Origin of the sequence: Pseudomonas sp. JS425, assembly GCF_018223845.1 — a bacterium.
Taxonomy (GTDB): Bacteria; Pseudomonadota; Gammaproteobacteria; order Pseudomonadales; family Pseudomonadaceae; genus Aquipseudomonas; species Aquipseudomonas asiatica.
Genome location: NZ_CP073661.1, coordinates 820,924 through 935,642 on the forward strand (window position 1 = coordinate 820,924; position 114,719 = coordinate 935,642).

The 114,719-nt window shown below is 61.6% G+C and carries 101 protein-coding genes, 1 tRNA gene and 2 pseudogenes (1 of these 104 running past the window's edge); 53 read left to right on the top strand and 51 right to left on the bottom strand.

The window, feature by feature from the left end; all coding sequences use genetic code 11:
• From KDB76_RS03725 to KDB76_RS03740, 4 genes are all read right to left on the bottom strand, one after another.
• Positions 1-1,245, bottom strand: the 5' portion of a protein-coding gene (locus KDB76_RS03725; protein ID WP_080708128.1) for an MFS transporter. The gene continues 30 nt to the left of window position 1, outside the view; only the first 1,245 of its 1,275 coding nucleotides appear in the window; the start codon lies at positions 1,243-1,245; the stop codon falls past the left edge of the window.
• 12 nt (positions 1,246-1,257) lie between these two features.
• Complete coding sequence (locus tag KDB76_RS03730) at positions 1,258-1,941, bottom strand: hypothetical protein (protein WP_038408658.1); 684 nt, start codon at positions 1,939-1,941, stop codon at positions 1,258-1,260.
• Between the two features lie 167 nt (positions 1,942-2,108).
• Positions 2,109-3,458 carry a sigma-54 dependent transcriptional regulator gene (locus KDB76_RS03735; protein WP_038408660.1) on the bottom strand — a complete coding sequence of 450 codons (1,350 nt, stop codon included), beginning with the start codon at positions 3,456-3,458 and terminating at the stop codon, positions 2,109-2,111.
• Complete coding sequence (locus KDB76_RS03740; protein WP_230491489.1) at positions 3,443-4,741, bottom strand: ATP-binding protein; 1,299 nt, start codon at positions 4,739-4,741, stop codon at positions 3,443-3,445. Before KDB76_RS03740 ends, KDB76_RS03735 begins: the two co-directional genes overlap by 16 nt.
• Positions 4,742-5,402: 661 nt before the next feature.
• Here KDB76_RS03740 and KDB76_RS03745 point away from each other — a divergent pair.
• Positions 5,403-6,332 (top strand): malate dehydrogenase, encoded by a 930-nt coding sequence (locus tag KDB76_RS03745; RefSeq protein WP_023663598.1) that lies wholly within the window; start codon positions 5,403-5,405, stop codon positions 6,330-6,332.
• 156 nt (positions 6,333-6,488) lie between these two features.
• Here KDB76_RS03745 and KDB76_RS03750 read toward each other — a convergent pair whose 3' ends face one another.
• Both KDB76_RS03750 and KDB76_RS03755 read right to left on the bottom strand, forming a co-directional pair.
• Entirely contained in the window at positions 6,489-7,310 is an 822-nt protein-coding gene (locus KDB76_RS03750; RefSeq protein WP_013970798.1) for an amino acid ABC transporter permease, read from the bottom strand.
• Positions 7,307-8,128, bottom strand: coding sequence for an ABC transporter substrate-binding protein (locus KDB76_RS03755; protein WP_038408661.1), 822 nt, complete (start codon positions 8,126-8,128; stop codon positions 7,307-7,309). The genes KDB76_RS03750 and KDB76_RS03755 overlap by 4 nt, the downstream gene beginning before the upstream one ends.
• A gap of 118 nt (positions 8,129-8,246) precedes the next feature.
• Here KDB76_RS03755 and KDB76_RS03760 point away from each other — a divergent pair, with 118 nt between their 5' ends.
• From KDB76_RS03760 to KDB76_RS03800, 9 genes are all read left to right on the top strand, one after another.
• Complete coding sequence (locus KDB76_RS03760) at positions 8,247-9,131, top strand: homocysteine S-methyltransferase family protein (protein ID WP_200873969.1); 885 nt, start codon at positions 8,247-8,249, stop codon at positions 9,129-9,131.
• A gap of 169 nt (positions 9,132-9,300) precedes the next feature.
• A complete protein-coding gene (locus KDB76_RS03765; protein ID WP_038408664.1) occupies positions 9,301-10,572 on the top strand; it encodes a cystathionine gamma-synthase family protein in 1,272 nt (423 codons plus the stop codon).
• A gap of 200 nt (positions 10,573-10,772) precedes the next feature.
• Positions 10,773-12,164: an amino acid permease gene (locus KDB76_RS03770; RefSeq protein WP_003256305.1), complete on the top strand. Its 1,392-nt coding sequence runs from the start codon at positions 10,773-10,775 to the stop codon at positions 12,162-12,164.
• A 37-nt stretch (positions 12,165-12,201) separates the two neighbouring features.
• The gene (locus KDB76_RS03775) at positions 12,202-13,086 is read left to right on the top strand and encodes a LysR substrate-binding domain-containing protein (RefSeq protein ID WP_013970803.1); all 885 of its coding nucleotides are present in this window, start codon (positions 12,202-12,204) and stop codon (positions 13,084-13,086) included.
• A 23-nt stretch (positions 13,087-13,109) separates the two neighbouring features.
• Positions 13,110-14,498, top strand: coding sequence for a threonine synthase (locus KDB76_RS03780; RefSeq protein WP_013970804.1), 1,389 nt, complete (start codon positions 13,110-13,112; stop codon positions 14,496-14,498).
• Complete coding sequence (locus tag KDB76_RS03785; protein WP_013970805.1) at positions 14,495-14,932, top strand: Lrp/AsnC family transcriptional regulator; 438 nt, start codon at positions 14,495-14,497, stop codon at positions 14,930-14,932. The genes KDB76_RS03780 and KDB76_RS03785 overlap by 4 nt, the downstream gene beginning before the upstream one ends.
• Before the next feature lie 209 nt (positions 14,933-15,141).
• Positions 15,142-16,185: a homoserine dehydrogenase gene (locus KDB76_RS03790; RefSeq protein WP_013970806.1), complete on the top strand. Its 1,044-nt coding sequence runs from the start codon at positions 15,142-15,144 to the stop codon at positions 16,183-16,185.
• A gap of 12 nt (positions 16,186-16,197) precedes the next feature.
• On the top strand, positions 16,198-17,616 hold the full coding sequence (locus KDB76_RS03795) for an aldehyde dehydrogenase family protein (RefSeq protein WP_013970807.1): 1,419 nt from the start codon (positions 16,198-16,200) through the stop codon (positions 17,614-17,616).
• 44 nt (positions 17,617-17,660) lie between these two features.
• Entirely contained in the window at positions 17,661-17,984 is a 324-nt protein-coding gene (locus KDB76_RS03800; protein WP_049866930.1) for a RidA family protein, read from the top strand.
• Between the two features lie 23 nt (positions 17,985-18,007).
• Here KDB76_RS03800 and KDB76_RS03805 read toward each other — a convergent pair whose 3' ends face one another.
• From KDB76_RS03805 to KDB76_RS03815, 3 genes are all read right to left on the bottom strand, one after another.
• Positions 18,008-18,961, bottom strand: a complete 954-nt coding sequence (locus KDB76_RS03805; protein WP_023663594.1) for an arsenic resistance protein — start codon at positions 18,959-18,961, stop codon at positions 18,008-18,010.
• Between the two features lie 194 nt (positions 18,962-19,155).
• The gene (glyA, locus tag KDB76_RS03810; protein ID WP_003256308.1) at positions 19,156-20,409 is read right to left on the bottom strand and encodes a serine hydroxymethyltransferase; all 1,254 of its coding nucleotides are present in this window, start codon (positions 20,407-20,409) and stop codon (positions 19,156-19,158) included.
• Between the two features lie 196 nt (positions 20,410-20,605).
• Positions 20,606-24,436, bottom strand: coding sequence for a bifunctional diguanylate cyclase/phosphodiesterase (locus tag KDB76_RS03815; protein ID WP_038408666.1), 3,831 nt, complete (start codon positions 24,434-24,436; stop codon positions 20,606-20,608).
• A 248-nt stretch (positions 24,437-24,684) separates the two neighbouring features.
• Between KDB76_RS03815 and KDB76_RS03820 the strand changes: the two genes are divergently transcribed.
• From KDB76_RS03820 to KDB76_RS03830, 3 genes are all read left to right on the top strand, one after another.
• The gene (locus KDB76_RS03820; RefSeq protein WP_024086234.1) at positions 24,685-25,086 is read left to right on the top strand and encodes a hypothetical protein; all 402 of its coding nucleotides are present in this window, start codon (positions 24,685-24,687) and stop codon (positions 25,084-25,086) included.
• A gap of 1,042 nt (positions 25,087-26,128) precedes the next feature.
• A complete protein-coding gene (locus KDB76_RS03825) occupies positions 26,129-27,112 on the top strand; it encodes an ATP-binding protein (protein WP_051096024.1) in 984 nt (327 codons plus the stop codon).
• A gap of 23 nt (positions 27,113-27,135) precedes the next feature.
• Positions 27,136-29,550, top strand: a complete 2,415-nt coding sequence (locus KDB76_RS03830) for a S8 family peptidase (RefSeq protein WP_212632225.1) — start codon at positions 27,136-27,138, stop codon at positions 29,548-29,550.
• 611 nt (positions 29,551-30,161) lie between these two features.
• Here KDB76_RS03830 and KDB76_RS03835 read toward each other — a convergent pair.
• Positions 30,162-30,761 (bottom strand): DUF6088 family protein, encoded by a 600-nt coding sequence (locus KDB76_RS03835; RefSeq protein ID WP_082056539.1) that lies wholly within the window; start codon positions 30,759-30,761, stop codon positions 30,162-30,164.
• A 643-nt stretch (positions 30,762-31,404) separates the two neighbouring features.
• On the bottom strand, positions 31,405-31,692 hold the full coding sequence (locus KDB76_RS03845) for a helix-turn-helix transcriptional regulator (RefSeq protein ID WP_046784614.1): 288 nt from the start codon (positions 31,690-31,692) through the stop codon (positions 31,405-31,407).
• Between the two features lie 85 nt (positions 31,693-31,777).
• Between KDB76_RS03845 and KDB76_RS03850 the strand changes: the two genes are divergently transcribed.
• Positions 31,778-32,230 (top strand): hypothetical protein, encoded by a 453-nt coding sequence (locus KDB76_RS03850; protein WP_046784613.1) that lies wholly within the window; start codon positions 31,778-31,780, stop codon positions 32,228-32,230.
• A 339-nt stretch (positions 32,231-32,569) separates the two neighbouring features.
• Here the strand turns inward: KDB76_RS03850 and KDB76_RS03855 are convergent.
• Positions 32,570-33,292, bottom strand: a pseudogene (locus KDB76_RS03855) (pirin family protein).
• A gap of 384 nt (positions 33,293-33,676) precedes the next feature.
• Here KDB76_RS03855 and KDB76_RS03860 point away from each other — a divergent pair.
• A complete protein-coding gene (locus KDB76_RS03860; protein ID WP_075043700.1) occupies positions 33,677-34,753 on the top strand; it encodes an ArsO family NAD(P)H-dependent flavin-containing monooxygenase in 1,077 nt (358 codons plus the stop codon).
• A 23-nt stretch (positions 34,754-34,776) separates the two neighbouring features.
• Here the strand turns inward: KDB76_RS03860 and arsJ are convergent, their stop codons facing one another.
• Genes arsJ through KDB76_RS03900 form a run of 8 tightly spaced genes read right to left on the bottom strand, consistent with a single transcriptional unit; the run spans position 34,777 to position 40,640 of the window.
• Positions 34,777-36,009, bottom strand: a complete 1,233-nt coding sequence (gene arsJ, locus KDB76_RS03865; protein ID WP_075043701.1) for an organoarsenical effux MFS transporter ArsJ — start codon at positions 36,007-36,009, stop codon at positions 34,777-34,779.
• Between the two features lie 9 nt (positions 36,010-36,018).
• Entirely contained in the window at positions 36,019-37,023 is a 1,005-nt protein-coding gene (locus KDB76_RS03870) for an ArsJ-associated glyceraldehyde-3-phosphate dehydrogenase (protein WP_075043702.1), read from the bottom strand.
• A gap of 32 nt (positions 37,024-37,055) precedes the next feature.
• Positions 37,056-37,559 carry a cyclin-dependent kinase inhibitor 3 family protein gene (locus KDB76_RS03875; RefSeq protein ID WP_075043703.1) on the bottom strand — a complete coding sequence of 168 codons (504 nt, stop codon included), beginning with the start codon at positions 37,557-37,559 and terminating at the stop codon, positions 37,056-37,058.
• Between the two features lie 12 nt (positions 37,560-37,571).
• The gene (gene arsH / locus KDB76_RS03880) at positions 37,572-38,288 is read right to left on the bottom strand and encodes an arsenical resistance protein ArsH (protein ID WP_051096016.1); all 717 of its coding nucleotides are present in this window, start codon (positions 38,286-38,288) and stop codon (positions 37,572-37,574) included.
• Positions 38,289-38,291: 3 nt separating this feature from the next.
• On the bottom strand, positions 38,292-39,353 hold the full coding sequence (arsB, locus tag KDB76_RS03885) for an ACR3 family arsenite efflux transporter (protein ID WP_075043704.1): 1,062 nt from the start codon (positions 39,351-39,353) through the stop codon (positions 38,292-38,294).
• Positions 39,354-39,371: 18 nt separating this feature from the next.
• Positions 39,372-39,842, bottom strand: a complete 471-nt coding sequence (locus tag KDB76_RS03890) for an arsenate reductase ArsC (protein ID WP_075043705.1) — start codon at positions 39,840-39,842, stop codon at positions 39,372-39,374.
• Between the two features lie 19 nt (positions 39,843-39,861).
• Entirely contained in the window at positions 39,862-40,218 is a 357-nt protein-coding gene (locus tag KDB76_RS03895) for a metalloregulator ArsR/SmtB family transcription factor (protein ID WP_051096013.1), read from the bottom strand.
• Between the two features lie 8 nt (positions 40,219-40,226).
• Positions 40,227-40,640 (bottom strand): arsenate reductase ArsC, encoded by a 414-nt coding sequence (locus KDB76_RS03900; RefSeq protein WP_075043706.1) that lies wholly within the window; start codon positions 40,638-40,640, stop codon positions 40,227-40,229.
• A gap of 115 nt (positions 40,641-40,755) precedes the next feature.
• Here KDB76_RS03900 and KDB76_RS03905 point away from each other — a divergent pair, with 115 nt between their 5' ends.
• Positions 40,756-41,094, top strand: a complete 339-nt coding sequence (locus KDB76_RS03905; RefSeq protein WP_075043707.1) for a metalloregulator ArsR/SmtB family transcription factor — start codon at positions 40,756-40,758, stop codon at positions 41,092-41,094.
• Between the two features lie 42 nt (positions 41,095-41,136).
• On the top strand, positions 41,137-42,228 hold the full coding sequence (locus KDB76_RS03910; RefSeq protein ID WP_075043708.1) for an NAD(P)-binding domain-containing protein: 1,092 nt from the start codon (positions 41,137-41,139) through the stop codon (positions 42,226-42,228).
• A 38-nt stretch (positions 42,229-42,266) separates the two neighbouring features.
• Here the strand turns inward: KDB76_RS03910 and KDB76_RS03915 are convergent, their stop codons facing one another.
• The 3 genes from KDB76_RS03915 to KDB76_RS03925 form a co-directional block, all read right to left on the bottom strand.
• The gene (locus KDB76_RS03915) at positions 42,267-43,631 is read right to left on the bottom strand and encodes an NAD(P)-binding domain-containing protein (RefSeq protein WP_075043709.1); all 1,365 of its coding nucleotides are present in this window, start codon (positions 43,629-43,631) and stop codon (positions 42,267-42,269) included.
• Positions 43,628-44,143 (bottom strand): arsinothricin resistance N-acetyltransferase ArsN1 family A, encoded by a 516-nt coding sequence (locus tag KDB76_RS03920; RefSeq protein WP_051096008.1) that lies wholly within the window; start codon positions 44,141-44,143, stop codon positions 43,628-43,630. The genes KDB76_RS03915 and KDB76_RS03920 overlap by 4 nt, the downstream gene beginning before the upstream one ends.
• A gap of 64 nt (positions 44,144-44,207) precedes the next feature.
• Positions 44,208-44,702: a MarR family transcriptional regulator gene (locus KDB76_RS03925; RefSeq protein ID WP_075043710.1), complete on the bottom strand. Its 495-nt coding sequence runs from the start codon at positions 44,700-44,702 to the stop codon at positions 44,208-44,210.
• A gap of 185 nt (positions 44,703-44,887) precedes the next feature.
• On the opposite strand from KDB76_RS03925, the gene KDB76_RS03930 reads away from it, so the two are divergent.
• From KDB76_RS03930 to istB, 4 genes are all read left to right on the top strand, one after another.
• Complete coding sequence (locus KDB76_RS03930) at positions 44,888-45,991, top strand: MFS transporter (protein ID WP_349254016.1); 1,104 nt, start codon at positions 44,888-44,890, stop codon at positions 45,989-45,991.
• Between the two features lie 52 nt (positions 45,992-46,043).
• Positions 46,044-47,051: an IS5 family transposase gene (locus KDB76_RS03935; protein ID WP_212632227.1), complete on the top strand. Its 1,008-nt coding sequence runs from the start codon at positions 46,044-46,046 to the stop codon at positions 47,049-47,051.
• Between the two features lie 502 nt (positions 47,052-47,553).
• Positions 47,554-49,068: an IS21 family transposase gene (gene istA, locus KDB76_RS03940; RefSeq protein WP_038408847.1), complete on the top strand. Its 1,515-nt coding sequence runs from the start codon at positions 47,554-47,556 to the stop codon at positions 49,066-49,068.
• Positions 49,069-49,085: 17 nt separating this feature from the next.
• Positions 49,086-49,841: an IS21-like element helper ATPase IstB gene (gene istB / locus KDB76_RS03945; RefSeq protein ID WP_038408850.1), complete on the top strand. Its 756-nt coding sequence runs from the start codon at positions 49,086-49,088 to the stop codon at positions 49,839-49,841.
• Positions 49,842-50,285: 444 nt separating this feature from the next.
• Here istB and KDB76_RS03950 read toward each other — a convergent pair whose 3' ends face one another.
• The 5 genes from KDB76_RS03950 to KDB76_RS03970 form a co-directional block, all read right to left on the bottom strand.
• Positions 50,286-51,314, bottom strand: a complete 1,029-nt coding sequence (locus KDB76_RS03950) for a DUF4238 domain-containing protein (RefSeq protein ID WP_051096006.1) — start codon at positions 51,312-51,314, stop codon at positions 50,286-50,288.
• A 450-nt stretch (positions 51,315-51,764) separates the two neighbouring features.
• On the bottom strand, positions 51,765-52,163 hold the full coding sequence (locus KDB76_RS03955; protein WP_051096005.1) for a hypothetical protein: 399 nt from the start codon (positions 52,161-52,163) through the stop codon (positions 51,765-51,767).
• Between the two features lie 2 nt (positions 52,164-52,165).
• Positions 52,166-54,403, bottom strand: a complete 2,238-nt coding sequence (locus KDB76_RS03960) for a hypothetical protein (RefSeq protein ID WP_075043711.1) — start codon at positions 54,401-54,403, stop codon at positions 52,166-52,168.
• A complete protein-coding gene (locus KDB76_RS03965; protein ID WP_051096003.1) occupies positions 54,400-55,986 on the bottom strand; it encodes a tyrosine-type recombinase/integrase in 1,587 nt (528 codons plus the stop codon). The genes KDB76_RS03960 and KDB76_RS03965 overlap by 4 nt, the downstream gene beginning before the upstream one ends.
• A complete protein-coding gene (locus KDB76_RS03970) occupies positions 55,983-57,248 on the bottom strand; it encodes a site-specific integrase (protein ID WP_075043712.1) in 1,266 nt (421 codons plus the stop codon). Before KDB76_RS03970 ends, KDB76_RS03965 begins: the two co-directional genes overlap by 4 nt.
• 147 nt (positions 57,249-57,395) lie before the next feature.
• Here KDB76_RS03970 and ettA point away from each other — a divergent pair, with 147 nt between their 5' ends.
• Together ettA and gdhA are read left to right on the top strand one after the other, a co-directional pair.
• A complete protein-coding gene (gene ettA, locus KDB76_RS03975; RefSeq protein WP_212632228.1) occupies positions 57,396-59,090 on the top strand; it encodes an energy-dependent translational throttle protein EttA in 1,695 nt (564 codons plus the stop codon).
• Positions 59,091-59,405: 315 nt separating this feature from the next.
• On the top strand, positions 59,406-60,746 hold the full coding sequence (gene gdhA / locus KDB76_RS03980) for an NADP-specific glutamate dehydrogenase (protein WP_015268894.1): 1,341 nt from the start codon (positions 59,406-59,408) through the stop codon (positions 60,744-60,746).
• A gap of 122 nt (positions 60,747-60,868) precedes the next feature.
• On the opposite strand, the gene KDB76_RS03985 is transcribed toward gdhA, so the two are convergent.
• The 4 genes from KDB76_RS03985 to KDB76_RS04000 form a co-directional block, all read right to left on the bottom strand.
• Positions 60,869-61,366 carry a GreA/GreB family elongation factor gene (locus KDB76_RS03985; protein ID WP_038408667.1) on the bottom strand — a complete coding sequence of 166 codons (498 nt, stop codon included), beginning with the start codon at positions 61,364-61,366 and terminating at the stop codon, positions 60,869-60,871.
• A 67-nt stretch (positions 61,367-61,433) separates the two neighbouring features.
• Entirely contained in the window at positions 61,434-61,790 is a 357-nt protein-coding gene (locus tag KDB76_RS03990; RefSeq protein WP_013970815.1) for a hypothetical protein, read from the bottom strand.
• A 240-nt stretch (positions 61,791-62,030) separates the two neighbouring features.
• Positions 62,031-63,884: a DUF4105 domain-containing protein gene (locus tag KDB76_RS03995; protein WP_038408669.1), complete on the bottom strand. Its 1,854-nt coding sequence runs from the start codon at positions 63,882-63,884 to the stop codon at positions 62,031-62,033.
• Positions 63,885-63,958: 74 nt separating this feature from the next.
• On the bottom strand, positions 63,959-64,447 hold the full coding sequence (locus KDB76_RS04000; RefSeq protein ID WP_003256313.1) for a DUF3015 domain-containing protein: 489 nt from the start codon (positions 64,445-64,447) through the stop codon (positions 63,959-63,961).
• A 253-nt stretch (positions 64,448-64,700) separates the two neighbouring features.
• Between KDB76_RS04000 and KDB76_RS04005 the strand changes: the two genes are divergently transcribed.
• The 5 genes from KDB76_RS04005 to KDB76_RS04025 all read left to right on the top strand — a co-directional run bounded on the left by KDB76_RS04005 (position 64,701) and on the right by KDB76_RS04025 (position 69,487).
• Positions 64,701-67,139 (top strand): ATP-binding protein, encoded by a 2,439-nt coding sequence (locus KDB76_RS04005; protein WP_013970817.1) that lies wholly within the window; start codon positions 64,701-64,703, stop codon positions 67,137-67,139.
• Between the two features lie 161 nt (positions 67,140-67,300).
• A complete protein-coding gene (locus KDB76_RS04010; protein WP_038408670.1) occupies positions 67,301-67,639 on the top strand; it encodes a hypothetical protein in 339 nt (112 codons plus the stop codon).
• Between the two features lie 192 nt (positions 67,640-67,831).
• On the top strand, positions 67,832-68,320 hold the full coding sequence (locus KDB76_RS04015; RefSeq protein ID WP_003247486.1) for a TIGR00645 family protein: 489 nt from the start codon (positions 67,832-67,834) through the stop codon (positions 68,318-68,320).
• 158 nt (positions 68,321-68,478) lie between these two features.
• A complete protein-coding gene (locus tag KDB76_RS04020) occupies positions 68,479-68,784 on the top strand; it encodes a DUF6482 family protein (protein ID WP_013970818.1) in 306 nt (101 codons plus the stop codon).
• An 85-nt stretch (positions 68,785-68,869) separates the two neighbouring features.
• Positions 68,870-69,487 carry an FKBP-type peptidyl-prolyl cis-trans isomerase gene (locus KDB76_RS04025; protein ID WP_003256315.1) on the top strand — a complete coding sequence of 206 codons (618 nt, stop codon included), beginning with the start codon at positions 68,870-68,872 and terminating at the stop codon, positions 69,485-69,487.
• 127 nt (positions 69,488-69,614) lie between these two features.
• On the opposite strand, the gene KDB76_RS04030 is transcribed toward KDB76_RS04025, so the two are convergent.
• The 3 genes from KDB76_RS04030 to KDB76_RS04040 all read right to left on the bottom strand — a co-directional run bounded on the left by KDB76_RS04030 (position 69,615) and on the right by KDB76_RS04040 (position 71,421).
• Positions 69,615-69,860: a hypothetical protein gene (locus tag KDB76_RS04030; protein ID WP_003256316.1), complete on the bottom strand. Its 246-nt coding sequence runs from the start codon at positions 69,858-69,860 to the stop codon at positions 69,615-69,617.
• A gap of 84 nt (positions 69,861-69,944) precedes the next feature.
• A complete protein-coding gene (locus tag KDB76_RS04035; RefSeq protein WP_009686103.1) occupies positions 69,945-70,286 on the bottom strand; it encodes a zinc ribbon domain-containing protein YjdM in 342 nt (113 codons plus the stop codon).
• Positions 70,287-70,452: 166 nt separating this feature from the next.
• Positions 70,453-71,421 carry a polyprenyl synthetase family protein gene (locus KDB76_RS04040; RefSeq protein ID WP_003256318.1) on the bottom strand — a complete coding sequence of 323 codons (969 nt, stop codon included), beginning with the start codon at positions 71,419-71,421 and terminating at the stop codon, positions 70,453-70,455.
• A gap of 244 nt (positions 71,422-71,665) precedes the next feature.
• Between KDB76_RS04040 and rplU the strand changes: the two genes are divergently transcribed.
• The 5 genes from rplU (at position 71,666) to KDB76_RS04065 (ending at position 75,354) form a co-directional block, all read left to right on the top strand.
• A complete protein-coding gene (gene rplU, locus KDB76_RS04045; protein WP_003247466.1) occupies positions 71,666-71,980 on the top strand; it encodes a 50S ribosomal protein L21 in 315 nt (104 codons plus the stop codon).
• A gap of 38 nt (positions 71,981-72,018) precedes the next feature.
• Complete coding sequence (gene rpmA, locus KDB76_RS04050) at positions 72,019-72,276, top strand: 50S ribosomal protein L27 (RefSeq protein WP_003247464.1); 258 nt, start codon at positions 72,019-72,021, stop codon at positions 72,274-72,276.
• A 189-nt stretch (positions 72,277-72,465) separates the two neighbouring features.
• Entirely contained in the window at positions 72,466-73,692 is a 1,227-nt protein-coding gene (gene cgtA, locus KDB76_RS04055) for an Obg family GTPase CgtA (protein WP_038408672.1), read from the top strand.
• Between the two features lie 85 nt (positions 73,693-73,777).
• The gene (gene proB, locus KDB76_RS04060; protein WP_015268899.1) at positions 73,778-74,896 is read left to right on the top strand and encodes a glutamate 5-kinase; all 1,119 of its coding nucleotides are present in this window, start codon (positions 73,778-73,780) and stop codon (positions 74,894-74,896) included.
• A 5-nt stretch (positions 74,897-74,901) separates the two neighbouring features.
• On the top strand, positions 74,902-75,354 hold the full coding sequence (locus KDB76_RS04065; protein WP_161795752.1) for a CreA family protein: 453 nt from the start codon (positions 74,902-74,904) through the stop codon (positions 75,352-75,354).
• A gap of 139 nt (positions 75,355-75,493) precedes the next feature.
• Here KDB76_RS04065 and mksF read toward each other — a convergent pair whose 3' ends face one another.
• Genes mksF through mksB form a run of 3 tightly spaced genes read right to left on the bottom strand, consistent with a single transcriptional unit; the run spans position 75,494 to position 80,311 of the window.
• On the bottom strand, positions 75,494-78,328 hold the full coding sequence (gene mksF / locus KDB76_RS04070) for an Mks condensin complex protein MksF (RefSeq protein WP_015268901.1): 2,835 nt from the start codon (positions 78,326-78,328) through the stop codon (positions 75,494-75,496).
• The gene (gene mksE, locus KDB76_RS04075; protein WP_013970824.1) at positions 78,325-79,032 is read right to left on the bottom strand and encodes an Mks condensin complex protein MksE; all 708 of its coding nucleotides are present in this window, start codon (positions 79,030-79,032) and stop codon (positions 78,325-78,327) included. The genes mksF and mksE overlap by 4 nt, the downstream gene beginning before the upstream one ends.
• Positions 79,022-80,311, bottom strand: coding sequence for an Mks condensin complex protein MksB (gene mksB, locus KDB76_RS04080; RefSeq protein ID WP_024086237.1), 1,290 nt, complete (start codon positions 80,309-80,311; stop codon positions 79,022-79,024). Before mksB ends, mksE begins: the two co-directional genes overlap by 11 nt.
• A gap of 285 nt (positions 80,312-80,596) precedes the next feature.
• Here mksB and KDB76_RS04085 point away from each other — a divergent pair, with 285 nt between their 5' ends.
• Together KDB76_RS04085 and rimI are read left to right on the top strand one after the other, a co-directional pair.
• Entirely contained in the window at positions 80,597-81,382 is a 786-nt protein-coding gene (locus tag KDB76_RS04085) for a hypothetical protein (protein WP_038408674.1), read from the top strand.
• Positions 81,379-81,834 carry a ribosomal protein S18-alanine N-acetyltransferase gene (gene rimI, locus KDB76_RS04090; RefSeq protein ID WP_013970827.1) on the top strand — a complete coding sequence of 152 codons (456 nt, stop codon included), beginning with the start codon at positions 81,379-81,381 and terminating at the stop codon, positions 81,832-81,834. The genes KDB76_RS04085 and rimI overlap by 4 nt, the downstream gene beginning before the upstream one ends.
• Before the next feature lie 16 nt (positions 81,835-81,850).
• On the opposite strand, the gene KDB76_RS04095 is transcribed toward rimI, so the two are convergent.
• Positions 81,851-83,008, bottom strand: coding sequence for a hypothetical protein (locus KDB76_RS04095; protein ID WP_013970828.1), 1,158 nt, complete (start codon positions 83,006-83,008; stop codon positions 81,851-81,853).
• A 67-nt stretch (positions 83,009-83,075) separates the two neighbouring features.
• Between KDB76_RS04095 and KDB76_RS04100 the strand changes: the two genes are divergently transcribed.
• A complete protein-coding gene (locus tag KDB76_RS04100; protein ID WP_038408675.1) occupies positions 83,076-83,657 on the top strand; it encodes a D-Ala-D-Ala carboxypeptidase family metallohydrolase in 582 nt (193 codons plus the stop codon).
• Here the strand turns inward: KDB76_RS04100 and KDB76_RS04105 are convergent.
• A complete protein-coding gene (locus tag KDB76_RS04105; RefSeq protein ID WP_038408677.1) occupies positions 83,597-84,514 on the bottom strand; it encodes a LysR substrate-binding domain-containing protein in 918 nt (305 codons plus the stop codon). The genes KDB76_RS04100 and KDB76_RS04105 overlap by 61 nt on opposite strands.
• Positions 84,515-84,741: 227 nt before the next feature.
• Here KDB76_RS04105 and KDB76_RS04110 point away from each other — a divergent pair, with 227 nt between their 5' ends.
• The gene (locus KDB76_RS04110; RefSeq protein ID WP_024086240.1) at positions 84,742-85,356 is read left to right on the top strand and encodes a LysE family transporter; all 615 of its coding nucleotides are present in this window, start codon (positions 84,742-84,744) and stop codon (positions 85,354-85,356) included.
• A gap of 100 nt (positions 85,357-85,456) precedes the next feature.
• Here KDB76_RS04110 and KDB76_RS04115 read toward each other — a convergent pair.
• Positions 85,457-85,533, bottom strand: a tRNA-Met gene (locus KDB76_RS04115).
• A 100-nt stretch (positions 85,534-85,633) separates the two neighbouring features.
• Positions 85,634-86,206, bottom strand: a pseudogene (locus KDB76_RS04120) (FecR domain-containing protein); the annotation flags it as partial.
• A gap of 182 nt (positions 86,207-86,388) precedes the next feature.
• Here KDB76_RS04120 and KDB76_RS04125 point away from each other — a divergent pair.
• The 6 genes from KDB76_RS04125 (at position 86,389) to KDB76_RS04150 (ending at position 93,560) form a co-directional block, all read left to right on the top strand.
• Positions 86,389-87,603, top strand: coding sequence for an MFS transporter (locus KDB76_RS04125; RefSeq protein ID WP_023661338.1), 1,215 nt, complete (start codon positions 86,389-86,391; stop codon positions 87,601-87,603).
• A gap of 187 nt (positions 87,604-87,790) precedes the next feature.
• Positions 87,791-87,928, top strand: coding sequence for a hypothetical protein (locus KDB76_RS04130; protein WP_164842885.1), 138 nt, complete (start codon positions 87,791-87,793; stop codon positions 87,926-87,928).
• A gap of 83 nt (positions 87,929-88,011) precedes the next feature.
• Positions 88,012-89,190 carry an MFS transporter gene (locus KDB76_RS04135; RefSeq protein WP_038408679.1) on the top strand — a complete coding sequence of 393 codons (1,179 nt, stop codon included), beginning with the start codon at positions 88,012-88,014 and terminating at the stop codon, positions 89,188-89,190.
• 74 nt (positions 89,191-89,264) lie between these two features.
• On the top strand, positions 89,265-89,891 hold the full coding sequence (locus KDB76_RS04140) for a DNA-3-methyladenine glycosylase (RefSeq protein ID WP_013970834.1): 627 nt from the start codon (positions 89,265-89,267) through the stop codon (positions 89,889-89,891).
• Positions 89,892-90,039: 148 nt separating this feature from the next.
• The gene (gene ada / locus KDB76_RS04145; RefSeq protein WP_038408681.1) at positions 90,040-91,092 is read left to right on the top strand and encodes a bifunctional DNA-binding transcriptional regulator/O6-methylguanine-DNA methyltransferase Ada; all 1,053 of its coding nucleotides are present in this window, start codon (positions 90,040-90,042) and stop codon (positions 91,090-91,092) included.
• 56 nt (positions 91,093-91,148) lie between these two features.
• A complete protein-coding gene (locus tag KDB76_RS04150; RefSeq protein WP_024086244.1) occupies positions 91,149-93,560 on the top strand; it encodes a DUF3772 domain-containing protein in 2,412 nt (803 codons plus the stop codon).
• 114 nt (positions 93,561-93,674) lie between these two features.
• On the opposite strand, the gene KDB76_RS04155 is transcribed toward KDB76_RS04150, so the two are convergent.
• Together KDB76_RS04155 and KDB76_RS04160 are read right to left on the bottom strand one after the other, a co-directional pair.
• Positions 93,675-94,892 carry a DUF3422 domain-containing protein gene (locus KDB76_RS04155; protein WP_013970837.1) on the bottom strand — a complete coding sequence of 406 codons (1,218 nt, stop codon included), beginning with the start codon at positions 94,890-94,892 and terminating at the stop codon, positions 93,675-93,677.
• A 223-nt stretch (positions 94,893-95,115) separates the two neighbouring features.
• Positions 95,116-95,361, bottom strand: coding sequence for a hypothetical protein (locus tag KDB76_RS04160; RefSeq protein WP_024086246.1), 246 nt, complete (start codon positions 95,359-95,361; stop codon positions 95,116-95,118).
• A 567-nt stretch (positions 95,362-95,928) separates the two neighbouring features.
• Here KDB76_RS04160 and KDB76_RS04165 point away from each other — a divergent pair.
• A complete protein-coding gene (locus KDB76_RS04165) occupies positions 95,929-96,876 on the top strand; it encodes an IS110 family transposase (protein WP_038408539.1) in 948 nt (315 codons plus the stop codon).
• 84 nt (positions 96,877-96,960) lie between these two features.
• On the opposite strand, the gene KDB76_RS04170 is transcribed toward KDB76_RS04165, so the two are convergent.
• The 3 genes from KDB76_RS04170 to KDB76_RS04180 form a co-directional block, all read right to left on the bottom strand.
• Positions 96,961-98,391, bottom strand: coding sequence for an aldehyde dehydrogenase family protein (locus KDB76_RS04170; RefSeq protein WP_013970839.1), 1,431 nt, complete (start codon positions 98,389-98,391; stop codon positions 96,961-96,963).
• Between the two features lie 13 nt (positions 98,392-98,404).
• Complete coding sequence (locus KDB76_RS04175; protein WP_038408683.1) at positions 98,405-99,904, bottom strand: cytosine permease; 1,500 nt, start codon at positions 99,902-99,904, stop codon at positions 98,405-98,407.
• Between the two features lie 92 nt (positions 99,905-99,996).
• Positions 99,997-100,386, bottom strand: a complete 390-nt coding sequence (locus KDB76_RS04180; protein WP_013970841.1) for a nuclear transport factor 2 family protein — start codon at positions 100,384-100,386, stop codon at positions 99,997-99,999.
• A gap of 431 nt (positions 100,387-100,817) precedes the next feature.
• Here KDB76_RS04180 and KDB76_RS04185 point away from each other — a divergent pair, with 431 nt between their 5' ends.
• Entirely contained in the window at positions 100,818-101,837 is a 1,020-nt protein-coding gene (locus tag KDB76_RS04185; RefSeq protein ID WP_024086247.1) for a transporter, read from the top strand.
• A 15-nt stretch (positions 101,838-101,852) separates the two neighbouring features.
• Here KDB76_RS04185 and ehuA read toward each other — a convergent pair whose 3' ends face one another.
• From ehuA to ehuB, 4 genes are all read right to left on the bottom strand, one after another.
• On the bottom strand, positions 101,853-102,647 hold the full coding sequence (gene ehuA, locus KDB76_RS04190; protein ID WP_164842880.1) for an ectoine/hydroxyectoine ABC transporter ATP-binding protein EhuA: 795 nt from the start codon (positions 102,645-102,647) through the stop codon (positions 101,853-101,855).
• 59 nt (positions 102,648-102,706) lie between these two features.
• The gene (ehuD, locus tag KDB76_RS04195) at positions 102,707-103,363 is read right to left on the bottom strand and encodes an ectoine/hydroxyectoine ABC transporter permease subunit EhuD (RefSeq protein WP_003256382.1); all 657 of its coding nucleotides are present in this window, start codon (positions 103,361-103,363) and stop codon (positions 102,707-102,709) included.
• On the bottom strand, positions 103,360-104,019 hold the full coding sequence (gene ehuC / locus KDB76_RS04200) for an ectoine/hydroxyectoine ABC transporter permease subunit EhuC (RefSeq protein ID WP_013970844.1): 660 nt from the start codon (positions 104,017-104,019) through the stop codon (positions 103,360-103,362). The genes ehuD and ehuC overlap by 4 nt, the downstream gene beginning before the upstream one ends.
• A 62-nt stretch (positions 104,020-104,081) precedes the next feature.
• Positions 104,082-104,936 carry an ectoine/hydroxyectoine ABC transporter substrate-binding protein EhuB gene (ehuB, locus tag KDB76_RS04205; RefSeq protein WP_013970845.1) on the bottom strand — a complete coding sequence of 285 codons (855 nt, stop codon included), beginning with the start codon at positions 104,934-104,936 and terminating at the stop codon, positions 104,082-104,084.
• 239 nt (positions 104,937-105,175) lie between these two features.
• Between ehuB and KDB76_RS04210 the strand changes: the two genes are divergently transcribed.
• The 8 genes from KDB76_RS04210 to ycaC all read left to right on the top strand — a co-directional run bounded on the left by KDB76_RS04210 (position 105,176) and on the right by ycaC (position 114,676).
• Positions 105,176-106,570 (top strand): PLP-dependent aminotransferase family protein, encoded by a 1,395-nt coding sequence (locus tag KDB76_RS04210; RefSeq protein ID WP_031324447.1) that lies wholly within the window; start codon positions 105,176-105,178, stop codon positions 106,568-106,570.
• A gap of 214 nt (positions 106,571-106,784) precedes the next feature.
• On the top strand, positions 106,785-107,756 hold the full coding sequence (gene eutB / locus KDB76_RS04215; protein WP_013970847.1) for a hydroxyectoine utilization dehydratase EutB: 972 nt from the start codon (positions 106,785-106,787) through the stop codon (positions 107,754-107,756).
• 30 nt (positions 107,757-107,786) lie between these two features.
• A complete protein-coding gene (gene eutC / locus KDB76_RS04220) occupies positions 107,787-108,779 on the top strand; it encodes an ectoine utilization protein EutC (RefSeq protein ID WP_013970848.1) in 993 nt (330 codons plus the stop codon).
• Between the two features lie 36 nt (positions 108,780-108,815).
• Positions 108,816-110,006 (top strand): ectoine hydrolase DoeA, encoded by a 1,191-nt coding sequence (doeA, locus tag KDB76_RS04225; RefSeq protein ID WP_013970849.1) that lies wholly within the window; start codon positions 108,816-108,818, stop codon positions 110,004-110,006.
• Positions 110,007-110,009: 3 nt separating this feature from the next.
• The gene (gene doeB / locus KDB76_RS04230; protein WP_013970850.1) at positions 110,010-111,029 is read left to right on the top strand and encodes a N(2)-acetyl-L-2,4-diaminobutanoate deacetylase DoeB; all 1,020 of its coding nucleotides are present in this window, start codon (positions 110,010-110,012) and stop codon (positions 111,027-111,029) included.
• Between the two features lie 36 nt (positions 111,030-111,065).
• Complete coding sequence (locus tag KDB76_RS04235; RefSeq protein WP_013970851.1) at positions 111,066-112,532, top strand: NAD-dependent succinate-semialdehyde dehydrogenase; 1,467 nt, start codon at positions 111,066-111,068, stop codon at positions 112,530-112,532.
• A 12-nt stretch (positions 112,533-112,544) separates the two neighbouring features.
• Positions 112,545-113,930, top strand: a complete 1,386-nt coding sequence (locus KDB76_RS04240; protein ID WP_024086251.1) for an aspartate aminotransferase family protein — start codon at positions 112,545-112,547, stop codon at positions 113,928-113,930.
• 125 nt (positions 113,931-114,055) lie between these two features.
• Positions 114,056-114,676 (top strand): isochorismate family cysteine hydrolase YcaC, encoded by a 621-nt coding sequence (gene ycaC / locus KDB76_RS04245; protein WP_013970853.1) that lies wholly within the window; start codon positions 114,056-114,058, stop codon positions 114,674-114,676.
• Positions 114,677-114,719: the final 43 nt, after the last annotated feature.

The window sequence follows — 114,719 nt, forward strand, 5'->3', positions numbered from 1 at the left end:
TGGCAATTGCCGGCTTGGGTGTTCCTTCCTAAGGCCTGTCTGATAGGTGAGTAGCCCGATTGCAGCCACGATACCTAGAACGACGAAGGCTGTGCCATAGCCGAAATGTTGCGCGATCCAGCCGGCAAGTGCGTGGCTCATGGCCGCGCCTATTCCCTGTATCGTCATCACTGCACCAAGCCCTGCATTGATGTGCCCAGTGCCGCGCAGGATGGAAGCGACAAGCCCTGGCAAGGCGACACCCAGCAGGCCTGCCCCGATTCCATCAAGGGCCTGTACCGGAATCAGGGCCCAAGGGGACTCCCAGCAACCGGCGATCAGCCCGCGCAAGGGCAAGGCCAGGAGGGCGGCAAGGATCAGTGCCCGATACCCGTGCCGAGAGGCATGCCGCCCGGCCCAAAGCGCCACGGGAATCATGACCAGCTGCGCCACGATGACGGTGGATGCCGTGAACACGCTGGGGTCGGCCAGCCCACGCGTGACAACCGACTGTGCCAGCAAGGGCAGCATCGCGGCATTGCCAAGGTGGAACAGCAGCATGGTGATCGCGAGCAGGCCCAGCTCGCGCGAGTGCGTCAAAACCCGCACCATGGAAGGCGAGGGGCTGCTACCTTGCGCAGGCTGGTTGCCAGTGAGGTCACCACCGCGGGCACGCTCATGATCGATGTCATGTGGATCGATCTTGCGCAAGCAGGCAAGGGCCGCGCACGCCATCAGGGCCATCAGGACGAATACGGCTGACAGCCCCCAGCGGTAGCCTGCCAGCCCGGCCAAGGCAGCCGCTACCACGTTGCCGGCATGGTTCCAGGCTTCGTTGATGCCTAGCTGCCGAGACAAGTCTTTTTGATCAACGATGCCCAAGGTGATGCCCATGATGCCGGCGCCCATCAACGCACCCACAACACCCGTCACCACTTGAGAGGCGACGGCGACGCCGAACGTTGGCGCCGTCCATAGCGCTGCCGTGGCGAGAATGAGTGCAATGGCGCCGCTTGCCAGAAGCAGTCGCTTGTGGCGCGAGGCGTCGATCCACGCGCCCATCAGCGTGGTCGCCAACATGCCTGCGATGCCGCCGGCGGCCATCACGTAGCCGATGTCATCGGCTCGCCAGCCATGGCTGGCCAGAAACACACCGAGGAAGGGGCCCAGGCCGTCACGGACATCGGCCAGGAAGAAGTTGAGGCCGGACAGCCAGCGCCGTGAGCTGGCATGCGCCGGAGTTATGTAAGGCGTTGCCGGGTGCATAGCGGCATTCCCTTATGGCGCGCGGTCATAGAGCGGCTGCAGGGTGGATAACGTGGTGCCCATGCTGACCGCTTCCAAAGCGGTGCCAAACGCATTGCGCGTGCCCAGCCCGGATGCCGCGAACGGTGCGCCCGTCTGCACGGAAATACGCAGGCTCTCTGACGGGAAACGTACGATGCTGCCATCGCTCAGGATGACGCCGTTGGCCTCGCCCCGTGGGCCAGTGAGCACGGTCTCCACCTGGCCTTCCACCTGTTGGGGCTGCAAACGCTGGGCGCGCAGGTGTGGCGGCAGGGCTCGGCCTTCGCCAACCGGTGGCGGCTGGTCGTACACGGTGCGCCCGCTGTCGGCGTGGATGATGGCGTCGGCTTTGACCGTGCCTCGCGTTTCCACCCGCCCGATGATGCGGACGGCGTCCCCCACTTTGACCGTGGCTGTGAGCGCATCGGCCATATGCGGTGGAAACTTTGCAATGGTCCCGTCGCTCAGGCGCAGCCCGTCGACCTCACCATAGGGATTGATGAGCATCCGTTGCACCTGGCCTTCCACCACGTACTGGCTCACCAGGCCAGGTGTTTCCACACCCTGATGCGGTGTTGGAGGCAGATGGGCGGCGGCGGGCGGCATGGCATGCGCGCTGAGGCTACCCAGGCCAATTGCCAGTGCAAGAGATGTGGCTATGAAATACCTGGACATTGGAGAAGCTCTTTTGGGTTGGGAACACCCAACCTGTAGCGCAAACACCATGCCAGATAAAATTATCAATTAAATCAAACAGTTATGATTGATAGGAGTGATGTGCCGTCCGATTCCGTGACGCTAAGGTGTCACGGAATCGGACACCTCCTTTGCGTGCGAAGGGGTTAGTCCAGATCGAACTCGGCCAGCTTGCGGTAGAGCTGCTGGCGAGACAGGCCAAGGCGCCGCGCCGCCTCTGCGCGGTTGCCCGCCGTCGCAGCCAGGGCGCGCACGATCATTTCGCGCTCCAGCTGGGCAACGGCCTGTGCCATTGGGCCTTCCCAGTCAATGTCCAGGCCCGGGGTGGGCGCCGCCGCCGTCTGCAACCCGATGTGTTCGGCCTCGATGACCGGGCCGTGGCTGAGAATGGCCGCGCGCTCCATGGCATTGCGCAGTTCGCGCACGTTGCCCGGCCAGGAATGGGCCAGCAGCAGCCGGGCTGCCGCCGCGCTCAACCGCTTGGGCGAGTCGCCGCCCAGCAGGCGTAGAAAGTGTTCGGCCAGCAGCAGCACGTCGCCCAGGCGCTCACGCAGCGGCGGCAGCCACAGGGGTACTACCTGCAGGCGGTACCACAGGTCTTCCCGGAAGCGCCCTTCCTTGACTGCGCTGGGCAGGTCTCGGTGGGTGGCCACGATGATGCGCACGTTCACCGGCTGGGCACGATTGGCGCCCACGGGGGTGATTTCGCGTTCCTGCAGCACCCGCAGGATCTTCGCCTGCGTGGCCAGCGGCATATCGCCTATTTCGTCGAGGAACAGGGTGCCGCCATCGGCCTCGCGAAAGCGCCCGGTGCGTTCAGTGATGGCACCGGTGAACGCGCCTTTGACATGACCGAACAGCTCGCTTTCCATCAGTTCGGCCGGGATCGCCGCGCAGTTGACGGCGACGAAGGGGCCGGTGGCTCGCCCGCTGTTGCGATGCAAGGCACGCGCGACCAGTTCCTTGCCTGTGCCCGTCTCGCCCAGGATCAACGCAGTGGCATCGGAGTTCGCGGCCAGCCCGATACGCTTGAAGACCTGGCGCATGGCCTCGCTGCTGCTGACCAGTTCGGTGCCATCCACGGGCTCTTTTGCGGCAGGTGATGCCCCGGCCGCCTGGGGGTTGTCTGGGGTGTTGGCTGCCCGTCGCAGGGCCCGTTCGAGCGTCTCGATCAGGGCGGCCCTGGTCACGGGCTTGGTCAGGTGGTCGAACGCGCCCAGGCTCATCGCCTCGATGGTGTTGCCGCCACTCGCATAGGCGGTGAGCATGATGCAAGGCACCGGCGAGATGCGCGCCGCGCGGCGCAGGAACACCAGGCCATCCTCGCCCGGCAGCCGTAGATCGACGATGGCCGCATCCACGTCCTCGGTGCGCAGCCTGTGCAGGCCTGCATCGGTGGTTTCAGCCTGCAGCACCGCATACCCCAGGTCTTGCAGCATTTCTGCAAGGCTGTCGCGGAATGCGGCGTCATCGTCGACGATCAGGATTCGGGCCACGGTAGCTCCATCTCTATGCGCGTTCCTTTGGCCGACTCGGCGAGACCGACCCGCCCGCCGTGACCCTGCACGATCTCGCGCACCAGCGCCAGCCCCAGGCCGGTACCTCCAGCGCGGTTGGTGGAGAACGGTTCGAACAGTGTATCGCGCAGGTCATGCGGAATGCCGGAACCATCGTCCGCCACCCACAACAGCAATGTGCCGCGGTGCGTGCGATGTGCACCGAGCTCGATTTCACCGCGTTCTTCCGTGTGCGCCAGCGCATTGAGCAGCAGGTTGTCAAAGACCCGCGCCATTTGTGTCGGGTCGAACAGCGCAACTTGCTTCGCGCTAGCGGTCAGCTCCGGTTCAACGGCCAGTGTTATTCGTACGCCTTTCTTTTGCGCTGCTTCGGCGTGGGCATTACGCCGCTCCTCCAGCCATTCCTGCAGGTCAACTGCCTGGCGCTCGGCGCGGAAAGGTTGGGTCAATGCCAACAGGCTCGACACCAGCGTCTCCAGCCGTGCCGTTTGCGAAAGTACAGCCTCCAGGGCACCAACCACACGTGCTTCGCGCCGGTCAGCCGGGGCAGCCATCGCGTTTTCCACCTTCATGCGCATCGTGCCCAAAGGGTTGCGGATCTCGTGTGCAAGCCCGGCGGAAACGCGCCCCAGCGTGGCCAGGCGCTCGGACTGGGCCAGTTGCTTTCGCAAATGCGCCGACTGGCGCTGCCAACGCGAAATCATCCAGCCCAGCCATGCCCCGGAGACAACGACCAGCGCCAGCAGCAGGCTTACCGCGAGTATCAAGGTATTGACTGTTTCTGTGGCCAACAGCGGAACGCGCATCAGGGTCCAGGCGATCAGCTGCCGGTCATAGGCCTGAACGGGGCAGGCGGCGAAAGCCACGGCTTCGCGTAAGCCCGGTCGCACATCCGCCACCAGGCCTGCAGAATCCTGCGCACGCTGGGCCGTGGAGGCAATGCGCTGCAACTCAGCGCTCGGCGGGTCGCGTTTGATTCCCGTGCCGTCGTAGGTTGGGAAGGCGTAGGCCACCACACCCGCATCCGCTCGCCAGAAGCCGCCCTCCATGCCCGGCTGATCGCGCAGTGCCAAATCCAGCACTGCCTGTGCGGCAGCGGGGGGCATGAGATCGGGGTGGTCTTGTGCAGGCGGGAGCTGCTGGCGAACCCGTGCCGCACCCGCCTGGAGCGCCTGGCAACTGGTCGAGGTGAGTTGGCGCGCCTGCGCAATCTGAGGGCCGGCGCCTTGGCGGCTGATTATCAGCAGCAGCCATCCCAGCACAAGCGCAACTGCGGCAATGGAAAGCCACAGAATCAGCAGATCACGGCGAACGGAGGGTTGCAGTGACAGGTCAGGTTTCCTTTGATGTGGGGCAGCGCTGGTCAGTCGGTGGGCGTTCTGCTGGCAACCTTGCCAGATGGAAAATCGCCGTGCAAGGACAGGGTCGGTTGAATTGGCAGTGACTCTGTGGGCGCTTGGCGGTGAACCAGTACTTTGTGGCCATTGGCGATGCGCGGCAGGTGAGCTTGTCCAGTACCTTCGAGTTCTAGGCCAGCCTGCACCGGCCTCTTCGCGGCTAAAGCCGCTCCCACAGGTACTGCGCTGCACTCGAAGGTGGCGCGGTCCTTGTGGGAGCGGCTTTAGCCGCGAATACCGGCGCAGCCGGTGCCAGGCAACGCGTTGGATTCTTCGCGGTTAAAGCCGCTCCCACAGGTACTGCACTGCACTCGAAGGTGGCGCGGTCCTTGTGGGAGCGGCTTTAGCCGCGAATACCGCGCAGCCGGTGCCAGGCAACGCGTTGGATTCTTCGCGGTTAAAGCCGCTCCCACGGGGTACGCGTACCGCTTCCATTTGCCTTTGTGTGGTCTTTTCGCCTCAGCAGGCGATACTTCTCTGTATTGCAGGCGTGTTCCTGGTGGCGCGCGCCGCTGGGAGGTGTCGTGTGAACAAACTGACAATCGTGGGTGCCGGCATGGTCGGCGAGGCGGCAGCGCAGATCATCGCTCGGGAAGAGTTGTGCCGTGAGCTGGTGTTGATGGATGTGCAGGGCGAGATGGCGCAAGGCAAAGCGCTGGATGTGTGGCAGGCGGCAGTCGAGTCGGGTTCCGATACCCGGGTTCACGGCGGGGCCAAGGCTGAAATGCTGGACGGCTCTGAACTGGTGGTCATCACCGCAGGCGTGCCGCGCAAGCCGGGGCAGTCACGTCAGGATGTACTGAGTATCAACCTGCCAATCCTCGACGGCATCATGGCCGACATCAAGCTGCATGCACCAACTGCGACGGTGCTGGTGGTGTCGAACCCGGTCGATGTGCTCACCTATCGCGCCTGGAGCCTCAGCGGGCTGGGGCGCACCAAGGTGTTCGGCCAGGCGGGGGTGCTGGATACCGCACGCATGAAGTGTTTCATCGCCGAGCAGACCGGGTTCTCTGCCCGGGATATCACGGCGCTGGTCCTGGGCGGGCATGGCGACAGCATGGTGCCGCTGATGCGCTACTGCCAGATCGGTTCGGTGCCGTTGTCGCACTTCCTGTCCAGTGAGCAGATCGAGCAGATCGTCGAGCGCACCCGCAAGGGTGGTGGCGAGATCCTGGGGCTGAAGAAGCTGGGCAGCGCCTGCGATGCGCCGGGCGTGGCGATTGCGCAGATGGTCGATGCGATCGCCAACGGGCGAAACCGCATCTTGCCGGCGGTGGCGATCCTGGAAGGCGAGTACGGGCGCACGGATATTGCCATGGGTGTGCCCTGCGTACTGGCAGAGGAGGGGCTGGCGCGGGTGATCGAGTTGCCGCTGGATGCGCAGGAGCAGGCGATGTTTGACCAATCGGCTGATCAGGTGGCGCGGGATATTGCTGAAATGAAGGCGCTGTAACGCTGTGGGAGTGGCTTTAGCCGCGAAGAATCCAACGCGGTGCATGGCACCGGCTGCGCTGGTGTTCGCGGCTAAAGCCGCTCCCACAGTGTCCCTGCTAATTCAATGAGTTTACGTGCAATTCAATAAGGGGGGGCTGCCAACCCAGCCTGGCCCCTAGCGCTGGTAAGCCTTGCCAAAATGCCGCTCCAGCCGCGCCTGCACCAGCTCGAGCAGGATCGACAGCACCCAGTAAATCACCGCCGCCGTGGTCAGCATCTCCAGGTATCGATAGCTCGACCGCCCGTACGACTGCGCCAGGAACATCACCTCCCATACCCCCATCACCGATATCAGCGATGAATCCTTCAGCATCGAGATGAACTGGTTGGCCGTAGGCGGAATGATCACCCGCATGGCCTGGGGCAGGACGATATGCCAGAAGATCTGCGGCGTGCGCATGCCCAGCGCCAGTGCCGCTTCACGTTGCCCGCGCGCGACGCCGAGGATGCCAGCGCGGAAGATTTCGCTCAGGTAGGCCCCGTAGTTCAGCGACAAGGCGATGATGCCGGCGCTGATGGCGCCCGGTACCAGGCCCAGCTGTGGCAGCCCCAGGTAGATCAGCAGAATCTGGATCAGCAGGGGTGTGCCGCGGAAGAACGAGGTGTAGAAGCTGGCGATACCCACCAGCACCGCGCTGTTCGACAACCGCGCCAGCGCGGCGGCGAAGCCGAACAGCACCGACACCACCATCGAGCACAGGCAAAGGAACAGGGTCAGTGCCGCGCCTTGCAGAAAGCCGTTGGGCCCCAGCTTGAACCCGGCGAGGTTCGGAAACTTCTCCAGGATGATCGAGAACTTCAGATCGAAACTGAGGAAAAACGCAACGAACAGGCCAAACAGCGCCAGCCAGGTCAGCAGCAGCCGGGTGCGAAAACCGAACAGGCCGGCACCCGTGGGCTTGACCACGGGCTTGGGGGAGGAGGGGAAGGTGCTCATTTGCTGATATCGGCGCCAATCCATTTCTGCGACAGCTTGGCCAGGGTGCCGTCAGCCTTCAACTCGGCAAACACCTGGCGCACCTTGGCATCCCACTCGGGGTCGCCTTTCTCGATGGCCACCGACTTCGGCTCTTCATACAGCGGGGCACCTGCCAGCTTGAAGCGCTTGTCCTGGTCCAGACGCGGCTGCGCGGTCACCAGGTTGGTGAGGATGGCGTCCAGGCGTACGCCGGCACCCAGGCCAAGGTCCTGGAAGGCGACGTTGTCGGTGTCGTAGGGCGCGATCTGCACGAAATCGAAGGGGTATTCGATCTTCTTGTCTTCGTCGCCTTCGATCACCAGGTTCTTGTTCAGGTAGCTCTCGTAGCTCGATGCACTGGTCAGGCCTACCTTGCGGCCTTCCAGGTCCTTGGCGCCATGGATGCGCTCATCCTTGGCGTTGACCACGATCACCGCAGGCGATGCGTAGTACTCCACCGGGAAGTCGAACACTTCGGCGCGGGCCTTGCTCGGGGTCATCGAGCAGATGCAGATGTCGTAGCGGCCGCTCCAGCGGCCTGCGGCGATCACGTCCCACGAAGGGGTTTCCAGGCGCAGCTTGACGCCGAGCTTGTCCGCCACGGCCTTGGCCACATCCACGTCGAAACCGTCCAGCTGGTTCTGGTCATTGAGGAAGGAAAACGGTGGGTAGCTTTCCATCAAAACGTTGACCAGTTCCTTGCGCGATTCAACCCGCTCCAGCGTGGCACCGGCAAAGGCCTGGGAAGCAGTTGCGAGCAGCACGAGGCCCGCACCGAGCACAGTAGAAAATCGCATGGACATACCTGAAATGTTGGCCAATTATAGGAAGCGGTATTTAATAGTTATAAATGTCACCTACATAATGAATTTTATTCATAAGCACCTTTAGAGTAGTTATATGAAACAGCGAGCGATGGTAATTCTCGACGGTGGCATGGGCCGTGAGCTGCAGCGCAGTGGGGCGCCGTTTCGTCAGCCCGAGTGGTCGGCGCTGGCGCTGAGCGAGGCGCCGGAAGCGGTGGTTGGTGTGCACGCAGCGTTCATCGCTGCCGGTGCCCAGGTCATTACCAGCAACAGCTATGCGGTGGTGCCGTTCCACATCGGCGAAGAGCGTTTTGCAGAGGAAGGGCGACAACTGGCCAATATCGCAGGCCAGCTGGCGCGGCATGCCGCCGATACCGCAGCACACCCGGTCAAGGTGGCGGGCTCGCTGCCGCCGCTGTTCGGCTCCTATCGCCCGGACCTGTTCCAGCCCGAGCGCGTCGAGGAGGTGCTGGCCCCGTTGCTGCAGGGCCTGGCCCCGCATGTTGACTTGTGGCTGGCCGAAACCCAGAGCTCGGTTGCCGAGGTGCGAGCCATTCACAGCCAATTGCCGGCAGACGGCAGGCCGTTCTGGGTGTCGTTCACCCTGCAGGACGAAGAGGTCGACGAGGTGCCACGCCTGCGCTCCGGCGAGCCAGTGGCCGATGCCATCGAAGCCGTGGTCGGCCTGGGCGCGGCGGCCGTGCTGTTCAACTGCAGCCAGCCCGAGGTCATTGGCGCTGCACTGGATGTAGCGCGCTCGGTAATCGAGCGACACAACGCCGACATCGCCATCGGCGCCTATGCCAACGCCTTCCCGCCACAGCCGAAGGAAGCCACCGCCAACGACGGCCTGGATGAGCTGCGCGAAGACCTTGACCCGCCGGGTTACCTGGCATGGGCCAACGATTGGCGTGAACGGGGTGCCAGCATGATCGGTGGCTGCTGTGGCATTGGCCCGGAGCATATCGCCGAGCTGAAACGCAACCTGGCGTAAAGCCTTGAAGGGGCAGGGCGGCTTCCGCACCCGCTCGGCCCCAGCCATTAAAAAAAACGTTACTCAGACCCGGATTCCATCGTTTTTCAGTCCCCCCGCCATGCCCCTATAGTCCGCTGAAAGCCGATGCCGAATCGGTGTACACAACTCAGCGGTGCGGGAACCGGATATGAACAAGAACGAGAAATTCGAGGGCAATGCAGCGGCCGGTATCGGTACGCGTGTGGTGTGGAGCGGGGAGCAGGTTCAGCATCCGTACAACGCTACCCAGACCCCGATCGTGGTCAGTGCCGCCTACGGCTACAACGACATCGATGCCTGGTACGACGTGGCGCAGGGCAAGCTGCCCGGCTACATCTACAGCCGCATGAGCAACCCGACAGTCGCTACCCTGGAAGCCAAGCTCTGCGAGCTGGAACAGTCCGAGTCGGCGGTGGCATTCAGCAGCGGCATGGCTGCCATCAGTGCCGTGCTGCATACCTTCCTCTCAAGCGGCAAGCGTGTGGTATCGACCCGCGACAGTTACGGCGGTACCAACAAGATCTTCGAAGAGTTCCTGCCGCGCATGGGCGTGCAGGTCTGCCTGTGTGACACCCTCGACACCGAAGCGCTGGAGCGCGAGATCGCCGCGGGTTGCGACCTGCTGTATCTGGAAACCCCTACCAACCCCACCCTCAAGGTACTGGACATCCAGCGCCTGAGCGCTGCCGCCCGGAAGGCTGGCGCCGTGGTGGTGGCCGACAACACCTTCGCCACCCCGCTGAACCAGAACCCGCTGGCCTTGGGCGTGGATGTGGTGGTGCACAGTGCCACCAAATTCCTGTCCGGGCACGGTGATGTACTGGGCGGGGTGGTGTGCGGTGCCGAGTCGTTGATGGCCCAGGTGCGCCACTACCGCGAGATCAACGGTGCGGCGCTGGACCCGTTTTCCGCCTACCTGATCATCCGCGGTATCAAGACCCTGGCCCTGCGCCTGCGTCAGCAACAGGCCAGTGCCCAGGCCCTGGCGCATTACCTGACTACTGAACCGCTGGTCGAAGCGGTCAACTACCCGGGGTTGCCCCAGCATCCGGGCCATGCGATCGCCAAGGCGCAGATGCGTGGCTTCGGCGCCATTGTCAGCTTCGTGCTCAAAGGTGGCATGCCCACCGTAGCGCGGCTGCTGCCGCGCCTGAAGTACGCCCATCGGGCGGGCAACCTGGGCGCGGTAGAAACCATCTACGGCCCGGCGCGTACCACCAGCCATGTGGAAAACACCCTCGAAGAACGGCTGGCCCTGGGCATTTCCGAAGGACTGGTGCGCATTTCGGTGGGCATCGAGGACACCGAGGACCTGCTGGCAGACCTGGCACAGGCCTGTGCATCGGTGCGCCAGGAGTTGGCCGCAGCAAAGGAATTGCACGGTGACGAAGACACCTGCCTGGCCGAAGTACAGGCCTGAGGCAAGCGTGTAGCACCCGCTCCTTGCGGTGGGTGCCACTTCATGAAGTCGAACAAAAACAATATGCAAGGCAATTCGCTTCGCTCTGCCAAGACGAGGTCGTTGCAACGTCCTTGCCCGCCAACTTTCATGAGTAAACCACAATGTCCCTGCAGACAACGACAACGAGAAATGCTTCGGCGCATAGCTTCAAGCAGGATATGCAAACCCGCCATATCGTCATGCTGGCGCTGGGCGGTGTCATCGGTACCGGCCTGTTCCTGACGTCGGGCTACACCGTCAACCAGGCGGGCCCGCTGGGGGCGGTCATCGCCTATATCCTCGGCGCGATCATGGTCTACCTGGTGATGATGTGCCTGGGCGAACTGGCGGTACACATGCCGGAAGTCGGCTCGTTCAGCAGTTACGCCACGCGCTACCTCGGGCCGGGTACAGGCTACATGGTGGCCTGGATGTACTGGCTGACCTGGACCGTGGCCATCGGCTCGGAATTCACCGCCGCCGGTATCCTGATGGTGCGCTGGTTCCCCGATACGCCGGTGTGGATATGGAGTGCGCTGTTCGGGTTTGCGGTGTTCATCAGCAATATCATTTCGGTGCGGTCGTTTGCCGAAACCGAATTCTGGTTGTCACTGATCAAGGTGCTGGCGGTGATTGCCTTCCTGGTGGTGGGCGGCGGCGCGATCCTGGGCGTTTTCGAAATTACCCAGGCGCACAGTGTCGGGCTGGGCAACTTCACCCGCGAGGGGCTGTTCCCTACGGGCTTCTGGTCGATCGCCATGACCCTGCTGGCGGTGGCCTTCGCGTTCTCGGGTACCGAGTTGATCGGCATCGCCGCCGGCGAAACCCGCGACCCGGAAAAGAACGTACCCAAGGCCATCCGTACCACGGTCCTGCGCCTGGCACTGTTCTTCGTCGGTACCATCTTCGTGCTGGCAACCTTGTTGCCACGTGAACAGGCAGGGTTGGTTGAAAGCCCGTTCGTGATGGTGTTTGCCATGATCGGTATCCCCTATGCCGCAGACATCATGAACTTCGTCATCATCACTGCGTTGCTGTCGGCAGCCAATTCCGGGCTCTATGCTGCGGCGCGCATGCTGTGGACCCTCAGCGACCAAGGCAACATGCCCCGCCGGTACGCGGCGCTGTCGCGTCGTGGCACGCCGTTCAATGCCATCGTCCTGAGCATGGCCGGTGGCATGGCATCGCTGCTGAGCAGTGTGTTTGCCCCCGACACCATCTACCTGGCGCTGGTGTCCATTTCCGGGTTGGCGGTGGTGGTGGTGTGGATCAGCATCGCGGCCAGCCAGATGGCATTCCGTCGCCATTACATCGCCAATGGCGGCAAGCTCGAAGACCTCAAGTTCCGCGTGCGCGGCTACCCGTTCGTGCCGCTGGCGGCCATCTTCTGCTGCGTGCTGGCCTGCGTCGGCATTGCCTTCGACCCGGCCCAGCGCGTGGCCCTGTACTTTGGTCTTCCATTTATCGCCTGGTGTTACCTGGCCTACTGGCTGACCCGCAAGTACCGCGACCGTCGCCCGCTGCAACCGGAAGCCTTGGCAACAGGTTCCGAGGCCGCCAGAGCAGGGTGATACTAGGGCACCGGAACGTTGCCACGAGAAACCGCCGATGACCCAGAAAACCCTGCCCCCCTTGAACTGGCTCAGAGCCTTCGAAGTGTCGGCGCGTTACCTGAACTTCACCCATGCAGCCGAGGAACTGCACCTCACCCAAGGGGCCGTGAGCCAGCAGATCCGCCACCTGGAGAGCCAGTTGGGGGTGGCGCTGTTCAAGCGCCTGCCCCGGGGGCTGGGGTTGACCGAAGAAGGCCAGTCCTACCTGCCGGTGGTGCAGGATGCGATAAGCCGCCTGGCGGTAGGCACCAATGAAATTTTCGGGCAACGCCAGCGTCGGCCCCTGAAAGTGCGCGGCAGCCTGTCGTTCCTGCATTTCTGGCTGGCGCCCCGCCTGGCCGATTTTCGCCGTTCGCACCCACAGGTGGACATCCGCTACATCAGCAACCTGTGGGTCAAGGAACTGGATGCAGAGGATGACCTGGAAATCCGCTGGGGCAGCGGCCAGTGGGCTGGCGTGGAGGCGCAGCGCCTGACCCGCGACCTGCTGGTGCCAGTCTGCTCGCCTGCGCTGATTGCCGGCTCCCCGCTACGCGAGCCGCGCGACCTGGCCCGCGTCCCTTTGCTGCACGTGCTGGGTTACGAGGAGGGGTGGGGTTATTGGCTGGAGCGGGTAGGCGCCGATCAGGTCGATTCTTCCAGCGGCCTGCAGTTCGACACTTTGGTGGCGACCTTGCGCATGGCGGAACTGGGGCTTGGGGTGGCACTGGCGCGCTCGTCGCTGGTCGAGGACTTGCTGCAGGAGGGGCGGCTGGTGGCGCCTTTTGCGCAGCGCATCGAGGCGAGCGAGTCGTTTTACCTGGTACGTGGCCTGGGTGAGGCGTTGTCCACGGATGCCCAAGCGTTCAGCCACTGGTTGGTGGCGATGGCCCACCGTTAATCAAATATTTACCTGGAGCACCGATGCAGTACACATCCACGCGCGGCAACGAGACACGGGTTGATTTCCGCACGGCGCTGCTTTCCGGGCTGGCCGACGATGGCGGGCTGTACGTGCCGACTGCGGTGCCGACGTTCAGTCAGCAGGATATTGCCAGTTGGTCGTGGTTGCCGTTCGACGAACTGGCCTGGCGGGTAATGGCGCCGTTTGTCGGCGACACGCTCGATGAGCCGACCCTGAGAGCGCTGGTAAGCGACAGCTACCGCGGCTTCAAGCACCGTGGCATCGCACCGTTGCAGCAGATTGGCCATAACGAATGGATCCTGCAGCTGTTTCACGGGCCTACCCGTTCCTCCAAGGATTTCGCCGCGCAGTTGCAGGCGCGGCTCATCCGCCATTTCCTGGGCCCCGATTGCGAACGGGTCATGCTGGTCGGTGCCAGCAACGGCGATACGGCGGTGGCCGCTATCGAAGCCTTGCGGCATTGCCCTACGGCACGCTTGCTGGCGCTTTACCCCAGTGCCGGGACACCGGCCGACCGGGCGGCGGTGATGCGCAGTGCCGCTTCCGAAAGCGTGAGCTGCGTGGCCGTGGACGGCAGCTTCGATGACTGCCAGTCACTGGTGTCGACGCTGCTGCGTGCATGGCCGTGCCCCGGGCTGATTCCCGTGAGCTTCAACTCGACCAACTGGGTCGGCGTGCTGGCGCAGATCGTGTTCTATTTCCACGCGGCGCTTCAGCTGGGTGGTGGGATTCGGCCGGTGGGTTTCAGCATCCCCACGGCCAGTTTTGCCGAGATCTACGCGGGGTTCATTGCCCAGAAAATGGGCCTGCCAATCAACCAGATCATTGTTTCCACCAACCGCAACGATGCCTTGCACCGGTTCATCCACTGCAATCGCTACAGCCGTGGTTCCACCAGCCAGACCTTGTCGCCGGTCATGGACTTTTCGCTGTTCTCCAACCTGGAACGTTTCGTCTGGGAGCTGTATGACCGCGATGGTGGGGCGACCCGGGCACTGATGGAGCATTTCGAGGATTGTGGCGAGTTGAGCATCGGCAACCGCCAGTGGCTGCACGCGCGCATGCTGTTCGACTCCTACGCCGTGGATGACGCGCTGATTCGCGAAGAAATCGTCACGCTGTTCCAGGAAACCGGCTGCGCAGTAGACCCACACGCTGCCACCGGGGCATTCGCCGGGCGCCTGCACCGGCGCAACATTGGTGCGCCGATCGTCACGCTGGGGCAGTTTGCCCCGGAAAAGTCTGCCGGGTTGCTGGCGGAGCTTGGGGCCTGGCATGGCGAGGTGCCGGCCTGTGGTGTTGGCAGCGCGGGCAGTGGGCCGCTGCTGGCGCCAGAGGACCTGGCGGGGGTTCATGAGATATTGGCCCGGTTGCAGGCAGGACGATGAAGCGCATCCTCGACCCCCTGGACGAGCGAATTCTCGCCGAACTCACCGCCAATGCACGCATTGCCCATGCCGAACTGGGGCTCAAGGTGAACCTGTCGCGTAATGCGGTACGCCAGCGCATCGAGCGCCTGGAGCGTGACGGGGCCATCCAGGGCTATACCCTGCGTATCGGTGAGGGGCGACGACCGACCTCGCTGATCAACGCGGTCATCTTCGTCTACCGCTACGACCGCATGCGCGGAGAGGCTGTGCTCGATGCGTTGCGCCAGATCCCCGAGGTGATCCAGTGTGAAGTGCTCAGCGGCGAATTCGACCTGCTGCTGCGCGTCGAGGCTTCCAGCCCGGAACGGGTGCACCATGTATGGAAGGAGATTGCCGCCATGCCAGGGGTCGAGAACACCGTGACATCGTTCGTCCTGGCCTCGGTGATCTGAGACGCGCGTTTGCCTTTTGGCAACCATTGCTACAACAACGCCGCCCGGGTTTGCGCCCTGGCGGCGTTTTGCATTCCGGCGGCGCTCAGGCGTGCATCGGCTACTGGTCAGATTGGCCAGTAAATACAGCGGATTGCCATATTCAACTGGCATTGCACGGCTCTTACGCTTGTCCCCATCGACCAACCGTCTGGAAAGGACAGCGAACCATGACCGAATACAAAATTGCACTTGTTGGCTTTGGCGGTGTGAACCGTGCCCTGGCCCAACTGATCGCCGAACGCAATGCGCGCTGGCAGCAAGAGCTGGGCTTTGGCCTGAAGATCGTTGGCGTCACCGACCTGTTCCTGGGGTCGGCAATCGACCGCAACGGCCTGGATGCGGCCACGCTGGCTGCTCTGCCTGCTCAGAAGGGGGCGCTGGCGCAGATCCCGCAAGGTTCGGCTGAAGCGTTCAACGAATCGGTGATCAAGCAGTCTGGCGCCGACATCATCGCCGAGGCCACATTCACCAACCCCAAGGACGGTGAACCGGCGGCAACCTTCTGCCGTTGGGCGCTGGAAGCTGGCAAGCACGTGGTCACTACCAACAAGGGGCCGATCGCATTGCATGCTGCGGCGCTGAAGGCCCTGGCCAAGGCCAATGGTGTGTCGTTCGAGTACGAAGGCGCGGTCATGAGTGGTACGCCGGTGCTGCGCATGGCGCGCCAGACGTTGGCCGGCGCAGGCCTGGTGGGGTTCGAGGGCATCCTCAACGGCACCTCCAACTATGTGCTGACGCGTATGGAAGAGGGGCTCGGTTTTGCCGATGCAGTGGCCCAGGCGCAAGCACTTGGCTATGCCGAGGCGGACCCGAGCGCCGATGTGGAGGGGTATGACGTACGCCTGAAAGTGGTGATCCTTGCCAACGAGCTGCTCGGCGCTTGCTTGCAGGTGAGTGATGTGACCTGCAGCGGGATCAGCAGCCTCGATAGCGCTGCTATCCAGCAAGCGCAGGCGGCGGGCCAGCGCTGGAAACTGATCGGCAGTGCCAGCCGTGAAACCGATGGTTCGGTGCGTGCCAGCGTCGAAGCGCGCCTGTTGCCCGGCAACCACCCTCTGGCGGGTATTTCCGGTGCCACCAATGCGGTTGCGTTCAACACCGAATTGCTGGGCGCTGTAACCGTGTCCGGCCCGGGTGCGGGGCGTGTCGAAACGGCATTCGCCCTGTTGTCGGATATCGTCGCCATCCACACTGCTGGCCGCTCGGCCTGAGGAGCAACCTTCATGAGCCTGACTTCCGTGTCCCGGGTAGCCGTCCAGCAACCCGCCTTGATCGATGTCTACAGCCCGTTCGACGGTAACCTGGTCGGCAGCGTCGCCAACCTTGCTGCCGATGCCGTGCCAGGTCTGCTCGTGCGTGCTCGGCAGGGCGTGCACGAAAGTGCTGCGCTGCCTCGGCACCGTCGCGCGAGCATCCTGGAGCAGGCGGCCCGGCTGATAGAGCGCGATGCAGCCGATTTTGCCGGCCTGATTGTCGACGAAGCGGGCAAGACCCTGCGTCAGGCCGAGAAGGAGGTGAAACGCTGCATCAACACGCTCAAGCTGTCTGCCGAGGAAGCGCGGCGCAATGCCGGCGAGGTGGTGCCGTTCGATGCCTACGAAGGCTCCGAATCGCGTCAGGGCTGGTTCACACGCGAGCCGCTGGGGCTGATCCTGGCCATCACGCCGTACAACGACCCGCTCAACCTGGTGGCGCACAAGTTGGGGCCAGCGATTGCCGGGGGCAATGCGGTCATTCTCAAACCCTCGGAGCTGGCCCCGCTTTCTGCCTTGAAGCTGGTGCAGTACCTGGTCGACGCGGGGCTGCCAGAGGCCGTCGTCACCGTGGCCACTGGCGGTGCCGAACTGGGCAAGGCCCTGGTGGCTGTGCGTGAAGTGCGGATGATTTCCTTCACAGGCGGCTTCGCCACGGGCGAACAGATTGCCCGGGGGGCGGGCCTGAAAAAACTGGCCATGGACCTGGGTGGCAACGCCCCGGTGCTGGTACTGAAGGACTGCGACCTCGAGGCCACTGTCGAGTCTTGTGTGTCAGGCGCATTCTGGGCGGCCGGGCAGAACTGCATCGGCACCCAGCGCATCCTGGTGGACGCTTCGATCTATGAGGCGTTCCGCCAGCGCTTCGTTGCCTTGACCCAGGCGATGGTGGTGGGTGATCCTGGCCTGCGCGAAACCGACATGGGGCCGATGATCACCGAAGGCTCGGCCCGGCAGATTGAAGAGCGCGTGAACCAGGCCCTTCAAGGCGGCGCTCGCCTGCTCTGTGGCCACAAGCGCCAGGGGGCGACCTATTCGCCGACGGTGCTGGAGGGTGTTGACCACGCCAGCCGGCTGTGGCGTGAAGAGGTATTCGCACCGGTGGTGATGCTGGCGCCTTTCGAGGATATCGAGCAGGCGATTGCATTGGCCAACGCCCCGGAGTACAGCTTGCACGCCGGTGTGTTTACCCGCGATCTGTCCTTGGCATTGAGCCTGGCGCGGCGTATCGAGGCGGGTGGCGTGATGATCAACGACTCGTCCGACTACCGCTTCGATGCCATGCCATTCGGTGGCTCCAAATATGGGAGCCTTGGGCGCGAGGGGGTGCGGTTCGCCTACGAGGACATGACCCAGCCCAAAGTCGTCTGCCTCAACCAGATGGGCTAATAGGAGGAATCTTGATGATCGAACGGTATGGACAAGGCGAACGGATGTCGCTGGCGGTGAGCTACAGGGGCCTGTTCGAAACGGCTGGCGTGGTCGCGGACGACCTGCAGCAGGATGTGCAGGGGCAGTTGCGCCAGGCGTTGAGTACGATCGATGGGCTGATGGCTGAGGCCAACGTCGGCAAGGAACATTTGACCCGGGTTCAGTTATGGATTGCCGACTACAGCCACTTCGACCTGGTCAATGAGGTGTACGACGCCTGGTTGCAGGGTTGTCCGAAACCAGTACGGGCTTGCGTAGGCGCAGACTTGGGAGAGGGTTACCTGGTCGAGGTACAGGTGTTTGCCGTGTGCCCTGAGCGCTCCTGACCCAAAGCGTCTGACGCCCCGGGTCAGCGCACAAACCGGGGTATCGCCTTTACGTAGACCAGTTCGCCTAGCAGTTCCACCAATGTCTGCGTAATCACAGCTGCCGCCGCCAAACCGCGCATGTCTTCCGGCAACGCCAGCGCCAGCGGCAGCACTACCAGCGAATTGCGCGTGGCGGCGCTGAAGGTTACCGAGCGTGCCTCGGTCACCGGCAAGCGCAGCAAGCGCGCCGCAACGAACCCGAGCACTGGCGCCAGCAGCATGAAGCCGATGTACACCGGAATCACCGGCAGCAAGCGGTCGAAATCACGCAGCACCACGGCAATCTGCGAGGCGATCACTACCACCAGCACCAAGGCCATGGCCGGTACCGGCATCCACGCCCAGGCATCGTTCCAGGCCGAGACCGTGCGCGAGCGACGGGCGCCGGCGCTGGTGAGTACGGCGAGGACCATCGGCAGCACGATCAGTAGCACGAAGGCTTCCACGAACGGGGTGATGGAAATGGCCACGCTGCTGTTGTCACCCAGCATCAGGGCCAGGTAGAGCGGCAGCATTGCCAGTTGTACCAACAGCAGCACAGGGGTGGCGGCCAGGGTCAGGCGGGAGTCGCCTTTGCCGATGTGGGTGAAAACCACCACGTAATCGATGCACGGTGTCAGCAACACCAGCAGCGCGCCGATGAGGATCGCCGGGCGCTCGACCAGCCCGCGGGTGATGGCCCATCCCAGTAGCGGCACGAGGACGAAGTTGGCCAGCAGCAGGGCGGAAGTGAAACGGCGGTTGCCCAGACCCTGGCGCAAGTCGAGGAAGGGGATCTGCAGGAACATCGCGTACATCAGCACGGCGATGGCGGGGGTGACCAGCGCCTCCAGGAGCTGTGCAGTGTCGCTGGTCAGCAGGCCGAACGTGACGGCGGCGAGCACGGCGACGAAATAGATCGGGACCTGGTGGGTTTCAAGTTGCTCTCTGGTCAAGGTAGGGCCTGTGCTTGAAGGGAGGAACGCAATCATAGCCTGTGGGAGCGGGCGTGCCCGCGAATACCGGCGCAGGCCGGTGCCATCCACCGAGTCGTCTTCTTCGCGGGCACGCCCGCTTCCACAGGATTCGCCACCTGAAAACGAAAAAGCCCGGCACTAGGCCGGGCTTTTTCCTGTCAGGCAATCGCCAATCAGTTGCCGTAAACCGGCAGCTTCTTGCAGATGGCCTTGACCTTCTCACGCACGGCGTCGATCACCGCTTCGTTGTTCAGGTCAGCCAGGATGTCGCAGATCCAGCCAGCCAGCTCGCGGCACTCGGCTTCCTTGAAACCACGGGTGGTAACGGCTGGGGTGCCGAAACGCAGGCCCGAGGTGACGAACGGGGAACGTGGGTCGTTCGGTACCGAGTTCTTGTTGACGGTGATGAAGGCTTTGCCCAGGGCGGCGTCAGCATCCTTGCCGGAGATTTCCTGCTTGATCAGCGACAGCAGGAACAGGTGGTTCTGGGTGCCACCGGAAACCACGTCGAAACCACGCTCGATGAACACGCTGGCCATGGCCTGGGCGTTCTTCACGACCTGCTGCTGGTAAGCCTTGAACTCAGGCTGCAGGGCTTCCTTGAAGCAGATGGCCTTGGCAGCAATGACGTGCTCCAGCGGGCCACCCTGGGCGCCAGGGAAGACGGCGGAGTTCAGCTTCTTCTCGATCTCTTCGTTCTTGCGAGCGAGGATCAGGCCGCCGCGCGGGCCGCGCAGGGTCTTGTGGGTGGTGGTGGTGACCACGTCGGCGAACGGAACTGGGTTCGGGTACACGCCAGCGGCAACCAGGCCGGCAACGTGGGCCATGTCGACGAACAGGTAGGCACCGACCTTGTCGGCGATGGCGCGGAAGCGGGCGAAGTCCAGAACCTGCGAGTAGGCCGAGAAGCCGGCAACGATCATCTTCGGCTTGTGCTCGACAGCCAGGCGCTCGACTTCGTCATAGTCGATCAGGCCGTTGCTGTCGATGCCGTACTGGATGGCGTTGTACAGCTTGCCCGAGGAGCTTACCGAAGCACCGTGGGTCAGGTGGCCACCGTGGGCCAGGCTCATGCCCAGGATGGTGTCACCGGCCGACAGCAGGGCCAGGTAGACGGCGGCGTTGGCCTGGGAGCCGGCGTGCGGCTGGACGTTGGCGTAGTCGGCGCCGAACAGTTCCTTGGCACGGTCGATGGCCAGCTGCTCGACGACGTCGACGTACTCGCAACCACCGTAGTAGCGCTTGCCTGGGTAGCCTTCGGCGTACTTGTTGGTCAGGACCGAGCCCTGGGCCTCCATGACTGCCGGGCTGGTGTAGTTTTCCGAAGCGATCAGCTCGATATGCTCTTCCTGGCGCAGAGCTTCTTGCTGCATGGCTTCGAAGAGCTCGGCGTCGTACTTGGCAATGGTCAAATCACGGCTGAACATGGCGGTCCTCAAGGATCGGGGTGAATTGGGGGGGCATTCTAACCGATTGATCCGCGGCTGGCATATGAAGTGGCATCAAGTCGCGGACCAATGGGCTTCACGTTGCATCCCGCGCCGTTTCTGGGCTGGGCGGGAACTGGAGTTGACTCGCAGGTCCGTTTTTTGGGGCGCTGTGCGCCCCATCGCCGGCAACTGCTCAATGGAACATGAAGAGCTTCTCGTTGGCGAACTGCGCCTCGAACTGATGCGCCGGCATCGGCCGCCCGAACAGGTAGCCCTGCACCTCGTCGCAACCATGCTCGCGCAGGAACTCCAGCTGCTCGTGGGTCTCCACCCCTTCGGCGATCACCGCCAGGTTGAGGCTGTGGGCCATGGCGATGATCGCTCGGGCAATCTGCGCATCCTGCTCGCCTTCAGGCAGGCCGTCGACGAAGGTGCGGTCGATCTTCAACACATCGATCGGGAACTGCTTGAGGTAGTTCAGCGACGAGTAACCGGTGCCGAAGTCGTCCACCGCGATGCTCAGGCCGAGGTTTTTCAGGCTGGCGAGAATCTGCATGGCTTCGTTCACTTCGCGCATCAGGATGCTTTCGGTCAGCTCCAGCTCCAGGCACGCCGGTGGCAGGCCGGTTTCTTCCAGAATGGTGGCGATGCGCGTGCCCAGCTGGCCGTCGGAGAACTGCCGCGCCGAGATGTTCACCGACACCTTGGGCACGCGCACCTTGGCCTTGTGCCAGGCCTTGAGCTGGCGGCTGGCCTCGCGCAGCACCCAGTCGCCCACGTCCACCACCAGGCCCAGTTCTTCGATCACCGGGATGAATTCGCCCGGCGGGACCAGGCCGCGGGTCGGGTGGCGCCAGCGCAGCAGGGCTTCTGCGCCGGTCAGGCGCTTGCCGTCGCCACTGAACTGCGGCTGGTAGTAGAGGATGAACTCGTTCTGCTCCATGGCATGGCGCAGGTCGCTCTCCAGCTCCAGGCGTTCCAGAGCGCTGGCGTTCATCTCCGCCTGGTAGAACTGGAAGTTGTTCTTGCCGCGCTCCTTGGCGTGGTACATGGCGGTGTCGGCGTTTTTCATCAGCTGGCTCAGCTCGCTGCCGTCCTGCGGGCTGAGGGCGATGCCGATACTTGCGGTAACGAAGAACTCGCGGTTTTCCAGCACGAACGGCCGCACCAGGCTGCCGAGGATGTTCTCGGCCACGTGGATGGCGCGGTTGAGTGCCATTTCACGGGTAGCGCGCGGTTGCAGCAGCAGGGTGAACTCGTCGCCGCCCATGCGCGCCACGGTGTCGTCGTTGTCCACACAGGCCAGCAGGCGCTGGGCCATGTCCTTGAGCATGCGGTCGCCGGCAGCGTGGCCGAGGGAGTCGTTGATCGGCTTGAAGCGGTCCAGGTCGAGGAACATCAGCACCACCCAGGCCTTTTGCCGCTCGGCCTGCTGCAGGGCGTTGTACAGACGGTCCTGGAACAACGTGCGGTTGGGCAGGTGGGTGAGGGCGTCGTAGTAGGCCAGGCGGTGGATGCGCTGTTCGCTGGCCTTGCGCTCGCTGATGTCGGTGAAGAAACACACGTAGCTGGCCAGGTCGCCTTCGTCGTCCAGCACTGCGGTAATGCCGACCCAGGCCGGGTAGTGGTCGCCGTCGCGGCGCTTGAGCCACATTTCGCCCTCCCAGCTGCCGCGCTGGTAAAGCTGCTTCACCACGTAGCGCAGGTGGCCTTCCTGCTGCTCGTCGACGGTAAGCATGCCCGGCAACTGGTCGAGCACCTCGCTGACGGCGTAGCCACTGACGCGGCTGAACGCTTCGTTGGCCTGGACGATATAGCCCGCCGGGTCGGTGATGAGGATGGCCGAGGTGGAGTGCTCGAATACCGTCGCGGCCATGCGCAGGTCTTTCTCGGCACGGCGTTGCTGGCTGATGTCGCGGCCAACCCCGAGCACGCCTTCGAAGCGCTCTTCATCGTCCCACACCAGCACCAGGCGCAGTTCGATGGGGATCTTGCGGCCATCGGCGCGCAGGCAGTCGAAAAGGAACAGCTGGGTGGGCAGCTGGCTGCGTAGCTGGGCAAGCTGGGCCGGGTCGCCCATGGCCTTGCTGACGCGCTCCATCAGGCTATAGATGCCGGTGAGCTGGGACGGGTTGGCGATGATCGACTGCCAGCCGTTGGCGAAGATCCAGTCGGCCTGGTAGCCCAGCACGCTTTGCACCGAGGGGCTTACGTAGTTGAGCTGGAGCAGCCTGTCGGTAGAGAAGATCACGTCGCTGATGCTTTCGGCGAGCATGCGGTAGCGCTGTTCGCTGTCGCGCAGCGACTGGCTGGCCTCGATCTGCACCGTCACGTCCTTACCCACGCCGATGATGCGTGTCACCAGGCCGTCGGCGTCACGGGTCAGCACTTGTTCGCGGATGTCGTAGCAGCGCCAGCCGCCATCACGGTGGCGGAAACGCAGCTGGCAGTGCAGCGGCTGGTCATGGCCGCTGTCGCGCTGTTGCTGGCGCAGCGCCTGGTAGTGCGTGGCATCCTCGGGGTGCAGCAGCAGCTCCCAGAAGCGCTCGCCCATATGCGCCAGCTCGGTACGGTCGTAGCCCAGGGTCTGGCCGAGGTGGCGGTTACTGAAGATCATGCGCTGGCTGAGCACGTCCTGCACATACAACTGGTCGGGCACCGTGCGCACCACGTCCGACCAGAAGCTCTCACGCTCCAGCAGCGACAGCTCCACCTGCTTGCGGCTGGTGATGTCGCTGATGCTGAGGATGACCGCCTGGCAGTCGCGGCGCTGCTGCGGCAGGCGGGCCATCAGCCACAGGTGCAACTCGCCACCCAGCGGCGCCGGCAGGCGCACCTCCAGCTCCAGCAGCGGGCGCTGCTCGATCAGCGCGTCGATCAGTTGCATGCCGATGCTGTCGCGGCCATCGCCAGTGCCATCGATCAGGCGCTGCCAGGCACCTTCGTGGCTGTCGATGTTCAACAGTTGGCGGGCCACCTGGTTGATCTCGGTGATCTTCAGCTCCAGCAGCAGCGAGCGGCGCAGGTTGGGGTCCAGGGCCAGGCTGTGTTTGAGCGCGGCACGGTTGCGCAGGTGGTAACGGTCGAGTTGGCCGGGCAGGCTGGACAGGTCGAGCACACACAAGGCCACGCCGGTGCCTTCGAAAATTTCCTGATAGCGCCGGCGGTCGTCCTGCAGCGCCCGTTGGCGGCGGCGCATGTTGACCAGGGCCAGCATCGGCAGCAGGGCGCAGAACAGCACCAGCAGGCATTTGCCGAGCAGCGCCGGCAGCAGCTTCTGTTGGGCCAGCTTGGCGTCGAACAGGCCGCGCAACTGCCAGGTACTGTTGTCGATGAAAGCCAGCATCACGCTTTGCAGCGGTTCGTTGCTGGTAACGGCCGGCGCATGGCTTTGCAGTACCTCGCCGTTGCGGCTGTTTTCCAACAGCCACAGCGGGTGGCCGGCACCATCCAGGTGGAGGGTGAGGGTGCGGTAGTAGTCCGGCGACAGGCGCAGCAGCCAGTAGCCGCGGCCTTGTTCGGTGGCCTGGCGTAGCAATAGGTAGACGGTGCGGTTGTCGCCCGAATTGGTGAAGAAGTACGGGCTGCCCTGGTTCAGCCTAAGCAGCTCGTCAAGCAAATGGCGGTCGGGGCTGCCGGCCAGGCTGTCGGCCTGCACCTGGCCGGTAGCGTCCAGCCAGGCCATGCTCTGCAGGGCCGGGAGGCGCTCGCGAAGGGTGCCCAGCAGGCTGGGCAAGGCCGAGGGCGTCGGCGCCTTGACGTAGGGCTGCACCACATTCACGGCCTGTTGCGCCTTGAGGGCCATGTTCAGGCTCAGGTGGTCGGCCAGTTCGGCGGTGGCGTCCAGGCTCTGTTTGCGCAGGTCAGCCTGGGTATGGTTGAACTGGGCGAACAGCTGCCACAGCAGCAGGCCCAGCAGGATCAGGGCCAGCAGCGCCAGCGCACCCTTGATCGACCCGCGCAGCGAGGCGACGGGCGCCTGTGGCGCGGAACGCAATGACGACGGATGAGTAAGATTGGTCAAGCGTTGATCCTGCGATTGGGCTGGCGATGGCAGGGATGGATCATGCACGGTGTGTGCCGGTGTCTGGTTGCCAGACCGCGGTGGCGCACTATAAGGCCGGACACCCGAAACGGGCTAGCATGCCTAGGATTATGGCAAAGTGCCAGCCGATGTGACCGGTGGTGCCTGCCCGGTGGTTCGGCAAGCCCCTGCAACCTGTGCGAGAATAGCGCCCGCTTCAAATGACAACGCATCGGAGATGTTCGGTTTTGGTTACTCACTTTTCCTCCAATGGCCTCGATTCCGCCTGCGGGCGCAGCAGTCAGACCCTTGTCAGCACTGCCGTGACCGAGGACGTATCCTGCAAGTCTTGCCAGCGTTCGCTGAGCAAACCCGAGGCGGCAGCTGTCGCCAAGAGCAAGAGCCCATCACTGGCCGAACTGCGCAAGACCGCCAAGGCGGCAGTTGAGCCGGCTGTTACCGTGGCCGAGGTCAAGCCGGCGGCCAAGGTTGTCAGCGTGCCTGCGGCCGCCAAACCGGCCAAAGCTGCCGAGCAGCAGCCGGCTCGTAGCGGTGGCTTCAGCGTGAAGTCCGCCTGGGCCGCGCGCCTGGCCGAGCAGGGCGACCGTTGCCGCTTGCCTCGGGGCAAGGCCAAGCAGCGTCACGTCTGAGTCATCTGCAGCTATACCGGCCCTTTCGCGGCTAAAGCCGCTCCCACAGGGATTATCATTGCCTTCGAGAACTGTGCAGTACCTGTGGGAGCGGCTTTAGCCGCGAAGAGGCCAGCACAGGCAATAGATTCCCCCCGATCCCACCCCCACCATCCGCCCCTCCTATGCAACGCCGCGCGTTGGCGTAGAATGGTCGACTTTGTTCAATGACACCCCGTAAATACATCCCCCTGGCCAGCGCGCCGGGGCGATCGTCGATGTCTTTACCTATCTGATTAGAGGGCTTGGTTTTGGCTCAATATGCATATCTGCGCTATTAGTTTTTGGTCGCGTTTTCTGATTGAGAGATTTTTCCCCTACAGTTCTGGGCTCCAGCCTATCGGCAATGGCAAAAAATCTAAAAAACGTTGCCTTGTCTAAATTTTAGTAACCTTTTGGCGCTTTTGGGGCCAGATCTAACCTCGAAACTTAACTTTTTTCATCTGGCAGAAAGCGCGGTTCGCCGGTCATCGCATGTGTGGCGCAACTCTAATCTCTAAAACTGCAGGTCTTAAGCACCCTACATGCTGAACAGACAGCTGAAAGTTTGATAGCTGTATAAGTTTGCAGAATTTGTAGGTGTTCTGGTGCACGCATGGATCATGCTTGGTGTTCGACTTTTTAGTTTTAGCAAAAGTTATCTAGTTGCAGATGCTTGCAGGTTCTCCCGGCCAGCATGCTGCTTCGCGGGTACCTGGCTATCCTTGGAGTGGCATTTTTACAGAGGGCGGCTCATCGTCCTCGCAAGCAAAGCCGCTCGTCGACTGTCATTGAAAATCCGAGCTGAGGCTTTGGAAATACTGGACAAATAGCCACCCTAGGCGATACTCTTGCAGTAAGCTTAGTGTAAGAGTTTTTAGAGTTTGCACTATAGCAATTATTGGAAAGGAGTCCGTTCATGTTAGCTCTCATTGATTCAGCCTGTTAGTTGTACTGCTTAGGGCAAGAATTGGTTTCATGAGTTGACGACTCTGAGAAACAACCTAATTGCAGGACCTATCAAATGGCTAACGGAAAAATACTACGGCAGCTCTTCAAGGCCGGAACGCTCGGAGATCAGGCGGCCTTCCGTCGTGCTTCGGAAGCTATTATCGAAGAAGAGCGGCAAAAACAGCACCACCTTCTGGCTAACGATTTGGAACAGATTCTTTACGGCGGCGACATGCATGTTCAGTCCGCACGTAAACCGCAATTTACCGCTGACATTCCTGTAGATAAGGAGCGTGGACTTCCGCTTCTCGATATTAGGCCGCCCAAGCGATCGCTTGAAGAGATCATCCTCCCTGAGAGCAGTTCCGTCATGATCGAGGAGATGCTTGAGGAGCATCGCCGTTCTGAGGTCCTTCGCAGTTACGGCATGAAGCCATCAGGCAAGGTCATTTTCTTCGGTCCACCAGGTTGCGGTAAGACTCTTGCGGCTGAAGTGATCGCCTTCGAGTTGGACCGGCCACTGGCTATCGTCCGGCTCGACGCACTGGTGTCGTCGTTCCTCGGAGAAACTGCCGCCAACCTGCGAAAGGTGTTTGAGTTCATTTCCAAGCATCAGTTGGTTGTTTTGTTTGACGAGTTTGATGCGATTGGCAAAGAGCGTGGTGATAGTTCTGATCACGGTGAGCTCCGCCGTGTGGTCAATGCTGTATTGCAGATGATGGATGCTTACGATGGTCAGAGCCTCATTTTGGCAGCGACCAACCACGAAAGTATTCTTGATTCAGCAATTTGGCGCCGGTTTGATGACGCCATTGAATTTCCACTTCCTGATAGGAAACAGCTTACCTCGTTGTTGCAGCTAAAGTTGCGGGGTATTCGCCGACAATTTGAGCTAGATGACGGCGAGTTGCTGGCAGAGCTTGAAGGGAAAAGTGGTGCCGATGTCGAACGAGTTGTTCGGCGTGCCATTAAGCGTATGATATTGCGAAACCAAGAGTTCCTCACCATCAAAGAGCTTCGTAGTGCACTGGTGCGAGAGGGGCTTCGAAAACACTGATCCGCTGCAATCAAGGACGATGAATGGCAACGTACAAGCACCTGAGCTTTGAGCGCGAAAATCTCGACAATGCCCGCCGGACAAAAAATCCGCCGAAGTTCGCCAAGCGTGGTGACTTGCGCGGGCATGGTCAAAAGCTGAACGGCTACTTCGTCACTGCCGCAGGCATTGCGCGCCAGCAAATCAAGTCTGCAGAAAACTCCCCTTTCGTGCTTAAGTTGCAGTACGACGGCGCGATGACCTTCGAAAATCTCCAAAAGCATGGCCTAGAGTTCATCAGTCAGGAAGGCAAGCAGGTGTGTGTCGTCTTCGCCACCGAGCAGGGCCTAGCGGTTTTCCAAGATCACCTGAACAAGCTCGGCGTCCTGGGTCAGACCGTAAGCTATAAGCAGATTCTCGAAGCCATCGAGGGTATCGACGCCTGGTCTGCCGAGGATAGGAAGAGCTGGGCGCTGCGCAATCTTGGCCTCCCCGAGGGGGAGCACTTCAAGCTGGATGTTGAGCTATGGCCTCACTACGTCATGAATCACCCAGCACGGATTCGCCTCGTCACGGGTTTTGAAAAATGGTTGGAAGAGGCTGGCATGCAGACAGTGCACAAGCTGAATTACGACAGCTTGGTCATGTATCGCGTCGAAGCTACGCAGGCGCAGGCTGACCTACTTTTGAATCACAGCGATGTGCGTCTGGTCGATCGGATACCGCAGACTGGCATCACTTATGCCCAGCTGAACCGAGATATAGCTGAGCTTCCAGGCAATATTCCGCAACCTGCTCTCGAAGCAGCACGAGTATGCATTCTCGACAGTGGGATCAATACGAACCATCCACTTCTTAGATCCGCAATTGCCGAGAGTGAATCATTCGTTGAAGGCCAAGACGAGTTTGATGAAGTGGGGCATGGTACCGCTGTAGCCGGCATCGCTCTGTATGGTGACGTTGAAGCTTGTGACCGCAGTAATTACTGGCGTCCGGAGTTTTGGCTCTACAACGGCAAGGTCATGCGGAAATGTCCAGATACCGAAAATCCTATTTACGACGAGCACACCGTTGAGGCTACTCTGACGGAGGCTGTTGAGCACTTCGTAGGTTTAGGGTGCAGGATCTTCAACCTCTCATTGGGGAACAGTAATGCTCCCTATGACGGCAGCCACGTTCGCGGGTTGGCTTACATCCTGGATGTGCTTGCGCGTAAGCACAACATCCTGTTCGTAGTCTCGACCGGTAACTTCATGGGGTCATCTGATCCAGCTGTACCTATCAATAGCTGGCGCGAAGAGTACCCAGAATACCTGTTGCACGAGAGCAGCGTCATCATTGATCCAGCACCTGCGATGAACGTGCTAACGGTAGGCAGTATTGCCCGACACGATGCCACCGTGGATAGTCAGCGTTATCCTGAAATTCATCAGCTATCCCCGTCCTGTGAGAATCAGCCATCACCATTCACGCGGCATGGCCCGTCGGTTAAAGGCGCGTTGAAGCCGGAGCTGGTGGCTCATGGAGGAAACCTGGCGTGCCCGGTACATTTCAGGAACAACCAGTGGAAGACGGAAATGCGCGGCCTGGGCGTTCTGACCTTGAACTACCAGTTTCAGGGCAATACGCTGTTCAAAGAAATCTGCGGTACTAGTTTCTCTGCCCCCTACATCACCTACCTTTCCGGCCGTTTACTCAATGAATATCCGGACGCCTCGGCCAACTTGCTGCGAGCGATGCTGGTGAATCACGCATCGCTGCCGAGCGAGATTGAGACCGCTTTCCCTGACGAAATGAGGAAGGGATACAAGGTCAACAAAGCCACCTATAACCGTGAGATTTCTCGCGACGTTGCCGGCTATGGGCAGGTGAACGAAAGCGATTTGTTTCGATCCTCAGATCACTGCGTAGTGCTAATGTGCGAGGAGACGATTGAAAAAGACGCCTGCCAGTTCTTCGAGTTGCCACTGCCAGCGTCTTATCTGCGCAAAGCGAGAGGGCTGAGGGAATTGAGCGTGACCCTCGCTTATTCGCCAGCTGTGAGAACCACGCGGTTGGATTATCTCGCCACGCAGATTAGCTACAGGTTGGTCAAAGGTAAGTCGCTTGATGAAGTGCAGGCGCACTTCAACAAGGAAAACCAGGACGAAGCAGAGACACGAAACGACGATGCAGCCACCAATCGTGATATCTCTGCGCAGCTGCGAAGCAGAGGTACTGTGCAATCCTCAAAATGGACCTTCAAGCAGCGCAATCCGGACGAGAAGTGGTTCGTGGTGGTAATTCGCCAGGATCGGGAGTGGAATCATCCGGATGTGCTGGTTGAAGAACCCTACGCGCTTGTAGTGACGGTTTCAGACCGTGATAACGAGCAGGCGCAATTATACAGCGAGATTCAAGCCACCCTAGCTCTGCAGTTACAGGCAAGAGAGCAGGCACGTCAGCGGGCCGCGATATAGTTTGCAAAGCGAGAGAGTCTAGCCAGAGCTCTCTTGTTTACGCTAAGTTGACGGGGCCACCACCCCAACTGCAGTACGGATTGTGGTGGCTCTTCCTAGTTGCTAGTCTGAGAGTATCAGCTATGCATCACTCGTCTATTTATTTAGGTGGAGTATAAAGTCAGCCTAAATCAAAGCATGTTTGCACAACTCTGACAGCTCTTGAATCGAAAATGGCATTCAAGTATTACAATGCGGATAGTGACGAATAAGATATGCGGAGCCTCTCGTGGTAATTCAGGCAGGTGACGCGTCTTTTTTAGCGACGAGTTCGATATTGTCTGCCTGAACGACAAGCGTCCAGATGATGCTGATCAGAAGTAGCTTTCGTTCGGCGTGTCGCCGAGCTACGCGATGACTGACCAATTGAACCTGCTCAACGAAGTTTGGCGAGGTCAGTGGAGGCACCAAAATATCAATCTCTCTTTCTCGTGGTCGACGCCCAAGCTTTATTGTTTATATCCCCGAATGACTTTTAGTGCAATTGTCGGAGCCTGAATTCCAGAATCGGTCGCGACAACGGAGATGTTAGTTGTATCTTGATTTGAGGATTTTATTGTTCCTTAAATCTTTCAGTTCGCATTTATAGCGCAGTTGGCCAGTGCTGAGCGCATCCACTTGGGCATTTTGCATGCCATGAGCTTTTTGAATTCTTCAGCGCTGAGCGAGTTGGCAATCTTGCTCGCGACCTGCTCATTCACCCCATTTTCTCCGAGATAGAAAAAAGCAGTCAGGGCCGTACCTATTCGCGTTCCAGCTTGCTGAAGTCGTTGGCGAGACGCATGGCGCAGCCGAACAACCGCGCTACCTATCTTGATCTCACGGGTCGCTCCACTGGTGTAGTAAGTAGGCAAAACCTGCATCTGAACACTCAGTCCAAGTCGACGAACAGCTTCTGCACCATGGATCTGGATAGTCTCGCCTCTTGCCCTGGCAACAGCTTCCATTACAGAAATCGGGTTGGCTCGAACCCTTTTGCCCGTGTATTGGCTGTACTTGGGACGCATGTAAACGCCGCGGGCCACACGCTCTAGGTAACCCCTGAGTACCATCCGAGACAGAGCTTTGTTCACCGCAGAGCGGGAGCCCGCTCGCTCGAATACCGCCCTAACAAAGGGCCTTCCCTTAGGCATGCGCTTGATACAGTTGGAAATAGATTCTGCGACAGACACAGCTAATCCTATGTCATGCGGGTTGACAGGTCGTCTGGATATGAACCTACCGGCGTTAAGCGTAGACACCGTACTCAATTCGACCTAGAAGTGTCACCACCTGCTGGTAGCCCGATCCGGTTTCCAAGATGTTGCAAGGCACTTGATGCCTTAGGCCGATCGCTGGCTTGTATAGCCATTGTGCGGCAAGTACTCGACTGCCAAGTACTCGCGTTGCCAGGTGCCCGATTTGCTCGCACCTTCCCTTGAAGCATCGGTGGCCGATGCTCCAGCACCCCAACGGTGAACTGGGGCAAAGCGCCAGTATCTGTGGATCGTTCATTTGCACACCTCAAATGTGAAAGCGTATCTCTCAACCGGCAAGTCGGCCAACGGGCTCCATTCTCTTGCCGGCTTGTGCCGCGATATCGAGGAGCTTTCCTTGCGTTTGTGCCCGCCCTCGCAAAAGCTCTTGGGCGCTGCCTTCCTGTTCCGACTTGATACGCCACTTCTCAGTCTTTACCTTCCGCCGGCCTTTCAATGTCTCTCCTTTTCTGCATAGGTAGGGCCCAGGCGCAACCCAGCCACTGGGTCAGGCAGCGCAGACTTTGATTGCATCAGACAGTACATCTCAGCCCATGCTGAAGGAGGCAGGTGCCCATCCTCATCGGTCAGATGGCGTCACGCTGAGCTCCTCACGAACGCGCTGAATGATTGAATCCAGAGTGGCATCCTTGTCCATAAAAAGGTAGCACTGGGTCAAGATCGTCAAAGGATGAACATTCATGACAGTGGCGAGCCCATGCACCATTTCGAGGGTAGGGCCTTTTCCACCGGCTTCCAGTTGACTGAGGTAGGTTTGGCTGCTGTGGCCACCGAAATCTTCTTGGTTGAGGTTGCGGGATTTTCTAAGCTGCCTCATTGCTTTCCCAAATGCCTGTTTCAGTTCCATTTTTTCATTCCTACAAAAGGAATGATGAAGCCGTCTTGAACGTCGGACATCCATTAACTATTGTTAATATTTTGAGGATTTTTCGATGTTCAAGACCTACAGGCACGCCGAACTCAGCTCAGCCGACATTTTCGGAGAGCCTTCCAGTCGCCGCTGGAAATTTATTGAGCTGGAGCTGCACCACCCATGGTTTTACGTGGAGCTCGTGCGTGATTATGGTGATGACATCGTGGGCAGCATGCTGATGATCCCTACGGTACCGATTCTTCAACAGATGCTTTCGGAGCTTGATGACCGCTCATGGCTTGCGCAGGCTCACCTGATGTCTCCTGGTCACATGAGAGGCGGGAAGGACTGGGTGATGGAACCGCTCCAGGAAGTGAGCATTGCTGAATGCGATTCAGGAGCTGAAGAGGGTTATATCTATAAGGTAGTAGGTGGGGCTTGTTACAGCATCCATCTCTCGCCTCGGCAAGAAAAGCTCAAGGTCACAGAAATCATTTTTTCTGCTGAGCGCGATCTGCGCGTGAGTGGATGAGTTAAAGGGCTTGTGCATTTCATTTTTCGCTACCACTCGTTAAAAACCAAAGCAACTACTTCAGTGTCGTTCACTGAATCGCCCCTGGTTTCGTAGACATTTCGAAAGGAAGCTCTGGGTCGATTCCTGCCGGTCAAGATGTGCCCGTGCGCTGGTCACGTCCGATGCAAATGGCTGGTCAAGTCGAATGCAAAAAGGTGGTCAAGTGGGATGCAAACGCTTGGTCAAGTCAGGTGCAATTTCCCACGAGTGCCAAATTGGCATTCCTTGATCCACTAATGGGGCCTGGCGTCTCATCCCTCTGTGAGAAGAGGTAAGACAGTCCTTTAGTTGCATGTTTCAGGGCATGAGTGGCAGCTCATTAGGTCGCAGATCAAACACGAGCACTTCTGCGTCACGGCCGTTGGAAAGCTCAATTACCTGCTCTTTCCTCATCCGAACACCATCACCTTCGCGAAGCAATTGGCCATTCAACTCAATGCGCCCACGCGCAACATGCACATAGGCATGGCGGTTGTCAGCCAGAGTCAGAGAGGCATGCTCGTCGCCGTCGAAAAGGCCTGCATAGACGCGTGCATCCTGGCGAACCTGAAGCGAACCCTGCTGGCCATCAGGCGAAATGATCAAACGGAGCTTGCCGCGCTTTTCATCATCACTGAAATGCTGCTGCTGATAACGGGGAGTCGCACCACGTACATTGGGCACAATCCAGATTTGCAGGAAGTGAACCGGCAGCGCTTTGCTGTGATTGAACTCACTGTGAGCGACCCCGCTGCCCGCGCTCATCAATTGCACATCGCCCGGTTTGATGACCGACCCGGTACCAAGGGTGTCTTTGTGCTCCAAGGCACCTTCGAGCACATAGGAGAAAATCTCCATGTCACGGTGTGGGTGCTGGCCGAAGCCTTTGCCAGCGATCACCCGGTCATCGTTGATGACCAGAAGGTCAGAAAATCCTCGCTCATCGGGATCGTAGTAGTCAGCGAATGAGAAGGTATGAGATTACTTCAACCAGCCATGGTTAGCGCGGCCACGTTCTTCAGCGTTCCGGACAGTGATCATGATTCGTCTCCTTGAGGCCTTGGTGCCTGCCTGTGATAAACCCACTTTACTGTCACGAACTTAAGACAAAAAGACGCCTTCAATGGAATTTCTGTCTCATAAATAGGGACAATCTAATCGCAAATCATCTGAGCTCTGTGCGAGCTTGGTTGGTAACCTTTGACCACGATGAACGACCATCTCGACGCTTAGCGCCCCATCTTCGGAAGCAGATCTGTGATGAGTGCGGAAGGCAACAATAGATTGAAAACGAAAACTCCCGACTGTCCGCTATCGACCCTAAGCAGACATCCAAAGCAGCTATGAATTACGTAGCCGTATTATTAGAAATATTCTCCCCCATCTGGAAAGATAACCCCCTCAATGGATCAGGGGAGTGTCTAGATGAAAGCCCATGCAGAGCGCTTGTTGGATGTAGTCATCATTGGCGGAGGACAAGCGGCGCTGGCAACGGCGTACTTCCTGCGTCGAACAGATCTCTCGTTCATCATCTTGGATGCCGAGCCGGGCGCCGGCGGGGCTTGGCGACACGGCTGGAATTCCCTGCGGCTATTCTCGCCGGCTACCTGGAGCTCTATTCCCGGTTGGATGATGCCGCCTGTGGAGGATGGCTATCCTTCTCGCGAGCATGTCATCGACTATCTCACCCAGTATGAGGCGCGCTATCAGTTTCCAATGGAACGGCCGGTGCGCGTCACCTCGATCGAGCGCGTTGCCGGCGCGTTACGTGTCCATTCAGAGTCTGACCATTGGGATGCCAAAGCAGTGGTCAGTGCTACAGGCACTTGGAGCAATCCGAACATACCTGCCTACCCCGGCGCTGAGCTGTTTCGTGGCCTACAGCTGCATTCGGCGGACTACGTTGAACCGCAGACCTTCTCTGGCAAGCGCGTGCTGGTCGTCGGCGGTGGCAACTCCGGCGCCCAGATTCTCGCAGAGGTTTCCAAAGTAGCGGATGCGACCTGGGTAACTCCCACCGATCCTCTCTTCCTACCTGATGATGTCGATGGCCGAGTACTGTTCGAGCGGGCCACGGAGCGCTGGAAAGCGCAGATGGAGGGGCGTGTCATTGAGCAGCCGGTCGGCGGGTTGGGCGACGTGGTCATGGTCCCGCCTGTGGTGGAGGCGCGTGAGCGAGACGTTCTGCACGCGGTGAGACCCTTCGTTCGTTTCACCCCTGACGGTGTGGTCTGGGCAGACGGCTCGGAAACCGCAGTGGATGCGGTGATCTGGTGCACTGGGTTCAAACCCGCCTTGGGACATCTCGCGAGCCTTGGGGTTGTTACTGAGCAAGGACGTGTAGAAGTCGAAGGTACCCGATCTGTGAGTGAGCCCAGGCTGTGGATGGTCGGCTATGGCGAGTGGACGGGTTCTGCATCAGCAACCTTGATCGGGGTGACACGCACAGCCCGCAGTACTGCAGCAGAAATTGATCAGTTTGTGGTGAAAGCGAAGGCCTGATGGCCTCCGTATTTCCTCACTGATCAGTTTGCCTGGTGTGCCATTTCACTGTGCCTGGGCAGTGCGATCGAGATGAGTGCGGCGGCCAACACGAAGATGCTGGAAACCCACAAGCAAGCCTCCAACCCATAGGCCTGAAACACCCAACCTGACAGCAGCGTGCCGACCAAGCGACCCAGGGCGTTGGACATGTAGTAGAAGCCCACATCCAGGGAGACGCCGTCCTCCTTGGCGTAGCTGACGATGAGGTAGCTGTGCAGCGATGAGTTCACGGCGAATAGCACGCCAAACAACATCAACCCACCGAGCAAGACTACCTGCGCCGGCCAGCCAGCCGACAGGCCCACGGCAATGAGCGCAGGCAGCCCGGCCAGGGCGATTGCCCAGATGAAGGCTGCTCGGCCGTCGGGCACATGACCACGCTTCTTGCCGGTGATGTGGGGGGCAAACGACTGGACGATGCCGTAGCCGATTACCCATGCGGCCAAGAAGCCACCGACCAGCCAGAAGTCCCAGCCAAACGCAGAGCTCAGGTACACCGGCAGAGCCACCACGAACCAGACATCCCGGGCACCGAACAAAAACAGCCGTGCGGCCGAGAGGATGTTGATGGCCCGGCTCTTGGACAGCATGTCGCGGAACTTCGGCTTGGCCTTGGCCTTGCCCAAGTCTTTTTTCAGCAGGATCAGACTGCCGATCCAAATCAGGGCCAGCACCGCCGCCATGGCCAGTACCGCCTGGCTGAAACCGAGCAGCGCAAGCAGTGCTCCCCCGAGGAAGAAGCCCACGCCTTTGAGCGCGTTTTTCGAGCCCGTCAGGATGGCCACCCATTTGTAGAGGGTGCCTTGCTGGCTGTCCGGCACCAGGAGCTTGATGGAGCTCTTGGCGCTCATCTTGTTCAGGTCCTTGGCGATGCCGGAGAGCGCCTGGGCGGCCATTACCCACGGCACCGTCAGCGAGGCTGCTGGTACCGTGAGCATCAGCAGGGCAACCACCTGCATGCCAAGGCCGATGTTCATCGTGCGGTTTAACCCCAGGCGGGCGCCGAGGTAGCCGCCCACGAGGTTGGTGATCACGCCGAACACTTCGTAGAACAGGAACAGCGCCGCAATCTGCAGCGGCGTGTAGCCCAGCGAATGGAAGTGCAGTACCACCAACATGCGCAATGCGCCGTCGGTGAGGGTGAAGGCCCAGTAATTGCCGGTAACCAGCAGGTACTGACGCACTTCCGCAGACAGGGCTGACAACGCCTTCATGATCGCCGTTTACTCCGCTGCGCCGACCAAGCGTGCCAGTTCCGCGGCACGGTTGGCGTAGCCCCACTCGTTGTCGTACCAGGCGTAGATCTTCACCTGGGTACCGTTGACTACAAGGGTGGACAGCGCATCGATGATCGAGGACCGCGGATCGGTGCGGTAGTCGATGGACACCAAGGGGCGCTCTTCGTAGCCCAGAATGTCCTTCAGCGGCCCTTCGGCAGCGGCTTTCAGCAGCGCGTTGACCTCTTCAGCCGTCGTCTCACGTTCTACTTCGAACACGCAGTCGGTCAGCGAGGCGTTGGCCAGCGGTACACGCACGGCATGACCATTCAGCTTGCCGCGCAGTTCGGGGAAGATCTCGGCGATTGCGGTGGCCGAGCCTGTGGTGGTCGGGATCAGACTCATGCCCGAGGCACGGGCACGGCGCAGGTCCTTGTGCGGTGTATCAAGGATGCTCTGGGTATTGGTGAGGTCGTGAATGGTGGTGATCGAGCCGTGGCGGATGCCCAGGTTCTCGTGAATCACCTTGACCACCGGGGCCAGGCAGTTGGTGGTGCATGAGGCGGCGGTGACGATACGATGCTGCGCCGGCTCGAACAGGTGCTGGTTGACGCCCATCACCACGTTCAGTGCGCCTTTCTCCTTCACTGGAGCGCAGACAACCACACGTTTGACGCCCTGATCCAGGTAGGCCTGGAGCACGGCTACCGACTTCATCTTGCCGCTGGCCTCGATGACCAGGTCGCAGCCCGACCAGTCGGTGTCCGCGATGGTCTTGTTGGCGGTGACCTTGATGCGCTTGCCCTCGATCACTACCGCGTCGCCCTCTGCGCGGGCTTCACGGTGCCAGCGTCCGTGGATCGAATCGAAGTTGATCAGATGGGCATGGGTCTCGGCGTCACCGGCCGGGTCATTGATCTGCACAAACTCGAATTCCGGCCAGTCCCAGGATGCGCGAAGCGCCAAGCGACCAATACGGCCAAACCCATTGATACCTACTTTGATAGCCATGTTCTTGTTCTCGAATCGCGATTAGCGAAAGGTCAGAGGGTGTCGCTGAACTGGTTGATATACCCAACGTGCGCAGGGTTCTGGATCGCACGTGGACGCAGGGCCTGGACCTGGGAAACAGCTTCCTGCACAGGGATGCCGCACTCGATCATCAGGCGGGCGGCAAACAGGCCGGTGCGACCAGAGCCGCCCTTGCAGTGAATGGCGATCGTCTTACCGGTCATCACGAGCTCTTTCAGGCGTTCCCGGTGAGCCTCCCAGGCGGCCGCAAACGGCTCACCGGGCGCTTCGTCGTCCTCGACCGGCAGGTGGAACCATTCGAGGCCCAGCAGTTGGCACTCCTCGGGAAGCAGATCGATCTCGTTTTGCAGCAGTTCTTCACTCGGCATCAGGGTTACCAGCGCGCTCGCGCCGGCATCGCGCAGCGTTGCCAGAGCCTGAGATACCGATGTCTCCTTGGTACCGGGGCACGGAGTGAAGATCAGCTGGCCGACCAGTTCGGAATTAGCCAACACGGAATACGGGTGCAATTGCATGCTCACAAAGCCTCAAATGGATCGTTGATTGACACGCTTGGATAGTTCTTCAGCCGACTCTTTACGTTCGGAGTAGCGATCGACCAGGTAGTCGGAGCGATCACGAAGCAGCAGGGTGAACTTCACCAGCTCCTCCATTACGTCGACGACACGGTCGTAGTACGAAGAGGGCTTCATGCGGCCCGCCTCGTCAAATTCCAGATAGGCCTTCGGCACGGACGACTGGTTAGGGATGGTGAACATGCGCATCCAGCGGCCGAGGACGCGCAGCTGGTTGACCACGTTGAACGACTGCGAGCCGCCGCAGACCTGCATCACCGCGAGGGTTTTGCCTTGAGTGGGGCGCACGGCGCCCATGCTCAGTGGAATCCAGTCGATCTGCGACTTGAACACGCCGGTCATTGCACCGTGGCGTTCCGGCGAGCACCAGACCATGCCTTCCGACCACAGCACCAGATCGCGCAGCTCCTTGACCATGGGATGGTCATCGGGCACGTCATCCGCCAGTGGCAGCCCGGTCGGATTGAAGATCCGCGTCTCGGCACCGAAGTGCTCCAGCAGGCGTGCCGCTTCTTCCGTCAGCAGGCGGCTGAACGAGCGTTCGCGGGTCGATCCGTACAGCAGCAGGATGCGAGGCTTATGAGTGGACTTTTGCTCGACTGCCAGCTTGTCTGCTGTCGGCAGGTCGACCAGATCGTTGTCGATATTGGGGATGTGGTGTTCGGTCATGATTTACTCCTGAGACAAGGCACCGGATGGCTGATCGAACCAGCGGCGCTTGAGCCACAAGGCCACGCCCACCAGTGAGATCAGTACCGGCACTTCCACCAAGGGCCCGATGACGGTGGCAAACGCGACCGGCGAGGCAAGACCGAAGGTGGCGATGGCCACAGCAATGGCCAGTTCAAAGTTGTTGCTTGCTGCGGTGAACGCCAGCGCAGTGGTGCGCGGGTAGTCGGCCTCCAGCAGCTTGCCCATCCAGAAGCTGATGAAGAACATCACCACGAAGTAGATGGTCAGCGGGATAGCGATGCGCAGCACATCCAGCGGCAGTTGCAGCACCATGTCGCCTTTCAGGCTGAACATGGCGACGATGGTCAGCAGCAACGCCACGAGGGTCAGCGGGCTGATCTTCGGGATGAAGCGCTCCTGATACCAGGTCTCGCCCTTGCTGCTGATCAGGATCTTGCGGGTCAAGAAACCAGCCAGGAACGGGATGCCCAGATAGATCAGCACCGATTGGGCGATATCGAGGAGGCTGGTCTCAATGACGCTACCTTCAAGGCCAAACAGCGGCGGCAAGAGGCCCAGGAAGATCCAGGCGTACACGCTGAAGAACAGGATCTGGAAAATGCTGTTGAAGGCGACCAGACCGGCCACGTACTGGTTGTTGCCACCGGCGATCTGGTTCCACACCAGCACCATGGCGATGCAGCGTGCCAGGCCGATGAGGATCAGGCCGGTCATGTACTCAGGCTTGTCGGAAAGGAAGACAACGGCCAGCCCGAACATCAGGACCGGGCCGATCACCCAGTTCTGGATCAGCGACAGGGCAAGGATGCGCTTGTCCTTGAATACCTGTGGCAACTCCTCGTATTTCACTTTCGCCAGAGGTGGGTACATCATGACGATGAGGCCAATGGCGATGGGGATGTTTGTCGAGCCTACCGACAGGCTATTCAGCCACGCAGGCAATCCCTGGAACAGGCTGCCCAGGCCAATGCCCAGGCCCATGGCCAGAAAGATCCAGACCGTCAGGTAGCGGTCTAGGAATGAAAGTCGGCTTTTGCTCATGGTGGATCTCCCTAAACGTCAGAGCGTTCCGATGCGGGCCAGCTCGACCTTGAGCTGGGCGGCATCCATTTGGTCGAAAGGCAGTGCGATGAATGCCTTGAGGCGTCGCTTGATCTGCTCAAGCGTGTTGTCGAACGCCGCGTCCAGCTGGGCGGCGCTACCGTGCAAATCCGAAGGGTCAGAAAGTCCCCAGTGAGCTTTCACTGCTGGTCCGAAGAATACGGGGCAGGCTTCGCCAGCGGCCTTGTCGCAGACGGTGATGACAAAGTCCGGTGCCAGTTCGGCATGCGCGTCACTGGACTTGCTGCTGAGGCCCTCGGTGGAGATACCGGCACGCTGCAGCGCGGTGATGGACAGCGGGTGCACCTCACCCTTTGGCTGGCTGCCGGCGCTGTAGGCCTTCATGCCGGCCGGGGCCAGATGATTGAAAACAGCCTCGGAGAGGATGCTGCGGCAGCTATTGGCGGTGCAGAGGAACAGAACTTTCATCGGTTTTTCTCGGCAATGATCAGCAGCAGGAGGCGACGCGTTGAGGGCGGTCACCCATGGTGTCCAGTCGTTTGGTGCTTGTACTTAGCCATTCGCGGTTGGCCTCAAGCGTCGTCGCCAAGACCTCACGTACCCAGGCGGGAAGCGAAGGATGCAGCCGGTAATAAACCCACTGGCCCTGACGGCGGTCTTCCAGCAGGTCACAGGTGCGCAGTTGCGCCAGGTGGCGGGAAACCTTGGGCTGGCTTTCTTCCAGCGCGCAGGTCAGTTCACAGACGCAGAGTTCTTCCTCGCGAGCGATCAGCAGCATCATCCGAATGCGGTTCTCGTCGGCGAGGCATTTGAAAACCTTGGTGGGGGTCAGCGAGTCAGTCATAGCAATTCTCAGTGTTTGGTTTTCACCAGGACGAACATCTTGATGCGCTCATGAATCTCGTGAAGCGTGTGTCGGAAGGCATCGTGTTGGTCACTGGTGACAGGGTCTTCGAAGTTCCACGCCAGAACCTCGCCGAAGGCAGGCAACGTAAGGCACTCATGGGCTGCCTTGTCGCAGAGCGTAATCACGTAGTCGAACCGTTCCCCTGCGAACTCGTCGATGGACTTGCTGCGTAGAGCCTTGGTATCGATATCGAGATATTCGAGGGCGGCATAGGTGCGCGGATCGACTTGGCCAGGCTGGGTACCTGCGCTGAAAGCTTCGAAGTGAACAGGGTCTGTGTGCCGGAGCAAAGCTTCGGCGAGCTGGGAGCGAGCGGCGTTTGCGGTGCAAACAAACAGGACGCGGATCTTGCCAGTCATCACTCGATACCCTGCACGTATATGGTTTTTCGAATATACGCTTTTTCGAATGTATCGCAACCCCTCGATGATGGGTGGCTTTACATGTGCGCGTTCATGCACATATATTGGCCGCATGACGACCAACCATAATCTCCGCACTCAAGCCATCGACGCCGCCATCGAGTCGCTGGACGAAGCCTTCTTCAAAGCGCTTTGCGAGCCTTCCAGAGTCGCGGTTTTCAAGCGCGTACTATTGCTCGGCCGGGCTGATGTCGGCGAAATCGCCAAAGAGCTGCCACAGGAGCGCTCGGTGATCTCCAGGCACCTGCAGGTATTGCATGACGCCCAGATCGTGAAGGCCACCAAGGTGGGTAGGCAGGTGTTCTATGAAGTGAATGGTGGGGCGATCGTCGAGCGACTGGAAGGCCTGCTCCAGCGAACCAAAGGTCTGGTTTCGCTGTGCTGTCCGTAGCCCGGCCTTTTTTTGCACCTATATATGCATGAGTGCGCACATATGAATGATTCGAATCGCGTTCTGGATGTGGTTGTCATCGGTGGTGGGCAAGCAGGTTTGGCGACTGGCTGGCAATTGCAGCAGCAAGGATTGGAATATCTCATCTTGGATGAGCAGAAATCCCCAGGCGGGAACTGGCGCAACTACTACGAAAGCCTGCAGCTGTTCTCACCAGCTGAGTACTCTGCGCTGCCGGGGCGGGCGTTTCCTGGCGATCCCAAGGGCTACCCGTTGCGAGACGAAGTGGTGCAGTACCTGGAGGCATACGCCGCCGAGTTTCAGCTGCCTTTTCAGGGCGATACCCGCGTGGTGGCGGTCGTGCAGAAGGACAAGGCATTTGAGGTTCGCACCGCCAACGGAGCGACTTTCACTGCGCGTGCTGTGGTAGTGGCATCAGGGGGCTTCAGCTGTCCTTTCATGCCTGACATTCCTGGGCTGGAGAACTTTTCAGGACACTGTCTGCATAGCTCGGCTTATCGAACACCTGAGGCCTTTGCCGGCCAGCGTGTTGTCGTTGTGGGGGCAGCGAACTCGGCTGTTCAGATTGCCTATGAGCTTGCCGGCGTCGCACAGGTGGTGCTGGCGACCCGCGAGAAGATCCGCTTCTTCCCTCAGCGGATTCTGGGACTCGATTTTCATGTGTGGCTGAAATTCACCGGGTTGGAGCAAACACGATGGTTGAGTGATCAAAGCACTCCAGTGCTCGACACCGGCAAGTACCGAAAGGCACTTAGCAGCGGCAGAATTCAGCGCAGAGCCATGTTCCAGCAGGTACTGCCCGACGGTGTGATTTGGCCAGACGGAAGCAGCACCCAGATTGACGCGCTGATATTCGCAACAGGATTTCGCCCTAACCAGGAGTTTCTGGCGCAGCTCCCAGTCGTTGACCGGCACGGGCGTACGCTACAGCGAAACGGCGTGGCAATTCAGGTGCCTGGCTTGTACTTCGTGGGTCTGCCCAAGCAAAGGAATTTTGCCTCGGCGACCCTGCGAGGTGTAGGAGCCGATGCGGCATACCTGATGCCGCGGCTGCTTGAGCATTTGAGCGATAGGCGATTGCCTCACCTGCCCAGTTCGCCCCGCACGATTTGAACTCGTGCAGGGCGAAAGAGCAGTCCCAGAGCATGGGGTTATGCGCGGCCTGCCGGTGTGCAGCAGCTCGACTTTTGGGCTGAAGGCGTTGCCAGGGGTTCCGGTGATGCACAGCAACTGGTTTGAGTAGCGGCCTCGGGTGCGCAGCAACTGGAAGCTTCACCTTGCTCCTCGAACTGAAGGCTGCAGACACCGGTTTCTGGCAGTTCCAGCTCGACACGCCGTGCCGCTTCCCAGTCGCCTGCAAGCCCGGCCATGATTGAGCGCACCTGCTCATACCCGGTAATCATCAGGAATGTCGGAGCACGACCGTAGCTCTTCATGCCTACGATAAAGATGCCTTCGTCGGGATGAGAGAGCTCATCGATGCCATGGGGGCGAACGGTACCGCAGCTATGCTCATTCGGGTCGATCAACGGGGCCAACTGAACAGGGCTCTGTGTAGCCGGGTCGATAGCCAGTCGTAGCTCGCCCAGAAGCTGCAGATTTGGGCGGAAGCCCGTGGCCACGATGATCTCATCCACCTCTGGCAGAGCTTGGCCATTGCTGTGCACGACCAGCCCCTGTTCGGTCGTGTCGACCTGGCTGATGGAGATGTCCTGGTGTAGCGAGATCTTTCCTTGTTCGAGCAATTCACGGATTCGCAGACCCAGGCTGCCGCGTTCGGCCAATTTGTCATTGGCACCACCACCCAGAATTTTATCTAGCGAGTGTCCGCGAATAGCCCACGAAACCTGGGTACCGGGCAGTTGGACCAGATCCTGAAGAGCGTTGAATGCCGAGTGTCCGCCACCTACAACCAGCACTCGGCGCCCGAGATAACGATCGCGCGCATTGCCGCTGACATCGGGAATCCCATAGGCAATATGCGCTTTGGCGTTCAACTCTCCCAACGCCGGAATGCCGGAGGCGCCCATCCAGTTCGGGGTCTCGTACGTGCCCGAGGCATCGATGACTGCGCGAGCTTGGATGTCTTGCTCACCCTTTGGCCCTTTAACACGCACCAGGAACGCGGCAGATTCGCGGCCTTTGGTTTTCTGCACATCAGCGCCGACTTTCGTCACAGCAGTGACGCGGGAGTTCAGATGAAGTCGCTCCTTGATGACTGGCAGCTCAGCTAACGGGAGCAAGTAGTGATCCAGCAGTTCACGACCTGTGGGGTACGTGTCGGAATCAGGCGCTTGCCAGCCCGTTGCCGACAGTAACGTTGCAGCCTCCTTGTCTACGTTGTATTCCCAGGGCGAGAACATGCTGACGTGGCCCCATTGGCTAATGCTTTCTCCAGCCTGGCCGCCTGCTTCAAAAATGAGTGGGTTCATACCCCGGGCCAGTGCGTGCGCAGCAGCCGCCAGCCCCACGGGGCCGGCGCCGATGATTACGATGGGAAGATCAGATTGGCTCATGCTCGTTCTCCTGTGTCAGGTTGGTTGGAGGGGAAGACTCGTTCAACGATGGCGCAATCAAGCCAGCGTCCTTCAAGGCATGCGTGTTTTTCATAGACGCCGACCTTTCGGAAACCGCAGGACTGGCAGAGCGCAAGGCTCGCTTCGTTGAAGGTGAAAATGCGGGAAAGGACTTTCCAGAAGCCCCGTGCCTCTGCTTCGCTCAACAGTGCGTTCAGCAGTGCCTTGCCGATGCCACGCCCACGGACATCTCGCCGCAAGTAAATCGAGAAATCAGCGATGCCGGCATAGCAGGAGCGCGCGCGGTAGCTGCTCAGGTTTGCCCACGCCACTACTGCGCCGTCTAGCTCGACGACCAGCACCGGGAAGCGAGACATATCGGCAACCCAGGGCTGTACATCCATGGCGGTCCGAGGCTGGGTCTCAAACGTAGAACTACGGTCATCGATCCCTTGGTTGTAAATCTCGGCGATGGCCTGAACATCACCGAGCTGAGCGGGGCGAATGTGCATCTGGCTTCCTTTTTTAAGTTGGTAGTGACAACAATTTAGTTAAAAAAGGGGGATCTCCCCCTCATTATTCTTGCGGCTTCGCTGAGCAACTCTCGTTTACCAAGCCACAACGTACCTCAGCAGCGCGGGTCAACTGCCGCAGGAGCGTCAGGGCTCCCTGGCGTACTTCCGGCGCCATGCAACTGATCATCGCCTTTTCTTCATTGATGAGATCATCGCGAATGCGCTCATACAGGTCGGCACCGGCTTCGGTAGCCTGGACCCGCACGGCACGGCGGTCTTCCGGATCTTCCACGCGGGAGACATACCCTTTGCGCTCCAACGTATCGACGACACGGCTAGCCGTACTCTTGTCCAGGAACATTTCCTCGGCCAGCGCCTGCAGACGTAGTGGTCCCTGCTTCACCAAGGTCTCGATGGCGTAGCACTGGGTGACGGATACGTCATAGCAGCAGATGCGATCGCGATCCCTGAACTGGTAGACGCGCACCAGCTGATTCAGGGCTTCGTAGAGGTCTTCAGCATCACGGCTAAGGTCGTCGTTGTGCTTGTTCAGCATGTCATTTCCAGTTAGTTGTTACCTGCAACAATATGGGCGATGAGCGCGTCCGTCAACTGTCCGGTCATCAGATTGACCTTTCAGAGCTCAGTCGACTACATTGGTTGTTACTAACAACCATAACAAGGACTGCCGTGACTCGACATGAACAGCTCCTGCCAGCCAACGTGGGTCGCGCTCGGTTGGTGTTTACCTTGGGCATCACCCAGATCTTGGCTTGGGCGTCGACGTTCTACCTGCCGGCGGTCCTGGCAGGTCCAATTGCTCGCGATACGGGCTGGTCTCTATCGTTTGTCGTGGGCGGACTGTCCTGGGGCATGCTGGTTGCTGGCCTTTGCTCTCCGCTGGCTGGCCGACTGATTGATCGCCGCGGCGGGCGCTCGGTCCTTGTGTTCAGCTCGCTGATGCTGGGTGCAGGGCTCATGGTGATGTCGATCGCCAGCTCTCTGTGGCTCTATTACCTGGCTTGGTCGCTCCTCGGCGTAGCCATGGCCACGGGTTTGTACGACGCGGCATTTGCCACTCTGGGGACGTTGCTGGGAGAGCGTGCTCGGGGTGCCATAACGGGACTGACCTTGATTGGCGGCTTTGCCAGTACTGTCGGATGGCCCGCGTTGGCGGCACTGGAGGCATGGATTGGCTGGCGGGATACCTGCTTAGTGCTTGCTGCGATACATATAGTGGTCGGCCCGCCTGTTCATTGGCTGGCGGTACCGAAACCGCTCGGCTCAGGAAAAGAATCAACCTCGGAAGAACTGACTTCGGTGACGCTCGATGAACGTAGCCGCCGCCTTTTCTGGCTTGTTGCAGGACTGCTGACGGTAGTCGCCTTCGTCATGGCCAGCCTCTCTGTTCACCTGCTCACAGCGCTCAAGCAACTGGGTCTGCCAACGGTAACGGTATTGGCAGTCGGGATGGTGATTGGACCGGCCCAGGTGGTGGCCAGGGTGCTGGAGTTCTCGATTGCCCGGCATCTTCATCCGAGCTGGTCGGCTCGTGTCGGAGTGATGGTGAGCCTCATCGGCATCTGCCTGTTTATCCCTGGTGTGCCTTGGCTGGCATTTCCCGGAGCGGCACTTTACGGCGCGGGTATGGGGATTCTGACCATCGCCCGAGGCACATTGCCGTTGGTGCTTTTTGGCCCTCAGGGATATGGCGCCCGGATGGGAGCACTGGCGCGGCCCATGCTTCTCGCTCAGGCCGCTGGTCCATTTGCTGCAGCCTTTGTGTTGAGCGGTCAGGGCGCCCCAATGATGCTGTTGCTGATGGCGACTATAGGGCACCTCTAAAAACCCCGCCATCAGGTAGGATTGTGAGCCCTTGACCGCCAGGATCTCTCCCATGCTCAGCCTGTTTGCCGACCAGGAACGCGAAGCAAAACTCGATAGCCTGGGTGATCCGCTGGCCTTGCTGAACAAGCATGTCGACTTCCTAACCATGGCCACCGAGATTGACCGATGGGTTCCGCGCCCGAGCCGTGCTAAAGGCGGCAGGCCGCCGTATCCCACCGAGCTAATGACTCGCCTGCTGGTGCTTCAGCACCTGTTCAACCTGTCCGACGAGCAGATGGAGTTTCAACTGCTCGATCGCATGAGCTTCCAGCGTTTTGCTGGTCTGAAGAACTCGTCCCGCGTACCGGATCGCAATACGATCTGGAACTTCCGTGAGCGCTTGGTGCAGGCCAAGGTCGAGTACCTGATTTTCGACGAAGTGCAACGCCAACTTCAGTTGCACGGCTTCAGCGCGCGCGAGGGGCAGATCATCGACGCCAGCATCGTCCGGGCCCCGACCCAGCACAACAGCACCGAGGAGCAGGCCCAGGTCAAGGCCGGTAGGGTGCCGACCGAATGGTCGCCGGCCAAGCGCCGGCAAAAGGATGTCCAGGCACGCTGGACGAAAAAGCATGGCAAGGCCCACTTCGGCTACAAGCTCTCGGTCAGTGTGGATCGGCGGCATAAGCTGATCCGTCAGGTCAAGGTGAGTGACGCCAGCGTGGCCGATACCTTGCATTTGGTAGAGGTACTGGATCGGAACAATAGCAGCCGCGATTTCTGGGCCGATCGGGGGTATCACGACAAGCCCCGCGAGCGTTGGCTCAAGCAGATCGGTTGGCGACCCCACATCCAGCGCAAAGGTCAGGCCGGGCAGCCGATTGGCGAACGCGACAAGGCGCGCAATCGACGTATCGCCAGCCCCAGAGCGCGGGTCGAACATATTTTCGCCAGCTTGGCGCAGATGGGAGGAAAGACGATCAGGAGCATCGGCCTGGCTCGGGCGGAATTTGGCCTGACGATAAAATCGGCGGCGTACAACCTGAAACGGATGACGAGCCTGCTGAAAATGGCCTGAATCGGGCCGATGGCCGGGTCATCCTGGCCAGATAGACCGTGCGCTCTGCAGATCTAGCCAGCAGCATGTCCGGGGATTAGCGACCTTCATCGCTCGATGTGGCTCCAGCGTGCAATTTTTAGAGGTGCCCTATAGTCGCTGTGGCATTAGGGGGATGCTTCAAACTGCCGACAAAACCGTTTCATGACCAGCACCCAGAGTGAAGGTGGAACGGACTATCTATAATGGGTCGAAAGCAGTCTATGGGCGGATTCCGCGATGCGGGTTTAGCTGGCCCTGAACCGCTCCGCGAAGCGAACTGCGGATTCCACGCTGACTCGGACACCCATTCCACGCACATCCGGACAGTGATTCCACGCTGATCCGGACACTCATTCCACGAGCATCCGGACACCGATTCCACGGCCATCCGGACACTTTCCAGGCAGGCAGCTACGCAGGATTTATTCACTACCATCGACCTCTTTTTCGAAGCAGAGAGGTCGTCGTGGAGCGTTTGTCCATGCGTAAAATCCGTGAGGTGTTGCGCCTCAAGTTCGATTGCGGGCTGTCTGTCCGTAAGATCTCCCGCAGTCTGGGCATAGGCCACAGCAGTGCCGGTGATTACCTCTGTCGCTTTGCCGCCAGCGGTCTAGCCTGGCCCTGCTCGTTGTCCGATTCCGAACTGGAACAGCAACTGTTCCCACTGGCCCCTGCGGTGCCCAGTGAGCAGCGGCCACTGCCTGATTGGTCTTGGGTGCACGCCGAGCTGCGTCGCCCCGGCGTGACCCTGGCGCTGCTCTGGCAGGAGTATCGCCTGAGCCAGCCGCAGGGTTTTCAGTACAGCTGGTTCTGCGAGCACTACCGGGCCTGGCAGGGCAAGCTGGACGTGGTGATGCGCCAGGAACATCGCGTCGGCGAGAAGTTGTTCGTCGACTACGCCGGGCAGACGGTGCCGGTGATCGACCGGCACAGCGGCGAGATCCGCCAGGCGCAGGTGTTCGTCGCGGTGCTCGGCGCCTCCAGCTACACCTTCGCCGAAGCCACCTGGTCGCAGCAGCTGCCGGACTGGCTGGGCTCGCATACCCGCTGCTTCGCCTTCCTCGGGGGCGTGCCGGAGATCGTGGTGCCGGACAACCTGCGCAGCGCGGTGAGTAAGAGCCATCGCTACGAGCCGGACATCAACCCGAGCTACCGCGATCTGGCCGAGCACTATGGCGTGGCGGTGGTGCCGGCGCGGGCGCGTAAGCCGCGCGACAAGGCTAAGGCCGAGGTCGGCGTGCAGGTGGTCGAGCGCTGGATCCTCGCCGCGCTGAGGAACCGCCAGTTCTTCTCCTTGAACGAACTCAACAGCGCCATCGCCTTATTGCTGGAGCGCCTCAACCGACGACCGTTTCGCAAGCTGCCGGGCTCCCGGCACTCGGCCTTCGAAGCCCTGGATCGTCCGGTGCTGCGGCCGCTGCCGGAGCAACCCTACGTGTATGCCGAGTGGAAGAAGGCGCGTGTGCACATCGACTACCACGTCGAGGTTGATGGGCACTACTACTCGGTGCCGTACCAACTGGTGAAGAAACAACTGGAAGTACGCCTGACAGCGCGCACGGTGGAGTGCTTCCACGCCAATCAGCGGGTGGCCAGCCATCTTCGCTCACCGCACAAGGGCCGGCACAGCACACAGGCCGAGCACATGCCCAAGAGCCATCGCGAGCACGCCGAGTGGACGCCACAACGGCTGATCCGCTGGGCTGAGCAGACCGGGCCGAACACGGCCGGCGTGATCAGCCACATCCTCGAACGGCGCATCCACCCAACCCAAGGCTACCGGGCCTGCCTGGGCATCCTGCGCCTGGGCAAGACCCATGGCGAAGTGCGCTTGGAGTTGGCCTGCCGTCGCGCCCTCAGCCTCGGTGCGTGCAGCTACAAGAGCCTCGAATCGATCCTGCGCCAGGGTTTGGAAAGCCTGCCGTTGGCTCAAGCCAACCTGCCCCTGCTGCCGGACGACCACGCCAATCTGCGCGGCCCCGGCTACTACCACTGAACACAAGGAATCCCACCATGCTGCCCCATCCGACCCTGGACAAGCTCCAGACCCTGCGCCTGACCGGCATGCTCAAGGCACTCGCCGAGCAACTGAAAACCCCCGACATCGACAGCCTGAGCTTCGTGGAACGCCTCGGCCTGCTGGTCGACCGCGAACTGACCGAACGCGACGACAAGCGCCTCAGCAGCCGCCTGCGTCAGGCCCGGCTCAAGCACAACGCCTGCCTCGAAGACATCGACTACCGCAGCCCGCGCGGACTCGACAAGGCGCTGATCCTCCAGCTGAGCAGCGGTCAGTGGTTACGCGACGGACTCAACCTGATCATCAACGGGCCCACCGGCGTGGGTAAAACCTGGCTGGCCTGCGCCCTGGCACACCAGGCCTGCCGAGAGGGTTACAGCGTGCGTTACCTGCGCTTGCCGCGCCTGTTGGAAGAGTTGGGCCTAGCCCATGGCGACGGGCGCTTCGCCAAGCTGATGAGCGGCTATGCCAAGACCGACCTGCTGATCCTTGATGACTGGGGCCTGGCCCCGTTCACCGCCGAACAGCGCCGCGACATGCTGGAGCTACTGGACGACCGCTACGGCCAGCGCTCGACCCTCGTGACCAGCCAAATGCCCGTGGACAACTGGCACGAACTGATCGGCGATCCAACCCTGGCCGATGCCATCCTCGACCGCCTGGTGCACAACGCCTACCGGATCAACCTCAAGGGCGAGTCGATGAGAAAGCGGGTGAAGAAATTGACGGCGCCGGGCGCCTCAGACTAACAATGCAACCCCTGCGTCGCTGCGCTCCGACTGCCTGTCCGAATGATCGTGGAACAGGTGTCCGGATCAGCGTGGGCTGAGTGTCCGAATGGCGTGGAATCCGCAGCGAACCAAGGGGGTGAAGCTTGACCTTCGAACCTACGCTTATCGACTGGCCAAAAACAGCCATTCGCAGCAAGGACAAATCGACGAGATTACAGCCCCATAGCCTGCGTCATACCCAATGGTCGATGGCACAAGCTGCGCAAAATGGGTAACCTGTGGAGGATTGCTCTGAGACTTTGTTGGCCATGGCCTCCCCTCGGAGACACTTGATAGCCCGCCTCACATGGCGGGCTTTACTATTTTTTACTGGAATGCTAGTGAACAGCCCCAGCTTACCGCTCCCAACGGCGCCATTGTGAAGGCGAGTTGGCTCATGAAAGCGTGGGCGAGCCGCAAAAATCAGCGGTCGGGGTAATTGGCTTCCTCTCTCGACTGGCTGTCATGCCATTCCGCCCAATGCTTTCGCACTGCTTTGAATTGCTCGGGACAGACCGTACGTGGCCTGCACTCTTCGATATCTCGCGTATCTGTTGCAAATACATAGTGATGGGCCCCGGTCAAAATCATCGTCCTGAAAAATGCTGCTTGAGCGAGACTCAACGTGGTGCCGCGCCGAGGTGGCGGTGAGCCCACACACGTGAACAGGAGATGCTTGGGGCTGAGTGGCATGAACAGCTGTGTGCCTGGCACATCCCAGCCGCCCTCAAGACTAATTGTTCCATTCGTACCAACTCCTACCCTCATGAAAGGGTTGTCGGACGTTGGCCAGGTGACTCCAGGTGGAGCGTGTAGAATGGTCCAACGATGATTTGGCAACCGATTGATGGTGCTCTTGAGCACATGTTCGATCTGCCAGAGCCAAAATTTCCGCCCGATTAGGATTTCGGCTTTGATGCCTTCTTCGCCATCCTCACTCTTCGCACGGTGAATTTTCAGCGGCAGCTTGCCGTAAGGGTCTACAACCGGAGGGGGTTCAGACTGAACTCCGGCGGCTGAAGCTGCCTCGATTTGGCTGATTGACCACTCCATGGTCTCTGACAGAAATGCCTCAAGCGTTTCAGTTTGGCGTTTGAAAAAGCTCTCCATTTGGGCAGGAGTACGGACAGATTGCGCAACAGCAAAGCGGAATAAGTTGTTCCAATCCTCGCGGGTCAACTGCGACTCGCTAACTACCTTTTCGATGGATGCGAATCCAGGCGTTTCGAAGTCACGCTCAAGCCATCGCTCGACTTCGTCACTGGCTTCAGAACCAGACAAGCGAGTATAAAGATGCCGAAGCACCGCCACGCTTTTGGTTGAATGCGGCTTCCAAACCGCGCTTTTTTCATGGGGCACTAGCAGACGATAGGCAAGGACTTTGCCCTCTATCGTCCAGTGCTTCAGATACGACTGCGGTACGTAATGGTTGTCCTTTTTGAAACCTTTCATTCCCTGCTATTTCCTTGAATTTCTTGCCACTTGGCAGCCGTGCTCGCATCCGTGTCTTTCTCGGCAGCTGCTTGCTGATCATCAGAAGATGGCCAATGGGTACCAAATTCCCTCACCAAATAGCGGTTAGTCCGGTCAAATTCCTACTCGCTCTGAAATTCCCCTGGCCTGAACGATATCAGCCGGGAATCGTACAGTCGGGTGATGGCATCGGCTACCTGATGCCTGAGCATCTCCGTGTAGTGGTCCAGGCGATCATAGCTCTAGGTCGCAATCCCTCTGCGGTCTCTAGAGGCGAGCAAAGTGAGGTAGATCTTCAACGCGTGGACGTCCAAGGAACAGGCCAACGATTACCGGGGACGCTACGGGAAAGCTGCGCCCCACGCGAGCGCCTGGTCAAGTCGATGCAAACGGGTGGCCAAGTGAATGCAATTACGCACAATTGCGCAATCATCTCTTCTTTTGAAGCTGTGAAACCGGCCGCTCCAGCATCGATTGCGTTAGACCGTGTAGATCAGCATTGGCTTGCCAGATCAAAAAACGGCTATGCATATCTCGAACAGCAGCTAACAGCTTTTGGTTACTCGCTTTCAGTTCCTCAATGCGCTCGTTGGCTGCTTGTATATCGGCAATCCAGCCCGGCTTTAGCTTCTTAGCCTTCAATGCCGCCTTGGAATTCTTCATCGCTAAATCCACGGCAGGTAGATTCATCAGGGACTGGCGAACACGACTGATACCCAGTTTTTCTTTGCAGGCCTCAACGAGCAAAGGCCAAGTTAGCTTCGGCTCTGACCATTCCTCAATTAGCTTAATGATGCGTTTCTCATCCTTTGGCGTTAAATGCCCCATCGTTAGCCCTCGATCTCATCTAGCAAAGCCAAGACGTCATCCAACGATGGCAACGCCTTTTGCACCTGGTTCTCTTCAATTACTTTGACTTCGATCAGTCCCGACATTGCGGCGGCGTTCTTGGTCAGCGTCCAGCCGTTATCGGCGTTCCACACAATGGCACCGTTTTCGAGCTCCGGGTTTTCCAGCATTTGCATGAGCGCCTCGCACTTAAAGAGCTTCTCACCCAGTTTTTTGGCCGACTCCGACGCCCCAAATACACCCCTAGACTGCGCATCCAGGGCTTTATCGAAACGGCGTTTGAGGTCGTCGCGTTCTTCCTTGAGGTTGGCCAGCTTCACGTCATCCCCCTTGACGCAGCCAAGCCGCCCGCAGTCCAAACAGGCACCCATTTTCGGGCAGGGCTCGGACGCAAAGTTGTGCACACAAACGCCGAGATGGGTTTGATGGATAATGCGGTCCTGCTCACCCTCGCGTAGGTCCATTACATCAGCAAGATTCAGAGGCTGATTGGTTTTTACCTTGTCCAGACGCTGAGCAGCGGTGCTGTTTTTCGTTTTGGGGTGGTAAGCCGCAACTCCTTGGGTGCGCTCCTCGATGGTCTCGTGGTTGTAAACCGATCCCATCGTCGTGCGCCCGGAGAAGGCGTCAATCAGGAGCTGCGACAGACCGGCCTGTTGCATCCGCGTGTTCAATTCGTGTCGAAACGCATGCGTGTTGACCTTGACACCGGGGTAGCCATGGCGCTCGAACAGACTTTTCCTTGCCGGGTTGTTCATACTGGCTAATTGCGCCTTCATTCGGTTAGGGTTCGCCGCGATCTCTACGCCAAACCCGTGCGTCACGGCAGTGCCACCTGCGTCTTCAGCCAGCGCTCCCGTGCGCACGGTGAATAAGGCATCACGAAACTTCACCCGCGCCTTGCCCTCCGTGTACGGCGTGGTGTAGGGAAAATCCTTTGGGAGATACTTCTCACGCAGCAGCACATTGAGCGTGCGCAGCGTGATCACACACCGGCCGTCCAACTCAACACCCTGGACTCCTGGCTTGTCCTTCACGTATATCGGCGTCCCTCTAATGGCATCCAAACCATCACGAATCTCGGCCAAAAGGGCTCGGGCGGCGGGGCTGAGAGCCTTGTTCTGCTCCATGGGTTTTAGGAAACCCTTTTGGAATGTAATTCGCGGGTTGTGGTTCTCATGAACACTGAGTTTCAGCGCGGCACAGGCTTCGGCAAAGGTGAGCGGTTCATCAGGCCCCTTGGGTGGCAGCCCTTCATGGGGCGGAAACTCATCGGGATGCTCTTCCAGCCAGGCGGCGTAAGCCCGCGCCTCATCGGTGATCGGTTTTAACAAGGTGATGACCCGCTCGACGACCGGCTCCATCTCGGGCTTAACGACTGGCTTCAGCGTAACCTGGTTTATCTTTTCCGCGTACCAGCGCAGGAACATGCGCCGTTTGCCGTGGGTATCCTCTTTGAACACCCGACAATCCAATTCAACATCCGCCAACTCACCCACGCGACTCGGGGCGCTCAGCAACAGCGCACAGGCGGATGTCACAACGATATCCAGAGGGCGGGTCAAATCGTTAGTGAACACTTCCCCGAGCGCTTTGATCGCTTCGGGGTTGGGCAGTTTCTGTTCCCAATCCGCTTTTTGCTGCTTGAGCGTGCCACGCGGCTTCATCGTCAGCGGAGAGGTCCACCGAAAATCGGTCTTGAGCAGTTTTTTGGCCCGCATCAGTGAGATGAGGGCCTCAAGTGCCTTGCTGCTACAGTATGCGTTGTTGCCTTTTGCCCAGTGACGACTCAGTTGCTCGCACGCTTCATTGCAGGCAGCGGCGGACACCTGCGTCACATCCCGCGTACCGGTCAGCTTGACCAAGGCAGCTTCCAGCACCTTCAGGGCACTTAGCCAGTCTTTAATTGCCTTTTTCTGCAAATACACCCGTCGGTACACCATGATAGCCTTGGCAAACTCCGTGAAGGGTGCCTGTATCGCCTTTGGGGCTGCCTTGGTCGATCCCTGCGCCGTGAAGCTACAGAATTGGACGCCATGCTTGTGCCAACTGCCGTCCTCCCAGCAAATACTCGAGTGCACGCGATTGGGAATGCCTTTCGGCAGGGTCTGTTTTGCCCATTCGATAAACGCCGCGAGCTGAGCCTCCGCAGCCAGTTGGCTCCTAGGCTCGAAATCAACAATGTTGTTCGTCAGTTCAGAATCAAACGCATCGGTCATTCGCCTTTCCTCCCTGATTGGCGCGTGGCCTCACAATCCAGAATCACCTTGCGGCACGCCAGAATGGCCCGATCCCAGAGCACGCCGGTCGTTTTATCCGTGGCAATGGTTTGCGCCCGCCGACGTTCCAGTCGCTCAAGGACAGCGCGGTGATTGGCATCCAGAAGGGGTTGGAATTTTCCGCATGCGTAACAGGTAAAGGGCGCATCGAGATGGCAGGCGGCATTGGCACCGCACACTGCCAGATCCTCGATTTGTCGATCCGCTCGATCCCCGTTTTTTGCTGAGGTGCGATCCGTGACGATGATCCCGGTGAACGCATTCACAACCAAGGCCAGATGGTCGCTCATCTTCGCGTCGATCAAGGCCAGCAGCTCCGGCGACACCTGGCGGTACTTTCGCACTGTCCGAGTATTCTTGTGCATCAATGCGCTGGCCATCGTCCACTCATCCAGCCCGGTATTGGACAGGTCCGTGCCGAGGGTGTGCCTGAACCGGTGCCCCCGCGTCACTTTCAGCGGCTGATGGGTGCGAGGCGAAATCGGAAAGCCCTCAATCCGCTCGATGCGATCAAGCCATGCCTGAACCGTGCCTGCTCCAACATGAAAGATTGGCTGCGGCGCCTTTTCGAGGGCTTTTTGCAGGGGGCTATCGAGTAAAATAGGGGGATTCACCCGATTCGGAAATTCTGCTTCATCATCCATCTTCCGGCGAAAGAGCGGCACATTCTCAATGGCTGCATCCCAGTCGGCGCGGTATGGATAGGTTTGCCAGAGTTTCGCCAGAACCATGGCCTTGTAGGCCTGCACGGTGGTGTACAGGTCTTCATCCAGACTGAAGATTTCGGACTTTGCTCGCCAACCCGCCTCGCCGTCTTTTTGCTTTGCCCAATGAAACCTGACCTTGCAGCCCTTATCGGTCTTCGTGAAATCACCAAAAACCATCATGCGCACCTGAGCGCCACGCTGCCCGTAAATCATCAACAGGCGCAGATACAGGTATTGCTCGGGATCTAGCTGACCGTGACAGAACCGCTCATGTATCCATTGGTGCAGCGCGTCCTGCTCCACCTGGGTGAACGGACCCTGTTCGGGGTCCAGGCTGAGGATCACATCGTGGCTGGATTTCTTTTTTCTGGGCAGTGCCTGGTAGGCCTCGATCAGGGCTTGTGGCGGACGTTGTTCGAGGGACTCGCAGTCGCACCAAAACGCCATGAAAGCGGCGAACTGACTGAACTCGCTGACGTTAAAGCGCTCCCGCAGAGCGATTAGGTGATCCTCGTTGAGCGGGTCAAGACTGGCCTGAGCAGCCCGCGACAACACACTGCCGACTTTAGCAACCGAGCCCGTTGCATGATCAGCCATTCGATAGGCCAGGGCGGCGTGCAACCAGGGCTGCCAATCCGGCGAAACACAGGCAAGGGCCGCTTTCCAGTTGACTGGGTTTCTGGCCGATTTATCGGGTTTCCACATGGGGTGAGTCGGTGTGAACACCTCCCCACATTTCGCCAGGCGAGGCGTGCTCAGCCATGCATCGAGGCTGTCCTTCGTGGGGGCCTGAAGTGCTTCGACGGCGATGTTCACGCTGAACCTCCTGGTGTCATGCCGGCCTTCTGACGGCTGGACGTAAACCGCTCGGCCCGTTTCTGTATCGCTTTGTCTGCCTCCTCCTTCCAGAACTTTGCGCCGTAGAGGCCGGGCATGTTCGACTCGGGACTCCAGCCGAACATCCATGTCAGAGTCTTTTGAACTTGCGTGGTACGATCCTCCGGCGTGAGCGCTGCCAGTTCCTCACGCATGCTTTCCAGCATGGTGTAGACCGCGTCATGCCTGAGAATATGCGGGTGGACATGAGCCAGTTCCGGCGCTATTACTCGAATCCTCGACAGAACGCCATCCACTGCCTTGATGGTTAGAGGCCCGCCCTCATTTCGCTTGTGCGCCACAAGCAAAAACGGATGCTTCCTTGCTTGCGATGTGCCGCTACGGGCCTTTCTGTGGCGATATTTCGATTCGTACTCAGTGATCGCGTCATACAGGTCATCGGTCATCACCAGCATGCGCTCGTGGGTTTTGAATTGCGGGGCCATGGTTCGTGGATCGATGCTCTCATCCTCCAGGTTGACCACCGCCAGTTGACGACTGTGCCAGTGAATATCTTTGGTCTTGATCAACAACATCTCGGAGCGTCGCAGCCCCATGTCGAGACCCAACAGCAAAATGATGTAGTTACGCAGCCTGATGGCATCATCTGAAAAGGGATTCTCGGCGCTATCCGGATGCATGATTTCCAGCAAACGGGTTCGCTCCTGGGCAGTAAGCCCCTTCATTTGGTCCGTTCGCGTTTTTTTCCACGCAAGCCTGGCCGCTTTGATCTTGCGGTTTATGCGCTTCTTCAGATCGTCAACTGCCTCATATCGTGTTGAGTGATCACCCAACTTGTCATAGAGGAAGGCCAGATAGTCGCGTACCGCCTCGATTCGCTGCTGCGCATGGACTTTGCTAACGGATTTGTAGGCGGTCGGATGCAATCGCATCCCCGCATACTTCATGGCCAAGATTTCCTTGCTGAACCCCGCGTCCGACACAAACCTGGAAAGCTCACTGTCTGTTAGGTACCGGCTGTGAGGGCGCTGTTCGAGGTGAGAAATCAGATCAATGGAGGAAAACGCCAGAAACTCCTCAAACACAGCTAGATGCTCAAGATATTTCTTGGTTGTTTCGAGGGCTCTGCCCGAGTGCTCCATGGTGATGTATAGGTTGGGGTAGTACACAGGGATGTAGTCTTGCACCAACAGCTTTCTTCGAGCAGCATTCACTACCTGCTCTATGACCTGGAAACCCATGATGCTCCCTCATAAACATAACTTTTCTAAGTATAGTCAGGGGTATCGGGCGGTCAACGCAAAACCTAACGTTTTACTCTCCAGGGTTTGAGCGCCTGTCTCTACCCTCAAAGCACTGAAAATACAGGATTAAAGGCGAATCAAACCATGTCAAAAAATGACAAATCAGGCAAAACAGGCTCTTACGTCTACACCATGCATCGGCTGAGCAAGGTCGTGCCGCCGAAGCGGGAAATTCTCAAGAACATTTCCCTGTCGTTCTTCCCGGGCGCCAAGATCGGCGTGCTCGGCCTGAACGGCGCGGGTAAATCGACCCTGCTGCGGATCATGGCGGGCGTCGACAAGGAATTCGACGGCGAAGCCCGTCCGATGCCCGACATCAACGTCGGCTACCTGCCACAGGAACCGCAACTGGACCCGAACAAGTCGGTGCGCGAAGTGGTCGAGGAAGCGGTCAGCGTGATCAAGGACGCCCAGGCGCGCCTGGACGAGGTCTATGCTGCCTACGCCGAACCGGATGCCGACTTCGACAAGCTGGCCGCCGAGCAGGCCAAGCTGGAAGCCATCCTGCAGGCCGCTGACGGCCACAACCTGGAGCGCCAGCTGGACGTTGCCGCCGACGCCCTGCGCCTGCCGGCCTGGGATGCACGCATCGAGCACCTGTCCGGTGGTGAGAAGCGCCGCGTGGCCCTGTGCCGCCTGCTGCTGTCGGCCCCAGACATGCTGCTGCTGGACGAACCGACCAACCACCTGGACGCCGACTCGGTGGCCTGGCTGGAGCGCTTCCTGCACGACTTCCCGGGCACCGTGGTAGCCATTACCCACGACCGTTACTTCCTCGACAACGTCGCTGGCTGGATCCTGGAACTGGACCGCGGCGCCGGTATCCCGTACGAAGGCAACTACTCGGGCTGGCTGGAAGCCAAGTCCGAGCGTCTGGCGCAGGAATCCAAGCAGCAGAGCGCCCACGAAAAGGCCATGAAAGAGGAACTGGAGTGGGTGCGCAAAGGCGCCAAGGCCCGCCAGTCCAAGTCCAAGGCACGTCTGCAGCGCTTTGAAGAAATGCAGTCGCAGGAATTCCAGAAGCGCAGCGAAACCAACGAGATCTACATCCCGGCCGGTCCGCGCCTGGGCGACAAGGTCATCGAGTTCAAGAACGTCACCAAGGGCTACGGCGACCGCGTGCTGATCGACAACCTGTCGTTCTCCATGCCTAAAGGCGCCATCGTCGGTGTGATCGGTGGTAACGGTGCCGGTAAGTCGACCCTGTTCCGCATGCTGATGGGCAAGGAACAGCCGGACTCGGGCAGCATCGAGATCGGTGAAACCGTGCAGCTGGCCTGCGTCGACCAGAGCCGCGAAGACCTGGACGGCGGCAAGACCGTGTTCCAGCAGGTTTCCGACGGCTCTGACATGATCCGCATCGGCAACTACGAGATCCCGTCGCGTACCTATGTGGGCCGCTTCAACTTCAAGGGTGGCGACCAGCAGAAGTTCGTCAAGGACCTGTCCGGTGGTGAGCGTGGCCGCCTGCACCTGGCCCTGACCTTGAAGGAGGGCGGTAACGTCCTGCTGCTCGACGAACCGTCCAACGACCTTGACGTCGAAACCCTGCGTTCGCTGGAAGAAGCCCTGCTGGACTTCCCGGGCGCGGCGATCGTGATCTCCCACGACCGTTGGTTCCTGGACCGTGTGGCTACCCACATCCTGGCGTACGAAGACGACTCGAACGTGGTGTTCTTCGAGGGTAACTACACCGAGTACGAAGCCGACCGCAAGAAGCGCCTGGGCGATGCTGCTGCCCAGCCGCACCGTGTACGGCACAAGAAGCTGGCCCAGTAAGCCGGTGTTCTGATGCACAAGAATGGGGCCCTTCGAGGCCCCATTTTTGTGCTCGGCTGGAAAGTGGTGTTGGCTTCTTCGCGGGTAAACCCGCTCCCACAGGGATGCCCATAGCTCTCGGGCTTGCGCAGCTCCTCTGTGGGAGCGGGTTTACCCGCGAAGAGGCCAACACTGATAGCGAATTTGTATACACTTATATAAAACGCACCAAATAATTTCAAAAAAACGACATTTCGCCCTATTCCGGTGCGATTGCTTCTTGGTACATTCCTGAAAAAAACCAATAAGTCCAATCCTCTTGGTGAGATGTCTACCATGATCGAATCTGTCGACAATTTCCTCGCGCGCCTGAAGCAACGCGATCCGGCCCAACCTGAATTCCACCAGGCTGTGGAAGAAGTGCTGCGCAGCCTTTGGCCATTCCTCGAGGCCAACCCGCATTACCTGCAGGCCGGCATTCTGGAGCGCATGGTCGAGCCCGAGCGCGCCGTACTGTTCCGTGTGTCCTGGGTCGATGACCAGGGCAAGGTGCAGGTCAACCGCGGCTACCGCATCCAGATGAGCAGCGCCATCGGCCCGTACAAGGGCGGCCTGCGCTTCCACCCGTCGGTCAACCTGGGCGTGCTGAAGTTCCTGGCCTTCGAGCAGGTGTTCAAGAACTCTCTCACCTCGCTGCCCATGGGCGGCGGCAAAGGCGGCTCGGACTTCGACCCCAAAGGCAAGAGCGACGCCGAAGTCATGCGTTTCTGCCAGGCGTTCATGAGCGAGCTGTACCGCCACATTGGCGCTGACCTGGACGTCCCGGCCGGTGACATCGGCGTGGGTGCCCGCGAAATCGGCTTCATGTTCGGCCAGTACAAGCGCCTGGCCAACCAGTTCACTTCGGTGCTGACCGGCAAGGGCATGACCTACGGCGGCAGCCTGATCCGTCCGGAAGCCACCGGCTACGGCTGCGTGTACTTCGCCGAGGAAATGCTCAAGCGCCAGGACAAGCGTATCGATGGCTGCCGCGTGGCGATTTCCGGTTCGGGTAACGTGGCCCAGTATGCCGCGCGCAAGGTCATGGACCTGGGCGGCAAGGTGATTTCGCTGTCCGACTCCGAAGGCACCCTGTACGCCGAAGCCGGCCTGACCGATGCCCAGTGGGATGCGGTGATGGAGCTGAAGAACGTCAAGCGTGGCCGCATCAGCGAACTGGCCGCGCAGTTCGGCCTGGAGTTCCGCAAGGGCCAGACCCCGTGGAGCCTGCCGTGCGACATCGCCCTGCCGTGTGCCACGCAGAACGAACTGGACGCCGAAGACGCCCGCACCTTGCTGCGCAATGGCTGCATCTGCGTGGCCGAAGGCGCCAACATGCCGACTACCCTGGAGGCTGTGGATATCTTCCTGGAGGCCGGCATCCTGTACGCCCCGGGCAAGGCCTCCAACGCCGGCGGCGTGGCCGTGTCGGGCCTGGAGATGTCGCAGAACGCGATGCGCCTGCTGTGGACTGCCGGTGAGGTGGACAGCAAGCTGCACAACATCATGCAGTCGATTCACCATGCTTGCGTGCATTACGGTGAAGAGGCGGATGGCAGCATCAACTATGTCAAAGGTGCGAACATCGCGGGCTTCGTGAAAGTGGCTGATGCGATGTTGGCGCAGGGCGTGGTTTGATCTGAGGCCGTTGGGGCCGCTTTGCGGCCCTTTCGCGACACAAGGCCGCTCCCACAGGGAATTGCGTACTCCTGTGGGAGCGGCCTTGTGTCGCGATGGGCTGCAAAGCAGCCCCCAGGTCCTCAATCTTCACCAAAAACCTCAACCACTTCGATCACCTGCTCCCCCACCGGCCGCCGCCAGACCACTTCATCCCCAGGCCCCGCCCCGAGCAAAGCCCGCCCCAACGGCGAACCCCAGTTTATCAACCCCCGCCCGGCATCCGCCTCATCCTCGCCCACCAGCCGCACCACATGTTCCTGGTCCTGCGCATCGACAAACCGCACCCGGCTGCCAATCTGCACCTTGCTGCGCGACGTCGCCGCCGGCACAACCTGGGCGCTTTGCACTCGCGCGCTGAAGTAGCGCAGGTCCCGTTCGGTATCCGCCAGCCGCTGCTTGTCGCCACGTTCAACTTGTGCCTGCAGTTCGCTGCGCAGGGCATTCAGCTCGGTCACGCGCTCCTGCAGTTGGCGCAGGCCACTGGCGGTCACGTAGTTGGGTTGTTCGCTGACCCGTCGCTCGACCGGCTGATCAGCCTGGGCGGCGGCCTGGTCTTCGTTGACGAATGCTCGGCTCATGCGTGGCCTCCTTTTGCAGGAGACCATCATCGCAGGCCGCCGGTTTCAAGGGATGTCCGTTTGCGACTCAGTTGTGGCGATAGGCGCGTGCGGCGTCGCGGTCCTTTTCCTGCTCCCAGTCGCGCTCGCGCTGGTCCCAGAAGCGCTCGTGGTACTGGCGCTGTTCTTCGCTGTTCTGCATGGCGTGGCACTGGCGAAAGCCGTCGTCCCAGCCGCTTTCGTACTGGCGCTCGTGCAGGTAGCGCGGCACGTCCTTGCGAAAAGCGCCGACCATCAGCCCTGCCGCCTGTCGGCCGCTGCTGCAGCCGTCCTGGAAGCCATCGGCATAGGCGGGGGGATAACCCTGGTGGACCATCTGCTCGTGGGTGGTTTCGCAACCAGACAGCAACAACGCCATGCACACGCCGAACCAGTACCGCGACATAACCACAAAACCCTCCGGTTGATACTGGAAAGTCTAGGTGGCGATTTGTCGGGGAGCCGTTAAAACAGTGTCAAAGAGTCGGTTGGTTCACACAGGTCAGCCTTGATGCGGTCATTTGTGGGAGCGGCCTTGCGTCGCGAAAGGGCCGCAAAGCGGCCCCGGCAATTCTGCATGAGTGCAACAATCTGGGGGCGCTTCGCACCCCTTTCGCGACGCAAGGCCGCTCCCACAAAGTCCGCTTCAGTAGTGATACCACTTCAACTCCAGCATCACCTCGTTCTGCGCCGTAGCCAGGTGGCTGAACTCTCGCGAAGCACTCAACCGCAGGCCCAGGTTCTGGCTGATCTCCCATTGCTGGTTAAGGCTCACACTGCGCCGTACTTCGCCATTGGTGAAATAATCGCCCTTGGCCTCCAGCGTCATGTTGCCCAGCCCGTTGCGCCACAGCAGCCCGCCATTGAAGCCCGCCGCCGGGGCGATGAACTGGGCAAAATCATTGTGGTGCTCGACCCGCAGAGTGCCCAGGGCAAAGCCCAGCAACCCGTCGGCCAGTTGCCAGGTGCCGCCGGCCCCGCCGTTCACATGGCTTACCAGCACTTCGTCATCATGCTTGCCCGGCACGCGCTCCAGCCCGCCGGCCACCTGCCATGACCAGGGCTTGAGCAGCTCGTTGCGCGGTGTCAGCGAGCGGATGGTGGCCAGGTCCAGGCGCTGCACCTGCCAGTCATTGCCTTCGTACTGGCGCAGCTTCAGCTGCAGGATCTCGATCTGCGCCCCCAGCGGGAAGCCATAGGCGTTGTCATTCAGGTCGTGGTAGGCCATCCGCAGGCCGTACTCGGCGTAGGCGCGGTCTTCGCGGGTGCCTACGCCCAGCTGCCAGGTGCGCGAGTCATGGCCGTCCTCGGGCAGGCCTGGGCGCTCGATCTGCAGGGGCGGGGGCGGGTTGCTGTTGATTGCCCGCAGCAGTTCGAAGCTGCGTTTCGCCTGCCCAGGGTCGCGCTCCTGGCCATTGGCACGGTAACGCTCCAGGCGGTACGCGGCGTCCTGCACCAGCGCCTGGCGCTGGCGGGGGAGGGCCTTGAATTCGGGGCTCTGCAGTTGCCCGGTGTCGGCACTTACAGCCAGCACCTGGCGCTTTTCGTCGTGATCGAGCGGCTCGGCCCGGGCCAGCAGTTCACGTTCGCGAGAGGGGCGGTACGTCTCGCTGGCGACCATGCCGGACTGCTTCACGGCTTTCACCGTGTCGGTCGGGATGGCGGTCAGCGGGAACTGCGAGGTCAGGTCAAGGCCCGGCCGGGCCACCTGCAGCAGCTCCAGCAGGCGGTACGAGCAGTTCTCATCGAAGAAGAAGTAGTCGAACTGGATCTGCTTCAGCTCCCACACATGTTCGACCATGCGCCCGGTTTCTTCCGGGGTCAGGTCCAGTTGGTATTCCCACAGGTCGCGGTTTTCCAGGCTGCGGTATTCGGACAGTTTCTCCTGGTAGGGCATCAGCGCGAACAGGCCCGGGTAGCCACCCATCAGGCCCTTCCAGGCATACAGGATGCTGTTGTCGCTGCCTTCGATGTAGGCGCCGAAGTTGATTGCGTAGCTCAGCAGCGTGGTGTCGTCGCTGCGGGTGTTGGACTGGTCGATGCGCAGCAAGGTGTGGCCGAACATCGATGACGGGCTGTTCAGGTAGGCCGCCGGGAAGATCAGCGCCGCACTGTGTGGGTCGATCGACTGGTACCAGGTGGTGAACTCCTGGCAGTCAGGTTGCGGCAAGTCTTGCAGGTCGAGCTGTTCGCGCAGCCAGCGGGTGCGCGCCGGGAATACGCACTGGGCATGTTTGTCACCGAGGCTGGCCGGGGCGTACAGCGCTTCGACCGTGGCTTGCAGCTCTTGGTCGGGGTGGTGCGCGCCGTCCTCGGCAAGGAAGAACGCATCATCATCCACGTAGCTGCGCCAACCACCCAGCTTGGCGGTTTCGTAATGGCCCAGGGCAATCCAGTAAGGGGTGTTGGCCAGTTGCTGGACACGGCCTTGGTCCAGCACAGGCGCGGCATGAACAGGGGCGCAGGCACACAGCGCCAGAGATACGAAGCGTTTGAGCATGTCGGGCAACTACTTCTTAACGATGCCGAAAAAAGGCGAAACCCGCCCCGGGGCCGGGGCGGGAGGAGCTGCACTCAGGCCTCGGTTGCGTATTTGGCCAGGCGTGGGTCGTTCTTCAGAACAGCCAGGGTGTTGCTGTGGACGGTTTCGGCAGTGACGTCGGCGCTGCTGAAGATCTGGTTGAAGTGCTGATGGGTGACCGATGCGAAGTAGCCACGGTCTTCAGGGGCCACGCCGAGAACCACGGCATAGGTGGTCAGTGCTTCGCCCTGGCCCATGGCCATGTCTTCGGAAAGCTCATTCATCATGCCGTTCATGGCGAACCAGGACTTGCCGCCGTAGGTCAGCGACGCTTTGGTCGAGCAACCGTTGGTGCCGGAGGTCATGCCGAAGGTGGCGTTACCGGAGGTGCCGTTGGTGGTGGAAGCCAGGAAGTGTGCCGGAGTGCCGCGCTGGCCTTCGAACAGCATGTTGCCCCAGCCGCAGTTCGGGCCGCCTGGCGCTTCGGCCATGGCATTGATCGAGACCACGGTGAACAGAGTACCCAGAAGAATCCGTTTCATAGCATTTGTTCTCTATTTGACTTAACCAAGGGTCAGGGTTTCTGGCAACTCGGTTGCCAGGTCGGGAAAGCTTTTCACCCACCCGCGCAGCTTGGAGTTTAGGCACGATCTAAGAGTTGCGTTGTTGATTGCGAAAAATTTGCTGTTGCATGACCCGCACCGGCTGCGACATAAAGTCCTGCGGAGCCTTGCAAGGCGCGCGCGGGCAGCGCCAGAATGCTGCCTATCTGCCCCGCCGAAGTAAGGAAACCCAATGCCCGATCCTGTCGCTGCGCGCCTGCGTCTCGCGCCTGAAGCCCTGACCCGGCGTTTCTCCCCCGAGCAGTTTGCCTTTACCAATACCGACGATCTGGAGCCGTTTCGCGGAGTCCTGGGCCAGGAGCGTGCTGTCGAGGCCCTGCAGTTTGGCGTGGCCATGCCGCGCCCTGGTTACAACGTTTACGTGATGGGCGAGCCCGGCACCGGCCGCTTCTCGTTCGTCAAGCGCTACCTCAAGGCCGAGGGCAAGCGTCAGCAGACCCCGGCCGACTGGGTTTACGTCAACCACTTCGATGACACGCGCGAACCCCGCGCACTGGAATTGCCGTCCGGCACCGCCGGGGCGTTCATTGCCGACATGAACGGGCTGATCGACAACCTGTTGTCGACCTTCCCTGCGGTATTCGAGCACCCGTCCTACCAGCAGAAGAAAGGCGCCATCGACCGCGCCTTCAACCAGCGTTACGACCGCGCCCTGGATGTGATCGAGCGCGCCTCGCTGGAAAAGGACGTGGCCCTGTACCGTGACGCCAGCAACGTCGCCTTCACCCCGATGGCCGACGGCAAGGCGCTGGATGAAGCCGAATTCGCCCAGTTGCCGGAAGAGGTGCGCGAGCAGTTCCACGAGGATATCGCCCTGCTCGAGGAACGCCTGAACGAAGAGCTGGCCAGCCTGCCGCAATGGAAACGCGAGTCGAACAACCAGCTGCGCCAGCTCAACGAAGAAACCATCACCCTGGCCCTGCAGCCGTTGCTGGCGCCGCTGTCGGAGAAGTACGCCGAGAACGCTGCGGTCTGCGCCTACCTGCAGTCTGTGCAGCTGAACCTGCTGCGTACCGTGGTCGAGCAACTGGTCGATGACAGCAAGACCGACGCGGCCGCGCGCAAGCTGCTGGAAGAGCAGTACGCCCCAAGCCTGGTGGTCGGCCACCACGCCGATGGCGGTGCGCCGGTGGTGTTCGAGCCGCACCCGACCTACGACAACCTGTTTGGCCGTATCGAATACAGCACCGACCAGGGTGCGCTGTACACCTCTTACCGTCAGCTGCGCCCAGGCGCGCTACACCGCGCCAACGGCGGCTTCCTGATTCTGGAAGCCGAGAAGATGTTGGGCGAGCCGTTCGTCTGGGACGCGCTCAAGCGTGCGCTGCAGTCGCGCAAGTTGAAGATGGAGTCGCCACTGGGCGAGCTGGGGCGGGTGGCCACCGTTAGCCTGACGCCGCAGATGATCCCGCTGAACATCAAGCTGGTTATCATCGGTTCGCGCCAGCTTTACTACGCGCTGCAGGACCACGACCCGGACTTCCAGGAAATGTTCCGGGTGCTGGTGGACTTCGACGAAGACATGCCCATGGTCGACGAGAACCTGGAGCAGTTCGCCCAGCTGTTGCGCACCCGCACCAACGAAGAGGGCATGGCGCCACTGACCAGTGACGCGGTGGCGCGTCTGGCCACCTACAGTGCCCGCCTGGCAGAAAACCAGTCGCGCCTGTCGGCACGTATCGGCGACCTGTTCCAGCTGGTCAGCGAAGCCGATTTCATCCGCCAGCTGGCCAGTGACGAAATGACCGACGCCGGGCACATCGAGCGTGCGCTCAAGGCCAAGGCCACCCGCACCGGGCGTGTTTCGCAGCGGGTGCTGGACGACATGCTCGCCGGCATCATCCTGATCGACACCGAAGGCGCGGCCATCGGCAAGTGCAACGGCCTGACCGTGCTGGAAGTGGGTGATTCGGCGTTCGGTATGCCGGCGCGTATCTCCGCCACCGTGTACCCGGGCGGCAGCGGTATCGTCGACATCGAGCGTGAGGTAAACCTCGGGCAGCCGATCCACTCCAAGGGTGTGATGATCCTCACCGGCTACCTGGGCAGCCGCTATGCCCAGGAGTTCCCGCTGGCGATCTCGGCGAGTATCGCCCTGGAACAGTCCTACGGCTATGTGGACGGTGACAGTGCCTCGCTGGGCGAAGCCTGCACGCTGATCTCGGCCTTGTCGCGCACGCCGCTCAAGCAGTGCTTCGCCATTACCGGCTCGATCAACCAGTTTGGTGAAGTGCAGGCGGTGGGTGGGGTCAACGAGAAGATCGAAGGCTTCTTCCGCTTGTGCGAGGCGCGTGGCCTGACCGGCGAGCAGGGGGTGATCATCCCGCGTGCCAACGTTGCCACGCTGATGCTCGACGAGCGTGTGCTGCAGGCAGTGGAGAACGGCATGTTCCACGTGTACGCGGTCAGCCAGGCCGACGAGGCGTTGAGCCTGCTGGTGGGCGAGGAGGCCGGTGTGCTGGATGACAAGGGCCAGTTCACCGAAGGCAGCGTCAACGCGCGGGTGGTGGAGCGCCTGCGTGAGATTGCCGAGATGATCAGCGAGGAAGAAATCGAGAAGGCGGAGAAAGAGCGCCTGGAAGAGGTGATTGCCCAGGCCAAGCCGGCCTGAGTCAAGAAACCGGCGCTGGCGGCGATGTGCTACCGTTCAGCGCCGGTTTTCCATCTTTCTTTACCGTTCTTCTATGCTGGAACTTAAGGACGGTAACAGCGTTCAGGATGGAAACAGCCTGAGGTTCAGGCTGAACAAGGCTTATTGGAGGGGGCGCGGCCATGCGCAATCTCAGCCTCACACGCCAGTGCCTGGGCCTGGTGACCCGCATCGAATGCGGCATCCGTCCGCTGGCCGGGGATAACGGCATGTGGACGCTGCTGTTCGCCGCCGGCATGGCCGGTGAACAACCGTCCGCGATCAAGGCCCAAGGGCCGTTCCATGGGCCGCTGGTGGCCGAATCTGTGCTCAATGCCATTGTCGACAGCCTGACCTTGCATGGGTACCAGGTGGCCGAGGATCCGCAGATCTGGTGTTTGCATTTGCAGGCGCAGTTGCGGCGGATCAACGGTGAGCGGTGTAGGAATCTGGGGGATTACCAGTTTCATCCTGAGACCTGATTGATGCAGGGGGCCGCTTTGCGGCCCATCGCGACACAAGGCCGCTCCTACAAGGGACCGCGATCTCTTGTAGGAGCGGCCTTGTGTCGCGATGGGCTGCAAAGCAGCCCCGTTCACCGGGCTTTTGCTGTAACAGGTGGCTGGCTATACTCGCCGTCGCTTTTTTAGTCACCTGATGAGTCCCGAAACTCCATGGAACGTATCCTCGAAAATGCGATGTATGCCTCGCGCTGGCTGCTCGCCCCCATCTACTTCGGCCTGTCCCTCGGCCTGCTGGCCCTGGCGCTGAAATTCTTCCAGGAAGTGGTCCACGTCCTGCCCAACGTCTTCGCCCTCAGCGAAGCCGACCTGATCCTGGTGATCCTGTCGCTGATCGACATGTCGCTGGTGGGCGGCCTGCTGGTGATGGTGATGATCTCCGGCTACGAGAACTTCGTCTCGCAACTGGACATCGACGAGAGCAAGGAAAAGCTCAACTGGCTGGGCAAGATGGACTCTTCGTCGCTGAAGATGAAGGTTGCCGCATCGATTGTGGCCATTTCGTCCATCCACCTGCTGCGGGTGTTCATGGACGCACAGAACATCTCCACCGATTACCTGATGTGGTACGTGATCATCCACATGACCTTCGTGGTCTCGGCATTCTGCATGGGTTACCTGGACAAGCTGACCAAGCACTGAACCTTTCAGGCCTCTTCGCAATCCCTCTGGGAGCGGGCAAGCCCGCGAAGAGGCCGACACGGCCCAACTGACGAGCGGCGTCAGTCATGCCTTGTGCATTCGCCCTTTCTGTACAAAAAATGAGCTCTCATGCGTGGTTCCCATCGCGAGGTGCTCTCATGAACCTGCATCAGCTCAACACCGAGGCCAGGGCTGGCCATGTCGACGAACTGAACCTGATCGCCATCGAAGGCGGTGACTACCTGCTCGAAGCGCGGATCAAAGGCCACCCCCATCCTCTCTCCGACACACGTGGTGAACGCTTGCGCGTGCATTCGGTGGAGGATGCACGCAAGTTGCTGCAAACCATCCCCATGGTCTCGATGAACCTGGTGCACTGGTCGGTGCAGGACGAAATGTGCGGCATGGGCACGCACCCGGAAGAAGACTTGAAGGTGCCGATTTCCCAGCGCTCGGCCTGGTAGCTGCTCGCAGCGCCCCAGTGTGCTAGGCTGCTCGCCCTTTTCATCAAGGGCGCGGCTTCACTGCGCCCTGCAGTGGAGCACGACAATGTCCGAACTCAACCTGTCCACCGACGAAACGCGCGTCAGCTACGGCATCGGCCGTCAGCTGGGCGGCCAGCTGCGCGACAACCCGCCACCGGGCGTCAGCCTGGAAGCCATCCTGGCTGGCCTGACCGATGCCTTCAACGGCGCCGACAGCCGCGTCAGCGAAGCCGACCTGTCGGCCAGCTTCAAGGTGATCCGCGAAGTGATGCAAGCCGAAGCAGCTGCCAAGGCTGAAGCCGCTGCTGCCGCTGGCAAGGCATTCCTGGTCGAGAACGCCAAGCGTGACGGCATCACCACCCTGGCTTCGGGCCTGCAGTTCGAAGTACTGACCGCAGGTGAAGGCGCCAAGCCGACCCGCGAAGACAATGTGCGCACCCACTACCACGGCACCCTGATCGACGGCACTGTGTTCGACAGCTCCTACGACCGTGGTCAGCCGGCTGAATTCCCGGTAGGTGGTGTGATCGCTGGCTGGACCGAAGCCCTGCAGCTGATGAACGCTGGCAGCAAATGGCGCCTGTACGTGCCGAGCGAGCTGGCCTACGGCGCCCAAGGCGTTGGCAGCATCCCGCCGCACAGCGTGCTGGTGTTCGACGTCGAGCTGCTCGACGTTCTGTAATGCCCTCGGGGCCGCTTTGCGGCCCATTCGCGGGCAAGCCCGCTCCCACAGGTACAGCGCAGGATTCAAATGCTGTGGAGTCCCTGTGGGAGCGGGTTCACCCGCGAAGAGGCCGGCCCTGCCAGCCTCAATTCCAGTCTGTCCCCCCGGGGCGCAACGCCCGCGCATAGCAGAACAGAAACAGATTCCGCACCAGCTCCTTGAGTACCCCCGGTTCACTCGAATTCAGCCCGCTCATGTCCAGGTCGCCCTGGTCACGCAGCTCGTCGAGCGCTTCTTCTTCAAGCACTGCGCACACTTCGCCGGTTTCCCGATGAAGAATGCGCAGGTAGGGGTGAGGGCGGTCCAGCCAGGCGTCGATCAGATAAGTCATGGCTATTCTCCTTGGATAGCAGTCCCAATGAGAATAATTCTTATTACCTGAATAGCAAGCGCCAATTGGCGGTTTTTTGGAAAATCAGACTTTGCGAACGAACTCGGACTTCAGCTTCATGGCGCCGATGCCGTCGATCTTGCAGTCGATGTCGTGGTCGCCGTCGCACAGGCGGATATTCTTGACCTTGGTGCCGACCTTGACCACGAGGGACGAGCCCTTGACCTTGAGGTCCTTGATCACGGTGACGGTGTCGCCATCCTGCAGGATGTTGCCGACCGAGTCCTTCTTCACCACCTCGTCGCTGGCCGCTTCGGCGTCGCCGCTGGCCGACCACTCGTGGGCGCATTCAGGACAGATCAGCTGAGTGCCATCCTCATAGGTGTATTCGGAGTTGCATTTCGGGCAGGGTGGCAGAGTGCTCACTTCGGTTCCTCAAACAAACAGACGGGCGGTTAAAAACCCGAATTGTATAAGGTATTTTTTCAGAAGTGATTATGTCCGGACAAAAGCATCGCGGGCAAGCCAGCTCATACAGGCGACGCAATCCTGTAGGAGCGGGCTTGCCCGCGAATGAAGACGACTCGGTCTATCAGTGAGTACGCGCGACAGCAAACTCGCTCAACTCGACCAGCGCATCACGATATTCGCTGGCCGGCAGCACTTCCAGGCACTGGATGGCACGCTTCACATAGTCACGCGCCAGCTCCGCCGTGTACTTCAGAGCACCCGACTCCTCGACTGCCACGCGAATCTGCTCCAGGTCTTCCAGGCCACCCTTCTGGATCGCCTGGCGCACCAGCGCAGCCTGTTCGGCGGTGCCTTCGCGCATGGTGTAGATCAGCGGCAGGGTAGGCTTGCCTTCGGCCAGGTCGTCACCGACGTTCTTGCCCAGGGTCTGCGAGTCGCCCTTGTAGTCCAGCAGGTCGTCGACCAGCTGGAACGCCACGCCCAGGTGGTCACCGAAGGTACGCAGGGCCTCGCGCTGTTCGTCGGTTGCTTCGGCCAGCGCGGCGGCGCTGTGGGTCGAAGCCTCGAACAGCATCGCGGTCTTGCCGCGGATGACCTCCATGTAGACTTCCTCGGTGGTGCTGGCGTCGCGTACCCGCGACAGCTGCAGCACTTCACCTTCGGCAATCACGCGGGTGGCCTTGGACAGGATCTGCATGACCGGCATCGAGCCCAGTTCGACCATCATCTCGAACGAGCGCGAATAGAGGAAGTCGCCCACCAGCACGCTCGGCGCGTTGCCCCACAGGGCATTGGCGGTGGAGCGGCCACGGCGCATGCCGGACATGTCGACCACGTCGTCGTGCAGCAGGGTAGCGGTGTGCAGGAATTCGATGGTGGCAGCCAGCAGGCGCAGGTCGTCGCCTTCGCGGCCCAGGGCCTTGCCACACAGCAGCACCAGCAGGGGGCGCAGGCGCTTGCCACCGGCGGACGTGATATAGTCGCCGATCTTCGATACCAGCGGCACGCGCGAGGTCAGCTGCTTCTTGATGATCTCGTCGACGGCGCTGAAATCATCAGCCACCGCGCGGTAGAAGGATTGGGGTTGCATCGGCTGCTCCAGTGAGGTTGCGCGGCATGCTAGGTCGCGGGTCCCGGTGTGTCAAGGCGCGGTGCCAGCGCCCCGGGGGCGGCACTTGCAAGCAAAACCGCGGTTGCGTACAATCGCGCACCCTAACTTCCTGGGCAGCACCTGCCTTACGCAATTGCACCGGGCCGTTCCAGCCCTGTGCAGCCATGCCAGCCAATACTCATCATATAAAGCGCTGGGTGAGCAGGATTATCGGAGAAATACCATGTCTTACGCAGTAATCGTTACCGGCGGCAAGCAGTACAAAGTCGCTGAAGGTGAATTCCTCAAGATCGAAAAACTGGAAGTCGCCACTGGCGAATCCGTGACCTTCGATCGCGTCCTGCTGGTCGCCAACGGTGAAGAAGTCACCATCGGTGCTCCAGTTGTTGCTGGCGCTAAAGTAGTGGCCGAAGTCGTTTCGCAAGGCCGCCACGACAAGGTTCGCATCATCAAGTTCCGTCGTCGTAAGCACCACATGAAGCGTATGGGCCACCGCCAGTGGTTCACCGAGATCAAAATCACCGGTATCCAGGCTTAATCCCCTAGATCCCCTGAATTTATTTGGAGAATTGAACCATGGCTCACAAGAAGGCTGGTGGTAGTACTCGTAACGGTCGCGACTCAGAATCGAAACGCCTTGGCGTGAAGATGTATGGCGGCCAGGTTATCAAGCCAGGCAACATCATCGTCCGTCAGCGCGGCACCGAATTCCACGCTGGCTACGGTGTTGGCATGGGCAAGGATCACACCTTGTTCGCCAAGATCGAAGGCGTGATCAAGTTCGAGAAAAAAGGCGAGTTCATGCGCCGTTACGTGAGCATCGTCGCCGCTTAATCGCGACGTCGCTCCAGAAGCCCCGTCATGCGACGGGGCTTTTTCGTTTGTGGTGAGCCTCTTGCAAAGCTGTTTGTATGGGCTGCCGGCGTGGGTTTCTACGGTCGTACGGGGCCGCCGCGCTCATTTTTGCAAGAGCCTCAGGTTTTTCAGGTATTCAACTCGCCAGCAGGCGAGAGGCGGTTTTGAATGAAGTTTGTTGACGAAGTATCCATTCGGGTCAAGGCCGGTGACGGTGGCAACGGTTGCATGAGCTTCCGTCGCGAGAAATTCATCGAGAACGGTGGCCCCAACGGTGGTGACGGTGGCGACGGTGGTTCGGTGTACATGATCGCCGACGAAAACCTCAACACCCTGGTCGACTATCGCTACACCCGTCACCACGAGGCCCAGCGTGGCGCCAACGGCGGCAGCACCGACTGCACCGGCAAGAAAGGCGACGACCTGTACCTGCGTGTGCCGGTCGGCACTACCGTGATCGACGCCTCCACCCAGGAAGTGATCGGTGACCTGGTCACCCCGGGCCAGAAACTGATGGTCGCCCAAGGCGGCTGGCACGGCCTGGGCAACACCCGCTTCAAGTCCAGCACCAACCGTGCACCGCGCCAGACCACCCCGGGCAAGCCAGGTGACCAGCGTGACCTGAAGATGGAAATGAAAGTGCTGGCTGACGTCGGCCTGCTGGGCCTGCCGAATGCCGGCAAGAGCACCTTCATTCGCTCGGTTTCGGCCGCCAAGCCGAAAGTGGCCGACTACCCGTTCACCACCCTGGTGCCGAACCTGGGTGTGGTCAGCGTCGACCGCTGGAAGAGCTTCGTCATCGCCGACATTCCTGGCCTGATCGAAGGTGCTTCCGAGGGCGCCGGCCTGGGTATCCGCTTCCTCAAGCACCTGGCGCGTACCCGCGTACTGCTGCACCTGGTGGACATGGCGCCGCTGGACGGAAGCAGCCCAGCCGATGCCGCCGAAGTCATCGTCAACGAGCTGACCCGCTTCAGCCCGTCGCTGGCCGAGCGTGAGCGCTGGCTGGTGCTGAACAAGGCCGACATGGTCATTGCTGACGAGCGCGACGAGCGGGTCAAGGAAGTGGTCGAGCGCCTGCAGTGGGAGGGCCCGGTCTACGTGATTTCGGCCATCTCCAAGCAGGGCACCGAAAAGCTCAGCCACGACCTGATGCGCTACCTCGAAGACCGCGCCGACCGCCTGGCCAACGACCCGGCCTACGCCGAAGAGCTGGCCGACCTCGACCAGCGCATCGAAGACGAAGCCCGTGCCCAGCTGCAGGCCCTGGACGACGCCCGTACCCTGCGCCGTACTGGTGTCAAGAGCGTGCACGACATCGGCGACGATGACGGTTGGGACGATGATTTCGAGGACGACGAAGACGGCCCGGAAATCATTTACGTGCGCGACTGACCGGTTGCAGTACACTAAACGCCGCTCTTTGGAGCGGCGTTTTTGTATCCACGGTATCTACAGATTCGACATAGGTTGGAAGAAGATGCGAAGCAAGGTGACGGGCGCCAAGCGCTGGGTCGTGAAGATTGGCAGTGCTCTGCTGACCGCCGATGGCAAAGGCCTCGATCGCGGTGCCATGGCCGTTTGGGTCGAGCAGATGGTCGCGCTGCGTGAGGCAGGCGTGGAGTTGGTACTGGTCTCCTCCGGGGCCGTGGCTGCCGGCATGAGCCAGCTGGGCTGGACGTCGCGACCGAGTGCGATGAACGAGCTGCAGGCGGCAGCCTCGATCGGCCAGATGCGCCTGGTGCAGGCCTGGGAGTCGAGCTTCGGCGAGCACGGCAAGCACACCGCGCAAATCCTGCTGACCCATGACGACCTGTCCGACCGCAAGCGCTACCTGAACGCCCGCAGCACCCTGCGCACGCTGGTCGACTTGGGCGTGGTGCCGGTGATCAACGAAAACGATACCGTGGTCACCGATGAGATCCGCTTCGGCGACAACGACACCCTGGCGGCGCTGGTGGCCAACCTGGTCGAGGCTGACCTGCTGGTGATCCTCACCGACCGCGATGGCATGTTCGACGCCGACCCGCGCAACAACCCCGAAGCCCAGCTGATCTACGAGGCTCGCGCCGACGACCCGGCACTGGATGCCGTGGCCGGCGGTACCGGTGGCGCGCTGGGTCGTGGCGGCATGCAGACCAAGCTGCGCGCCGCGCGCCTGGCTGCCCGTTCCGGTGCCCACACCATCATCATCGGTGGCCGCATCGAGCGCGTGCTGGATCGCCTCAAGGCTGGCGAACGCCTGGGTACCTTGCTGTCGCCCGAGCGCGGCATGCTTGCCGCGCGCAAGCAGTGGCTGGCCGGCCACCTGCAGACCCGTGGCACCCTGGTGCTGGATGCCGGTGCCGTGCAGGCGCTGCGCCAGGCCAACAAGAGCCTGCTGCCGGTTGGCGTGAAGACCGTGCAGGGCAGCTTCCGTCGTGGCGAAATGGTGGTGTGCGTCGGCCCGGACGGCCTGGAAGTAGCCCGTGGGCTGGCCAACTACAGCGCCCTTGAGGCGCAGAAGATCATCGGCCAGCCATCCGATGCCATCGAAAGCCTGCTGGGCTACAGTGCAGAACCGGAGTTGGTGCACCGCGACAACCTGGTGCTGGTATGAGCGTGCTGAAGCGGGTAATCGGCGTGGCGGCATTGGTGCTGCCAATGCTGGCCGGGGCCGAGGAAATCGGCCAGGTATCCACCGTGTTCAAGTTCCTCGGGCCGAATGACCGCATTGTGGTCGAGGCGTTCGACGACCCCAAGGTCGAGGGCGTGACCTGCTACCTGTCGCGGGCCAAGACCGGCGGCGTGAAGGGTGGGCTGGGGCTGGCGGAGGACCGGGCGGAGGCATCGATTGCCTGTCGCCAGGTCGGGCCGATCAACTTCAAGGGTGAGCTGAAGGATGGCGAGGAAGTGTTCAAGGAACGCACCTCGCTGGTGTTCAAGACCATGCAGGTGGTGCGCTTCCTCGACAAGAAGCGCAATACGCTGGTGTACCTGGTGTACAGCGACCGCATGATCGAAGGCAGCCCGCAGAATGCGGTGACCGCGATTCCGATTCTGCCTTGGGCTCATTGATAGCCTGACAGATCGCCGGGAGGCCTTTGGCCTCCATCGCGACACAAGGCCGCTCCCACAAAGGTCCTGCGTACACCGGTCAATGTGGGAGCGGCCTTGTGTCGCGAAAGGGCCGCAAAGCGGCCCCACTACTCCGATATCAGGCCAACTCTTCGGCCTGATGATCCTCACGCACAACCGCCTTCACCTCATCCCGACGGCTGATGAACTTCCAGTCCGCCTCGTCGATGTAGATGCCATTCGGCCCACTGCCACCTTCCAGGTCGATCGCCACGCGCGCCGACACCTGCGGCTTCACGCTCGCCAGGATCGGCACGAAGCCGAGCTGCAGGCTGGTCTCCAGCAGTGCAGCCTGGTTGCGTTCGTCGATGTCCGCCGCTTCGTCCAGGTAGTACGGCAGGCGGATACGCCCGGCCAGGTCGCGGTCCATCAGGTGCAGCAACAGGTACATGTTGGTCAGCGCCTTGATGGTCATGGTGGTGCCGTTGGATGCCGCGCCGTCGATGTCGGCATGGATCACCGGCTGGCCGTTGACCTTGGTGATCTCGAACGCCAGCTCGAACAGGTCCTTCAGGCCCAGCTGGTTGTGGTTGGCCGCCACCAGCCGTGCCAGGTATTCCTTGGCTTCTTCGTTCTTGTTGTCCTGCTCGGCGCTCTGGGTCAGGTCGAATACCGACAGGGTTTCGCCTTCTTCGTACTGACCGGCGCTGTGGATGATCTGGTCGATGTGCTTGAGCGCTTCCTTGTTCGGCGCCAGCACCACGCGGAAGCTCTCCAGGTTGGATACCTGGCGCTTGTTGATCTCGCGGTTGAACAGGGCCAGCTGGTGCTCGAGGCTGTCGTAGTCGCTGCGGATGTTGCGCAGGGTCCGGGCGATGTCGGTGACCGCCGCGCGGCGGGCCTTGGCCAAGGTCAGGGCTTCGTCGGTGCGGTGCGCGTAGGCATTCACCAGCAGCTGCAGGCGGCGTTCCATGTCGTCTTCACTGTCGAACTTGGCCACGCCTTTCAGGCGCACCTGGGCGTACAGCGCCTCGATCTGGTTGTCCACCCGCTGCAGGCTCTGCCAGCTGTCCTGGTAGTCGTTGAGCAGTGGCAGCAGGTTGTCCATCGAGTCGTCGATGGCTTCCATGTACGGCGTGCCGTAGGGCAGGTCGGCCGGCAGCAGCTGGCGACGGCGCAGGGCGTCTTCCAGGGTGCGCTGCTTGGCCTCGAGGTCGCCGATCTGCCGGCCGACCAGCTGCAGCTTGGCCGACAGCTGCTGGACACGTTCAGTGAAGGCGTCGCTGGAGCGTTTGAGTTCGTCCTGGGCGGCTTCGAGCTGCGACAGCTGCTCCAGCTTCTCGGGCTCTTCGGCGGCCAGGGTTTCGCTGCGGCGGAAGTCTTCCAGCGCTTTTTGCGCGTCCAGTACTTCCTGGTACAGGGCCTCGGTCTGCGCCTTGGAGGCGGAGCGGTCGGCGGCCACGGCTTGCTGGGTCTTGAGCTGCTTCAGCTCTTTTTCCAGGCGCTCTTTCTGGTCACGCAGGGCGGCACGGTCGGCCAGGGCCTGCAGTGCCGGTGGGTCGATGTGCGACAGGTCGATGGACAGGCCCGGGGCTTCGAAGCGTTCGCCCTTGAAGCCGTCGAGCACCGCTTCCAGCGATTTTACCCACAGGTCGCTGTCGTCCAGTTCGATACCGCGGTCACCCAGCGGCAGGCTGAACAGCGCGCCATTGAACAGGCGCATCAGGCGGTCGACGTCCTGCTGCGAGAACTCTTCGCGCAGGCGGGCGTAGCTGTTGTTGTCGGCGTGGTCGAGCTGTTGCTTGACCTGCTTCAGGCGCTTTTCCAGGTCGCGGACGCGTTCGTCCAGGTCTTCGGCGCTGAACTGCCGCGACTGGGCCAGGGCGCCGGCCAGTTCGTCGTGGGCGTCCTTGGCCGCCAGCAGTTGCTGCTCCAGCACCTTGACGTCATCGACCAGGGCGAAGCGATGTTTGAGCACCGACAGTTCGCCCAGCCAGCGCTGGATACCGGTGATTTCACGCTCCAGGCGCATCAGTTCCTGAGTACCGCCGCGCTGGTCGTTCTGCAGGCGGTCCTGCTCGCCACGGTAGTGCTCGGCCTGGATCACCAGCTCTTCCTTGCGCGCCATGGCGTATTCCTGCCAGGTGCCCAGCAGGGTGTCGAGCACTGGTGAAATGCGGTGCAGCTTGCCGCGCAGGATGTCGCGCTGGGCCACTCCACCGGCCAGGGCCTCGACCAGCGGGCCGGCGGCGACCAGGGCGTTGTAGTCCTGTTCCATGCGGCGCACGTCGCGGAAGGCTTCCTCGCATGCGGCGATGTAGTCGACGCTACCGGAGCGCAGGCTGTGCTCGAAAGCGTCGAGGAACAGCTGCTTGAGCTTGGCGGCGGTGATTTCGCGCATGTGCAGCAGGTTGATGAACAGCGCGCGGAAGGTTTTCAGGCTTTGCTCGCTGGTCGAGCGCAGCGGGATCATGGTCAGGTCCAGCGGCACCGAGGTGTGGCCACCGACCAGCAGACGACGCAGTTCGTCCGGCTTCAGCTCGTAGGCCTTGATCCCCAGGCGCTCGAGGTTGGTGAACAGCTCTTTCTGGCGCAGGCACGTGTCGTTCTTCTGGTAGTGGGCCAGGTCCAGTTCGCCCTTGTAGGCAAAGAACTGGTGGCCGAAACCGCCGCCCGGGCCGCGGCCGACGACGCCGATGACGTGCGGGCCGTGGGGCAGGCTCAGTTCGCAGAGAATGTACGAGGTATCGCTGGCGAAGTAGAAGCGGCGCGACTGCTCGAGGCTGTACTTGCCGAAGCTCATGTCCGACATGCGCGCCAGGATCGGGAACTGCAGGGCGTTGATCGACGCCGATTTACCCAGGTTGTTGGCACCGTATACCGACAGTGGGTGCTCCAACGGGAACAGGCCAAGGCTGTAGCCGGCGGTGTTGAGCAGTGCGAAGCGGCGGATGCCGTAGCGTTCCTGGCTCATGCGTCAATCTCCTGTTGCTCTTCGCGGATGGCCCGGGCCAGGGCTTCCTCTTCGCTTTCCTCGCCCTCGAAGGGGCTGAGGTCGAGCGGGTCGTCGGTGCGGTTGAGTTCTTCGGGGCTTTCTTCCTCGACCAGTACCGGGGTCGGCAGCGGCAGGTCGCTGTGCAGGGTGGCTGCCAGGTCGCGGTCCTGCTGTACGGCCAGGCACACGTCGAGGAAGCGATGCATCGGCGGCAGGAAGCGGTAGATGCCGCCTTCCTCGAAGGCGAAGCCGAGCTGGGTCATGCGGCGCAGGATTTTTTCTTCCAGCTCGTCCACGGTCTGCACTTCGGCCTGCAGGAACAGGTCGCGGTACTTGTCCAGCAGCGAGGGCAGTTCGTCACGGCCGATGCTGCCGCCATCGAGCACGGCCATCGGGTCGCGGCCCTGGTCGGCCAGGTGTTCGACCAGGATGAAGGTGAACAGCGACAGGCGCTGCGCGGTCTTGTTGACCTGCGCGGCAGTCATGTCCGGCACGAAGTAGTAGAAGCCACGGGTGTCGCACACCAGTTCGAAGCCCAGGGCCTTGAACAGGGTGCGGTACTGGTCCTGGAAGTTCGACAGCTGGGCATACAGCTCGGGGTCGCGGCGGCTGACGTGGAAGCCTTTGAACAGCTCGCGGAAGATCGGCGCGAGCTGGGACAGTTCGGAAAGATCAAGATGCATGGGCTGGGCTCGCGTTGGATTCGGTAGGCGCGCTGGCGGCGTCTTCGCGGCTGGAGGTCAGGGCGAACGAGCGCAGGCTGACCAGGTGTTCCTGGGTGATGTACTCGCGGCGGTCGAGGCGTTCGCGCTTGAAGCGCTTTTCCCGCGACAGGCGCGAGAACCAGTACAGCAGCTCGTCGGTGGCGCCTTCGGGTTCCTGCTCCAGCAGCCAGACCATCAGGTCGGGCAGCGGCAGGGCCTGTTCGCAGCGTTCGGCCATTTCCTTGACCGTGCGCGGTGCACGGGGCAGGGCGCCGGACTGGGTCTTGTGGGCCTTGGGGAAGCGCGCCGGCTTGGGCTCGAAGCGGGCCAGGGCGTAGACATAGGCCTCGACCTGGCTGGCGCTGCCGAGGAAAGTGCTTTGCGGGCGGGTGAACATCGGCATGGCCGCTTGCGGTACGGCGTCGATGCCCTTGCGCCGGATCACCGACAGGGCCAGTGCGGCGCCACGGGTCACGGCGTTGTGCCGGCGGGCTTCTTCACGCAGCGGCAGCAGCAGTTCGCGGGCGTGGCGCAGGGTCAGCTGGGCGCTGGTCTGCATTTCCAGGATGCGCGCATGGGTCCGCAGCAGCATGTCGTCGTCGACCAGGTGGCCCAGGCGCGCCTGTTCGCCCAGCAGCTTCAGCAGCACGGTCTCGACCTTGCGCACGCCCTGTTCGAAGGCGCCGTCGGCGTTGACCAGCTGGATCATCGGCTCGACATACTCGTCCCAGGTCGCCAGTACTTCGGCATAGCGCTGGCGCAGCGGGATCTGGCGGTTGCTGGTCTTGGCCCGCTCGGCCACGGCCACCAGTGCCTGTTCGTCGTTGTCGAGCTTCTTCAGTACATCGCGCACGCGCATGTCGAGCAGGCGCAGCTGGCGCGCCAGGTCGTCGCTGTCGCGGTTGTCGAAGGCGTCCTGAATATGCCCGGCCAGGCGCTCCAGGTGGCGCAGGTAGGCTTCGATCTCCAGGCACAGGCCCAGCCGGTGTTCGCGGCGCAGGTAGGCGAGGAAGTCGTGGATCTGCGCGTTGAGCTCGAAACGGTTCGGGCTCTTGGCCACCGGGACCAGGATATCCAGGCGGATCCACACGTCGAGCAGCTGGGTGATGTCCTGCGGGGTGCTCTCGACCTGCTGGCGGGCCACATGCTGACGCAATTCGACCAGGCTCAGGGTGCCCTGGTCGAAACGCTCGCACAGCGGCTCGATCAGGGCCCAGTGTTCGGCTAGGGCGCGCAGGACGCGCTTGGGTTCGATCATTGGCTTCGACTCGTTGCCAAGAAAAAGGGGGCGATTGTACTGCATCCGGGGGGGAGGTTTTCACCCCTTGGTCTGTAATGAGAGATAACCTTTGTCGTTGTACGGGATTCACTGGCCCTTTCGCGGGTGAACCCGCTCCCACAGGGCCTTGCGCAGTACCGGTGGGAGCGGGTTCACCCGCGAAAGGGCCGGTGCAGGCAATAAAAATCCGCCGACCAGTTGCGGCACTCGAATGCCAACGGCGTTAGAATGGCCCTTTGTCTTCACCCCTCGGAACCCCGTCCCTTGCTCACCGAACCCCGTCGCCGCGCCTACCTTTCCGCCATGCAAGTGGTGCACTGGCTGCCGCGCGCCGAACTGCCGTTCGCCGCACCGTCGCGGCCCGAGCTGCTGCTGCCGGTGGCGCCGGTCGAGGATCTCGACTTCGACGTCAGGCCGCCACCGGCTGCCAACGAGGCGCCAGTCACCCCACAGGCCCGCTCCGGCGAGCGGCCGAAAATCGAGATTCCGCGCCCGGGCAGTGCGCCCAAGCCGGCCGCCAAGCCTGTCGAGGCCGAGGAGCAAGCCACGCCACCGCGCCCGGCCATGGTGCCACCCCCGCGCTTCTCGCTGCAGCTGCTGCGAGCCGGCAGCTGCCTGCTACTGGTGGAGTTGGCCACCGGCCAGCCGTTCCAGAGCCGCGACCCGTCGTACCTGCTGCTCAAGGACATGCTGCGCGCCGCCGGCCTGCCCGACGCACCGCAGATCATCGGCGAGCCGGTGCGCTGGCCGCTGCTGGTGCGCGGCAACATGGACCAGGGCCCGGAGGCGGCGCGCGATTTTGTCCAGGGCTTTGTCCAGGCGCGCTTGGAGGACGCCCCGTGCACCTGCCTGTGGCTGGTCGGCCTGCCGGCGCTGCGCTTTGCCGCCAATGTCGACGGCGAAGCCTATTACCAAACCCTGAAGCTCGAGGGCCTGGGCGAAGCCTGGGCCTTGCCGGGCCTTGAACTGTTGATGGACGAGCCGCAGCGCAAGGCGGACGTCTGGAAAGCCATGCGCCAGCTGATGGCGCGCTGGAAGAGCGTTGAATGAGTGACTCGATCAGCTTCCGCCGGATGACCGAGGCGGATCTGGATGCCGTACTTAAGATCGAATATGCCGCGTTCAGTCATCCCTGGACTCGAGGGATCTTTCAGGATGCGCTCAAATCGTATGAAGTCTGGCTGATGTTCGACGGCCAGCAGCAGGTGGGCCATGGCGTGATCAACGTGATCATCGACGAGGCCCACCTGCTCAACATCACCGTCAAGCCGGAAAACCAGGGCCGCGGCCTGGGCCTGCGGCTGCTCGAGCATCTGATGGCCCGGGCCTACCAGCTCAATGGCCGCGAGTGCTTCCTGGAGGTGCGTGCCAGCAACCAGTCGGCCTATCGTTTGTACGAACGCTTTGGTTTCAACGAAATCGGCCGCCGCCGCGACTATTACCCGGTTGCCGGCGGCCGTGAAGACGCCTTGGTGATGGCCTGCACCCTGCTCGAAGATTGAGCAGGGCGGGCTTCAATCACAGGTCCTGTGGCTGAGCCTCCATCGGCTTGGCCAGGTCGCGCAGGCTTCTGGTCACGCTGCCGGTATTGCATTTTGCCGCCGCCTGCTCCGGCGTGTACTTGCGAATGGTGCGGAAGAACAGCTCGCAGGTTTGTTTCTTTTGTGTAACCTGCCACTTGGTCGAGCAGGCATCCAGCGTCAGCTTGGCATCGGCCCGTTGATTGCGCCCCATCCCTGCCTGCCAGCAGGCTGCCGTCAGGTCCTGCCCCATCATTTTCAAGCCGGCAGCATCAGCTGCATCCTGGTCGCCGCCGTGGCTGTCCTTGTTTGCCGCATACCAGATGGCACTAGGGTGGTTGGCACCCAGTACCGGTACCTTGGCACCTGCCTGCGGGCTGATGCTGACCAGGCCCAGCACATTCACCTGCGGCCCGTACTGCTGCTGGATCCAGCTGCGTACCGGCGCGCCGAATGCCACCATCGGCAGAGGCCTGGCGGGGTTTTGCAGGGTCATCTCGCTGACCATGCGCACCTGGTAGTCCTTGAAGTAGCTGTAGGTTTCCTTCAGCGTTTCACCCGCGCTGGCGGGCGCGGCGATGGGAGCGATATCGATGATGGTCTGGTAGGCCGGGGTCTGGCTGGCGTCGACGCCATTGAATGTCAACAGCTCGGCCCAGCGGTCGGTGGTGTTGGAGCGCAGGTAGTCCTGGGCCTGGGTCAGCGAGTAGTCCGGCGGGAAGTGCAGCAGTTCGATGCTGCGGCGGTTCTGCAGGGCCATGCCCAGCGGCAGGAACAGATACCAGTCGTAGGACCATTTGCCGTCCTCGTTCAGCCGGGTGGCCGCCTGATAGGCCAGTTCACCGCTGTCGAGCAGCTTGCGCAGGGGTTTTGCATAGTTGGCGGGTACGCCACTGATGGTTGCGTGCAGGCGATCGTTGTCGCGGCTTACATGCACCTGGGCCGCGGCATGGCCGTCGCGGCGTACGCTCTGAGTCAGATAGTGTTCTACGGTTTGCTCCAGGGTCCAGTCGCGATAACAGATCACGTGACAGTTGTTGGGGAAGGCGAAAAGGCGGGTGACGCGCTGGGCGTCGCCCAGGTCGATTCGCGCATCGGCGGCTGCAAGGCCGCTGAAGGCCAGGGCGGCAAGGCTCGGTAATGCCATCTTGTGCATGCTTAACTCCTTGTTGGGCGCAGCCGTATTCGGCAGCGTGGCACATACTGTGGCAAGGGGAGCAGGGATGAAAAGGGCAGGATGGCTGCCGCTGGTGCTGGGCATGTTGGGTGCAGGAGCGCAGGCCGATGAGCGTGATATCTGGTTGTTCGCGCAATGGGCCGGGGACCATCAGACACGGCCATTTCGCGAGATGCTTGTGGATGCCCGTCTTTATGGCGTGGTGCCGATCCATCAGCTGCTGCGTTCGGCTTCGGACTGGAAGCAGTGCCACGCGTCCCCCTTCGCCGTGCCGCCCGCCAGCAACTGGCCGGCAGTGCGCTCGACGCTCTCGCTGATAAAGACGCTTCATGACCAGGGCATCCTGCGTCAGTTCGAAGTGGTTTCAGCCTATCGAGCCCCGCGCCTGAATGCCTGCGCCGGCGGGGCGGCCAACAGCGCCCATACCCGGGCGTTCGCTGTCGATATCCTGCTGCCCGACTGGGCGGACCCCAACCCGCTGTGCCGGTTCTGGCAGCAATACGGCCAGGCCTGGAACATGGGCCTGGGGCGCTACCCCTCCGGGCGTATTCATGTGGATACCGCGGGTTACCGTACCTGGGGTGGTGACGGCCGTGCGGGTTCGTCGTTCTGTACCAAGCCCAGATGACCCAGGCAGCTCCTGCATTCGCCCATCACCCACGTGGCGAAGCGCTGGCGCTTGCCGTCGTCTTCCAGCGGCAAGGGGCTGAGCAGGTGGTAGGCCGAGCCGTCACGCACGAAGCCGAACGGTGCCTGCAACTGCCCATTGTCGAGTTCGTCGCGCACCATGAGGGCTGAGGCCATGGCCAGGCCCAGGCCGGCGCTGGCGGCCTGAATCGACAGGTAGAAGTGCTGGTAGTCGCTGCGCTCGGTGTGCCGGACCTGTTGGCCGCTCAGGCGCAGCCAGTTGGGCCAGGCGCCGGGGCGGGTGGCGCTGTGCAGCAGGCGCTGGCCTTCGAGTTGGAGGGGGGCGGTGGGGTGGCAGACCGGGCCGATCCATTCGTCGCAGATCTTCTGGTTGTACAGCTGTTTGTCCCAGTGGAAGTCATCGCGGCGAATTGCCAGGTCGATACCGCTACGTGCGAAATCCAATGGCCCGCCAGCGGCCACCAGGTGCAACTGCAGGTCGGGATGGGCGGCGTGTAAGCGGGGCAGGCGCGGGATCAGCCAGCGCATGGCGATGGTCGGCTCGCACGACAGCACCAGTACGTTGTCGCGGGCCTGTTGTTGCAAACGCTGCACGGCGCCTTCGAGCTGCTCGAAGATCGCCTGGGTAGTGCCCTGCAAGGCACGGCCGGCAGGGGTGAGGAAAATGGCCCGGTTGCGGCGCTCGAACAACTCCACACCAAGGCTTTCTTCAAGCAGACGCACCTGGCGGCTGACGGCGCCATGGGTGACATGCAGGTGCTCGGCGGCGCGCACGAAGCTCTCGGTCTGGGCGGCTATGTCGAAGTAGCGGAAGGCGTTGAGTGGCGGCAGTTTCATGGCATTCCTGTTTGTCTGTGCCGACCTCTCGCGGGTAAACCCGCTCCCACAGGTGATACGCCGCCCCTGTAGGAGCGGGTTTACCCGCGAAGAGGCCGACACAGGCTCTAGATATCTGTGAGGAAAGCTATCAGATTTGCTTCACTATAAATCGATTTTTCCTGGTCTATAAGCTCTCGATAATTACCCGGTCTGTGCATTTCCATCGTCTATCGAGAGCCACCAGCATGACCGAACTCATTGCCGTAGCCCTGTTCACCCTGCTTGCCGTCATCAGCCCCGGTGCCGACTTCGCCATGGTCACCCGCAGCAGTTATGCACAAGGCCGCAAGGCCGGGCTGGCTGCCGCCGTGGGCATTGCCCTGGGAGTGCAGGTGCACGTCCTGTACACGGTGCTGGGCATCGCGGTGATCATCAGCCAGAGCCCGACCCTGTTCCTGGGCATGAAAGTGCTGGGCGCGGGTTACCTGGTCTACCTGGGTTTCCAGTCGCTGACCAACACCCGGCGTATCAGCCTCGACGGGGTTGCCGCATCAGCCACCAGCGTAACGCAGGCCCTGCGCACGGGCTTTCTGACCAACGCCCTCAACCCCAAGACCATGCTGTTCGTGATCAGTGCCTTCACCCAGGTAGTGCAACCGGGCAGCTCGTTGGCGCTGGATTTTGCCTACGGCGCTTTCATGTCCATTGCTCACTGGGTGTGGTTCAGCCTGGTGGCGGTATTTTTCTCCAGTACGGCATTGCGCAAGGCGATGATCGAGCGGCAAAGGCTGGTGGACCGGGTTATTGGCCTGGCGCTGATCGGGTTGGGCCTGGCCGTGGCGGTGACCGGAATGCGTTGAGGTGGCAATTGCATGCCCTGTACGGGAAGGGTGCAGGCCTGTGGTATTTTTCGCAGGCAAAGAAAAAGGGCTTACCTTGCGGTAAGCCCTTCGTCTTGTTTGGTGGCTACACAGGGACTTGAACCCCGGACCCCAGCATTATGAATGCTATGCTCTAACCAACTGAGCTATGTAGCCGATGGCGCGCATTATTCTCTTGAACGGCCCCCCTGTCAACACTCATTTCAAAAAAAATTTGCACGCTTTCAAAAACTTAGCGGCCAGGCCCGGGTTCTGCCTTGCCCAACGGCATGTCACCGGCTTTCAACTGCCTGCTGCGCCAGCCATCGGCGGCCTTGAGGTCGGCTTTCCGTACCGGGCCGATATGCGCGCCATCGAAGGTTACCCGCTCACCCATCGATACCATGCGCTGTTCGCTGCCTTGGATAACCATGGCCTTGCCACTGAGCACCACCAGTTCGTCATGGCCTGCATGGCGGGCGACCTGCAGGCGGGTACCGAACACCTGGATGCGCGCGTCGCCCACTGCTATCTCCATGGCCCTGCCGTCGAGCATCACTTCCAGGTATACCCGGCCCTGCACCAGGTGCAGTTGGCGCGTGCGGCCACGCAGGTCGGCGTTCATCGCACTGGCGCTGCCCAGGTGCAGGGTGGTGCCATCGGCCAGGCGGATGCTGCGGCGTTCACCTGCATCGGTATGCAATTCGCTGCCCAGGCGCTGTATCAGCGGCCAGTACAGGTAGGCGGTAGCGGCCAGCCCCAGGAGGAACAATAGCGCCAGCCATTTGCCCAGATGGCTGCGGTGCGCGTTGATCTGCCGTGGACGGACGCGAACGGGCATTGGGCTCATTGGGTTGGTGTGCTCGTGATTAGGGCCGTTTCGCCCAACGATGACGGGTGTTTTGGCCAAGGATGCTAATTATATTGAGAACCATTTTCAAGTGTGTCGCGGACAAAGGAAATAAAAGGTAGCTATGTATCTATTTGTTTTCCGATAATCGGATCCCAAACTACGGACGGAGATTCAGGCACATGGCTATCAGTAGCGCCTCCACGGCGCCCACCAGTGCGGCGGCGAGCCAAGCCACGCCGCTGGTGATGCGCATAATCGGTTTCTGCGCCCTGGCGCACCTGATCAATGACCTGATCCAGTCTGTGCTGCCGGCGATCTACCCGATGCTCAAGGCCAACTACGACCTGAGTTTCGCCCAGATCGGCATGATCACCCTGACGTTCCAGATCACCGCCTCGCTGCTGCAGCCTTGGGTCGGCTTCTTTACCGATCGCCGACCGGCACCGAACCTGCTGCCACTGGGCACCCTGTGTACCCTGGTGGGTATCGTGATGCTGGCCTTCGTCGGCAGCTTCCCGATGATTCTGCTGGCCTCGGCCCTGGTGGGTATCGGTTCGTCGACCTTCCACCCGGAAACCTCGCGTATTGCGCGCCTGGCATCGGGCGGGCGCTTCGGCCTGGCCCAGTCGACCTTCCAGGTCGGTGGCAACACCGGGTCGGCTTTGGGGCCGCTGCTGGCGGCAGCCATTGTCATTCCGTTCGGCCAGAGCCACGTGGCCTGGTTCGGCCTGGCTGCGCTGTTCTTTCTCGGCGTCACCCTGATGCTGCGTGGCTGGTACAAGGAGCACCTCAACCAGGCCAAGGCGCGCAAGGCTGTGCAGGCGACCCACGGCATTTCCCGCGGGCGGGTGGTGGCGGCGCTGATCGTGCTGGGCCTGCTGGTGTTCTCCAAGTACTTCTACATGGCCAGCTTTACCAGCTATTTCACCTTCTACCTGATCGAGAAGTTCGATGTGTCGGTGGCCAGCTCGCAGCTGCACCTGTTCCTGTTCCTTGGTGCGGTGGCGGCGGGTACCTTCTTTGGCGGGCCGATCGGTGACCGCATCGGGCGCAAGGCCGTGATCTGGTTTTCGATCCTTGGCGTGGCGCCGTTCACCCTGGTGCTGCCGTATGCCGATCTGTTCTGGACCACCGTGTTGAGCGTGGTGATCGGCTTTATCCTGGCTTCGGCGTTTTCCGCGATCGTGGTGTATGCGCAGGAGCTGGTTCCGGGCAGCGTGGGCATGATTGCCGGGATCTTCTTCGGGCTGATGTTCGGCTTTGGTGGCATCGGTGCGGCCTTGCTGGGGTATGTGGCGGACCTGCGTGGCATCGAGTACGTGTACGAGGTGTGTTCGTTCCTGCCTTTGTTCGGGTTGCTGGCGGTGTTCTTGCCAAGTACCGGCAAGCGCTGATATTGCCGGGGCTGCTTTGCAGCCCATCGCGACACAAGGCCGCTCCTACAGGGGGACTGCGTACTGTTGTAGGAGCGGCCTTGTGTCGCGAAACGGCCTCGTAGAGGCCCCCTGGGCAATTGACGAGCCAACCTGCGGTGGCCTAGAGTCCGCCCTTTCTTCAACCACCTGCGTAGTAGTCAAAGCAATGTGCCGTACCCAGTCCCTGCCGAACGCCCGCCAGCCTGCCTTCCAGGCCCTGCGTCGTGCGTGGCCGCGCGACACGGTGCTCAAGCGTCGCCGCAGCGTGCTGTTTGCCTTCACCTTCTCGCCACACCTCGCCTGAACTGATCTGCGCTTTCGCGTCGCTCGCCGCCCTGGCGTGCGCGCCTGTGTCTGCACGTCTTTTCGGTTTGTAAGGAGTGGTACATGAACATGCGTTTGCTGGCGGGCCTGTTGTTCGCCGTTTCGGTCGTGGGTTTCAGTTTGGGGGCCAGCCTGCCGCTGGTGTCGTTGCGCCTGCATGAAGCCGGTGCGAGCACCCTGGAAATCGGCATCATCTCGGCCATCCCCGCTGCGGGCATGATGCTCTCGGCGTTCCTGGTCGACGCCTGCTGTCGCCACCTGACCCGGCGCACCATCTACCTGCTGTGCTTCAGCCTGTGCACGTTCAGCATTGCCTTGCTCGAGTCGGCGTTCGGCTCGCTGTGGCAGCTGGCGCTGTTGCGCCTGGGCCTGGGGCTGGGCATGGGTATCGCCATCATCCTTGGCGAGTCGTGGGTCAACGAACTGTGCCCGGAGCACAACCGCGGCAAGATCATGGCCCTGTACGCCACCAGCTTCACCGGCTTCCAGGTGCTCGGCCCGGCAATGCTGGCGGTGCTGGGCGCCGACAGCCCGTGGATCACCGGTATGGTCACCGCCTGCTATGGCCTGGCGCTGCTGTGCATCGTGCTGACCGTACCCAACGACCATGTGGAACATGAAGAAGGTGAAAAGAGCTTCGGCCTGGCCGGTTTCTTCCGTGTGGCGCCGGCGCTATGCGTGGCGGTGCTGTTCTTCTCGTTCTTCGATGCCGTGGTGCTGTCGCTGCTGCCGGTGTATGCCACCAGCCATGGCTTTGCCGTGGGCGTGGCGGCGCTGATGGTGACCGTCGTGTTTGCCGGTGACATGTTGTTCCAGTTGCCGCTTGGCTGGTTGGCCGACCGGGTGGAGCGCACCGGGCTGCACCTGGTATGCGGGCTGCTGGCGATGGCGATCGGTATCGGCCTGCCCTGGCTGCTGAACCTGACCTGGTTGCTATGGCCGCTGCTGGTGCTGCTGGGCGCCGTGGCAGGCGGCATCTATACCCTGGCGCTGGTACTGATCGGGCAGCGCTTCAAGGGGCAGGACCTGGTTACCGCCAATGCCAGCGTGGGCTTGCTGTGGGGTGTGGGTAGCCTGGTCGGGCCGCTGGTCAGCGGTGCGGCGATGGATGTGGCGCCGCATGGTCTGCCCATCGCGCTGGCGCTGATGGCCGGGTTGTTCGTGTGCTTTGCCCGGCAGTCGTACCGGCGCACGGTGCGGTTGCGGGGCGATGGTGCCGAGCAATACCCTGCCAGGAATTAGCCGCGCAAGAATCGGCGTTTGTCCGATGAACGGCTGCGTTAAGCTGGGCCTGCAATCGACCCGTTGGAGGTGCCATGATCCTGTCCGACCTATCGCCTGAAGCCTACCGTGAGGCCACTGAATACCTTGCGGCGCTCGACCCGGACTGGTCGCGGCATATCGAGGCGACCGGGCCTTGCCTGCACCAGGCCACGCCGGGGCGTGAGCCTTACGAAGTGCTGGTGCGAGCGATTGCCTACCAGCAGTTGCATGCCCGTGCTGCCGAGGCAATTCTTGGGCGCTTGCTGGCGTTGTTCCCGGAGGCTGCGTTCCCAGGGCCGGAGCAGTTGTTGGCGGTTACACCGGAAACCATGCGCGCCTGTGGTTTTTCCGCGAGCAAGATGGCGACGATCCAGGGTATTGCCCAAGGCCGGCTGGATGGCCTGGTGCCGAGCCGGGAAGAGGCGCTGGCCATGGCTGACGAGGCGTTGATCGAACGGCTGGTGGCATTGCGCGGGGTAGGGCGGTGGACGGTGGAGATGTTGCTCATCTACAGCCTGGCGCGTTCGGACGTTCTGCCGGTCGACGATTTTGGCGTGCGCGAGGGGTATCGGCGGCTGAAGGGGCTGGACAAGGCGCCGACGCCGGCGCAAATGCGTTCGCTGGGTGGCGGCTGGCGGCCATACCGCACCGTGGCGGCCTGGTACCTGTGGCGGGCTTGAGGTTTTGCACTGCCTGTGCCGGCCTCTTCGCGGGTAAACCCGCTCCCACAGGGATATCCACAGCCTTGAAAGGCTATGCAGTACCTGTGGGAGCGGGTTTACCCGCGAAAGGGCCGGCACAGGCAACAACCTATCTGGACATTTACCAATGAACTCCTACACCACCCCCGACCAACGCTGGCAAGCCGTAGAATCCCGCGAAACCGCCGCCACCGGCCACTTCGTCTACGCCGTGCGCACCACCGGCATCTACTGCCACCCCGGCTGCAAATCGCGTCTTGCCAAGCGAACCAATGTCGAGTTCTACGACACCCCAGCTGCCGCCGAAACCGCCGGCTACCGCGCCTGCAAACGTTGCACCGCCACCACCAGCGCCACCCGCCACAGCCAGCTGGTCACCCGCGCCTGCCGCCTGATCGAAGCCATCGACCCGGCACCCAGCCTCGACCAACTCAGCGCCCAACTGGCCGTCAGCCCTTTTCACCTGCATCGCCTGTTCAAGGCCGAAACCGGCCTGACCCCCAAGGCTTATGCCACCGCTTTCCGTGCCCGGCGCCTGCGCGCTCACCTGGAAGATGGCCAGCGCTCTGTCACCGATGCCATCTACGACGCCGGCTACAACTCCAACAGCCGTTTCTACGAAAGCGCCGACCAGCGCCTGGGCATGCGTCCGCGGCAATACCGCGCCGGCGGCGCCGGGGCAACCATCCACTTCGCCCTTGGCCAATGCTCCTTGGGTGCCATCCTGCTGGCCCAGAGCGAGAAGGGCATTTGCGCGATCCTGCTGGGCGACGATCCCGAGGCCCTGCTGCACGATCTGCAGGACCAGTTCCCCAAGGCCCACCTGGTCGGCGGCGACAGTGCTTACGAACGGTTGGTCGCCGAGGTGGTGGGATTCGTCGAAGCACCCGCCCTGGGCCTGGCCTTGCCACTGGATGTGCAAGGCACTGCGTTCCAGGAGCGGGTGTGGCAAGCCCTGCGCGAGGTGCCGGCCGGCAGCCGGGTCAGCTACACCGACATCGCCGAGCGCATCGGCGCGCCCAAGGCGGTGCGTGCGGTGGCCATGGCCTGCGCGGCCAACCACATCGCCGTGGCCATCCCCTGTCATCGGGTGGTCCGCCGCGACGGCGACATCAGTGGTTACCGCTGGGGCATCGAGCGCAAACAGCAGTTGCTCAAACGAGAAACGGCACTCTCCTGATCGTGTGAAGCCGCGTAGAATCCCCCGCCAAATCGAATTGTAAAGAGGAATATTCGATGAGGCGTGTCAGCCTTGCCCGTTATTGTCCAGGCCTGATGGTTTTCATGGCCCTGATGCTGGCCATTGCCAGCCCGGCCTGGTCGGCCCCGGCCACGCCATTGTCCAATCTGGCGGTTGCCGAAGCGGACGTGCTGGATGAAAACGCCAGCATCGAGCAGTTGAGCGAGCGGCTGGACCAGATACGCCAGGGCGTTACCAGCGACGCCAATGACGATCTGCTTTCGCAGTTGCGCCTGGGCGCAATGCAGGTGCAGCGTCAGGCCGACGCGTTGACTGCCCTGCGCACCACTGATGTTGAAAAAGTCGACGACAAGCTCAAGGTCATCGGCCCGGTCCAGCCGGACGAGGCGGCTACCCTGACCCAGCAGCGTAAAGCGCTGGAGGCCGAGAAGAAGGCCTTGGTGGCGCAGCAGGACCAAGCCTCCAAGCTGACCCAGTCGGCGCGCGACTTGTCCACGCAAATCGTCAACCTGCGCCGCAGCCAGTTCAACTCGCAGATCACCAGCCGCGCGGCCTCACCGCTGACCCCGGCATTCTGGCAGAGCATCATTCGCCCCACCCAGGACGATGTGGCACGCCTGCGTGACCTGCGTGGTGAGACGGCTGATGCCATCGGCAGTGCCTTCAGCGCTGAAAATCGCTGGTTGTTCATTACCAGCCTGGTGGCGGCAATCCTGGTCTGGACCTTGGTGCGCCGCGTGCTCGAGCGCCTTCTCGCCGGCGCCATGGTCAGCTGGCTGCCCGAAGGCCGCCTGCGCCGCAGTGCGCTGGCGCTGGGTGTCAGCCTGGCAACCTTGGGCACCATCGCCGGCTCGGTCTCGCTGCTGCGTTGGGGGCTGGAGAGCAGCGCCGAGTTGGGCGCCGATATCGCCAGCCTGGCCAATCATGTACTTGCCCTGGTGGTGTTCAGTGCCTTCATCACCGGCCTGGGCCGCGCCATGCTGATGCTGCAGCGTCCGTCCTGGCGCCTGCCGCCTATTCACGATGAAGTGGCCAGCGCCCTGGGCTGGTTCCCCAAGGTGCTGGCGTTGGCGCTGATGGTCATGATGACCATGGAACGCATCAACAGCGTGATCGGTGCCAGCCTGGCGCTGACCGTGGCGGTCAACGGCCTGACCGCGCTGGTAGTGGCGTTCACCTTCGCCGGTGCGCTGCTGCGTTACCGCCGCACCCTGCGCAAGCATGACCTGGAGCGCCCCACAGGCCTGGCCGGGCTGATCCCGTTCGTGATGGTGATCTGGCTTACGTTGATCCTGCTGGCCTTGCTCGCCGGTTACCTGACACTCGCCTACTTCCTCACCGCCAAGCTGCTGTGGGTCAGCCTGGTGATTACCTGTGCCTACCTGCTGACCACATTCTTTGGCGACCTGTGCGAAACCCTGCTGTCGCCCCGCCAGCCCGGCGGCCTGGCGCTGGCCTCGACCCTGGGCCTGGCGCCACGTCACCAGGCCCAGGCCAGCACCATCCTGGCCGGTATCGGCCGCACCGTGGTGCTGTTCCTGGCGTTGTTGCTGGCACTGATGCCGTCGGGCACCAGCCCCAGCGAACTGCTGTTGAGCCTGGGTGATTGGGACGAGACCGGTGGCAAGCTGCTGGGCAACATGAACATTGTCCCCCAGGACATTCTGTTGGCAGTGGTGATGTTCCTCGGCGGCCTGTTCGCCATCCGCGTGGTCAAGCGCTGGCTGAGCGATCGCCTGCTGCCGGAAACCGACATGGACGCCGGCATGCGTGCCTCGCTGGTGACTCTGGTGGGTTACCTGGGCTTCATCTTCCTGGCCATGCTGGTGATGTCGACCCTGCGCATCAACCTCACCAGCCTGACCTGGGTGGTCAGTGCCCTGTCGGTGGGTATCGGTTTCGGCTTGCAGCAGATCGTGCAGAACTTCATTTCCGGCCTGATCCTGCTGACCGAGCGCCCGGTCAAGGTGGGCGACTGGGTCAGCCTGGCGGGTGTCGAGGGCGACATTCGCCGTATCAACGTGCGCGCCACCGAGATCCAGATGTCCGACCGCTCGACGGTTATCGTGCCCAACTCGCAGTTCATCTCGCAGAACGTGCGTAACGTGACCATGGGCAACGCCCTGGGCGTGGTCGGCATTACCCTGACCATGCCGCTGGAGACCGATGCCAACCGCGTGCGTGAACTGCTGCTGGCGGCTTACCAGGAGCACGAGGCGATTCTGGATGCGCCGGCTACCTCGGTCACCTTCAAGGACCTGACCAGCAGCGGCATGGTGATAGGTGTGAGTGGTTACGTGGCGGGGCCGCGGCAGGTGTCCGGTACGCGCAGTGACCTGTTGTTTACCATCCTTGGGCGCCTGCGTGATGAAGGTATTGCCCTGTCGTCGCCGCAGAGCATGGTGTTGGTGCAAGAGAATGCACGGCCGGCTGACGAGCCGGTGTGAGCATCGGGGGCTGCGTTGCAGCCCATCGCGACACAAGACCGCTCCTACAGGAAATGTGCAGTCCCTGTAGGAGCGGCCTTGTGTCGCGATAGGGGCGCAAGGCGCCCCCAACCCTCAATGCTGCTTGGCCTGCCTGATCCTCAGCAAAATCACCAGCAACACCAACAGCACAGGCGGCGCCATGGCCAACAGCCCATCCCGCGCCGTCAGCCCCAACCCCAGCACATTCAGCCCGCCATACAGCAGCTTGAACAAGTTCAGCAGGTAGTAGGTGATGGCAATGATCGACAGCCCCTCAACCGCCCGCTGGATCTTCACCTGGGCATCGGCCCGGGCATTGAGGCTGCGCAGGATCTCGGCGTTCTGCTCTTCCATTTCCACCTGTACCCGCGCCTGCAACAGGTCGCCCAGGTTGGCCACGTTCTTTGCCAGCTGCTCCAGGCGCTGCTCGGTGGCCGCGCAGTAGCGCACGGTTGGCTTGAACCGGCGTTCGATGAAAACCCCCAGGCGCTGGCAATCGCCCACATGGCTTTCCCGCAGCTCGCCCAGGCGTTCGAACACCAGTTGCGCATAGGCTTGCGTGGCGCCGAAGCGGTGGCGGGTTTTCACCGTACGGCTGACCACCTGGCGTGACAGGTGGGCAATGGCTTCCAGCAAGCCTTTGGAATCATGGTCATCGACACCGGCACTTCGCTCCGAGAGGTTGACCAGGGTCTTGTCGAAGGCATCCAGTTCCTGGCTGAGGTCCTTGGCCGTGGTCAGGGTCAGCGAGGCCATCATGCGGTAGGTCTCGATCTCCAGCAGACGGCGGATCATGCGGCCCTGTCGGTAGGCATTGAGGCGACGGTTGATGAACAGGAAGCGGTTGGTGCCGTCCTCGGTCAGGCGAAAATCGCTCCACACCACCGCATCGCCACCGCCGACGCAGGAGCCGCACGGGTCCTTGAAACCGTAGTGGGGCAGGTCCAGTTCGTGTTCGTCACGGACCAGCACCTGCACCGCATTGATCACTTGCGCCGCTTGCGGGGCGATAGCCTCGGCCAGCACCGGCGGCAGCGTTTGCCACTCGGTGTCGGCGGCAGTGCAGGGCACCACCAGGGTCAGGGTGAAGAACTCGGTGTGCCGTTCCCATTTGAACGGATGGCCATCCAGGCGGGTGATGCCTTGGGCGGCTGCGGTGTCCAGGGCATCCGGGCAGCATCGTTGCAGCAGTGCCGCACAGGCAGCATCGCCGCCGAGCAAGGCCAGGTGGAAGACATGCGCCGGGCCGTCGAAATACAGCGACGGGCGGGCGTGCAGTTCGTTGTGCAAGGCGGTGCGTTGAGGGTGCATGGGTGGTCCGGCCTGGTGTTGTGATTGTGGGGGTACCAGGAAGTGGGACTTTGCGGTGGGCGGGCAAAGTCACGCGGACGCAAAGTTTTGTATCACCTGTGCCGGCCTCTTCGCGGGTAAACCCGCTCCCACAGGTACGGTGCTGCCCTTCAGGCCTGCGCTATCACTGTGGGAGCGGGTTTACCCGCGAAGAGGCCGGTGAGCCCGGCATCAATTCCAGGCCTTACTCGCGGTTCAACAGCAACTGGTTGAGCGCCCGGGTCATTTGCACGTTATGCACGGTATTGACCAACAACCCGATGCCCGGTTCGCCAGCGTTGGCGCAGATGTATTCGTCGAGGGTGTCCTCAATGCCGAGCAGCAATTGCGAGACGTAACGAAGTGCCTCGGGTGAGGGCAAGTCGTTGTTGATGGTGTAGAACGGGCGGGAGCCAGGTTTTACAGGTGGATCGGGCACAAGTTTATTCATTGCGTTTCCCTAGGTCGGTCAGGAGCTACCACCTCATTCCCTCTCACAGGATCGGGTGGCAGCCGTACGCGGGGTGAGAGACCGGAGACCTAGGAACCCGGCCAGGACCAAGCCTGCCCGCGCACAGCTACCGTTGAGGTTGCAACCAGATCAGCACGGGCTCTCACACCCGGTCGCCATTTGTGACGACCCAGGGAAATTAGCCCTGATGCTCCTGTTCAACAACAGAGAAACGGCTGCGGCGCGGGTAGGATAATTCCCAAGCTACTTCCAGCTGAAGCATTTGGTTTCAGGTTGGGAAAAGTCTTACATCTGAGGGGGGCAAGGCGAGGGCTTCGCCCTCGATCGCCGGCAAGCCAGCTTGTATGGTTAGACTTGAAGGGAGGAGGAGGGACAAAGCCAGCTTCTGACTGTTAGCGCAGTACAGACCGTGGGAGATCTCGCCCCTCCTCCCTTTTCACCCAAGCGCCGATAAAGAATGCTTCCGGGCTCAGACCGACGAAAGACACAAGCCAGCGCCTCTGGGTGACCCTTCAAGTGCTTCAACACTATCGAGGAGAGTTGCTCATGGCAATGGTGGTTGCTGATTCAAAGCGGCTGATTGGCGTGGATGTGGCCAAAGCGGAACTGGTCATCTGGGACGATGAATCAGCAGAGCTCATAGCAATCCCCAATACCAAAGCAGCTATTAAGAAATGGCTCAAAGGCCTCTCGGGTGCGATGTCCGTGGCCATCGAGGCGACCAACATTTATCACGTTCTGTTTACGGATCTGGCCTTTGAGTTTGGGCATACGATCTACGTGGTAGATGGTTACGCCCTGAGCCATTACCGCAAAGGCGTCAACGTACGCGCTAAGACAGATGCAATTGATGCCCAGCTGTTGGCCCGCTATCTGAAGAACGAAGGACAGGACCTTACGCCTTGGGCGCCGCCACCGGCTATCTATCGACAACTTCTGAGCCTGTTTCGGCGACGTGCGGGACTGGTCCAGGCACGAACCAGCCTGTCTCAGGGATGGGCTAATGAACCGCTACTTAGAGCCGCCTTCAAGACACATCTGCGTGCGATGCAGCGGCTTGAGCTGCTGGTGGAGAAGATGATCAAGGGTCTGCTGGAAAAGGCCGGACTGATGCCTCAGGTAAAGCGCTGCATGAAGGTCGAGGGGATTGGTTTTCTAACGGCTGCACGCCTGACTGCGACGTTTCAGCGTGGCAACTTCAGCGGGGGTGATGCGTTTATCGCCTTTTTGGGTATGGATCTGAGGATTGCGCAGTCGGGGCAGAAAAAAGGGCAATCCAAGCTCACGAAGCGAGGAGACCCCGAAGCTCGACGCCTCCTTCACAACGCAGCCATGTCGGCATGCCGCACGGCAGTATGGAAATCGTACTACGAAGAGCGCCTGGCACGTGGTTTTAGCACGACAGCATCGCTTGTCATGCTCGCACGCAAATTGGCGCGAGTAGTATTTGCCCTACTGAAAAGCGGAGATGAGTATCGGTCAAAAGCCGCTTAAAAAACTTCCCTAAAACCATAGAATCTCCCACAGGGATGGCATATGGCTTGCCGGCGAAAGGGCCGCAAAGCGGCCCCGGAAATCTCAACCCAGACAGCGCGTCACATGCTTGACCGACTGGTAGGCCGACAACCCCCAAGGCCCCAGCTCACGCCCGATCCCGCTACCCTTGGTGCCACCCCACGAGGTCTCGACGAACACCGCCTGCACCGAGTTGATCCACACATGGCCAACCTCCAGCGCATCGGCCACCCGCTCGGCGCGCTCCAGATCGGCGGAGCACACCGTAGCCACCAGCCCGAAGCGGCTATCGTTGGCCTCGGCAATCGCCTGTTCCTCGGTCGCAAAGCGACGCGCGCACAGCACCGGGCCAAAGATTTCCTCGGTCCACAGGCGGCTGTCTTTCGGCACATCGGCATACAGCGTCGGGCTGACGAACCAGCCATCACGGTCCAGCGCCTTGCCACCGGCCAGGCACTGCAGGCCTTCTTCCCGCGCCGTGGCAAAGTAGCCGGCCACCTTCAGCCACTGCGCCTGGCTGGTCAGCGGCCCCATGTCGACCTCTTCGGTCAATGGATTACCGACCCGTAGCTGCTCCAGTGCGGCCTGCAAACGCGGCAGCAATGCATCGGCAATGCCGTCCTGCACCAGCAGCCGCGAAGTGGCCGAGCACATCTGCCCGGCGTTCCAGGTGATGCCGGCGACGATCCATTCCACTGCCTGGCCCACGTCGCAATCATCGAACACCACGATCGCCGACTTGCCGCCCAGCTCCAGCGTCACCGGCCGGCACTGCGCCGAAGCGCTGCGCATTACCTGGCTGCCGACACTATTGCTGCCGGTGAACGACAGCTTGTCCAGGCCATTGTGGTTGCTCAGTGCAGCGCCGGTTTCGGCCTTGCCGTTGACGATGTTCAACACCCCGGCCGGCAGCTCCAGGGCATCGGCGATCTGGCCATAGGCCTGTTCGATCAGCGGGGTGACTTCCGATGGCTTGAGCACCACGGTGCAACCAGCGGCCAGGGCCGGGGCGAGCTTCCAGGCGCTGGTCACTAGCGGGAAATTCCACGGTACGATCAGGCCGACCACGCCCACTGGTTCCAGGCGGGTGCGAGCGCTGAAACCCGGCGCAGCCAGCGGCACATCGCGGTTCTTCGATGGCAGTTGCTCGGCCAGTTCGGCGTAGTAGCCGAAGGTGGCGATGGCGTCGTCCAGGTCGATTTCCGCCTCGTGACGTGGCTTGCCGTTGTTGCGCATCTGCAAGGTGATCAATGCTTCACGGCGCTGCCCGAGTTGTTCGGCAAAGCCGCGCAGGTAGGCGGCGCGTTCGCTGGCGCTGGTGTTTTTCCAGGCGGGTAGGGCGCCACGGGCAGCGGTCACTGCCTGGTCTACCTGGGCGACGCTGGCGGCCTTCAGTTCGGCAAACGGTTGCCCAAAGGCCGGGTCATTGACGCTGATGCAGTCGCTGCCCTGGCCTTCGACCCAGCGGCCGGCGATGTAGTGGGAAGTGGTCATGGTCGGTTTCCAGTCAGGCCGTTTCGGCGGTGGTTACCGGCGAGTGCGCGGTGCTTTTGCAACGCACCCAACGCGGGCCCTGGGGGCCATACACGCCGGCAGGTTCGGGGAACAGGTTGAGCAGCAGCAGGTACAGCACACCGGCCAGCCCCAGGGTGACCGGCAGGCTCAGGTCGATGCCGCCGGCCAGGTCGCCCAGTGGGCCGACGAACTGTCCTGGCAGGTTGACGAAGCACAGGCCCACCGCCGCGCTGGGGATCCACGCCCCCATGCCGCGCCAGTTCCAGCCATGCAGGAACCAGCAGTGGCCGCCACGCTGGCCGCGGGTGAACACCTGCAGGTCGTCGGCATGGTAGAAGCCGCGGCGGGTGATCAGGCCGAGGATCATGATCACCATCCACGGGCTGGTGCAGGTGATGATCAGCACAGCGAAGGTCGACACGCTCTGCACCAGGTTGAAGGTGAAGCGGCCGATGAAGATGAAACCGATCGCCAGCACGCCAATCAGCAGGGTGGCGCCGGCACGGCTGAGCAGGCGTGGGAACACGCTGGACATGTCCAGGCCAGTACCGTACAGCGCGGTGGTGCCGGTCGACATGCCGCCGATCACCGCAATCAGGCACACCGGCAGGAAGAACCAGCTTGGCGCCACCGCCAGCAGGCCACCGACGTAGTTGTTGGCGGCGATGTAGTCCGGCGCCTGGGTGGCCACCAGGGTGGCGGTGCACAGGCCGAACAGGAACGGGATCAGTGTCGCGCCCTGGGCCGCGATCACTGCCAGCATGATGCGAGCCTTTGGGGTTTCACGCGGGATGTAGCGTGACCAGTCGCCGAGGAACGCACCGAACGACACCGGGTTGCTCATGGCCAGGATCGCCGCACCGACGAATGCCGCCCAGAAGCCCGCCTGGCCGAGGTTTACGCTACCCGCATAACCGGCGTCGAACGGCCCGGCAAAGGCAACGATGCCCAGCAGGAACAGCAGGCTCGAGGCCCACACGGCGATTTTGTTGACCCACAGCATGAAGCGGAAGCCAAAGATACACACCACCAGCACCAGCACCGCGAACAGGCCGTAGGCCAGGCCCAGGGTCAGGTCGGTTTCCGGCAGGCCGGCCAGGCGCTTGGCACCGCCGACCAGGGCGTCGCCCGAGCTCCACACCGACAGCGAAAAGAATGCCACCGCGGTGAGCAGCGACAGGAACGAACCGACGATGCGCCCGTGCACGCCAAAGTGCGCACCCGACGACACCGCGTTGTTGGTGCCGTTGAGCGCGCCGAACAGGCCCATGGGCGCGAGGATCAGCGCGCCTACGCCGACGCCGAGCAGGATCGCCCACACGCCGGCCTGGAACGACAGCCCGAACAGCACCGGGAAGCTGCCCAGCACGGCCGTGGCGAAGGTATTGGCGCCGCCGAAGATCAGGCGGAACAGGTCCAGCGGGGAGGCGTCGCGTTGATCGTCGGGGATCTGTTCGACGCCGTTGGTCTCGATACCGGTCGAGTGGCTCATGGTGATGCTCCAGCGCGGTTGTTGTGGGCCGGCGCAGTGCGCGGGCCTTCTTGTGGGTGCGATGGCAGGGCGGCAGGGCCGCGTAAAGGGGATCAGGCCGGCGATACGACCGACAGGTGCTCGTGGCAGGCCAGCCACCGTTCGCCGTGGCGGCGGAAGACAATGGTTTCGCGCTCGCTCAACTGGTGTTCTTCGCCGGCGATGCGGATGTGCGTGGCCACATCATGCATGAAGATCGCCATGTCACCTTGCAGGCTCACCTGGGCATTGCCCGATTCGCAGGCGAGCACGGCAAACCCGTCGGCCTGCCATTGGGCCCAGAGTTGCTCGTAGGCATGGCGCGACAGCAGCGGTTGCGGCAGGGTGTGGAAAAGGAAGGTGGCGTCTTCGCTGAAGCAGGCGAAATAGCGAGCGGTGTCGTTGCTGGCGAACGCCGCAACGAGGTCGGCGGCGGCTTGCCGTACCTGGAGTGTCTGGTCCACGGGAGTGGCCTCACGGTTCTTGTGATTGTGGTGAAGCGATTCTGGTGGCGGTTGGCGAGGGGAAAAATCGCTGCGGGCAAATAATCAGTTCAGGAATTTGTGAAGTGATGGAGGCGCTTTCTCAGGTTTCGCACTGCGCATCCTGTGGGAGCGGGTGTGCCCGCTCTCATAAGGCTGCACATAACTCATTGAATTAGCAGGGACCCTGTGGGAGCGGCTTTAGCCGCGAACACCGGCGCAGCCGGTGCCATGCACCGCGTTGGATTCTTCGCGGCTAAAGCCGCTCCCACAGGGTATGCGGACCGCTTGCGAATTCGGCTCTCTACGCGACAGCGCAGCCCAAAGGGCTTTCAGCTATCCAGCTGTCATCTGACTGCAACGAATATTCAGCAACCTTTCTGCCATCTCCCCGTGCCTCATTGCGAGTTCGAATGGGCCATCCCGCGCTGCATCTGCCACAGGACCACGACCTGTTCGGCCTGCTCTACGCCTTCGCCTTCCGCCCTGGCCAGCCGGGGCGCGAAATCGATTCGGCGCAGTTGTTGCGCACGCTCGGCCAGCCGCTGGAACCTGGCGAGTTTCTCTGGGTGCACCTGAACCTGGCCCACGCTGCCTGCGAACGCTGGTTGCGCACCCACCTGCAGTTGCCCGAAGCCTTCTTCGAAACCCTGCGCGAAGGTTCGCGCTCGACCCGTATCGAACACGCCGACTCGGCACTGCTGGCGGTGGTCAACGATGTGGTGTTCAACTTCGGCCTGGTGTCCTCGGACATCTCCACGCTGTGGGCCTGCGCCAGCAGCCAGTTGCTGGTAAGCGCGCGGTTGCAGCCGCTGCATTCGGTCGACAAGCTGCGCTCGTCGGTCAAGCATGGCGAGCGCTTTCATTCGTCCATCGAGTTGCTGGTCCATCTGTTGCGCGACCAGGGCGATGTGCTGACCCAGATCGTGCGTGAAACCACCACCAGCGTCGACCGCATCGAAGACCAGTTGCTGTCCCAGCGCCTGAGCGACAACCGCGCCGAACTGGGCAGCATGCGCCGGGTGCTGGTGCGCTTGCAGCGCCTGCTGGCGCTGGAGCCGGGGGCGCTGCTGCGCCTGCTCAACCGGCCGCCCGACTGGCTGCAGGAACAGGACATACGCCAGCTGCGCGCGGCCACAGAAGAGTTCACCCTGGTGATCAGCGACCTCACCGCCCTCGGTGAGCGGATCAAGCTGTTGCAGGAAGAAATCGCCGCCAAGCTCAACGAACAGACCAACCGCACCCTGTTCACCCTGACCGTGGTGACCGTGCTGGCGCTGCCCATCAACATCATCGCCGGTTTCTTCGGCATGAATGTCGGGGGTGTGCCGCTGGCGGAAAACCCCCATGGTTTCTGGGTGCTGGTGGCCCTGGTGGCGACCTTCACCGTGCTGGTGGGGCGCTGGGCGTTTCGCAAGCGGCGCGAGTACTGACGCGACGATCGCCGGTCAGTTCGCCTCCCGCACTGCACTGAGGAACGCCCGGGTCCGCTCCTGTTGCGGGTTTTCGAAGATCTGCGCCGGCGTCCCCTGTTCGTGGATCTGCCCCTTGTAGAAGAAGCACACCCGATCCGCGAACTCCCTGGCAAAGCCCATCTGATGCGTCACCATCAGCATGGTCAGGTTGTGTTCGCTGCCCAACCGGCGGATCACGTTCAGCACCTCGCCACACAGTTCCGGGTCCAGCGCCGAGGTCACTTCGTCGAACAGCATCACCTTGGGTCGCATCGCCAGCGCCCGGGCAATCGCCACGCGTTGTTGCTGACCTCCGGACAATTGCGACGGGTAATGCTCGAACTTGTTGCCCAGGCCAACCATCTCCAGCAGCTCCGCAGCCCGTTCGCGCGCCTCGGAGGGCTTCACGCCCAGTACCTGGACCGGGGCTTCGATCACGTTCTGCAAGGCACTCATGTGCGGGAACAGGTTGAAACTCTGGAACACCATGCCGATCTTCGCGCGCACTTTGCGTACATGGCGCTCGTTGGCGATGAGCTGCTGGCCGTTGCGCCCGGGCATGTGGGTGAGCGATTCGCCATCGACTTCGATCATGCCCTGGTCAATGCCTTCAAGCGTCATCAGTACCCGCAGCAACGTCGATTTGCCCGAGCCGCTGGGGCCGATGATCGCCACCTTTTCGCCGGGGGCGACATCGAGGTTGAGGCCGTCGAGCACGGTGAAGCTGCCGTAGCGTTTGGTCACGTCCTTGAAGCTGACGATCGGTTGGGCAATGGCCGGTGTGGGCATGTGGGTGTCCAGCGGCTGGGTGGCGGTGGCAGTGGCGAAGTGGGTCACAGGGGCGATCATCAGCGGAGCTCCAGGCGCACTTCAAGGCGCCGAACGAGGTAGGCCAGAGCGACGCTCAAGGCCAGGAAGAACAGACCGACCAGGGTGATCGGCTCGAGGTAGCGGAAGCTTTCGGAGCCGACGTTCTTGGCCTGCTGCATGATTTCCACCACGGTGATGGCCGACAGCACCGGGGTGTCCTTGAGCATGGCGATCAGGTAGTTGCCCAACGGCGGCAGGATCGGGCGAATCGCCTGGGGCAGGATGACTGCCCGGTAGGCGGTCCACGGCGCGAAGTTGAGGGCGACCACCGCTTCCCACTGGCTGCGCGCCACCGAGTCGAGGCCGCCGCGGTAAACCTCGGCCAGGTAACAGGCGTAGTGCACGCCGATACCGATGATGCCGGCCTGCATGGCCGTCATGTTCACCCCGTAGTTGGGCAGCACGTAGTAGAGGAAATACACCTGGATCAGAAGCGGCGTACTGCGGATGAACTCGATCAGCAATGCCACCGGCCACGACAGCCAGGCCTGGCGGCTGCGTCGGGCGATGGCCAGGAACAGGCCCAGCACCACTGCGATCAGGAAGCCAACCAAGGTGATGCCCAGGGTTTTCAGCGACGCCTGCAGCAAGTCGGGGAGGATTTGTGCGACGTAGTTCCAGTCCCAGAAATTCATGACAGGCTCCCCCGCAGGCGACCACGGCTCAGGCGCCGTTCGACCCGACGCATGAGGAAGTTGATGACCTGCGCCAGGACGAAGTAGAGCAGCAGGGTGAGGCTGAAGATTTCCAGGGTCTGGAAGGTCGCCTGGTCCAGCTGACGGGCGCGGAAGCTAAGGTCCGACAGGGTGATCAGCGACACCAGCGAGGTGTTCTTCAGCAGTTCGATCAGCAGGTTGGTGCCAGGTGCGATGGCCGCCAGCAATGCCTGCGGCAGGATGATCCGCCGGAAGCGGGTGGTGGCGGGCATGTTCAGCGCGGTGCAGGCTTCGTACTGCCCCTTGGCCACCGAGCTGATCGCCCCGCGCATCACTTCGGCACCGTAGGCACCGATGTGCAGCCCGAGGCCGACGATGGCCACGGTGTAGGCGCTGAGTTCGACGTTGAACGGTGGCAGCGGCAATACGAAGAACAGCCAGAACAACTGCACCAGCAGCGAGGTGCCACGGAACAGCTCGATGTAGGCCACGCACAGCCAGCTCAATGGCCGCCATGACGAACGCCGGCCGAGGGCGGCGAGGATCGCGGCGACGATGGCCAGCAGCGAGCCGAAGAAGGTCACCTGGATGGTGATCCAGGCGCCTTGCAGTAACAACGGTATCAATTCACCCATGGTTCGACCTGAATAATCGGATTACACAGGGAATGGCACGGCAAGCGCCATGCCACCTCGATTCACTGCTGGGCACAGAGCTCGGCGGCGGTCTTGTCAGTCACGTTGCTGCGGTCGAAGCCGAACGGCGCGACGGTCTTCAGATGCTCCTCGCTGCCCAGCCACTTCTTCATCTCGGCGTTGACCGCGTCGCGCAGGGCTTTGTCCTCGGGGCGGAAGGCCAGGGCACCGTAGCCGGTGTGGGCCGGGTCATCCGTGAAGTCGCTGATCGCCTCGACCTTGTCGCCACCCTTTTTCGCCAGGCCCTTCATGGTCAGCTGGGTGCCCACGGCAGCATCGGCGCGGCCGGCACGCACGGCCTGCAACTGGGCGGTGGTGTCCGGCACCTGAAGGATCTGCGCATCGGTGATGCCGGAGTCGCGGGCATAGGCGAGGTTGACCGTGCCGGCCATGATCGCCAGCTTCACGTCCGGGCTCCTGGCGATGTCGGCGTAGCTGTGCAGGTTCTTCGGATTGCCCTGTGCCACCAGCAGGGTGTCGGGCAGGGCGTACTGCGGGTCGGTGAAGATCACCTGCTTGCAGCGTGCGGGGGTGATGTACATGCCTGCTGCAATCACATCGAAGCGCCCGGCGCGCAAGCCCGGGATCAACGAACCCCACTCGGTGAGCACGCCATCGACCTGCTTGATGCCCATTTTCTCGAAGATGATCTTGGCGATTTCCGGTGACTCACCGGTTACACGGCCATCGGTTTCGGTGAAGGCGAACGGGGTTTCGTTGGCGTAGCCGATGCGGATGCGGCTGGTTTCCTTGATCTCGTCCAGGCTGGCGGCCTGGGCGCTGGCGAGCACACCGACGGCGGCACAGGCCATCAGCAGGCGCTGGAAGGGGCGTGGAACGTTGAAAGGCTGGCTCATCAATGAAGCTCCTGTTTGTTATAAAAACCGTCGTCGACGGCTCTGTGTTAGGAGGCAGTGGAGCAAAACAGCGATAGCAGGTCGGTCTTTTGTTCGAGGCTGCCAGGCAGCGGGAGTTCGACCTTGGGGCGAGCATACAAAAGCTGAAACGGCGATGGCATTGCACTAGGACAATTGCCCGAAGCACTTGTACGGGGGATGCTGTGACCCTGGCCCCGGCAAGCGAAGCGAACCTCATGATGAACAGTTGGAAGGCAGCCCTGGACGCGGCCCGCATCGGCGAGTCCAAATACAAGATCCTGGTCCAGGCCGTCACCGGCGAGATCGAGCGCGGCGTATTGGTACATGACCAGCGCCTGCCACCGCAGCGACAGGTAGCCGATGCCCTGGGCATCAGCGTGCAGACCGTGACCAATGCCTACAAGGAACTCGAGCGCCAAGGCCTGGTACGTTGCGAGATCGGCCGTGGCAGTTTCGTCAGCCGGCGCATGAGCGACCGTGTGTCGGATGACATCATCGACCTGCCCGAGCGTACCCTGGTCGACTTCTCCATCACCCGCATCCTGCACACCCAGGTGCATGAGCGCATCTGGCGCGACACTTGCGCCGAGCTGGCCGTGGAAGAGGAGCAGCCGTGGATCCATGCCTACCGGCCCATCGCCGGTTTCGAGAGCCACCGCGAGGCCGCGGTGCGCTGGCTTGCCGGCCTGGGCATGCAGGTCGAGCGTGACGATGTGCTGGTAACCAACGGCGCCGCCCACGCCATCTTCCTGGCCCTGGCCTCGCTGGCCGGGCCGGATGATGTGGTGCTGTGCGAGGGGTTGACCGACCATGGCGTGATCGGCAATTCACAGGTGCTCGGTTTCACCCTCAAGGGCCTGGAGATGGACCGCGAGGGCATCAACCCGGAACATTTCGAGGACATCTGCAGCAACGAGCGGGTGACCGCGCTGGTGTGCACACCCAACCTCAACAACCCGACCGTCAGCCTGATGCCCGACAGCCGGCGCCAGGAGATTGCCGAAATTGCCCGGCGCTTTGGCGTGCATATCATCGAAGATGACGTTTACGGCCCGCTACTGGGTGGCAGCCATGCCAGGCCGCTCAGTTCCTATGCGCCGGAGCTGTCGTTCTACTGCACCAGCATGACCAAATCGGTGCTTACCGGCCTGCGCGTGGGCTATCTGGCCATGCCCAAGCGGCTGGCGCTGCGCACCGAGAGCATCTTGCGGGTCAACAGCTGGATGGCCACGCCCCTGGTGGCGGAGATTGCATCGCGCTGGATCAACGACGGGCGCGCGGCGCAACTGGTGGCGCTGCAGCGCACCTTGCTGGGCGAGCGTCAGGCGTTGTTGCGTGAGTACCTGGGGGAGTATGTGCGTGGTCAGCACGCCCATGCCTTGGGTGCCTGGCTGAACATTCCCGAGCGCTGGGAAGTGGACAGCCTGGTGCGTGCCTTGCGCCGCCGGCAGATTGCGGTGACGCCGCCGGAGCCGTTCCTGGTGCGCGGTACACCGCGGCCACGGGCCGTGCGCTTGTGCGTGGGCGCCGAGTGTTCCGAGGCAAAGTTGCGCCAGGCCTTTGGCGATATGCGGGAGTTGTTCGGGCAGTATCCGCAGATCCACGAGCTTTGAGCGGCCTGTACCGGCCTCTTCGCGGGTAAACCCGCTCCCACAGGAATCGCGCATTTCCTGAACCCCGCACGGAACCTGTGGGAGCGGGTTTACCCGCGAAGAGGCCGGTACAGGCAAAAACAAATTCCCCGGCAAATTGCCCTAGTACATTCAGCACGACAATTTTCGCCTCATACACTCCGCCCAACATCAGCTCACTTGTTGGGTCCCGGTCATGTCAGCGCTCTCGCTTCACGATCTCTACCTCGCCCGCCAGCGTATCCACGGCCTGGTGCGCAGCACGCCGCTGGAACTTTCCCCCAGCCTGTCACGGCGCCTGGGCACGCCGGTCTACCTGAAGCTCGAGGCCCTGCAGACTACCGGCAGCTTCAAGCTGCGCGGGGCCAGCAATGCCATCGCCGCACTCAGCGCTGAACAACGCGCTTGCGGCGTGGTTACGGCCTCCACCGGCAATCACGGCCGGGCGGTGGCCCACGCTGCTGCGCAACTGGGCGTGAAGGCAACCGTGTTTCTTTCGCAACTGGTGCCAGCCAACAAAGTCCAGGCCATCCGCGATCTGGGCGCCGAAGTGTGCATCGTCGGCCACTCCCAGGACGATGCCCAGCAGGCCGCGCAACAACATGCCGATCAACAGGGCGCAACCCTGATCCCACCTTTCGATCACCCTCAGGTCATCGCCGGCCAGGGCACGTTGGGCCTGGAAATCATCGAGCAGTTGCCCGAGGTGGAGCAGGTGCTGATTCCGCTCTCCGGTGGTGGCCTGTTCGCAGGTGTGGCGTTGGCCATGAAAAGCATCAAGCCGGCGATCACCACCCATGGCATCAGCATGCAGCGCGGCGCGGCGATGTACGCCAGCCTGCAGGCCGGCAGGCCGGTCGAGGTTGAGGAGCTGCCGACACTCGCTGACTCGCTCGGCGGCGGCATCGGCCTGGGCAACCAGCACACCCTGAACATGACCCAGCGTCTGCTCGACCAACTCCACCTGCTGCCGGAAGCGTCGATCGCCAATGGCATGCGCCACGCCTACCAGCACGAACGGTTGGTACTCGAAGGTGCCGGTGCAGTCGGCATCGCCGCGCTGCTCGACGGCTTGGTGACGGCCCGCGGCCCGGTGGTGGTGGTGGTCAGCGGGCGCAACGTCGACAGCGCACAGCATCAGCGCGTCATCAATGGCGGCGACGCCTGAAATTCACGTTCCTTCACTGGAGGTATTCGAATGCCGGCCATCACCTTGCTCAGCGAAGCCGACCTGCGTAGCTGCATTACCCTCGACCGCGACGCGATCGATGCCATCGAGCAGGCCTTTGCCCTGCTTGCCACGGCCAATGTGGCGATGCCGCCGATCCTGCGCCTGGATGTGCCCGAGCACAACGGCGAGGTGGACGTGAAAACCGCCTACCTTCCTGGTCTGGAGCGTTTCGCGATCAAGGTCAGCCCAGGCTTTTTCGACAACCCCAAGCTTGGCCTGCCCAGCCTCAACGGCATGATGATGCTGCTGTCGGCCCGCACTGGCCTGCTCGATGCCTTGCTCCTCGACAATGGCTACCTCACCGCCGTGCGCACCGCTGCAGCCGGTGCGGTGGCTGCCCGCTGGCTGTCGCGGCAGGACAGCCGCAGCGTGGCCTTGATCGGCAGTGGCGAACAGGCACGCCTGCAGCTGCAGGCACTGCGCCTGGTGCGGCCGATCGAGCAGGTCAAGGTGTGGGGGCGCGATGCGCAGAGAACCGCAGCGTTATGTGATGACCTGGGGCGCGATGGGCAACTGCAGGTACAGGCCTGCGACAGTGTCGACCAGGCCATGCAGGCGGTCGATATCGCCATCACCTGCACCCCCAGCCGCGAGCCGCTGATCCAGCCGCATCACCTGCAACCGGGGCTGCACATCACTGCCATGGGCTCGGATGCCGAGCACAAGAACGAGATCGCGCCCATGGCCCTGGCCCGGCTCGACCGTTATGTGGCCGACCGCCTGAGCCAGACCCGCGTGCTGGGCGAACTGCACCACGCCTTGCGCGCTGGCGTGGTCAGCGAACAGGCCGTTCATTCCGAGCTGGGCCAGATCATCGCCGGCCTGCACCCGGGCCGTGTGCAGGCCGAAGAGGTCACCCTGTGCGACCTGACCGGCACCGGGGCCCAGGACACCGCCATCGCCAACCTTGCCTTCGAACGCGCAATCGCCGCCAACAAAGGCCTGGCGTTTCACAGCTGACAGTTTTCACAACCCACTCACAAGAAGGGCATCCGTATGTCACAGACAGTGGTCAACCTGCCGTTCAGCCGGCAGGAGTACGCCCAGCGCCTGGCCAAGACCCGCGCTGCCATGCAGGCACAGGGCCTGGAGCTTTTGCTGGTTACCGATCCATCGAACATGGCCTGGCTCACCGGCTATGACGGCTGGTCGTTCTACGTGCACCAGTGCGTGCTGCTGGCGCTCGATGGCGAGCCGATCTGGTTTGGCCGCGGCCAGGACGCCAATGGCGCAAGGCGCACGGTGTTCATGCAGCACGACAACATCGTCGGCTACCCGGATATCTATGTGCAGTCACGCGAGCGCCACCCGATGGACTACCTGTGCCAGGAGGTGATTCTGGCCAAGGGCTGGGGCGGCCTGAGCATCGGCGTGGAGATGGACAACTACTACTTCAGCGCGGCGGCCTACCAGGCGCTGTGCAAGCACTTGCCGCAGGCGCGCTTCAGCGATGCCGCCGGGCTGGTCAACTGGCAGCGGGCGGTCAAGTCGCCGCAGGAAATCGAATACATGCGTATCGCCGCGCGCATCGTCGAACAGATGCACGGGTGCATCCTCGAACGCATCGAGCCCGGCATGCGCAAGAACGAGCTGGTGGCCGAGATCTACCGCAGCGGCATCCTCGGTGTCGATGGCCACGGTGGCGACTACCCGGCCATCGTGCCGTTGTTGCCGACTGGCGCTGATGCCAGCGCGCCGCACCTGACCTGGGACGATTCACCGTTCACCCGCGGCGCCGGCACGTTCTTCGAGATTGCCGGCTGCTACAAGCGCTACCACTGCCCGCTGTCGCGTACCGTGTACCTGGGCAAGCCGCCGCAACACTTTCTCGATGGCGAAAAGGCGGTGGTCGAAGGTATCGCGGCCGGCCTCGATGCCGCGCGGCCAGGCAATACCACCGGTGACATCGCCAGGGCGTTCTTCCGTGTGCTGGAGAAGTTCGGCATACACAAGGACAGCCGCTGTGGTTACCCGATCGGTATCAGTTACCCGCCAGATTGGGGCGAGCGCACCATGAGCCTGCGCCCGAGCGACACCAGCGTGCTGCAACCGGGCATGACCTTCCACTTCATGCCGGGGCTGTGGATGGACGACTGGGGCCTGGAGATCACCGAAAGCATCCTCATCACCGAGACCGGGGTCGAGACCCTGTGCAACGTGCCGCGCCAGCTGTTCGTGAAGGACTGACCCATGAATGCAATCGCTCAGGCCGCCGCCACGGTGGCCAACCCGATCACCTGTACCTTGGATTTCGAGCAGGACGGTGTGCAGCACGGCTTCCTCAAGCTGCCGTACTCGCGTGACGACTCGGCCTGGGGGGCGGTGATGATTCCGCTGACGGTGGTCAGGAATGGCAGTGGCCCTACTGCCTTGCTCACTGGTGGCAATCACGGTGATGAGTACGAAGGCCCGGTGGCGCTGAGCAAGCTGGCTCAGCAGCTGCAGCCCGAGCAGGTAAACGGGCGGGTGATCATCGTGCCGTTCATGAACACACCGGCGTTCCAGGCGGGCACCCGTACTTCGCCGATCGACCGGGGCAACCTCAACCGCAGCTTCCCTGGCCGGCCTGATGGCAGCGTGACGGAAAAGATCGCCGATTATTTCCGGCGCACCTTGCTGCCGTTGGCCGATATCGTCCTGGACATCCACTCCGGTGGTCGCACCCTCGATTTCCTGCCGTTCGCTGCATGCCATGTGCTGCCCGACAAGGCCCAGCAGGCCCGCTGTGAAGCCGGCATGCAGGCCTTCGCCGCGCCCTACAGCATGCGCATGCTCGAGCTGGATGCGCAGGCGATGTACGACACCGCGGCAGAAGAGCAGGGCAAGGTGTTCATCACCACCGAACTGGGCGGTGGTGGCACCTCCACGGCGAAAAGCGTGGCCCTGGCGGAGCGCGGCGTGCGCAATGTGCTGATTCACGCCGGCATCCTTGCCGGCGAAGTGGAGCAGGGCGAGACAACCCTGCTGGACATGCCCGATGGCGATTGCTTCATCGCCAGCGAGCACGACGGATTGCTGGAGATGTGCCGCGACCTGGGCGAAACGGTCAGCCAGGGCGAAGTGATCGCCCGTATCCATGACATCCGCCGCACCGGCAGCGCCCCGGTCGAGTACCGCGCCCGACGCAATGGCTTGCTCGCAGCCCGGCACTTTCCCGGCCTGGTGCAGTGCGGCGACACCCTGGCGGTGATAGCCGACGTACTGGCCTGAACCTGGCGCCACGACAACGAGGTATGGAGAACAGTCATGTCACACCACTACCCATTCAACAGCCTGTGCCACGTCGATGGCCAATGGCTGCACAGCCACAGCGGCAACAGCATCGCCGTGCATGACCCGGCCAACCGCCAGGTCATCGGCCATGTGCCGCTGCTCGACCACGAGCAGATCGTCGCCGCGGTGGATGCCGCCCAGCGGGCTTTCCCGGCCTGGCGCCAGCAGAGTCTGGACAGCCGCGCTGCGCTGTTGCGGCGCTGGGCTGAATTGATGCTCGAGCACCAGGAGGCTCTGGCGCGCATTCTCAGCGAGGAACAGGGTAAGCCGCTGGCCGAAGCACGCGGTGAAATCGCCTATGCGGCAAGCTTCATCCCCTGGTTTGCCGAGGAGGCCCGGCGCCTCAACGGGCAGACTATCCCCAGCCATATTCCGGGTGCCCAGCTGAGTACGCTGAAGGAGCCCGTCGGGGTCTGCGCGCTGCTCACCCCGTGGAACTTCCCCAGTGCCATGATCACCCGCAAGGCGGCTGCGGCGTTGGCGGCCGGCTGCACGGTGGTGGTCAAGCCGGCCCACGAAACACCGTTTTCGGCGCTGGCCCTGGCCCAGCTGGCAGAGGACGCCGGCTTCCCGCCGGGGGTGTTCAACGTGGTAATCGGCGAGCCGCAGATGGCCATGGAAACCCTGGTGTGCGACAGCCGCGTGCGGGCGGTCAGCTTCACCGGCTCGACCCGTGTCGGCAAGCTGGTGCTGCAAGCCGCGGCTCAGGATGTGAAGAAAGTGGCGCTGGAGCTGGGCGGCAACGCGCCGTTCATCGTCTGCGCCGATGCCGACCTGGAGCTGGCCGTGCGGGTGGCCGTGGCCGCCAAGTTCCAGACGTCTGGCCAGGACTGCTGCGCGGCCAACCGGATCATGGTGCAGCGGCCGTTGTACGAAGCATTCCTGATGCGTTTCGCCGAAGCGGTGCGGGCGCTGAAGGTTGGCCCGGCGATGGTCGATGGCGAGGAGACGGCGGCAGAGGTCGGCCCGTTGATGCACCAGGCCGCCTTCGATGCCACCCAGGCCCGGGTCGAGGACGCCCTGCAGCGTGGCGCCCGGCGCCTGGTCGGTGGCGAGGGCCATGCGCTGGGTGGCTGGTTCTTCCAGCCGACGGTGCTCGCCGATGTCACGCCGGCGATGCGCATCTACCAGGAAGAAAACTTCGCGCCGATTGCCGGGGTCATGCCGTTCGACACGCTGGAGCAGGCCATCACCATGGCCAATGACACCGAGTACGGCCTGGCTGCCTACATCGTCGGCAACCGCCTCGATGTCGTGCACCCGCTGGTGCGCCGGCTCGACCACGCGATGGTGGCGATCAACGGCGTCAAGTTCACCGGCCACCCCATCCCGTTCGGCGGCATGAAGGCCTCGGGCCTGGGCCGCGAAGGCGGCAGCGAGGGCTTCGAACCCTTCGTCGAAACCAAATACGTTTGCTTGCACCACCACGGTCAGTTCTAAGGAGTGTTTGCCATGAGCCAAGATTTCAGCCAGCTGTTCGAACAGGACCGCGCCCACTTCATGCACCCTTCGACCCACGCCCATGATCACGCCAGCGGCGCGCTCAAGGGCCGGATCATCACCGGTGCCGAGGGCATCCGCCTGCGTGACCATGAAGGCCGCGAACTGATCGACGCCTTCGCCGGCCTGTACTGCGTGAACATCGGTTACGGGCGTACCGAGGTCGCTGACGCGATCCATCGTCAGGCCAAGGAGCTGGCGTATTACCACACCTACGTCGGCCACTCGACCGAAGCGATCATCGAGCTTTCCAGCCGCATCATCGACTGGGCGCCGGCTGGGATGAAAAAGGTCTATTACGGCCTGTCGGGGTCCGATGCCAACGAGACCCAGGTCAAGCTGGTGCGCTACTACAACAACATCCTCGGTCGTCCACTCAAGAAGAAGATCATCTCTCGCGACCGCGGCTATCACGGCTCGGGCATCATGACCGGCAGCCTTACCGGCCTGCCCAGCTTCCACCAGCATTTCGACCTGCCGGTGGAAGGCGTCAAGCATACGGTCTGCCCGCACTGGTACCGCAAGGCACCGGCCGGCATGGATGAGCAGGCCTTCGTGCGCTATTGCGCCGACGAGCTGGAGCAATTGATCCTGGCCGAAGGGCCCGACACGGTCGCCGCGTTCATTGGCGAGCCGCTGATGGGCACCGGTGGCATCATCGTGCCGCCCAAGGGCTACTGGAAGGCGATCCAGGCCGTGCTCGATCGCTACGACGTGCTGCTGATCGCCGACGAAGTGGTGTGCGCCTTCGGCCGCCTGGGCTCGAAGATGGGCAGCCAGCGCTACGACATCCGCCCGGACCTGATCACCACGGCCAAGGGCCTGACCAGCGCCTATGCGCCTCTGTCGGCAGTGATCGTTGGTGAGAAGGTGTGGAACGTGATCGAAGAAGGCTCGCAGAAGGCCGGCCCGATGGGCCACGGCTGGACCTACTCTGGGCACCCGATCTGCGCGGCGGCGGCGCTGGCCAACCTGGATATTCTCGAGCGCGAGAACCTGACCGAGAATGCCGAAGTGGTGGGTGCATACCTGAACCGGCGCATGCGCGAAACCTTCGAAGGCCACCCGCTGGTAGGTGAAGTACGGGGTGACGGCATGCTTTGCGCAATCGAGTTCATGGCCGATCGCGAGGCGCGTACGGCGTTCGACCCGGCGTTGAAAGTCGGGCCACAGGTGTCGGCAGCGTGCCTTGAGCGCGGGATGATCGCCCGGGCCATGCCGCATGGTGACATTCTCGGTTTCGCACCGCCGTTGGTGCTGAACCAGGAGGATGCCGAGAAGATCGTCGCCATCACCAAGGTGGCGGTCGATGAGGTAGCTGGCAAGGTACTCGGCTAAGCATCGCAGGGGCCGCCGTGCGGCCCCATCGCCGGCCTTGGCAGGCGAACCGACTGACGGTCCCATCCACCTTTCATCCTTGCCTACGCTGATATTCCCAACCCGCTAACGCAAGGAAACCCGTCATGGCCTTCCAATACAAGCGTCTGGACAAGAACAACGCCGCCGTGCTGCTGGTCGACCACCAGACCGGCCTGCTCTCGCTGGTAAGGGACATCGACCCCGACCGCTTCAAGAACAACGTCCTGGCCCTGTCGGACCTGGCCAAGTACTTCAAGCTGCCGACCATTCTCACCACCAGTTTCGAGACCGGCCCCAACGGCCCGCTGGTGCCCGAACTGAAAGAGCAGTTCCCCGACGCCCCGTACATCGCCCGGCCTGGCAACATCAACGCCTGGGACAACGAGGACTTCGTCAAGGCCGTCAAGGCTACCGGCAAGAAGCAGCTGCTGATCGCCGGCGTGGTGACCGAAGTGTGCGTGGCCTTCCCGGCACTGTCGGCGCTGGAGGAGGGCTTCGAGGTATTCGTCGTCACCGATGCCTCCGGCACCTTCAACGAACTGACCCGTGACTCGGCCTGGCGGCGCATGGAGGCCGCCGGGGCGCAACTGATGACCTGGTTCGGCGTGGCCTGCGAGCTGCACCGTGACTGGCGCAACGACATCGAAGGGCTGGGGACCCTGTTCTCCAACCATATTCCGGACTACCGCAACCTGATGACCAGCTACAACAAGATGGCCAAGTAATCCGGCCTTGAAGGCACCCCGTACCCTGTGGGGGCGGGTTCAC

Coding starts and splice junctions, on each gene's coding strand:
- KDB76_RS04020 (WP_013970818.1), top strand. CDS start 68,479: ATGAACCTGCATCAGCTCAACACCGAGGCCAGGGCTGGCCATGTCGAC.
- rpmA (WP_003247464.1), top strand. CDS start 72,019: ATGGCTCACAAGAAGGCTGGTGGTAGTACTCGTAACGGTCGCGACTCA.
- KDB76_RS04170 (WP_013970839.1), bottom strand. CDS start 98,391: ATGACCACTTCCCACTACATCGCCGGCCGCTGGGTCGAAGGCCAGGGC.
- KDB76_RS04210 (WP_031324447.1), top strand. CDS start 105,176: ATGAACAGTTGGAAGGCAGCCCTGGACGCGGCCCGCATCGGCGAGTCC.
- mksF (WP_015268901.1), bottom strand. CDS start 78,328: ATGAGCCAGGAACGCTACGGCATCCGCCGCTTCGCACTGCTCAACACC.
- KDB76_RS03755 (WP_038408661.1), bottom strand. CDS start 8,128: ATGCGATTTTCTACTGTGCTCGGTGCGGGCCTCGTGCTGCTCGCAACT.
- ada (WP_038408681.1), top strand. CDS start 90,040: ATGAACTCCTACACCACCCCCGACCAACGCTGGCAAGCCGTAGAATCC.
- KDB76_RS04030 (WP_003256316.1), bottom strand. CDS start 69,860: ATGACTTATCTGATCGACGCCTGGCTGGACCGCCCTCACCCCTACCTG.
- KDB76_RS03790 (WP_013970806.1), top strand. CDS start 15,142: ATGACCGAATACAAAATTGCACTTGTTGGCTTTGGCGGTGTGAACCGT.
- KDB76_RS03845 (WP_046784614.1), bottom strand. CDS start 31,692: ATGGAACTGAAACAGGCATTTGGGAAAGCAATGAGGCAGCTTAGAAAA.
- KDB76_RS04150 (WP_024086244.1), top strand. CDS start 91,149: ATGAGGCGTGTCAGCCTTGCCCGTTATTGTCCAGGCCTGATGGTTTTC.
- KDB76_RS04135 (WP_038408679.1), top strand. CDS start 88,012: ATGAACATGCGTTTGCTGGCGGGCCTGTTGTTCGCCGTTTCGGTCGTG.
- KDB76_RS03770 (WP_003256305.1), top strand. CDS start 10,773: ATGCAAACCCGCCATATCGTCATGCTGGCGCTGGGCGGTGTCATCGGT.
- mksB (WP_024086237.1), bottom strand. CDS start 80,311: ATGATCGAACCCAAGCGCGTCCTGCGCGCCCTAGCCGAACACTGGGCC.
- eutC (WP_013970848.1), top strand. CDS start 107,787: ATGCCGGCCATCACCTTGCTCAGCGAAGCCGACCTGCGTAGCTGCATT.
- istB (WP_038408850.1), top strand. CDS start 49,086: ATGCTGCCCCATCCGACCCTGGACAAGCTCCAGACCCTGCGCCTGACC.
- KDB76_RS03920 (WP_051096008.1), bottom strand. CDS start 44,143: ATGCACATTCGCCCCGCTCAGCTCGGTGATGTTCAGGCCATCGCCGAG.
- KDB76_RS03995 (WP_038408669.1), bottom strand. CDS start 63,884: ATGCTCAAACGCTTCGTATCTCTGGCGCTGTGTGCCTGCGCCCCTGTT.
- KDB76_RS03750 (WP_013970798.1), bottom strand. CDS start 7,310: ATGAGCACCTTCCCCTCCTCCCCCAAGCCCGTGGTCAAGCCCACGGGT.
- arsB (WP_075043704.1), bottom strand. CDS start 39,353: ATGAGCAAAAGCCGACTTTCATTCCTAGACCGCTACCTGACGGTCTGG.
- ycaC (WP_013970853.1), top strand. CDS start 114,056: ATGGCCTTCCAATACAAGCGTCTGGACAAGAACAACGCCGCCGTGCTG.
- KDB76_RS04000 (WP_003256313.1), bottom strand. CDS start 64,447: ATGAAACGGATTCTTCTGGGTACTCTGTTCACCGTGGTCTCGATCAAT.
- rimI (WP_013970827.1), top strand. CDS start 81,379: ATGAGTGACTCGATCAGCTTCCGCCGGATGACCGAGGCGGATCTGGAT.
- arsH (WP_051096016.1), bottom strand. CDS start 38,288: ATGACCGAACACCACATCCCCAATATCGACAACGATCTGGTCGACCTG.
- KDB76_RS03950 (WP_051096006.1), bottom strand. CDS start 51,314: ATGAAAGGTTTCAAAAAGGACAACCATTACGTACCGCAGTCGTATCTG.
- KDB76_RS03900 (WP_075043706.1), bottom strand. CDS start 40,640: ATGACTGGCAAGATCCGCGTCCTGTTTGTTTGCACCGCAAACGCCGCT.
- KDB76_RS04130 (WP_164842885.1), top strand. CDS start 87,791: ATGTGCCGTACCCAGTCCCTGCCGAACGCCCGCCAGCCTGCCTTCCAG.
- KDB76_RS03905 (WP_075043707.1), top strand. CDS start 40,756: ATGACGACCAACCATAATCTCCGCACTCAAGCCATCGACGCCGCCATC.
- KDB76_RS03955 (WP_051096005.1), bottom strand. CDS start 52,163: ATGGGGCATTTAACGCCAAAGGATGAGAAACGCATCATTAAGCTAATT.
- KDB76_RS03825 (WP_051096024.1), top strand. CDS start 26,129: ATGGCTAACGGAAAAATACTACGGCAGCTCTTCAAGGCCGGAACGCTC.
- KDB76_RS04125 (WP_023661338.1), top strand. CDS start 86,389: ATGGCTATCAGTAGCGCCTCCACGGCGCCCACCAGTGCGGCGGCGAGC.
- KDB76_RS03960 (WP_075043711.1), bottom strand. CDS start 54,403: ATGACCGATGCGTTTGATTCTGAACTGACGAACAACATTGTTGATTTC.
- KDB76_RS03860 (WP_075043700.1), top strand. CDS start 33,677: ATGAAAGCCCATGCAGAGCGCTTGTTGGATGTAGTCATCATTGGCGGA.
- KDB76_RS03910 (WP_075043708.1), top strand. CDS start 41,137: ATGAATGATTCGAATCGCGTTCTGGATGTGGTTGTCATCGGTGGTGGG.
- KDB76_RS04160 (WP_024086246.1), bottom strand. CDS start 95,361: ATGAATAAACTTGTGCCCGATCCACCTGTAAAACCTGGCTCCCGCCCG.
- KDB76_RS03870 (WP_075043702.1), bottom strand. CDS start 37,023: ATGGCTATCAAAGTAGGTATCAATGGGTTTGGCCGTATTGGTCGCTTG.
- KDB76_RS03990 (WP_013970815.1), bottom strand. CDS start 61,790: ATGTCGCGGTACTGGTTCGGCGTGTGCATGGCGTTGTTGCTGTCTGGT.
- glyA (WP_003256308.1), bottom strand. CDS start 20,409: ATGTTCAGCCGTGATTTGACCATTGCCAAGTACGACGCCGAGCTCTTC.
- ehuC (WP_013970844.1), bottom strand. CDS start 104,019: ATGGGTGAATTGATACCGTTGTTACTGCAAGGCGCCTGGATCACCATC.
- KDB76_RS04010 (WP_038408670.1), top strand. CDS start 67,301: ATGCGCAATCTCAGCCTCACACGCCAGTGCCTGGGCCTGGTGACCCGC.
- KDB76_RS03780 (WP_013970804.1), top strand. CDS start 13,110: ATGCAGTACACATCCACGCGCGGCAACGAGACACGGGTTGATTTCCGC.
- KDB76_RS04015 (WP_003247486.1), top strand. CDS start 67,832: ATGGAACGTATCCTCGAAAATGCGATGTATGCCTCGCGCTGGCTGCTC.
- doeA (WP_013970849.1), top strand. CDS start 108,816: ATGTCACAGACAGTGGTCAACCTGCCGTTCAGCCGGCAGGAGTACGCC.
- arsJ (WP_075043701.1), bottom strand. CDS start 36,009: ATGAAGGCGTTGTCAGCCCTGTCTGCGGAAGTGCGTCAGTACCTGCTG.
- doeB (WP_013970850.1), top strand. CDS start 110,010: ATGAATGCAATCGCTCAGGCCGCCGCCACGGTGGCCAACCCGATCACC.
- KDB76_RS04235 (WP_013970851.1), top strand. CDS start 111,066: ATGTCACACCACTACCCATTCAACAGCCTGTGCCACGTCGATGGCCAA.
- KDB76_RS04140 (WP_013970834.1), top strand. CDS start 89,265: ATGATCCTGTCCGACCTATCGCCTGAAGCCTACCGTGAGGCCACTGAA.
- ehuB (WP_013970845.1), bottom strand. CDS start 104,936: ATGAGCCAGCCTTTCAACGTTCCACGCCCCTTCCAGCGCCTGCTGATG.
- KDB76_RS03970 (WP_075043712.1), bottom strand. CDS start 57,248: ATGGGTTTCCAGGTCATAGAGCAGGTAGTGAATGCTGCTCGAAGAAAG.
- ehuA (WP_164842880.1), bottom strand. CDS start 102,647: ATGCCCACACCGGCCATTGCCCAACCGATCGTCAGCTTCAAGGACGTG.
- KDB76_RS03925 (WP_075043710.1), bottom strand. CDS start 44,702: ATGCTGAACAAGCACAACGACGACCTTAGCCGTGATGCTGAAGACCTC.
- KDB76_RS03775 (WP_013970803.1), top strand. CDS start 12,202: ATGACCCAGAAAACCCTGCCCCCCTTGAACTGGCTCAGAGCCTTCGAA.
- mksE (WP_013970824.1), bottom strand. CDS start 79,032: ATGCATCTTGATCTTTCCGAACTGTCCCAGCTCGCGCCGATCTTCCGC.
- KDB76_RS04095 (WP_013970828.1), bottom strand. CDS start 83,008: ATGCACAAGATGGCATTACCGAGCCTTGCCGCCCTGGCCTTCAGCGGC.
- KDB76_RS04175 (WP_038408683.1), bottom strand. CDS start 99,904: ATGAGCCACTCGACCGGTATCGAGACCAACGGCGTCGAACAGATCCCC.
- KDB76_RS04040 (WP_003256318.1), bottom strand. CDS start 71,421: ATGCAACCCCAATCCTTCTACCGCGCGGTGGCTGATGATTTCAGCGCC.
- KDB76_RS04165 (WP_038408539.1), top strand. CDS start 95,929: ATGGCAATGGTGGTTGCTGATTCAAAGCGGCTGATTGGCGTGGATGTG.
- KDB76_RS03895 (WP_051096013.1), bottom strand. CDS start 40,218: ATGACTGACTCGCTGACCCCCACCAAGGTTTTCAAATGCCTCGCCGAC.
- KDB76_RS04185 (WP_024086247.1), top strand. CDS start 100,818: ATGGGCCATCCCGCGCTGCATCTGCCACAGGACCACGACCTGTTCGGC.
- KDB76_RS04240 (WP_024086251.1), top strand. CDS start 112,545: ATGAGCCAAGATTTCAGCCAGCTGTTCGAACAGGACCGCGCCCACTTC.
- proB (WP_015268899.1), top strand. CDS start 73,778: ATGCGAAGCAAGGTGACGGGCGCCAAGCGCTGGGTCGTGAAGATTGGC.
- KDB76_RS04110 (WP_024086240.1), top strand. CDS start 84,742: ATGACCGAACTCATTGCCGTAGCCCTGTTCACCCTGCTTGCCGTCATC.
- KDB76_RS03935 (WP_212632227.1), top strand. CDS start 46,044: ATGCTCAGCCTGTTTGCCGACCAGGAACGCGAAGCAAAACTCGATAGC.
- eutB (WP_013970847.1), top strand. CDS start 106,785: ATGTCAGCGCTCTCGCTTCACGATCTCTACCTCGCCCGCCAGCGTATC.
- KDB76_RS04105 (WP_038408677.1), bottom strand. CDS start 84,514: ATGAAACTGCCGCCACTCAACGCCTTCCGCTACTTCGACATAGCCGCC.
- KDB76_RS04100 (WP_038408675.1), top strand. CDS start 83,076: ATGAAAAGGGCAGGATGGCTGCCGCTGGTGCTGGGCATGTTGGGTGCA.
- rplU (WP_003247466.1), top strand. CDS start 71,666: ATGTCTTACGCAGTAATCGTTACCGGCGGCAAGCAGTACAAAGTCGCT.
- KDB76_RS03850 (WP_046784613.1), top strand. CDS start 31,778: ATGTTCAAGACCTACAGGCACGCCGAACTCAGCTCAGCCGACATTTTC.
- KDB76_RS04025 (WP_003256315.1), top strand. CDS start 68,870: ATGTCCGAACTCAACCTGTCCACCGACGAAACGCGCGTCAGCTACGGC.
- KDB76_RS03875 (WP_075043703.1), bottom strand. CDS start 37,559: ATGCAATTGCACCCGTATTCCGTGTTGGCTAATTCCGAACTGGTCGGC.
- KDB76_RS03760 (WP_200873969.1), top strand. CDS start 8,247: ATGGTAATTCTCGACGGTGGCATGGGCCGTGAGCTGCAGCGCAGTGGG.
- cgtA (WP_038408672.1), top strand. CDS start 72,466: ATGAAGTTTGTTGACGAAGTATCCATTCGGGTCAAGGCCGGTGACGGT.
- KDB76_RS03985 (WP_038408667.1), bottom strand. CDS start 61,366: ATGAGCCGAGCATTCGTCAACGAAGACCAGGCCGCCGCCCAGGCTGAT.
- KDB76_RS04005 (WP_013970817.1), top strand. CDS start 64,701: ATGCCCGATCCTGTCGCTGCGCGCCTGCGTCTCGCGCCTGAAGCCCTG.
- KDB76_RS03795 (WP_013970807.1), top strand. CDS start 16,198: ATGAGCCTGACTTCCGTGTCCCGGGTAGCCGTCCAGCAACCCGCCTTG.
- KDB76_RS03730 (WP_038408658.1), bottom strand. CDS start 1,941: ATGTCCAGGTATTTCATAGCCACATCTCTTGCACTGGCAATTGGCCTG.
- ettA (WP_212632228.1), top strand. CDS start 57,396: ATGTCAAAAAATGACAAATCAGGCAAAACAGGCTCTTACGTCTACACC.
- ehuD (WP_003256382.1), bottom strand. CDS start 103,363: ATGAATTTCTGGGACTGGAACTACGTCGCACAAATCCTCCCCGACTTG.
- istA (WP_038408847.1), top strand. CDS start 47,554: ATGCGTAAAATCCGTGAGGTGTTGCGCCTCAAGTTCGATTGCGGGCTG.
- KDB76_RS03830 (WP_212632225.1), top strand. CDS start 27,136: ATGGCAACGTACAAGCACCTGAGCTTTGAGCGCGAAAATCTCGACAAT.
- KDB76_RS03890 (WP_075043705.1), bottom strand. CDS start 39,842: ATGAAAGTTCTGTTCCTCTGCACCGCCAATAGCTGCCGCAGCATCCTC.
- KDB76_RS03785 (WP_013970805.1), top strand. CDS start 14,495: ATGAAGCGCATCCTCGACCCCCTGGACGAGCGAATTCTCGCCGAACTC.
- KDB76_RS03800 (WP_049866930.1), top strand. CDS start 17,661: ATGTCGCTGGCGGTGAGCTACAGGGGCCTGTTCGAAACGGCTGGCGTG.
- gdhA (WP_015268894.1), top strand. CDS start 59,406: ATGATCGAATCTGTCGACAATTTCCTCGCGCGCCTGAAGCAACGCGAT.
- KDB76_RS03765 (WP_038408664.1), top strand. CDS start 9,301: ATGAACAAGAACGAGAAATTCGAGGGCAATGCAGCGGCCGGTATCGGT.
- KDB76_RS03915 (WP_075043709.1), bottom strand. CDS start 43,631: ATGAGCCAATCTGATCTTCCCATCGTAATCATCGGCGCCGGCCCCGTG.
- KDB76_RS04155 (WP_013970837.1), bottom strand. CDS start 94,892: ATGCACCCTCAACGCACCGCCTTGCACAACGAACTGCACGCCCGCCCG.